Source organism: Flaviaestuariibacter terrae (assembly GCF_054777635.1).
This window is the reverse complement of the sequence record NZ_BAAHAL010000008.1, coordinates 1758107-1873449: the sequence shown is the minus strand read 5'-3', so window position 1 is coordinate 1873449 and position 115343 is coordinate 1758107. Positions and strand designations below refer to the sequence as shown.

The following is a 115343-nucleotide window of genomic DNA, read 5'->3' as shown; positions in this document are numbered from 1 at the left end:
CGCCACATCGTAGCCGAGGAGGCAGATGTTCTGCGCGCCCTGTACTTCCTGGCGCCCGAAGTTGCGTCCGCTGAACAGCGTGAAGCCGTTGAGGGCAACGTAGTTTTCGTCGGCCCCGAAAAGAAACACATTCGGTGTGGTCTTGCGTGTGCCGTTGTTGATGATGGCGTTTCGCGAGGCGAAGGTCGAAAGGCCGACAGCCGCGGGAAAATGGTAGCTGCGTGCAAAGGCTTCAGCCTGCTCCTGCGTGATGGGCTTGCCGAGCGAGGAGGTTTTCTCGCGCCGCGCGCCTTTCTTCGACACTTTGAGATCGTTGCTGTTGCCGCCTCCCCCGAAGTGGATGTTGCGCTCTTTGTACCGGACCGTAAAGCCGTTGGCACCCATGGTGGAAAAGCTTTCGGTAAACTTCTGGCTCATGGCCTGGATCGCCGTGATGATGGCGATGAGTGCCCAGATACCGAGCGCGATAATGGCCACGGTGATCCCTGTGCGCAGCTTGTTGCCACGAACGGTTCGCGAAGCGAGTGAATAGATGTCGGATGTCCGCATAAGAAAGTGCACCTAAGGTACTGCGAAAAAGTCAGGAAGCCGGAAGTGATGAAGCCGGAAGTGGTCTGTTGAAAATCCAGACAAGCAAAAGCCCCGCATTGCTGCGGGGCTTTGAATCTTTTACTGGAGCAGTCACTCATTCCGACTTCCCGCTTCCGACTTAAAAACTTAGAAGTACAGCCATTGCGTGAGCAGTTCGGGGAAGATCCCGAGCAGGATGGTCAGCGCGGCGAGTGCAACCAGCGTGGCTTTGAAGCCGCCGTTGAGCTGAAGTGTGGCGCCGCTGTTGCCTTCGCGGAAATACATGGCCTGCAGGAGGCGGAAGTAATAATATACCGAGACGGCGGCCATCAGCACGGCAAAGAGCGGCAGTGCCATCGAGCCGGCGCTGAGCGTGGCGCGGAGCATGTAGAACTTCGAGAGGAATCCAGCTGTGAGCGGAATACCGGCGAGCGACAGCAGGAATACCACGAGCGTCGCGGCCACCAGCGGCTGCTGGCGCGCGAATCCGTTGAACCCTTCAAAGCTCTGGTCCTTCATGCGGATCAGTACCGCGAAGATGCCGATCGTTGCAAATGAATAGGCCGCGGCGTAGAGGATCAGTCCATCCATGGCATCGCTGTTGAGGGCGTAGATAGCCATCATCATAAATCCGGCCTGCGCGATCGAGGAATAGGCCAGCATACGCTTGACACTCTGCTGGAACACGGCGGTGATGTTGCCGATGAACAAGGTGGCGGCTACGATGATTCCCACGATGATCTTCCACTGCGGAGCGATACCGGCGAAGCTTTCGCTGAAGAGACGCATAAAGGCAATAAAGCCGGCTGCCTTTACCACGGTTGCCATGAAGGAGGTAAACACGGTGGGCGAGCCATCGTAAACGTCGGGTGTCCAGAAGTGGAAGGGCGCCGCAGATACTTTAAAAGAAAGAGCGAACAGCAGCAGGAGCATGCCCGTTGTCAGCAGCACCGGTGTCGTTCCATCGCCGGGCGTGAAGGGAACCGTAGCGAAGGTACCCGTGGCACCATACAGCAGCGCGATGCCCATCAGCATAAGACCGGTGGAGAAGGAGCCCATGAGGAAGTACTTGATGGCGGCCTCGTTGCTTTTGAGGTTACCCTTTTCGGAGCCGGCGAGGATGTACAGCGGGATCGACAGCACCTCGATGCCGAGGAACAGGATCAGCAGCGACTGGAAGGCCGCCGTCATAGCGACACCGGTAAGGATAAAGAAGATCAGTGCGAAGTACTCGCTGTAGGCGTTGCCAACGCGCTCCATGTCGCGGGCAGACAGCAGGAAGTAGGCCAGCGTGGCCAGTACCGCCACAACCATGAACAGGGAAGCAAAGCGATCGAACAGGAGCATGCCGGCAACATGCACATGAAAAAGGTCGATGCCGCGGAGGTCGAGCAGGGCGCCGGTCAGCACCAGCAGCAGCAGCAGGTAGGCGATGCCGCGCACTGAGGCGCCGCGCTTTGCCAGAAAGCTGCTGAACATCATCACAACCCCACTGATTGCCGAAATAAGTAAAGCGTTCATATTTTATCGTACTACGTAGTTAGAGTAATTGGCCACTTTCAGGATATCCTTCACAAAGCCTTCCGTGGCAGAGATCAGGGGCTGCGGGTAGAAGCCGAACCAGAGAATGAGGCCGGCGACCAGGAGCAGCGCCACCGTTTCCGGAACACGGATGCGATAGCCCGCCGCGGTGCGGTCGTTGGTGCCGCCGAAGAACACCTGCTGCACCATCCGCAGCGTGTAGGCCGCGCCGAGGATAATGCTGATGGTGGCCAGCACGGTGAAGAGCACGTTGTATTGGGTGCCACCCGAGCTCCAGATGCCGTTGAACATCAGGAACTCACCGGCGAAGGAGTTGGTAAGCGGAAGCGATACGTTGGCAAAGGCGAACAGTACCAGCAGCAGCGTGAGGCCCGGGGCCCGCTGCGCAATGCCGCCCAGCTCGGAGAGCTTGCGGGTGCCGAACTGGCGCTCCACGAGCTCCACCACGATCCAGAGACCGATGATGTTGATGCCGTGGTGAAAGAGCTGGATGAGTACACCCTGCATGCCGGTGCGCGTTTCGGCGAAGATGGCGGCACACATCAGACCGATGTGTGCGATCGACGAATAGGCGACGAGGCGCTTCAGGTCGTCCTGCCGCAGGGCGAGGATGGAGGCATAGAGAATGCTGATCACCGACATGCTCATGACCACATCGCCCCAAATATACGAAGCATTGGGCACCACCGGGATCACCCAGCGGATCACGCCGAACACACCCATCTTGACCATGAGGCCGCTGAGCACCATCGTTACCGAAGTGGGCGACTGCTCGTAGGTATCGGGCTGCCAGGTATGGAAGGGAAAGACTGGCATCTTCACCGCGAAGGCGATAAAGAGCATCCAGAAGATGAGGCCCTGGTTCTGGTTCGTGAGGTGCAGGTTGTAGAACGACTCCATCGAGAAGGAGCTGTCGGGCGTCTGCGCGTAGAGCCAGAGAAGCGCCACCAGCATGATCACCGAGCCGGTGAAGGTGTAGATGAAGAACTTGAAGGTCACCGCGATGCGGCGCTCACCGCCCCAGTCGGAGCAAAGGAAGTAGACCGGAACGAGCGCAAGCTCCCAGAAGAAGTAGAACAGCAGCGCGTCGGTGGCCGTGAATACGCCCATGAGTCCGGCCTGCGCCAGCAGCATAAGCCCGAAAAAGTTGTTGGCCTTGCGGTAATCTGTCTTCCAGGTAGAGAGGAAGATGATCGGGTAGGCAATGCCCGTAAGGAGGGTCAGGATCCCCGAAAGCCCGTCGAGCGACAGGCTGAAGGAGGATCCGAGCGAGCCCAGCCAGGGTGCCGTGAAGGTCGACGGGTTGCCGTTCTGCAGGTCGGCGAAGCCTTTCAGCGAAAGAGCCATCGCCGCCAATGCCACGAGCAGCGCCCAGCCGCGGGCAAGCTTCGCATCCTTGAGCGCGAAGCCGACGAGTCCGCCGATCAGCGGTACGAGGAACAGTAGTAATACGGTCATAACACAGTTAATTCAAATTCAAAAGTTCGAAGGCTTCGCGATCAGGGACAAGCCCTGTTTTTGTCATTCCGAGCGCAGCCGAGGAATTACTTTTTAAGAAAGAATTCCAGGACAAAGAACAGCACCATCGAGATCACCATCAGCAGCACGTAGCTGCCTACCTGGCCGCTTTGCAGCCAGCGGAGCTGGCGGCCGCCGTAGTTTACCGCGCGGCCTACCCCGTTGACGATCGCGTCGATGCCGCTGCGCTCGATGAAGGTGTCGGCAAAGCGGCCCAGCGCGTTGAGGGGCTTCACAAACACCGAGTCGTACAGCTCGTCGACATACCATTTGTTGGCGAGCACTTTACCGAAGGCACCGTTGTGCTCTTCGCGGTAGCTGCGGTAGCGGAACCACGCAAAGCCGATCGCCAGCAGGGAAAGCACCGTGGTGCCGGCCATCAGCGCGAGTTCGGTGCTGTGGCTGATCGCTGCGTTCTCGGTGTTACCATGCTGCTGCGCGATCACCGGCGACAGGAAATCGGCGAGGCGCTCCCCTCCTTTCGAAAACACTTCCGGAACACCCACAAAGCCGCCAACGATCGAAAGGATCGCCAGCACCACAAGCGGGATCGTCATGGCCGCGGGGCTTTCGTGCACGTGCTGACGCTGCTCGTCGGTGCCGCGGAACGAACCGTTGAAGGTGATGAAGAGAAGACGGAACATATAAAAGGCAGTCAGCGCCGCCGTGGCGAGACCAACAACCCAGAGAAACTTGTCGTGCTCGAAGGCGCTCAGCAGGATCGCGTCTTTCGAGAAGAAGCCGCTGAACGGAGGAATGCCCGCGATGGCGATACAGCCGATGAGGAACGTGATGTAGGTGACCTTAAGCTTGCCTTTGAGACCGCCCATGAAGCGGATGTCCTGCTGGCCGCTCATGGCGTGGATCACCGAGCCCGAGCCGAGGAAGAGAAGGGCCTTGAAGAAGGCGTGCGTCATCACGTGGAATACGCCGGCCGTGTAGGCGCCGGTGCCGAGGGCGAGGAACATATACCCTAGCTGGCTCACCGTGGAGTAGGCCAGCACTTTCTTGATGTCGTTTTGCTTCAGTGCGATCGTTGCCGCGAGCAATGCCGTCGCAGCACCGATGATCGCCACCACGCTGAGGGTAGCGGGCGCGAGGTTATACAGGATGTTGGAGCGGGCGATCATGTAGATACCGGCCGTAACCATCGTAGCCGCGTGGATCAGCGCCGAAACGGGCGTCGGGCCGGCCATGGCGTCGGGAAGCCAGGTGTACAGCGGGATCTGCGCGCTCTTGCCGCAGGCACCCAGGAAGAGCAGCAGCGTGATGCCCACCACTTCCTTCGTATTCATTGTATGCAGCGAGCTGATGATGCCCTGTGCGCTGAACAGCTCGTGGTACGACAGCGTGCCGAAGCGCTGCAGCATCCAGAAGAGCGCCAGCAGGAAGCCAAGGTCGCCGATGCGGTTCATGACGAAGGCTTTCTTGGCGGCCTTCGTGTAGTCGATGTTCTTGAACCAGTAGCCGATAAGCAGGTACGAGCAAAGGCCCACGCCTTCCCAGCCGATGAACATGATCAGGTAGTTGGCACCCATCACGAGCAGCAGCATCGAGAACACGAAGAGGTTGAGGTAGGAAAAGTAGCGGCCGAAGTGCTCGCGCTTCTCCTCGTGCATGTAGGCCGTCGAATACACGTGGATCAGGAAGCCGACGCCGGTGATGATCAGCAGGAACAGCCCAGAGAGCTGGTCGATCTGGAAGGCGAAGGGAATACGCAGCGAGCCGACGTTGATAAAGTCGAAATACTTGTACGGCACATCGGAGAACTCACCTTTCGAGAACAGCAGGCAGCTGATCACAAACGAAGCGAGCACGGTGCCTGAGCCGATAAGCCCCACGAGGCCCTTCGAAAGGTAGTTGCGCCCCAGCCCGTTGACCAGGAAGCCGGCGAGCGGGAGAAGCGGGATCAATGCGATTAGAGTCTTCATAACAAGTAAGAATTCAAAATTCAAAATTCAAAACACCTCGCCGGCTCATCGATCCGCCGTCAACAGGCATACCCGGATTCGGGAAGCCGGCTACTGGAAGGGATGTGCGCGTTAAAGACATTTTTGACTTTTGACCTTTGACTTTTGAATTAATGTTTCAATCGATTCAGGAAGTTAATGTCCACCGAGCGCGTGTTGCGGTACAGCATCACGATGATGGCGAGGCCGACACTTACTTCGGCTGCGGCGACCACCATGATGAAGAACACGAACAGCTGCCCGTCGGTTCCCGCGGTGGGCGACACGGCGGCGTTGGCCAGGTGATGCATCTTCGAGAAGGCCACGAGCAGCAGGTTCACGGCATTCAGCATTAGCTCGATGCACATGAAGATGATGATGGCATTGCGGCGCGTGAGGACGCCGATGATGCCGGTGGCAAACAGCGCGATCGAAAGAAACAGGTAATAGCGGATATCCATAAGGATGTTTGATCGTTTTGGTTTTCGTTACTCCACTTCCACGGCGGCGCGGACGTCCAGGGGGCGCTTGTCTTCGGCCGGCGCAATGCTCTTCGCTTCTTTTTTGCCGATCACAACGGCGCCCACCATCGCGGTGAGGAAGAGCACCGAGCTCAGCTCGAAGGGTACCACGTAGTCGCTGAACAGCACCTTGCCGAGGTTTTGGATAAGGCCGATGTCGCCCGTTACGAGCTGGGTGGGATGCGATTCGGTGGTTCGCAGGGCGGCTACGAGCACCAGCAGTAGCGATCCGCCCGATACGGCGCCGATAAGACGCAGCCAGCGGCCCTTCTTGACCTCAATGTGCTTATCGAGGTTCATCAGCATGATCACGAAGAGGAACAGCACCATGATGGCGCCGGCGTACACGATGATGTTCACCACGGCGAGGAACTGCGCGTTGAGCAGGATGTAGTGGCCGGAGATCGTGAAGAAGGTCATGATCAGCCAGATGACGCTGAAGATCGGGTTCTTGCTGCTGATCACCATGAGGGCGCAGAACAGCGAAGCGACTGCCAGTATCCAGAAAAGTATTTCAGTAATTCCCATGAGCAGTTGCGGTTTATTTGGATTGGGGGATCGTTCCTTTCGCCTTGGCAAATCCTTCCGGGTCTTTAACCGGGTCGGGGATCAGCAGGTCGTCTTTCTTATAAATAAAGCCCTTGCGGCCGTAGTTCGACGGGGCGAAGGTTTGCGACAGGTAGATGGCATCCTTGGGGCAGGCTTCCTCGCAGAGGCCGCAGAAGATGCAGCGGAGCATGTTGATCTCGTACTTGGCGGCATACTTCTCCTCGCGGTACAGATGCTCCTCGCCTGGCTGGCGCTCGGCCGCTTCCATGGTGATGGCTTCGGCGGGGCAGGCCACGGCGCAAAGACCGCAGGCGGTGCAGCGCTCACGGCCTTCCTCGTCGCGGTTGAGGATCTGCAGGCCGCGGAAAACGGCGGAGAAGGGACGCTCCTGCTCGGGGTAGTTGATCGTCGGCTTCTTCTTGAACAGGTGGCTGAAGGTTATCCCCATTCCCTTGAAAATCGAGGGCAGGTACAGCTTCTCCACGAAGGTCATCGGCCTCCGGTCTACCGGCTTGTTCTTATTGGTGAGTTGCATGTGTCAGGCTTACTTGTTCGGATTTGGACGGCTGCGAATTTAGCCCTTTTTGAGGGGCGGCAACGTCGCCGTCTTGGTTGAGCCACAGGACGACGCCCGCGGTAATGATCATGTTGGCGAGGGCCAGCGGCAGAAGACCGCGCCAGCCCAGGTTCATAAGCTGGTCGAAGCGGAAGCGCGGGATGGTCCAGCGGATCCACATGAACAGGAAGATGGAGATAACGGCCTTTGTCATCAGGCTGGCGAAGCCAAGCAGCCCTACCCACCAGGTGCCGCTGTGGGCCGCCTCGTTGAAGAAGGGAATGTCGTAGCCGCCGAAGAACAGCGTCGCCATCACAACGCCCGAGATGAACATGTTGATGTACTCGGCAAAGAGATAGAAGCCGAGCTTCATCGAGGAGTATTCCTGGTGGTAGCCGAAGTTGAGCTCGTTCTCGGCCTCGGGGAGGTCAAAGGGTGTACGGTTGCACTCGGCCAGCGCGCAGATAAAGAAGATCAGGAAGCCGAGCGGCTGGTACAGCACGTTCCAGCCATGGCGCATCTGGTGCTCCACGATGACGCTCATGCGGAGGTCGCCCACCACCAGCAGCACGGCCAGCAGCGAAAGGCCCATGGCGAGCTCGTAGGAGATCATCTGCGAGGCTCCGCGGATGGCCGCCAGCAGGGAGAATTTATTGTTGGAGGCCCAGCCGCCGATCATGATGCCGTATACTCCAAGCGATACAACGCCGAAGATGTAGAGCACGCCGATGTTGATGTCGGCGATCTGCATCGGCATCATGTGACCGAAGAAGGTTGCCGTCGGACCCCAGGGAATGACCGCGGAGGTCATCGTGGCGGTGATCATCGCGAGCAGCGGGCCCATGACGAACAGGAACTTCGAGGAGCTGTTGGGAATGATCTCCTCTTTCATGAACAGCTTCACGCCGTCGGCGAGGGGCTGCAGCAGGCCAAAGGGACCCGCGCGGTTGGGGCCGCGGCGGTCTTGCAGGAAGGCCGCGATCTTGCGCTCGGCATAGGTGCTGTACATGGCCACCACCAGCGCGATCGTTACGATGATCGCGATGAGCACAAATTTTTCAATCAGGGTGACTACCCATTCTGCCATTAGTAAGTACATAGTTGCTTCAGTGTAGGAGCTTCGCTCCTATTTCGTGAATCGTGAATCGTGAATCGTCAATTCTTTCAATCGCACTTTATTCACGATTGACGATTGACGATTGACGTCTTTACGGTGTATTCGAATTCGTCGAGTCCGTTCCCATCTTGTTCCGTCCGATGCCTTCCTTAACATCGGTGACGTTGGAGCCGGAAGCCAGCGGGTTGCCGTTGAAGGTGGCGCCGGTGGCGGGCCCGGGGATGGCGTTCAGGTCCACGGTGTTGACGTCCGACACGTTGTGAATGTCCATCAGCAGCTTGGGGTCGCGGCCCTTCATCACATCCTGGAAGACTTCCTTCGGCATTGTTATCCCGGTGTAGTGGCCGGCATTGATCACCGAGTGTCGGTCGAGGCGCGTCGGGCCCTCGATGGTCCAGTCGCTCACGCTCTTCTTTTCGAAGCGGCACTCGTTACAGATCCACTCCTCCACTTCGCCCCATTGGTCTTTGCGGGCCGTTACACGGAGCACGTCGTCGCCGCGCATCCACAGGCGTACGCTGCCCTTGCAGGTGGGGCAGTCGCGGTGCGCATCCACCGGCTTCGTGAACCATACACGGTTCTTGAAGCGGAAGGTGCGGTCGGTGAGCGCACCAACGGGGCACACGTCGATGACGTTTCCGATCATCTCGTTGTCGAGCGACTTCTGGATATAGGTAGCGATCTGCGCATGGTCGCCGCGGTCGAGCACGCCGTGCTCGCGTCCACCGGCAATCTGGTTGGCGGTGTGCACGCAGCGGTAGCACAGGATGCAGCGCGTCATGTGCAGCTGGATGTAGGGGCCGAGGTCGATGCGCTCGAAGGTGCGGCGCTTGAACTCGTAGCGCGTGCCTTCCTTGCCGTGCTCGTACGAGAGGTCCTGCAGGTCGCACTCACCGGCCTGGTCGCACACGGGGCAATCGAGCGGGTGGTTGAGGAGCAGGAATTCCACCACGCCCTTGCGGGCTTCGAGCACCGCGGGGTTGGTGATGTTCTCGACGATCATGCCGTCCATGACGTTCGTGCGGCAGGAGGCCACAAGCTTCAGCATCGGGCGCGGGTCGGCCGTGGAGCCGGCAGCAACGCGCACGAGGCAGGTACGGCAGTAGCCACCCGTCTGCGCGAGCTTGCTGTAAAAGCACATCGTGGGGGGAACAACATCGCCGCCGATCTTGCGGGCCGCCATGAGAATGGTGGTGCCGGGCTCGACTTCAACCTTGATGTTGTCGATGGTGACCGTGAACAGTTTCTTTTCTTCTGACATAGTAAGTCAAAATTCAAACGTCAAAATTCAAAAAAGCAGGTCGGAGACTCCGCTTCCTTCACCAGCAATCCTTTATTCAAACTACTCACTGATGATAATGCTGGCGATTATCTTCGAAAGCTCGTCGGCTTCTTTGAGTAGCTCATTTAGTTTGACCGTATCCTGATCGAGCGAATCCCGGATCAGGCAAAGCCAGTATTTCGTTTCATTCGCGGACTTCAGGGCGATCGCATAATAATTCCGCCAGTCTTTCCTGCTGCTTCCGGCCCGGCCTTCCACCAGGTTTGCACCTATAGATGTACCGGAGCGTAGCAGCTGATCAAACATCGAAAAGAAAATGCGATCGTAAGAAGCGTTTTTAATAAACAGCACAAGCTCTTTCGAAAAGTGAAAGGCCCTGTGTCGAATGTTATAAGGCTTCTCGCCGTCTTCCAACAAATAAAGATCTTCCAGTTCCATCTGGTCAAAATTTTACTAAGCCTCAAACCTATCAAACTGTCTGCACAGCCAGGGCTTTTTGACTTTTGAATTTTGACTTTTTCCTTATCCCACTGCTACCGAGATCGGATCTGCATAATGCGCGAGCCCGAAGTTGCGCTTCTGTGCTTCGTCGGGGTTCAGCACGTGCCACTCGAATTCGTCGCGGAAGTGACGAATGGCCGCGGCAACAGGCCAGGCAGCCGCATCGCCCAGCGGGCAGATGGTGTTGCCTTCGATCTTGCTCTGGATATCCCACAGCAGGTCGATGTCGCGCATGTCGCCCTTTCCGGTTTCGATCTTGTGCAGGATCTTTTCCATCCAGCCCGTACCCTCGCGGCAGGGCGAGCACTGGCCGCAGCTCTCGTGGCGGTAGAAACGCGCCAGCGAATAGGTGTGGCGCACCACGCACTGGTCTTCGTCGAGCACGATAAACCCGCCCGAGCCCATCATCGAACCCGTGGCGAAGCCGCCGTCGGCGAGGCTTTCGTAGGTCATGAGGCGGGGCTCGCCTTTTGCCGTTTTCAGCAGCAGGTTGGCCGGCAGGATGGGAACGGAAGAACCACCCGGGATGCAGGCCTTGAGGCGCTTGCCGTTGGGGATGCCCCCGCAGAATTCGTCGCTGTAAATAAATTCCTCCACCGAGATGGTCATGTCGATCTCGTAGATCCCCGGCTTGTTGATGTTGCCGCAGGCCGAGATGAGCTTGGTACCCGTAGAGCGGCCGATGCCGATCTTGGCGTATTCCTCGCCCCCCATGTTGAGAATGGGAACGACAGCCGCGAGCGTCTCCACGTTGTTGACCACCGTGGGGCAGTCGTAGAGACCTTTGATGGCCGGGAAGGGCGGCTTGATGCGGGGGTTGCCGCGCTTGCCCTCGAGCGACTCGAGGAGCGCCGTTTCCTCACCGCAGATATAGGCGCCGGCGCCGCGCTGCACGTAGATCTGGCAGTTGAAGCCGGTACCGAGAATATTCGTTCCGAGGAAGCCCGCGTTGTTGGCTTCGGCGATGGCCTCTTCCAGTATATCTACGATCCAGGCGTACTCGCCGCGGATGTAGATATAGGTACGCTCCGAGCCAAGGGCAAAGGAGGAGATGATCAGGCCCTCGATGAGCAGGTGCGGGATGAACTCCATCAGGTAGCGGTCCTTGAAGGTGCCGGGCTCCGATTCGTCGGCGTTGCACACGAGGTAGCGGGGCACGCCTTCGGGCTTGGCCAGGAAGCTCCACTTCATACCGGTGGGGAAGCCGGCGCCGCCGCGGCCGCGGAGGCCGCTCTTCTTCACTTCTTCCACGATGTCGGCGGGAGCCATCTTGAAAGCCTTCTCCACAGCGGCATAACCGCCATGGCGGCGGTAGGTGTCGTAGTAGCGGATGCCTTCTACGTGGGCGTGTTCCAGTAATATTTTCTTACCCATTGTACTAAGTCAAAATTCAAAATTCAAAATTCAAAAACCGGTTTTACACTGTTGGTACCAATCAATTTTTGACTTTTGAATTTTGCCTTTTTATTTATTGATGCTGTTTAGGTCCTTTGTCGAAATTGAACATCCAGTTCACGCCGAACTGGTCGGTGAGCATGCCAAAACGGGCACCCCAGAAGGTGTCCTGCAGCGGCATCGTGATGCGGGCGCCTTCGCTCAGTGCCTCGAAGATCTTGTTGATCTCTTCCTCCGAGGAAAAATCGAGGCTCAGTTGCACCATACCACCCACGGCTTCGTTCTGCTGGCCGTCGGAGGCCATCAGGAACAGGTCGCCGGCGGAAAACTGCGCGTGCATTACTTTTTTCGCATCCTCCGGGCTGTACTCCATCGGGGCGTTTTCGAAGTACTGCAGGCCCTGGATCTGGCCACCGAGGGCTTTGGCATAAAAGTTCAGGGCTTCCTCGCAGTTGCCGTTGAACATGATGTAGGGAACTAAACGCATGTTAGTTGTTTTGTACCGCATTGCGGCGGCATTCGTCAATAATGGCATCCACCTTCGCAGGGGTCAGGTGCTCCTTGTAAAAGTTACCGAGCTGCATCATCGGGGCATAGCCGCAGGCGCCGAGGCACTCCACGGTCTTGAGCGTGAACATCCCGTCGTCGGTAGTTTCGCCGACGCCGATGTTCAGCTTCTCCTTGATGTAGGCGATGATGTTGTCCGACCCGTTGAGCATGCAGGGCCCGGTCTGGCAAACCTCGAAGAGGTACTTGCCCACCGGCTTCAGGTTGAACATGCTGTAGAAGGTGGCCACCTCGTACACCTCGATGGACTTGAGGTTGAGCAGCGTGGCGACATAATCCATAGCCTCGGCCGACAGCCAGCCGTTGTTGGCTTCCTGGGCCAGGTGCAGCACGGGGATCAGGGCGCTCTTCTGCTTCCCTTCCGGGTAGCGCGCCACGATCTCACGGACTTTAGAAAGACGGTCTTCTGAAAACGTCACGGTCGAAACAGTTTATTGGTTTACTAGTCTATTGGTTGATCGGTAACAGGTGCCTACCACCATACAACTATTATTACTTGTTCTCGATATTCGTTATTCGATATTCGTTATTCGATATTCGTTATTCCCTATCCATCCATCTCGCCGGCGATGAGGTTCAGCGACGACATCACGATGATGGCGTCGGAGAGCATCGAGCCTTTTACCAGCTCCTCGTAGGCCTGGTAGTAGATGAAGCAGGGGCGGCGGAAGTGCAGGCGGTACGGGCTGCGGCCTCCGTCGGAGATCAGGTAGTACCCGAGCTCGCCGTTGCCGCCTTCCACGCTGTGGTACACCTCGCCCGGCGGGATGTCGATCTCACCCATCACGATCTTGAAGTGGTAGATGAGGGCTTCCATCTTCGTGTACACGTCGTTCTTGTTGGGCAGGTAATATTCCGGCACGTCGGCGTGATACACCGTTGCCTCCTCCCCTTTCATGTCCTGCAGCTTGCGGTATGCCTGGCGGATGATCGAGATCGACTCGTACATCTCGGCGTTGCGCACCAGGTAGCGGTCGTAGCAGTCGCCGGTGGAGCCGGTCGGGATAACAAAGTCGAAGTCCTGGTACGAGCTGTAGGGCGAATGCACGCGCACGTCGTAGTCGACGCCGGCGGCGCGCAGGTTGGGACCCGTGAAGCCGTAATTGAGCGCGCGCTCGGCCGAGATGGGACCCGCGCCGATGGTACGCTCCATGAAAATGCGGTTGCGCGTAAAGAGTTTTTCAAACTCCGCCAGCACCGCGGGGTATTCGTCGAGGAATTTTTCCAGCTTGGTAAATGCGATGTTGTTGAAGTCGCGCTCGAAGCCGCCGATGCGGCCGATGTTGGTGGTGAGACGCGAGCCGCACACTTCCTCCCAGATCTCGTAAATGAGCTCGCGGTACTGCATCACGTACAGGAAACCGGTATAGGCGCCGGTGTCCACCCCTACGATCGAGTTGCAGATCAGGTGGTCGGCGATGCGGGCGAGCTCCATGATGATGACGCGGAGGTAATCCACGCGCTTCGGCAGCTGGATCCCCAGCAGCTTCTCGCAGGTCATGTGCCAGCCCATATTGTTGATCGGCGCCGAGCAGTAATTGAGGCGGTCGGTCAGCGGGGTGATCTGGTAGAGGGGCTTGCGCTCGGCAAGCTTCTCAAAGGCCCGGTGGATGTAGCCGATGGTTTGCTCGGCCGACACGATCTTCTCGCCATCGAGCTCCAGGATGTTCTGGAATACGCCGTGCGTGGCCGGGTGGGTGGGGCCAAGGTTGATCGTGGTCGTTTCCTTCTCGATGGAGCCCTCGGGAAGCGGGATATGGGAATATGGTGCGTTTGTGGCCATGTTTATCGTGAATCGTGAATCGTCAATCGTGAAGGGTTAACTCCACGCCCTGATCCACCGTTTTTTATTTCAATCTCTTGTCACCCTGACGCCGTCGCCCAAAGCTTTGGCGCCGGGTACATTGCTCATTACTCATTACTCATTACTCATTGTTCATTCCCTGTCAGCAGCATCGGCGAGCCGTCTTCGTTGCGGCGTGTGAAGTCGAAGGAGCCGCCGCGGCCGAACATCTCGTCGTCCTTGTCGGAGCGGGTCTGGTCTTCCACCGGGAACTCCTTGCGCATCGGGAAGTAATCCATCTCCTCAACATTCTGGATCCGCTTCAGGTTCGGGTGGCCCGTGAAGTTGACGCCAAAGAAGTCGTAGGCCTCGCGCTCGAGCCAGTTGGCCGTTGCAAATACGGCGGTGGCGCTTTGCACGTCGGGCAACGCCACCGGTGCATACACCTTGAAGCGCAGGCGCACATTGTCGACCAGGTTGTGCAGGTGGTAGACCACGCAGAGCTCGCGGCCCGCGTAGGCCGGGTAGTGCACAACCGTGAGGTCGGTCAGGAACTGGAAGCCTTTCTCGAATAAAAAGCGCAATACCGCGATGTTCTGGTCGCGGTCCGCTTCGAAGGTCAGCATGCCGTAGGGCTCCTCGAAGGTTTTCACCCCTTCGCCGAAGCGCTCCTGGAGCAGCTGTTGGATTTGTTCGTTCGTTAATTCCATGTATGTAGGTTGGTCCTTCCTCCCCTTCCTGTCGGGAAGGGGCCGGGGGATGGCCTTATTGTATACCGTAGCTCTCGAGGAGCTTTTTGTAATGATCACTGTTGCGGCGGCGAAGGCTTTCCTTGCCAATGAGATCCTGGATGCGGAGCACGCCGTCGATGATGGCTTCGGGACGCGGGGGGCAACCGGGCACATAGACGTCGACGGGCACCACCTGGTCGATGCCCTGCAGCACGCTGTAGGAGTCGAAGATGCCGCCAGAGCAGGCGCAGGCGCCCACCGCCATTACCCAGCGGGGCTCGGCCATCTGCAGGTATACCTGGCGCACCACGGGGGCCATCTTCTTGGCGATGGTACCCATCACCATGAGGAGGTCGCACTGGCGCGGCGAGAAGCCGACGCGCTCGGAGCCGAAGCGGGCAAGGTCGTAGTGCGAGGCCATCGTGGCCATGAATTCGATACCGCAGCAGGAGGTCGCAAACGGAAGCGGCCAGATGGAATTCTTGCGGGCGAGGCCAACCACATCGCTCAGCTTCTGGGCGAAAAAGCCCTCTCCCTGGTAGCCTTCGGGCATATCCGCGAGGGAAATGTCCTGCTCGAGGGGCTTCTGGTTGATATTATACGATACGGGACGTGCCATAAATTCAAGTTTTTAAGTCCGGAGTCGGAAGTATCAAGTGGTTCAAAAACAGTGCAGAAGTAGCTTCTTCCGCCTTCCCACTTCCGACTTTTAGACTTTATCAGTTTAGTCTTCCCACTTCAGCGCGCCTTTCTTCACGATGTAGATAAACCCGCAGAGGAAGAAGGCGACGAACAGCACTACGGCCCAAAAACCGCTCCAACCAAGCCCGCGGAAGTTCACCGCGTAGGGATAGAAAAAGATCACCTCTACATCGAAGAGCACAAAGAGGATCGCTACCAGGAAATACTTGATGGCCATGGGCTGGCGGGCGTCGCCGTGGCTTTCGATGCCGGAGGCGAAGGTCTCGAGCTTGTCGGCCGTCTTACGCTTGGGGCCCAGCAGGTGGGTTACACCCATCAGGGTACCGATCATGCCAAAGGCGAAGAGGAACTGGAGCGCCACGGGCAGGTAGCTGCCGGCGCTGTGTACGTCCTGCACCGCACGGGTGATGTCGGCTTGAAGCAAATGGAACATAGGCTTTTGAATCGCGGGCAAAAATACAGCAGCGCCATCAATCTCAACGCTACTATTTTCGGCGCTCCCGGGCCGAAAAAAGCCCCCTCGTGGGGGGCTTTCCGGTTATTTTCCTTTCACTTTCGTCTTGTTGTTTTCTGCCTTGACTTTCGCCGGCGGTGCGGGCGGCTTGCTGCCACGCGCGGGTGGCGCCGGGGGAGCCGGCTTTTCGAGGCGCTGGATGACGCCGCTCAGCTGGGCTTCTTTCGAAGGATCGAAGGCAATGGCCTGGCGAAGCAGCTCGGCGCCCTTCGCACGGTCGCCCTTCTCGTTTACGTAGTAGTTGGCGAGGTTCGTGGCGGCCTCGTAGCCATAGGCAGCGAAGCGGGCTTTGTCGGCATTCGACACACGCAGCACCTGCTCGTATTGGGGCATGGCCAGGCCGAGCTTGCCGGAGGTATCGATATTGCCGAGGGCGCGGGCGCTCCACAGGTAGCCATAGATGCTGTCGGGCAGCGCGCGGCTGTAAGCCTGGAACACGCTGTCGGCCTTCTTGAAATTACCACCCTGGTAGTAGGGCAGGCCGATCTGGAACAGCGAAGCAGGGCTGGAATTCGCGTTGAGGCGGTATTGCGCCAGGCGCAGGTCGCCCTCAGCCACCTTGCGGCCGCTCGACTTGGCCCAGTCAATGCCTTCCTGCAGGATCAGCAGCTTGTTGCGCAGCGTCGTGTCGGCATCGGCGGAAGCCAGGAAGATGTTCACGACCTCAGTCGGGGCTTCCTTCGAATAAACAGCCGCCTTAAGTGTATAGTCTTTCGACAGCAGCTCTTCGGTCTTGGCCGAGGCAAACAGCTGGTCTACATACTGGCGGGCCTTGGCGGTATCCTTGGCGCCTTCGAGGTACGAATAAGCCATCAGGCGGTAGACGCTGGGCTCCACCTTGGCGTTGCCGCTCTGCTGGATGATGCGGTTGCCGATGGCAATGGCCTCATCGTATTTCTTCTGGAGATAAAGGGGCTGTGCCTTGAATACCTCGTTCTGGATCGAGGGCTCGGCAACGGCTACATATTTCTGGCCCCACTGGTCGGCGGCGGCGAAGTCCTGCTTGTAAAAGAGGTTGTATACGTACTGGCGCAGGTAGGCCGGGCCGTACTTGGGGTCCGACTGGATGGCACGGTTCAGGTTCTCGGTCACCACGTCCCAGTTGCGCTGCGTTTCATAAATACGGGCCATGCGGTAGTAGGCTACAGCGGGCTGGCCGTTGGCGGCGGCGACGCCGTAAGCGCGCACGGCCTCACCACCCTCGTGGGCGCGGCGGTAGGCGTTGCCGAGGTTGATGGCGATATCGGCATTGGTCGGGGCGGCCTGGGCTGCCTGCTGGAGCTTGGCGAGACCATAGGCTGCGTCGCCCTTGGGTGTTTCGATGTTGGCACGGCCCACGGCGTTGAGTACCATCGGGTCGTCGCCTTTCTTGCCGCGACTCAGGTTGAGGGCCATTTCAAATTGCTGGCGGGCCTCGGCGTTCTTGCCTTCGGCGAGCAGCACATGACCCATGCCGGCGAGCAGCAGCGGGGCGTTACCGTTGGTTGACAGAGCCTTCTGGTATACGTTGCGGGCTTCTGCGGTCTGGTTGAGTTCCAGGTCGGCCTGGCCGAGCCAGTAGATTGCCTCGATGTTGTTCGGGTTAGCGGCGAGGATCTTCTCAAAGGTGGCTTTCGCGCTGGCGTTCCGCTCGGCATAGAGGTGATTCACCCCTTCCTGAACGGTCTGGGCCATAGCGCCCAACGAGAAAAACGCGGCGAGAAATAAAACAAGGGAAGCTTTCTTCATGATCCTATCTGTGTTTAATGTTTGAGGTTAGAACGTGCTTTGGTCTCTAAGAGCGCAAAAACTATTCTTTAGTTTACCAGTTTATTGTTAAGGTCCTTTTTCTAACTGTTAATTAATCGCGGATCTCGGCCTGCCGGAACTGGAAGTTCATCAGCGCCGGCATGAGGAAAGCGCGGTTGAAGATAAGCTGCCCGCTCTGCGTGGTCAGGTAGTTATAAAACCCATGGCCGAGGCCCAGGTGGCGCTCCTTGAGGATGCACACGAGGTCGCGGCGCAGGGGGTAATGCTTGAAATAGATGTTGTACTGCGCCGGCGTCACGTACTTGTCGGGCCGCTTCGGGTCTTCGAGCGACGCCACCTTTACCTGCCCGAGGTAGCTCAGCTGCGTGCTGTCCTGGCGGTTGCCGATCCAGCTGACGCCGATGAAGCCCACCGCGTCGCGGTTCTTCGCCACGTAATCGAGCACGGCCTTGCTGCCCTCGGCAGCGGTAACGCCCGGGCCCAGCTTTTCGCCCTGCAGCAGCGAGTCGACGATAAAGCGCACGGTGCTCGTGGCCTTGAGACCGTCAAACACGGGCCTCAGCTTCAGGGTCGAGCGGCCCGTCAGCAGGTCCTTGAGCTGCGCGGTGCTGAACAGCGAATCGGGCGCGTCGGGGTGAACGATCACGGCAATGGCGTCGTAGGCCACGACATTGTAGCGGAGGTCGGTCTTGAGCGAGTCGTTGACGAAGTTGCGCTCTGCCGGGGTGAAGCTCCGCGTGGCGATGATGCAGCGGATCGAGTCCACGGCAAGATCGCGGAGGCAGTCGGCCTCGGGCTTGTAGTGGGCGATGATATGGGCGCCGGGGTGCAGCGATTCGAACACGGCGATCTCCGAGTCGATCACGGGCCGGAACGACTCATCGGCGCTGATATGAATGGTGCCGCTGTCGGCGGTATCGCCGGGCGCGCCGACGACTCCGCCATCGCCACAGCCCGTGAGCGTGCCCAGAAAAAATGCAGCCGCAAGAGGTGTCAGTCGGGAAAGCCAATGCCGTTTCATGCTATCGGAAATAGTTCTTCTTATACCCACGATAAATGCGCCAGAATCCGTAAGCCAGGAAGAGCAGCCCGAGCAAATAGTTCATCTTGTCGGGTCGCCGGCCGAGCAGGTCGCGGTTGGTAAACTGGAGATAAAGAAACAGCAGGCCCAGGAGGCTGAAGACCACACCCATCGTAATATCCATGATCGAGCGCATGCGGCTCACCTGTCGTCGTCTTTTCTGTTCGTATTCCTCTACCATTCCGGCTGCGGGCTTTTTGGATTGGGCAAATTAGGACATTTTCATTCTTCGGGCGCCTGAAATGTAACCGGTTGTACGAAGGAGGTAGCCACAGCGCGGCCACGCTGCAGCGCAGGTTTCCACTTCGGCATCTTCCGCAGCACGCGCAGTACTTCGCTATCGAACGACTGTCCGCCCGATTGCAGGAACTCGAAGCGGCCCACGTTGCCTTCTTCATCCACCCAGAAGCGAACGAGTACCGAGCGCTTCTCACCGGGCTCCATGTCGGCGGGCGCCTGCAGGTAGCGGGCAAGGAAGTCGCCCCAGGCCTTCATGCCTCCGGGGAAGGAAGGCGGCGCGGAGGGCGCTTCGGGCTCGGCGGGCGCTGCGGCCAGCGGCGCGGGCCCGGGCGGCACGGGATCGACACCGGGGGCGGGCAAATCACCGGGGCCGTCGCCGGGAGTCGTGTGTGTACCGATGGCGGAGTTGCCGACGGCGTCGGTCGGCGGTACGTCGGTCGGGTCCGGACCGATCAGGGGCTGTGTATAACCAACCGTCGGCGCCGCAGCACCGGCCCGCTGCACGGGCTTCGGCTTCGGCTGGTCGGGCTGCGTCACGGGGTCGGGGGCGAGCTGCACCAGCACGCCGCGATCGGGCGGCAGGAAACCCCGCTCCGGCTTCCCGGCCAGCAGGTTGAGGAGGAAGAGCCCGAGCAGCACGGCCGCCAGCATGATGCCGATGGCGAGGCTAAGCCGGTTGCCATAATACTTGCGAAGCACATAAGCGCCGTATTGCTTGTTGCGGTGCTCAAAGAGCAGGTCGAGCAGGGAGCTGCGGGTAATTTCGTTGGGACTCATGGCGTTTGGTTTTGCTATGAGATGCGGGGCCGCGCGGTTTCCATACGTGCAATCTGCTAGTCTGCTAATGGGGTAGTCTGCTAGTCTGCTAATAGGCGGATGCGTTGCATCCGCTGGGATTCTGGGCATTGCTTGGTGGATCTGTCGGCGGCATCCAATAATAAATTCAGGGCGTTCCGAAGCCATGAAGCATGGTGGTTGTAAGGAAGCCTTTCCCAAAGGTTGCATCCCTACGGGATGCCGAAAAATCCTTTCTATTCGTTTGTTCTACCAAGCGGGCATCCCTGGCGGGATGCGGACGTACCGGTTCACCCTTGCCACCCACGGCATCCCGTAGGGATGCAACCTTCCCGCATCCGGCGAAGATGCCCGTTCAACCGCGAAGCACCATATCCGACAATAGCGCATCCCGCCACCGATGCCGGTTGGCGCCCAGAACATCCGATACGGCACATTCCGCATCCCGCAGGGATGCTCGTTAGGTAGGGATGCCCGTTCAATCGCGAAGCAGCATATCCAACAATAGCGCATCCCGCCACCGATGCCGGTTGGCGCCCCGAACATCCGATACGGCACATAACGCATCCCGACAGGGATGCTCGCTAGGTAGCACCATATGTGCAATTCAATACGTGGCATCCCTTCGGGATGCAACCTTCCGCATCCCGAAGGGATGCCCGTTTGGCGCCCAGACCATCCGATACGGCACAAACGCATCCCGCCAGGGATGCTCGCTAGGTAGCACCATATGTGCAATTCAATACGTGGCATCCCTTCGGGATGCAACCTTCCCGCATCCCGCAGGGATGCCCGTTTGGTAGGGATGCAAAACATTAGCAGACCAGCAGACTAGCTAATTAGCAGATTATCTCCCCCATTGCCGATTATCTTTGCGCCGATGAAAATTTTAATGGTTTGCCTCGGGAATATCTGCCGCAGTCCGCTGGCGGAGGGCATCCTGCAGCATAAAGCCGACGCGCTGGGGCTCGGGTGGACGGTGGAAAGCGCCGGCACCAACGGCTACCATGTGGGCGAGGCGCCGCACCGGCTGTCGCAGAAGGTGGCGAAGCTCCATGGCATCGACATCTGCACGCAGCGCGCCCGGCGATTCACAGCCGACGACCTGCAGCACTATGATAAGATCTACGCCATGGCCGCCGACGTCATCGACGACATGAAGCGCATTGCCGGCCGCCACTGGAACCCCTCGAAGGTAGACCTCCTCCTCAACGAGCTCCATCCCGGCGCCGGCGAAGACGTGCCCGACCCCTGGTACGGCGAAGAGCCCGGGTACCATGACGTTTATCAACTGATCGACGCCGCGTGTACGGCGATCATTACTAACTACGCTGTCAGAAGTCAAAAGTAAAAAGTCAAAAAGCGCATACGGCGCAACCCTTGACGACAACCGGCTTTTGAATTTTGCCTTTTGAATTTTTAATTAGACATGAACCAGAAACCCTCTCTCCCGCAAGGCACCCGCGACTTTGGCCCCGAGGTGGTACGCAAGCGCCAGTATATTTTGCAAACGATCCGCAGCGTATTTGAGCTGTACGGTTTCCAGCCGCTCGAAACACCGGCGATGGAAAACCTCGACACCCTCATGGGCAAGTACGGCGAGGAGGGCGACAAGCTCATTTTCAAGATCCTCAACAACGGCCTCGACAACCCGGCCAAGGAGGAAGGCGCACGCGCTGCCTTTGAGAAGGTGCTGCAGGGCAAAAGCAGCAAGGACCTTACCGAGCGCGCGCTTCGCTACGACCTCACCATCCCGTTCGCCCGCTACGTGGCGATGAACCACGGCCAGCTTGCCCTGCCCTTCAGGCGGTACCAGGTGCAGCCGGTGTGGCGTGCCGACCGCCCGCAGAAGGGCCGCTACCGCGAGTTCTACCAGTGCGACGCCGACGTGGTGGGCTCGCGCTCGCTGCTCAACGAGGTGGATCTTTGCCATATCTACCATACCGTATTTGTACAACTCGGCCTCCCGGGCTACGAGCTGCGGATCAACTCGCGCAAGCTGCTGGCAGCCCTCGCCGAAAGCTGCGGCGGCGCCGATAAGATGATGGACATCACCATCGCCATCGACAAGCTCGATAAGATCGGCCTTGACAAAGTGAAAGAGGAGCTCGCACAACGCGGGCTTGATGAGAACCAGGTGCGCCTTATCGAGCGCTACCTGAATATCTCGGGAACGAACGAAGAGAAACTTGCGGCGATCAGGGAATTGTTCGGCGAAAATGAAACCGCGAAGAAGGGCATCGAGGAAATACAATATGTATGGGAGATGGTCTCTGCCGCAGCACAGACCCATTCCCTGACGGAAGGGGAACTTGAACCAGCTCACCGCTCAGCACTCACCGCTCACCCGAACCTCGTGCTGGACTTCACCCTCGCCCGCGGCCTCAACTACTACACCGGTATCATCTTCGAGGTAAAGGCGCCGGCAACCGTTAAGATCGGCTCCATCGGCGGCGGCGGCCGCTACGACGACCTCACCGGTCTCTTCGGGGTGCCCGATATGCCGGGCGTGGGCATCTCCTTCGGCGTCGACCGCATCTACGATGTGCTCGAGGAGCTCCAGCTGTTCCCGCAAACCGTTACCCAGGCCACCACGGCCCTGTTCTTCAACCTCGGCGAAGCAGAAAGCCGCAGTGCCTACGCGCTGCTGCAGGGACTTCGTGCGTCGGGCATTTCCGGCGAGCTGTACCACGAGGCGGTCAAGATGGACAAGCAGTTCAAGTATGCCGAGAAAAAAGGCATACCCTATATCGTCATCATCGGCTCCCGTGAGCTGGAGCAGCAAACGGCGGTCGTAAAAGAGCTGGCGACGGGCAAGCAGGAAAGCGTTCCCTTCGACGGCCTCGCGCAGCATTTCGCGCAATCGACTAAAAAATAGTGGATTAGAAGAGCCGTATTGTGTGCGGGGAGCAGCGAAAACCGGGGTTGGAGGCTTCCACTTCGTGCAGCAAGCCAATCCCGGCCGGCGCTACCGTCCCGCAGCCGTGCACCGGGGTATTGCCGGCTGGTTCTACCGTGCCGCACTTCCCGCAACACGGTATACCCGGCTGGGTAAGGCGCCTTGCACCTTTCGCAACAGGGTAAAGCCGGTCGTTCCAGGTACTCGCATTCCCTGCAACAGGCCAGAGCCGGGTGGGAAAGGCATGCTGCGCCTACTGCAGCCCCATTTACCCGGCGGGAACAGCAACACGCCGTCATTGCGAGCGAAGTGAAACGAAGCGAAGCAATCTCTTGGGGTTAAAACGGATTGTCGAAAGCATCAGCCGTCATTTGCCAGGGATGTCTTTCCCGCTACCGGATGGCCCGCACCGAGTTCACCGCCGAATCGAACAGCGCCTCGCGCTTTCCCTCGGTCACATTGATATAGCCGGCCCGCAGGAGACCCTTGATATCCTCGCGCCAGATACGGCTCGTGGCCCCGGACTCTTCTTTATATAAGGTATCGCCCGAAGGCAGCAGCTTGGGCACGTGCCGCTCGCGCGGGATGGGCTGTATGTTGCCCCCCTGTGGGGCATAGGCCACGTAGAACACGGTGCCGCCGCCATACTCATAGAACTTCACCAGCCGCCCGGCGGAGTCGGTCTCGTTGCGAACCGACCGCCAGCCCTTCGGCACCCTGAACGAGATTCCCAGCGGACCCGTGGCCGTGCTGAAGTCCGCGCGCGACGGGCGCATGGCCTTGTACGGGTTACAGGCCAGGAGGAGGAGGCAAAGCGGAAGAAATCGTTTCATGTAAAGAGGTTTCGGCAACAATCAGACCCGAGGCAACAACCAAAGTCGGAAGTCGGAACTCGGAACTCGTGCCCCCGTCATTGCGAGACCCTTGGAGCGCAGCGGAAAGCGGCGAAGCAACCGGCCGCGGGAGTAACGAGCAGCCGGTTGCTTCGTCGGATGGCGCTTCACGCCCCCCTTCTCGCAATGACGTCTTATGCTTACTTCCGACTTCCCACTTCCGACTTAGCAACTTTCATAAATGATCGCCGCTCCCTGCCCTACCCCCACGCACATCGTGGCGAGGCCGTACTTGCTGCCGCGGCGCTTGAGCTCGTGGAGGAGCGTGGTGGAGATGCGCACGCCCGAGCAGCCCAGCGGGTGTCCGAGCGCGATGGACCCGCCGTTGACGTTCACGCGCGCGGGGTCAAGCTGCAGGTCGTGGATGACGGCAAGCACCTGCGAGGCAAAGGCCTCGTTGAGCTCGGCGAGATCGATGTTGGCGATGGAGAGGGAAGCGCGCTTCAGCGCCTTCTGCGTGGCAGGCACGGGCCCGATACCCATGATGGCGGGATCGACGCCGGCAACGGCCATCGACAGCACCTTGGCAATCGGCTTGAGGCCGTATTTCTTCACGGCGTCGCCCGAGGCGAGCAGCATGGCGGCGGCGCCGTCGTTGAGGCCTGCGGCATTGCCCGCCGTTACGGTTCCGTCCTTCACGAAGGCGGGCTTCAGCCCCGCGAGCTTTTCCATCGAGGTGCGGCGGGGATGCTCGTCGGTATCTACCAGCTTCGTTTCCTTGCCCTCCTGTACTTCTACCGGTACGATCTCGGCGCTCCACTTGCCGGCCTCGAGGGCGGCGAAGTAGTTGTTTTGCGAGCGCAGCGCCCAGGCATCCTGCGCCTCGCGGGAGATGTGCCATTGCTTCGCCACATTTTCGCCGGTCTCCCCCATGCTGTAGGGATGGTACGCATCGGCCAGCTTCTTATTTACAAAGCGCCAGCCCAGCGTCGTGTCGGCCACTTCGGCGGTCCGCTGGAAGGGGCTTGTCGATTTGGCCATGACGAAGGGCGCGCGGCTCATGCTCTCGACGCCGCAGGCGATGATCAGCTCGGCGTCTTCAGTCATGATCTGGCGGGCGCCGTCCATGATGGCCTGGAGACCGGAGGCGCAGAGGCGGTTCACGGTGTTGCCCGGCACCGTCACCGGGAGGCCGGCCAGCAGGGCAGCCATACGGGCCACGTTGCGGTTGTCCTCGCCTGCCTGGTTGGCGTCGCCGGCGATCACGTCTTCAATGGCGGCCGGGTCCACGGCCGGGTTGCGGGCGAGGAGCGAGCGGATGGCGTGGGCCAGCAGGTCGTCGGGGCGCACGGAAGAGAGGGCGCCGCCATAGCGGCCGATGGGGGTGCGGAGGGCATCGATAACGTATACGTCGCGCATAGAGAAAGTTTGGAGTTTGCAGTTTGAAGTTTGTAGTTGGCTGACGCCGGTTGCGGATACTGGCTGCGCTTTGCGCAACCACAAACAACAAACTACAAACGACAAACGGTGTCGTTGTTAAATGCATCGCAAGATAAGACAGCCCGGGCTCTCCCCTGACCCGTTTAAAGTATCTTTGCGGCATGAGCGAAACGGCATTTGCCCCGGCAAAAGGGGTCCGCAATATCCGCCAGCTGTCGCTGGACGAGCTGACACAGTACTTTGAGGTGCTGGGCGAGCCCAAATTCCGCGCAAAGCAGGTGTGGGAGTGGCTCTGGGCGAAGCAGGCGCACACGTTTGCCGACATGACCAACCTGAGCAAGGACCTTCGCCAGAAGCTCGGCGAGCATTTTACGCTCCCCGCGCTTACCATCGACGCTACCCAGTACAGCGCCGACGGGACCGTCAAAAGCCGCTTCCGCACCCACGAAGGGCACCTCTGCGAGGGGGTCATCATCCCCACCGAAGAGCGCTCAACGGCCTGCGTTTCCTCGCAGATCGGTTGCTCGCTGGCCTGTAAGTTCTGCGCCACGGGCTACATCGACCGCAAGCGCAACCTCGATTTCGACGAGATCTACGACGAAGTGGTGCTCCTCAACCAGCAGAGCGAGCGGGTGCACGGCAAAAAGCTCAGCAACATCGTATTTATGGGCATGGGCGAGCCGCTCCTCAATTATAAGAACGTACTCAAGGCGATCGAGCGGATCACCGCTCCTGACGGCCTCGGGATGAGCCCGCGCCGGATCACGGTTTCCACGGCCGGGGTGGCCAAGGCCATCCGCCAGCTCGGCGACGACAAGGTGAAGTTTAAGCTGGCGCTGTCGCTCCACGCGCCCAACGACGCCAAGCGCAACGAGATCATGAACATCAATGCGTCCAATAACCTGAAGACGCTGGTGGATGCGCTCAATTACTTTTATAAGCAGACGAAGAACGAGATCACGCTCGAGTATATACTTTTCAACGACTTCAACGATTCGCAGAAGGACGCCGAGGAGCTGGTAAAGCTCTACCGCCAGATCCCCGCCGACCTGGTGAACATCATCGAGTACAACCCGATCGACTTCGCCGATTTCGAGCGGCCCACCGACGAGCGGATGGAAGAGTTTATGGGCTACCTCAGCAAGCACAAAGTGAACGCCCGCCTCCGCCGCAGCCGGGGCAAGGATATCGATGCCGCCTGTGGCCAGTTGGCTAATAAGGAAGGCATTGCCTGATCCTCGGATTAGTTTACAGAAGAGCTTATTTATAAGGATGGCTGCCGGATGGCGGCCATTTTTCGGCCTACTCGCAACTACCTTCTAAGAATATTCACCTATTTAACATTTTATGCCCGTTCGCCGACCAAAACCGGCACTTAGTCGATATAAGTGTAACCCCCCATAGCGGCACTAGTACTTTTGACTTGTCAAACAAAGCAACATGAAAGCAACCGTACTCTCCGCCCTCCTCCTGATCCTCTCCCTGGCCGGTTTTTGCAACGAGGAAACGCCTGCCGCCAAAAAAGCCGCAGCGACCGTAGCCGCCAGCTACCCCGGTGGCGACAGTGCCTTCAGCGCCTTTGTTTCGACCGTACTCACCAAGGCCATGCACGCCGGCATCGCCCACCAGCTGCCTGCCGGCTCCTACATCGTCACCCTCAGCTTCGACGTCGATGCCCGTGGCAACGTGTCGAATATCCAGCCGGTAAGCCGGAATGGCTACGGCCTCGAGGAAGCCGCCATCGCGCAGTTCCGCAGCACCCGCCGCTGGACCCCGGCTCGCAACGCCGCCGGCACGGTGAAGGCGCACCAGACCCAGTCATTTCGTTTTGATGTGTTTTAATACATTCTTGGTTTCGTAATGACGAGGGGCCCTTTCGGGCCCTTTTTTTATGTGCCGGGAAGCAGGGTCCGCAGCGTAACCGAGTAGCGCAGCTCCTTCACGGGCGCGATGCTGTGCTCCCATTCGCTCCTGGCCGGGCCCTGCATCACGTAGAGCGAGCGGCGCTCCACCCGCAGGCTGCGGATGCGGCCCCGACCCTGCAGCGCCTTGTCGTAGGGACGCAGCCGGAAGGTACAGTCGGAGCCCAGCGACACACCGGCAATCAGGGCAAAGGGCGGCGCATCGCGGTGCCAGTTGATCACCGAGCCGGGCGGGTACTCCGTTACGAGCAACTCGGCAAAGTCGCCGGGCGGGCGCCCCAGGTGCGCGGCTACTTTTTCTACCAAGGGGCGAAACGCGTCCGGCACCGGCCGACCCGAAGCCAGCTGCCGCCGCTCGAAGCTCCAGTCGACGCCAAAGGAGGCCACGCGCCGCTTCGCCTCGTAGCCCTGGAACACAAAGCTGTGAAGCTCGGTGCCCCGCACCGCGGCCAGCAAGGATGCCTCCTCGGCGCTGCTGAGAAAATCGGGGTAGTAGGAAAAGCCTTCCGGCAGCAACGACTCGATGGGAAAAAGGGTTTGCACGCCCCTCTCCCGTCAAAAACATGCCAGCCCTGACAACAGAACAGGCGCATCGCTGCGCCTGTCCAATTATCGATCATGTACTCGGAAGTCCGTTAGAATCCGACAACGGCCTGGATCACATACCCGTTGAACTTGCCACCCATGCGGTAATCGGTTACGGGGAAGTCCTTGTAATTCTGCCACACGTACTCGCCTTTCAGCAGCACGTTGCGGGTGAGGAACCAGCCGGCAGCCAGTGCGGTGCGGTCTACGGTTACTTTATCGGAATAACCCTGGAGCTCGGCATTTACTTTATTGTAGCGTGCCCCGACGAAGAAGCGTTCGTTTGTGCAGAAGCGGTAGACAAACTCGCCCGCGATCTGGTCGGCCTTGCGGCGGCTGTCTTCGGCTTTGCTTCGGCCTTCGGCCTGCTCCCAGGTAGCAAAGAACTCGGCTCCTTTGAACTTGATGAAGGCATTGAGCATCACCGCGTCAACGGTTTTGCTGAAGCCGGGATTGAGGCGGCCCGAGAAGGCTTGCGCAGTGTAGGTGCTTCCGGCCTTTTCCATCACCATGAGGTAGTTGGAACCGGTGCGGTCGCCACCGTAGAGGGTGTTGCCACCGGAGCTTCCGTTGTGGTAGTAGGAGAGCGCACCGCGAAGGCGCAGGTCACCCAGCTTCTGGTCGAAGCCGCCTTTGGCATAGAGTGCCGGCGATTTGTGGATGTTGTCATCCTGCGCGGTCTTTACCAGCGAGTCGACGTTACCCTTGATCATACCGTTCGATACACCGACCATTCCGAAGAAGCCGTACTTCTGGTAGTACACCTCGCCACCGATCTCGGTTGCATAGCCGTCGAGGATGTAGTTCTCAACGAAGGGGTTGTAGAGGGTCTGGCCGCCATCGGAGCGACGGAAGTGCGCATCGCCGTAGTTGATCTCGCCGTGACCGATTTTGATGGTCGTGTTTTGCATCAGCTTGTTCCACAGCGCGCCTTTGAAGGGCAGCTTGTCGAACTGGATGTAGCCGCCTTTCACCCAGGCTTCGTTGTGGTGACGCGAAGACAGGTAGGTGACCACGTTGAGGCGGATGCCGTCGGCAAGCTGGATGTCCAGGTTAAGGTTTGCCGAAGCCGTGTTGAAACCGGCCGTGAGCGGGTAGAGACGGTTGGCATCCGTAGGCGCCTGGGTGAAGTTGTTGCTATGCTTCAGGCTCTGGAAGGTTTGCGTAAAGCCGGCTCCGAGGCGAACACGCGGCCCTTCGAAGGGGATCGTGTCGGTCTTGGGCGTTTCGAATACGTTGATGCCGCGCTGGTCGTAGGGACGCCAATTGCTCGGGCGGCCGTAAAATTCTTTGTCGGTGCCCTGTGCGCCTGCAAAGACGGGAGCGGCGAGGACGGCAGCAAGGAGGGCGTGGGATAGGAAATTCTTTTTCATGGCAGAAATTTTCAGAGTTAGAGGCCACCGGTTTGCCGGCAGCGGGAATTTGGTTTATTGAAAGCGGACCGTGTAATTGATCGTGAGCTCATCGCCAACGCGCAGGGCGCCGAGCATGAAGCTGGGAGGCTTGAGGCCGTACTCGCTGAAGCGGATCGGCTGGCTGCCTGTTATCAGCACCGAGCCGTCAGCATTGGTGACCGACATGGCATTGAGCACGATGTCGCGGGTAACCCCGGCGATGGTCAGCTGGCCCGTGGCGCGTACCGGCATCCGGTTGCCCTGCACCGCGCCCGGCGTTACAGCCAGGAGGCGGAAGCTGAGTGCCGGGAACTTATCGGCCTTCAGCGCAGTGTAGGCGCGGGAGTCCATCATGCTTTCGTTGCTTTTGAGGTTCTTCACCGGCATCGTGAACAGCATCGGCGGGTTGATCGTGGCAACCTTCGCGGCGGAGGGTGCATAGAAGACCGCTTCGATCCCGTTGCCAAGGCTTTTCATCGTCCAGTCGTGCAGGTTGGAAGTGCCGTTCACCGTTATTTCGTATGTCCCTGTCTTGCGTACGGTCTGGGCGCCGGCGGGTACCATACCCAGTAACACGGCCAGCGGAAGCAGGAGAAAGCGGGAGAGCAGCCGGCGTGTAGCTATCGTTTTCATAATGTTGTGTTTTGTTGACAGGGCAAAAGTACCCGTGGCCAGAGGGCCCGCGCCTGAGGCTACAGCGTCCGCGGCATGATTGACAAGTGCCCCGCAACTGAGGAAAGTCAGGTGGGCCCGATGGCCTACCTTTGCAACCCTCCTAAAGAGGATTGCTTATGGATATCAAAGTCATTGCTTTCGACGCCGACGATACCCTGTGGGTGAACGAGCCGTACTTCCGGGAAACCGAAACCGCCTTCTGCGGCCTCCTCGAAGACTTCATGCCGCTGCATAGCGCCGAGCGCGCGCTGCTGCAAACCGAGATCAAGAACCTCCCCTTGTATGGCTACGGCATCAAGGGCTTTACGCTTTCTATGATCGAAACGGCACTCAGCATTTCGGAAGGACATATAAAAGCGTCGGCGATCGGCCGCATACTGGAGCTCGGGAAAGAATTGCTGGCCCGCCCGATTGAATTGCTCGACGGCATCGAGGATGTGCTGCTGGCCCTCAAAGACCGCTACCGCCTCGTGGTGGCCACCAAGGGCGACCTACTTGACCAGGAGCGGAAGATGAAGAACTCCGGGATCGACCATCACTTTCACCATATCGAGATCATGTCGGACAAAGGCGTGAGCGACTACCGCAAGCTGGTGCGTCACCTCGACATCGCGCCGGAGCAGTTCCTGATGGTGGGCAACTCGCTCAAGTCGGATGTGCTGCCCGTGCTCGAGCTCGGTGGCCACGCCGTGCATGTGCCGTACCACACCACCTGGGCCCACGAAGTGGTGGAGGATACGATCGAGCACGCGAATTTCCGCAGCGTCGTCAGCATCCACGACATCCTGCCGCTGCTGACCTGACACTGGCAGACAACCTTGTGTCGCCTGCGGCATAAAGCGATCCGCCTGCGTTTGCCCGAAGGCCGACTTGCGTATTTTAGCAGCATGCCCCAACCGCTCGACATCAGCAGCTGGCCGCGCCGCGACCACTTTAATTTCTTTCGCAGGTTTGAAGAGCCCTTCTTCGGGCTTTGCGTGGAGGTGGATTGTACAGCCGCATACCGGCGCGCCAAGGAAGAAGGCGTCTCCTTCTTTCTTCACTACCTGTGGTGCTCGCTGAAGGCGGCCAACGGCACGGAGCCCTTCCGCTACCGTATCAGCGGAGACGAGGTCCTGGTATACGAGGCCGTGCATGCCTCTCCCACTATCAACCGCCCCGACGGCACCTTCGGCTTCGCCTATATGGATTACTACGCCGACCGTTCCGTATTTCTACGGGAAGCCGCGCTTGAGCGCGACCGCGTCCGGGCATCCACGGGTCTTATTCCCGCAGTGTCGGGTGAGAACGTCATCCATTACTCTTCGATGCCGTGGATCCGCTTTACCGGGCTGGCCCATGCCCGGGCCTTTTCGTTTGCCGACAGTTGTCCGAAGATCGCGTTTGGAAAAATGTCGGAAAGCGGCGGCCGCCGTACGCTCCCGCTCTCGCTGCATGTGCACCATGGGCTGATGGACGGCTACCATGCGGGCCTTTTCCTGCAGCGGCTCGAGGCGCTGCTGGCGGAGGGATAGACCCCGGCGTATCTTCGCAGCGAATGGCATTCATCGATACGTATCGCTTCCGTGCGCGGCTTCCCAAGGCCGACCTGCTGCATTTCGTGGCGCAGGTTCCGGTTGGGCAATACGTGTTCGTGGTGCCGCCGGGCCCCGACCTGTTCGGGCTGTTTGCAAGCCCCGAGGTACTGGAATTCTTTTGCAACGAATGCCGCGTGGAGGAGCTGGAGATCATCGATGACGCGGCCTGGGCAGGGCTGCGCGGCCGCAGCGACTGCCGCATCTGGGGCGACCCTGCACTGCTGGAGCTCTGACCGTATTTCTACAGCTTACCGCAGCAGCGTGACCGTGCCTTTCCGGAATACCCGCTGCCCCTTGTAATCGATCCCTTCCGCAACAAAAACGAACGTTTGCGAAGCCAGCGCGACACCCTGGAAGGTTCCATCCCAGCCTTTGCTCACATCCGTGCTCCGGTAAAGAAGCTGTCCGCGGCGATCGTAGATGGCAAAGTAGCTGAGCGTCCGGATACCCACGGGCCGCACAACGAGCTGGTCGTTGCGCCCATCGCCGTTGGGAGTAAAGGCGTTGGGCACAAACAACTCGGGGCCGAGGTAGCGGCGCACCAGCACCGAGCTCCGGCTTTCGCAGCCAAAGCGGTCAACCGCGTAAAGCTCGTAGCGAAGATCGTCGGGCCATACCGCCGAAGGCCGCTGTGTTGCGGGGTCGAGCAGGGCGTTGGCGGGTGTCCAGGTAAAGCGCATCGTGGTATCGCCGTGCCCGAAGAGCAGCACCGGCTCGCCGTAAGCGCCGGCGGTATCGCGGCCGGCCCAGGCCGTGTTTATGAGTACGGGGACCGTGCGCTCGACGGTATCGCGGCAACCATCGGGAGCAATGGCCAGCAGCTGCAGGTGGCGGATCCCGGCCTGCAAAAATGTTTGTGGCACCACAGGGCCACCATTGAACGTACCGGTACCAAAATTCCAGCGCCAGTCGCGCACGGTGCCCGAGCGAATGCTGGCGGTAAACACGATGGGACGGCCGGCGCAGGAATCGTCGTAGGAAACTTGCACCTGCGGGTGCGCCAGCAGGGTAACGCTGCTGTCGGCCGGGTCGCTGCTGCATCCGAAATTATTGGCCACAACGAGACGCACATGATGCGTGCCGCCGCTCAGGAACACATCGGGACTTCGCGTCGTGCTGATCGGCGCTCCATTGTCGGACCACTGCCAGGAGGCCAGGATTTCGCCCTGGGTATTGAGGGGCTGAAACGAACGGTCGCGCAACCGGAGCGGCTCATTGTCGCAGTGCCCGCTGAAATCAAAGGCAGCCACGGGGCGGCTGTGTACGGGAAGCAGAACGCGCGTGGTATCGGAGCGGCAACCCTCGGCCGAGGTAACCGCAAAGGCTACCGGAACGGGCCCTGCAGCGGAGGAAGGCAGTGGCGCGCTTGACGCGTTGCTTACAACACCGCCGACATTCCACCACCATTGCGTGATCGTGGAGCCGGCGAGCTGCGTAGAGTCGCTGAGCGTTGCGCCGGCCGCTCCCACGCAAATCGCCTGCGGACCTCCAATGAGGGCCACAGGAGTCGCGACCACTACAACGGGATGTTCGGCGGTATCGCTGCAGGCGCCTGCATTACGGAGAATCAGCTTCGCTGTATACGAGCCGGCGTTGAAATAACTGTATGTCGTTGTTCCCCCGGGCGTCGCGTAATGGCTACCACCGTCGCCGAAGTCCCAGTAGTACGGCGAATTGCCGATCGCCGGGGCATTGTTGGTAAAGGTGAACTGGTTGCCCGCGAGGCATTGCCGGTCGTTGCTGACCGTAAAGGCGAGCGGCACCGAGCCTATGATGTGCACCGTAACCGGCACCCGGAGGCTCTCGCAGCCAAAGAGCTGCTTCTGGGCCACCCAGTATACTTTGGTGCCCACTGCGGTGGTGGGCGGTGTGGGCGCGGTGGTGGCCCCGACCGGATCGGTTTGGGAGAGGTACCATTGCAGCACATGACCGGGCAGCGCGGTGGCCGCGAGCGGCGTCGAGGGCTGGCCGAGGCAGTAATAATAATCACGCGCCGATGGTGGCGCCGGCACTGGGTAGGGCGTTACGACGGCCTTGACCGTATCGGGGCAGCCATAGCCCGGGTAGGGCTCCATGCTCACCCAGAAATAATCGGCGCCGGGCGGTGGAGGCGACAGCGTTACCGACTGGCCGAAGCCAAGCACCTGGCTGAAGTCGCGGTTGTACCAGGTGTAGGTTTCAAAGCCATAAGGTGCATTGAGCACGATGGCATTTGCGGCGGGGCAGTACGGAGCCGTGGCCAGCTGGCCGTTGCAGCTTTCGCTTACGTCAACATAGGCGTACCCGAAGTGACCACCACGGGTGCAGTCGGACACACGGAACTCGAGTGTGATCGTCTGGCCCGCCATACCTGCGAATTGCAGCGAGGCCGGTGTCCATTCCTTGTAGACAACGGTGCCATCGATGCGGGAGCTCTTGAAGCCGGGAATGCCCCCGGTGGCTACAAAGTCGAAGTCGGAGCAGTTTACCACCGTTCCGGTGCCTTCGTTGCGCGCCGTTACGGTGAAGCGTGGTTGCTCGTAGGGTGCATGCCCCGGGTTCTGGAGCACCACGGCATAAAAAAAAGTGATGGTAAACGTATCGAGGTTGCTGGGCACCACGAAGGTGTACGAAAGGGCGTCGGCTTCGTGCCCCGTGCCGTCGTTACCGAGCTGCACCGAGTAGCGGCCACCGTAGGGACATACCATCGGAAACTCGCCGTAGGGGTCGTCCGCCGGCTCGGAGCTGTCGGCCAGGCTATGATGCCCGATCATCGGCGCCGAGGGCGTGAGCGTCATCTGGTTAATGCCGCCCGTGGCCGACACCTGGCCGGTAGCGCATTGCCAGAAACCGAAGTTGCCCTGCTCGAAGCCAAGATTGACGGGGCATTGCGCGCCGGCATCCGCGTGGAAAAAGTACAGGAACACGAGCAGGGAAAAACATAGGTAGCGTCGACGCATCAGCGAGTCGGTTTTAGGTCGCGTAAAGAAAGGGGGTTAAGTTAAAACCCTGATTCCTTTTACCGAAAAAATGTTGCATGAACTGCCATTAGAATTCCATCAGCGGAAGATTTGCGCTGCTTTCGCTGGGAAAAACACCGTGGCCTGCTGCTTATTTTCTGTGCGATCGATGGTCTTCTTCACCTCGCTGCGCAAGACGCGCCCGGTAGCTTTAGGTCAAACAAAAGCCGATGCTGGTCAAGACCTTTGGTTCCGCCGTTCATGGCGTTCATGCCCTCACTATTACGATAGAAGTTAACTGGATCGAGAGCAACGTCGGGGTGTTGCTGGTAGGTCTCCCCGACAATGCCGTCAAGGAAAGCCTGCAGCGCGTTGAAAGCGCCCTGGGCGCGATCGGCCACGAGCTGCCGCGCACGCGGATCGTCGTCAACCTGGCGCCCGCCGATCTCCGCAAAAGCGGCTCGGCCTTCGACCTGCCCATCGCCCTGGGCATACTGGCGGCGGCGGAGCGGATACCCGGACCGGAGCGCCTGGAGCGCTACGTGATCATGGGCGAGCTCTCGCTCGATGGCAGCCTGCGCCCCGTTCGCGGGGCACTCCCGATGGCCGTCGGCGCACGGAGCGCCGGGTTCAAAGGCCTCATACTCCCCTCGGTCAACGCCCGCGAAGCGGCCATGGTGGAAGGTATTGCCGTGTACGGCGTGGAGCACCTTCGAGACGTGCTCACATTCCTGGAGCAGGACGAGCAGGGACTCGAGCCCGTGCAGGTAGACCTGCAGGCCGCCTTTGCCGATGCGCAGGAGCGCAGCGAGGTGGACTTTGCCGAAGTGAAGGGGCAGGAGAATATCAAGCGGGCCCTCGAGATCGCCGCGGCCGGCGGCCACAACGCCATCCTGATCGGTCCGCCGGGCGCGGGTAAGACGATGCTTGCGCGGCGGCTGCCGACCATTCTGCCACCGCTTACGCTCCACGAGGCGCTCGAAACCACGAAGATCCACTCGGTAGCCGGCAAGCTTCCCGAAGGCGCCACGCTCGTCGCCAGCCGGCCCTTCCGGAGCCCGCACCACACGATCTCGGATGTTGCCCTCGTCGGCGGCGGCTCCGTGCCGCAACCCGGCGAGATCTCGCTCGCCCACCACGGCGTGCTCTTCCTCGACGAGCTGCCGGAGTTCAAGCGCACGGTGCTCGAGGTGATGCGGCAACCGATGGAGGAGCGCCGCGTGACCATCTCGCGCGCCCGGGTCGCGGTCGACTTCCCCGCATCTTTTATGTTGATCGCTTCGATGAACCCATGTCCCTGCGGCTTCTACAATCATCCCGAGCGCGAATGCCAGTGCAGCAGCCAGATGGTGCAGCGCTACCTCAATAAGGTGTCGGGACCGCTGCTGGATCGCATCGACCTGCACGTCGAAGTAACGCCCGTTCCCTTCAGCGAGCTCACGGCAGCGCACAAGCCCGAGCCCTCGGCGGCCATCCGCGACCGCGTGATCGGCGCGCGGGCGCGGCAGGCAGCGCGGTTTTCGGGGAAAGCGGGACTGTATTGCAATGCGCAGATGGGCAGCAAGCTGCTGAAGGAAGTCTGCGTGCTCAACCCCGCCGGGCAGTCGATGCTGAAGGCGGCCATGGAAAAGCTCAATTTGTCGGCCCGCGCCTTCGACCGTATTCTCAAAGTGGCGCGCACTATCGCCGACCTCGCCGGCAGTGCGGCAATCGAAACGGAGCACGTGGCCGAAGCGATCCATTACCGGAGCCTCGACCGCGAGGGATGGGCGGGCTGACGCTTAGCAGGAAACCGCATCGGGCTGCGGACAAAGGCCGTTCTTTAGGGCATAAAGCACGATACCCGCCGTGCCCTTTGCCTTGATCTTGGCCAGGATGCGGGCCCGGTAACCGTCGACGGTGCGCTTGCCGAGGAAAAGGGCGCGCCCGATCTCCTCGGTGGTGTACTCACGGCAGATATAGCGGATGACGGCCAGCTCCCGCTCGTCAAACGCGACCAGCCGCGGGTCCCCGTCGCCGATAGCAAAATGGGCCAGCCGCGAGCTTACGGCGCGGCAAAAGTATTCTTCGCCGCGGCTCGCCGCCAGTACTGCTTCGAGGATCTCCTGGCGGCTCGCATTCTTGAGCAGGTAGCCGCAGGCACCCGCGCGGAGCATCTCCAGTACCACCGGCAGGCCGTCGTGCGTCGACAGCGCAACGATGCCGGTTCGCGGCGAAAGCTGGCGGATGCGTCGCGCCGCCGCCGGGCCATCAAGCAGCGGCATCGTGATGTCGGTGAGCACCACCTGTGGCTGGAGACGCGCGGCCAGCTCCACGAGCTCCTCGCCGTCGGCGGCGACGCCCTCCACCGTGATCCGCGGATCGCTGCGCAGGAGCAGGGAAAGTCCATCGCGAAAAAGCTCGTGGTCGTCGGCCAGCACGAGCCGAACGGGTAGTTGGGTGGGGAGCATGGCAATGCGTTTTGGTTGCCCTGAAAGTAGCGCATCAGCCGGCGGAAGGCGGCGTATTTCTACGGTCGGTTTTTACGGTCCGGGCAAAAAAATACCGTACAACTCGCAATGCGAAACCGTAGTTCCCGGAAGGCCTTTGCGCACCGGGCCGGGTAGCTTCGGTGCATCAAATCACCCCAAAACAATAATTATGAATTACAATGTCGTCACGGGCATGGACAACCCGACGCTGAACAAATTGATCGGCCAGTTTTATGGCGCTCTCTACCCCGCCATCTTCCGCAACACGCTGAGCGTAGGCCAGATGGGCATCGACTCGGTAACCTTCGATTTCACCAGTGCCCCGCAGGCGCGGCTGGCCAGCAGCCTGGAGGCCGAAAGCTACTTCCGGGGCGAGATCGACAAGATGCGCCGGGGCGGCAACCTGCAGCTCGAAGAGGCGCACCTGGAATCGCTTATCGGGGCCGCCGCAGCCGCGGCGTTTATGGTTGATGCGCCGGCCGTGCAACTGACCATCAACTACCAGGGCGGCACCGCGCCCACGACGATCGCCGGCTCGCTGACCGGCATTGCCAATGCAACATCCTCGACGTCGGGCGGCAGCAATTACCTGACCGCGCAGATCGTCAACGCTTCGGTGAGCCTGCCCGGCGACCCGGCGCTCGAAGCGCTGCTCAATTCGGCCGTCATTCCTTATTTCCTCGTGCCGTATTTGAACAACACCCTACTCGGCCCCATCCGCATCCCGGCGCTGCAGCTCGGCTCGCTCCAACTGAGCATGCCGGTTCCGGCAGTGCAATCGCCCAACGTGCTGGCTTTCTCGGCCCTCGGCGGCACGCAGCCCGATGTGCCGGCGCCCGGCAACTGGCCCGGCAACTGTGTCTTCCTCGGCACCGACCAGAGCGCCCTTCAGGCCGCCGCTGCCCTGCCCTTCCCCCTCGGCCCGCAAACGGGCTTCAGCTGGTCCATCATCGACGGCAGCGTGGGTGCGCAGGTAAGCGCGCCGCAGAATTTCAGCATCAACAGCGACGGCAGCATTTCGGCCGTTATACAGGCAGCCGCCTGGGCCCAGCTGACGGTGCACACGCCCTGGCCCCTCCCCGACTTTTCGTTCGGTCCGCGCGCCTCGGCCACCATCGCCGGCACGCTTGTGCCCAGTGTCAGGAACGGCGAGCTCTATGTGCAGCTCCAGGGTTTCCCCATTCCCTACTTCGACTTCAGCTGGGGCAGCATCCCCGACTGGGTGCGCTACCTCCTGTACCCGCTGCTCGCCGGTCTCAACGCGGCACTCAACGCGATCCTCGGCCCCATCATCTCGAAAGCCTTCTCGCTGCCGCCGATCCCGGTGTACCAGCTGCCGAAAGTATCTGTGTCGCTGGGCGGCAAAGACTTCTACATCTCGCTCACCGATGCCACGACAGCGGCTGGAGGCCCGTCGAACAACCTCCTGCTGGTAAAGGCGCAGATGCAGATCTCCGACCAGAAGCAACTGATCGCCGGCATGACGATCCCCGACAAAGTTGCCGAGCCCGAGCTCGCGTAACCTGCGCTTTTCGTTTCGAGGTAAGTCCGGCCCAGGCCGGACTTTTTCTTTCAGCGCCCAACTGGTTTGTCAGCGCAGCCATATAACTGAATGCAAACAACCGAGATTGATCCTCTCTTTACCGAGGGATGAAATGCGTTACGGCGCTTTCGAATACGGAAGCCTCGTACCGGAAAAGGCCGCTGCGAAAGCTGAGGAAATGACCTCGGTTGAATTCAACGGACACAAAAGCCCCGGTCGGTACCCCTCTCAAAAGCCGCCGGTCTACGATCCAGTGCCCGCTGTCCGGAATTAAGAAGCGGTGTTCCACTATCCGGCGGGGCCGCTTACCCGAAGCAACCTGCCCGTCGTACCGTATTTCTACAAATACCGGGTCCGCGGCGCCGTGCGCAGGCTGCCAGGTGAATTGCGTACCGGCAGTGAGGACATTTGAATCGACTACCGGCTGATGCACCGGCCCGGAGAAGCGAAATGCAGGCGGTAATGCGATCCGGATGCCACCGCTGTCTTCGCTGAGGCGCAACGTCAACTTACTCCGCGATCCCTCAACTGCAATAGAGGCAGTATAAACCGAATCGCCATCGTCCCAACGGTTCGCAACAGCATGCGCGGCATAGAAGCTGTCGGCAACACGAAAGCCCCTGCTGGGCACCGTGCACGAAACCGCAGCTACCTCCCAGGTCGCGGCGTCCGGGTCCTGCCCGAAACGCGTGTAGTGTTGCACAATGAGCTCAACGTCCGCGAGGTCGGAAAAATTCAGATTCAGGCCTTCCTTTGGGGAAACGGAGCGTTTCTGGCCCTGAGCAGAAAAGAGGCATAGGAGCAGGAAGGAAAAAATCAGTTGGCCCGATGGTCTCATGCGCTTCGGTTTAGACTCTTGAAACGGCCAGCAAAGCGAAAAATTGCCGTGCCCCCATCCGCTGCACCGCTGCTATCTTTATTCTATGAAACTCCTGATCTCTTACCTCAAACCCTATAAATGGATGGTTGCCCTCACCCTGCTGCTGGCGGCCGTCAACATCGGCTTTTCGCTCTGCGACCCGATCATCTTCGGGCGCCTCATCAAGCTGGCCTTCGCAGCGTGGCCCGAGGGCACCAACAAGGCCATGCCGCTCAAGGACTTCCTCTGGGGCCAGCCAGGAAGCCGCGGGGTTGTATTGCTGCTGCTCGCCTCCATCGGCGTGGCGATGATGAGCCGTATCGCGAAGAACTTCCAGGACTACTTCCTCCAGGTGGTGATCCAGAAATTCGGCGCCAAGGTGTTTACCGACGGCCTGCGGCACTCGATGCAGCTGCCCTATGCCGAATTCGAAGACCAGCGCTCGGGTGAAACGCTTTCCATCCTGCAAAAGGTGCGCACCGACACCGAACGCTTTATCTCCAACTTCGTCAACATCCTGTTCACCGTGCTGGTGGGCATCGTGTTCGTGGCCATTTTCGCCGCGCGGATTACGCCGATGCTGCCGATCGTTTATTTCGGTGGCATCGCGCTGCTCATCGTCATCTCCAACCTGTTGAGCAAAAAAGTGAAGACGATCCAGAAGTCGATCGTGGCGCAAACAACGCAGCTGGCAGGCACCACCACCGAATCGCTGCGCAACATCGAGCTGGTGAAAAGCCTTGGCCTCACCAACCAGGAAGTAGCGCGTCTCAACAAGAATACGTACCGCATCCTCGGTCTCGAGATCACAAAGGTGAAACGCATCCGCTCCATCTCCTTCGTGCAGGGCACCTTTGTAAATACGCTGCGTCAGGTGATCCTCTTCATGCTGATGTGGCTCGTGTTCCGCCACCAGATGCCCGCTTTCCAGCTGGCGACCATGCAGATCTTTTCGTTCTTCATCTTCGGGCCGCTGCAGGACATCGGGTCGATCATCGTGTCGTACCGCGAAGCCGAAGCATCGCTCAACAACTTCCAGTCGCTCCTGAAAAAAGATGTGGAGCGTCGCCCGGCGCACCCGCAGCACCTGGGTCCCATCCGCGAGCTCGAGTTTCGCAACGTCACCTTCCAGCACCGCACCGCCCAGCATAAGGCCATCGACGGTATTTCTTTCCGGGCACATAATGGGGAGACGATCGCCTTTGTGGGTCCCTCCGGATCGGGCAAGAGTACGCTGATGAAATTGTTGGTGGGCCTTTACCGCCCGCTCGACGGCGCCATCTATTACAACGGCCTCGACGAGAATAGCATCGAGTTCGACGACCTCCGCAACCAGATCGGGTTTGTAACGCAGGATACGCAGCTCTTCGCGGGCACCATCCGCGAGAACCTGCTGTTTGTAAACCCCGAAGCAACGGAAGCCGACCTCGAGGATGCGCTGACAAAAGCTTCCTGCAACAACCTGCTGTCGCGGGCCGAAAAAGGCATCGATACCATGATCGGCGAAGGCGGCCTGAAGCTGTCGGGCGGCGAGAAGCAGCGCCTCTCGATCGCGCGGGCACTGCTCCGCAAGCCGCGCCTGCTCCTCTTCGACGAGGCTACCTCCGCGCTCGACTCCATCACCGAGGAAGAAATTTCCGAAACGATACGCGAGCTATCCTCGCTTCGCGAGCAGATCACGATCCTTATCGCCCACCGCCTCTCCACCATCATGCATGCCGACCGCATTTACGTGCTCGAAAAAGGCGTTGTGGTTGAAACCGGCACGCACGACGAGCTGCTCACCGAGAAAGGTTTGTACTACGCTATGTGGCGCCAACAGATCGGCGAGCGGAAGATCCTGGCCAAGGCCTAAACGGTTTGCGTTTTAGGTTTTACGTTTTACTTTCAGGTTTTAGGTTCAATAAAAAAAACGTTCGGGAAGCCCGAACGTTTTTTTATGAAACCCAGTGCCGTTACGCCTTCGCAACAACAGCGAACCTAAAACGTAAAACCCAAAACCTATTTTGTCTTCCACGCCAGCGGCACATTCAGCTTCACCGAAAAGTTACGCCCCATGTTGAATACACCTCGGCGTCCCGTAACGGCATTTACATCGGTGTACTTGAGGCGGCTCAGGTGGCTTTGGTACGCAACATCCGTGAGGTTGTTGCCGGAAACATGCAGGCTGAAAAGCGTGCGGCCCTTCGACACTACATCGCCGCCAATACCCGCGTTGAGCAGCGAGTAACCATTGGTGCTCGTTTCGGTATTGTAGGAGGAAAAGAAGTGGACCTGGCGGAAGCTGTTGTCCAGCTCAACACGCGCATAAAGGCCATGAAAGCGCTTGCCCGACTTCGGAAGGGTCACCCGCAGCTCGTTCACCAGGTGCGCTGCCGGGATCGATGGCAGGTTGTCCGAACCACCGACGGCCTCATTGAAGCGGCCACGGACATACGAAAAGGAATTTTGCAGGTGCAGCCAGTCGAGCGGGTGCGGGTGAATGTCGGTCGACAGCTCGAAGCCGGCGAGACTTGCGTCGTGCTGCCCGTACTGGAAAGCCTCGAGGTCGTTCCCGTCGATCGTCACGATGGAGTCGGCGCCGCTGACGCCCTGGAGACGCTGGTAATAGATATAGCCGTTGATGCGGTTGTAAAAAACGCTGGCCGAATAGGAGATGTGGTCATAGTCGGCTTCCACGCCCGCGTCGACCTGCCAGCTGCGCTCGGAGCCGAGGCTGCGCTGGCCGTACTCGTAGCGGTTCGTTCCCTCGTGGGCACCGTTGCTGGCGAGCTCCGACAACGTTGGTGCGCGGAAGCCGCGGGCTACGTTGAGCCGTAGGGTATAGCGGCTGTCGGGCGTATAGCTCACGCCGAGGCTGCCCGACAGATTGCCGAAGCCGCGCGTAAACGCATCGAACTTCGACTGCCCACCCTGGCTCAGCGGCAGCGACTCGAGCGTGCGGTGGTCGTAGCGAAGTCCGCCGGAAAGAACGGCCTTGGCAATCGTTTTCTGCACATAGATAAAGGCTCCTGCGTCAAACAGGTTGTATTCGGGAATAATGACCTCTTCGCCGCGGTTGCGGTTTTGCTGGTACATCCCGCTTACGCCCAGCGTCGGCTGCCAGCCTTTTAATTCCTGAAGATGCCATTGCAGGTTGTAGCTGAGGGTACGCAGGTCGAAGTGCAGCGCAGCAACACCGGGTGCTTCGGCATTGCCGAACTCGCGGCGGATATTCTGCTGGTAGCCGAGGTTGAGGCGCAGGCGGCTGTGCCCCGTGCGGAAGGAGTTATCGCTGACGATGCGGTAGTGCTGCACGTTCTGATACGGTGTTGTCAGCTTGCGCGACGAGAGCTCCGGCTCCGTGGCAACCCGCTCCAGCGGGCTTTCCGGGTAGATGAGGAACTGGCCGGTCTGCGGATCGCGGAGTCCTTCCACGAGCCCTAGGTTCTGGTTGAAACTGGATACGATGAGATGGCTGTAGCCCCAGTCTTTGTTCAGCCCGATATAGCCGCCGAAGTTGCGCTCGTTAAACCGCGAATTGAGCACGCGCCCGTCGTACCGGTTGCGGTAGTCGGCGGCCGACTTATAGCTGCCGTAGCCGCTCCAGCTGAAGCCGTGCTGGTTGCCGGCAAGATCCACGTGAAAGCCTGCCTGCCCGTTGTTGGTCTGGTAGCCCGCGAATGCATTGCCACGCACCGTTCCCTCGGGCACCGGCACGTTGCTGATAAGATGCACCACGCCGGCGATGGCGTCGGAGCCATACATCAGCGATGACGCGCCTTTCAGGATCTCCACGCGGTTCACGCTAAGCTCGTCGACCTCGATACCATGCTCGTCGCCCCACTGCTGCCCTTCCTGCCGCTGGCCGTCGTTCATCACCACTACCCGGTTGTAGCCAAGACCGCGGATCACGGGCTTGGAGATCGCAGGGCCGGTGCTCACCTGCGCAATGCCGGGTTGCTTGGCCAGTGCGTCGATGATATTGGTCGATGGGTTTTCCAGCAACTGCGTTTTGCGGATCAGCGTCACCAGAACAGGTGTGTTGCGGTTGCTGGTGGATGAGGCCACGCCGGTAACGATGACACCACGGTTCTCGATAACGGAGGGGCGCAACCGGAAATCCTGGCGGCTGGCTTCCTTCAGGTCGAAGTGTACGACGATGGGTGTATAGCCGGAGGAACTCACCTCCGCCAGGTAGTGACCCGCAGGCAGCCGGAACTGGTAGTAGCCGTTGCTGTCGGCGGACGTGCCGGTATGCGAATCGGAAAAATAAACGGATGCGCCCGGGATCGGGCTGCCGTCGGTGGCGTCGGTGATACGCCCGCTTAGGGTAAGGGTACGGGGCTGCGCGCCTGCAAACAAAGGAAGCGCTGCAACTAGGAAGCCAAAGAGATATCTCATGAACCGGACTTTACGCAAAAATATGTTTTTGCAACCCAGATGCAGATCATTTTGGGTCAATGGCTTGTTAATGCGTCTGCCGGGTTCAGGTCGTGATGGGAGCAAGCTGCCGGATGACGCTTTGCCATTCCGAGTGCGTGTCGGGCTTCGTGAGGTAGAGGGCCGCACCGAGTCGCTGGCACACATCGCGATCCAGCTTGTTGTTGGAAGTGGTGACGATGGCTACGGGAATGTCTTTATAAAGTGGGTCGCGCTTCAGCTGCTGTAAGGTTTGCCGGCCGTCCATCTCGGGCATGTTCAGGTCGAGCACGATCAGCGAGGGCCGACGGGAAGATTCTTTGCGGAGGTATTCGAGAACCTGGCGGCCATTTTCAACGAAGCGGAGTTCCAGGCCGGCGCCAACGATGCGCAGCGCCTCAGACACCCAGGTGCGGTCATCGGTATCGTCGTCGGCGTAGAGAACAAGTTTGGTTTCGGCCACCGTTGTAGAATTGGTTTATAACAGCTCTGCGCTGCAAATATGAGTAAAAAAAAGTGGCCTTTGGACGCCTTCGGTGAAATGGCGTAAAAACCGGTTTAAGTTCCGTAAAAATACCCAGGCCGCTTTTCTTTCCCGGAAACTGTTGTCGTGAAAAAAGGGGGATCAAAAGCGCTCAAGGATGCCCGCTATACCTTGTCCGCCACCCACACAAGCCGTGACCATGCCGTATTTCCCGCTGTTTCGCTTCAGGTCGTTGAGCACCTGGATTGTGAGCTTGGCGCCGGTGCAGCCGAGCGGATGACCCAGTGCGATGGCGCCGCCATTGGGATTTACTTTTTCGGGATCGAGACCAGCTTCGCGGATGACGGCGATCGCTTGCGATGCAAAGGCTTCGTTCAGTTCCACCGTATCGATCTGCCCCAGGTTCATGCCGGCCTGCGCCAGCACTTTTGGTATGGCCGCTACCGGACCGATGCCCATGATACGGGGATGCACACCCGCGGAAGCGCAGGCCACGAGACGCCCGATGGGTGTCACACCGAGCTCCTTCACCATACGCTCGCTCATCACGAGCACGAAGGCCGCACCGTCGCTCGTTTGCGAGGAGTTGCCCGCCGTAACGGTTCCTCCGGCCGCGAATACCGGCTTCAGCTTCGCGAGCGCCTCGGGCGATGTATCGGCACGCGGTCCCTCGTCGGTATCGACCACGAACTGGCGCGTTTGCCGCTTTCCTTTTTCGTTTACAAAAACCTCCTCCACCGAGATCGGCAGGATACCTTCCCGGAGGTAGCCTTTTTCGATGGCCGCGAGCGCCTTGCGGTGCGAGTGGTATGAAAATTCATCCTGCGCTTCGCGGGTCACGCCGTAGTCTTTCGCAACGGCTTCCGCGGTAAGGCCCATGCTCAGGTAATAATCGGGATCGTCTTTGGCGATGCTGTACGCGGGTACGGTTTTCCAACCGGCCGTAGGCACGAGGCTCATGCTTTCGGTGCCGCCGGCAATGATGCAATCCGCCATCCCCATCCGGATCTTGGCCGTTGCGATGGCGATCGTTTCGAGGCCGGAGGCGCAGTAGCGGTTGACCACCATACCCGGTGTGTCGAAGCCGACGGCGCGCGCCGCGATGATGCGCCCCACCTGCAGTCCCTGCTCGGCCTCGGGCACGGCATTGCCTACGATGACATCATCGATCCGCTTCCTGTCGAGCGCCGGCACGTCTTCCAGCAACTTGCGGATGACTTCGATGGCGAGATCGTCGGGGCGGTAAAACCGGAACCCGCCGCGCTTGGCCTTGCCTACGGCGGTACGATATCCGGCTACGATGTATGCTTCCTGCATGAGAGGGGATTTAATCCTAAAAGTAAGGAGGAAACAATTTAGTTGCATCAACAACCAAATAGAAATGTCCGGGAGCGGAATGCCGGAATGTTGGAACTTCGCACCCGATGTACAAGCTGCTTCGACGACTGTTTTTCCTGCTGGAGGCCGAGACGGCGCATTACCTCGCCATGAACAGCCTCCGTGTGCTTTGTTCGGCGGCCCCGCTGCGGGCGCTGCTACGCCGGCTCCTCCGCCCCCAGGACCGGCCGGTCCAGGCGCTGGGCCTGCAGTTCCGGAATCCCGTAGGCCTCGGCGCCGGCTTCGACAAGAATGCCCGCTACCTCCGCGAGCTCGAGGTGCTTGGGTTTGGCTTCGTGGAGATCGGCACCGTCACGCCAAAGCCCCAGGCCGGCAACGACAAGCCCCGCCTCTTCCGCCTGCCCGCGGACGGCGCCCTCATCAACCGGATGGGCTTCAACAACGACGGGGTGGAAGCAGTGGCAGAACGCCTAAAGAAATGGCGAAAAAAGGAGGCGGTCGCCGGCCGCAGGAGCTTCAGCGTTGGCGGCAACATCGGCAAGAATAAAACAACGCCCAACGAAGACGCCTGGAAGGATTACATCACCTGCTTCTCGGCACTGCATCCCTACGTGGATTTCTTCGTGGTGAATGTAAGTTCGCCCAATACACCCGGCCTGCGTGCACTGCAGGAGCGCGATGCGCTGCACGGAATCCTGACGCGACTGCAACAGCTGAACAGCAGCAGTGGGAAGCCGCTACCTCTCCTGCTCAAGATCGCCCCCGACCTCAGTGCCGGGCAACTTGATGAAGTTGTGGACCTGGCGCTGGAGATCGGCCTCGACGGGCTCGTAGTGAGCAACACAACGATCAGCCGCGAGGGCTTGCAGAGCAGCGCTGCGGAACTGGACGCGATCGGCGCCGGTGGCCTCAGCGGGCGCCCGTTGCGCGAACATTCCACTGCCGTGCTTCGCCATGTTGCGAAACGTTCCGGAGGCCGACTGCCGATCATCGGCTCGGGCGGCATCTTCAGCGCCGCCGATGCACAGGATAAACTGGACGCGGGCGCGCGGCTCGTGGAAGTATGGACGGGCTTCATTTACGAGGGCCCGATGATTGCAAAAAACATCTGCGCCGGTCTGAAGTAAACTGATCTTTCCTCCATACTGATCAAAGCTGTACAGCTGGCTTTATCACCGGAATTACCCCGTTCTCCCAGCACCCCATTCGCCGAATCTCCCCTTACTTTGCAGCCATGACCGAAGCCCTTTTTTCCGTACAGAGCCTTATCAGCTTTCTCATTCTGACCATCCTAGAGGTAGTACTGGGGATCGACAACGTCATTTTCGTTAGCCTCATCCTGAATCGTGTCAGCGAGGACAACAAGAAAAAGGCCCGCCGTACCTGGATGGTCACGGGTATCATCAGCCGCAGCCTGCTGCTGCTCGGTCTTAGCTGGCTCCTCAGCCAGCAGGGCCACTACCTGTTTTCGATCGGCTCCCATGGCTTCGATCTATCCTCGCTGGTGATGCTGCTCGGCGGTCTCTTCCTCATCTATAAATCCGTTAAGGAAATCCATGGCAAGCTCGAGGGCGAAGACCCGGAAGCTACGCTCAAGCCGGGCAACTACCTGTCGCTCGGGAAGGCCGTGGTCCAGATCATGCTCATCGACGCCGTCTTCAGCTTCGACAGCGTCATCACGGCGGGCGGCACGGCCCAGCACGTAGAGGTAATGATCGCCGCGGTGGTCGTGGCCATGACCGTCATGTTCCTTTTCTCGCCCAAGATCTCGGCCTTCATCCAAAAGCACCCGACGCTCAAGATGCTCGCCCTCTCCTTCCTGGTCATGATCGGCCTCAGCCTCGTGATCGAAGGTTGGGACCACGAGAAAGCCGAGCAGCTGCACCTCAAGAATTATATCTACTTCGGCATGGCCTTCTCCTTCGGGGTCGAGCTGCTCAACATGACGATGCGCCGGCGCATGAAGAAACCCGTAGAATTACGGGGACCCCATGTACGCGAGGAGCGTATCGACGATACGGCCCATTAAGAAGTTTGGAGTTTGGAGTTTGGGGTTTGGTGTCGGGGGTAGGTAGTTAGAGAAGACGCAGTAATACGCTTCCCACCATCCCGGCCGTTTCGGTGCGGAGTCTTGTATCACCCAGCGTTACCGGCACATAGCCCGCGGCGATCGCATCCTCGATTTCGTTGGGCGTGAAATCACCCTCGGGCCCGATGAGCAGCACGCGATCGGTGCCGGGCTGCAACACAGCCGCCAGCTCGCGGCGACCAGTGTCGAGGCAGTGGGCAATAAACCGCTGCGTTCCTTCCTGCTTCAGCACTTCGGGAAAAACTACCGGCTCGCGCAGCAGCGGCATCCAGCATTGCTGCGATTGCAGCATGGCGGCCTGCAGAATTCCTTGCAGGCGATCGGAGCGAAACTTTTCCTTTTCGGTGCGCGCCGTCAGCAGGGGAATGATCTCGCTGACGCCTATCTCCGTAGCTTTCTCGAGAAACCATTCGAAGCGCGACACGTTCTTTAGCAGACCAATGGCGATGGTCACGCGCGGCTGTGGGGGCGCCTCGGTGGTACGTTCCACCACGCGTACAACGCAACGCTTGCGGTTGTCGTCGTCGATGCGGCAGCGGGCCTTGCTGCCTTTGCCATCGGTGAGCAGGAGCTCCTCGCCACGCTCCATGCGGAGCACCGAAACAACATGCTTCGAGGTAGGCTCGTCGAGCTGAATGACAGCAGCCGACAGGTCGGCCACGAAAAAATAGGGAAGCGCCATGACGGCAAATGTAAAAGGTCGAAAGTCAATAAACGACGTCCTTTTGAGACAACGCTCCGCAGAAGCGGCTTTTGACTTTCGACCTTTGAATTAGTTGTTAGAACGGGGAATCCTCATCATCGTTGAACTGGTTCATCTTGGAGCCGGTCTGGATGAACATGCGGGCACCGCCGCCACCGCCGTCATTGTCCGACACGGGCTTCCAGCTGCCGGGCAGCTGCGGGCCGCCGAAGCCGCCATCGCCGTTGTCGTCGTAGAAGCGCTGGATCTCCAGACGCGCGCGGAGCACGATCGTTTCGAGCGAGCCGTTCCGGTGCTTGGCGATACGGATATGCGTCTCGCCTTTGTTGCTTTCACCCATCTCGTTTTGCGTCACGTCGTAGTACTCCGGGCGGTAGATAAAGCACACCATGTCGGCATCCTGTTCGATGGCACCCGATTCGCGAAGGTCGGAGAGCTGCGGCATCTTGTTGCCGTCCTTGCGCTTCTCCACCTCACGCGACAACTGCGACAGCGCGATGATCGGCACCTGGAGTTCTTTCGCCAGGCCCTTCAGCGAGCGCGAGATCGTGGAGATCTCCTGTTCGCGGTTGGAGTTCTTGTTGTCGCCACCGGCGCTCATCAGCTGCAGGTAGTCGATGATGATAAAGCCGACATTGTTGATATTCTTGAGGCGGCGACACTTGGCGCGCAATTCAAAGATGTTGAGAGCCGGCGTGTCGTCGATGAAGATGGGAGCCTGCGCGAGACGCTGGATGCCTTTTGCATACAGCTGCTTCATCTCGTGCTCCTCGAGTTTGCCGCGGGAGATCTTCTCGAGGAAGATCTCGCTCTCGGCCGAGAGGATACGCTGTACGAGCTGCGCGGCGCCCATTTCGAGCGAGAACACGGCCACCGGCGTCTGCTTGCGCGGGTCGAGGGCGGCATTGCGCGCGAGGTTGAGGGCGAAGGCCGTTTTACCCACGGCAGGACGGGCTGCGAGGATGATAAGGTCGGTATTCTGCCAGCCGTAGGTCACCTTGTCGAGCGTCGGGAAGCCGCTGGGTACCCCGGTGATGTCGGCGTTCTGGTGGCGGAGATCCTCGATGCGCTGGATCGTTTTCACCAGCACGGTATCGATCGATTCGTAGGAGTTCTTGAGGTGGTTGGACGTTACCTCGTACATCTTTCCCTCGGCCTTGTCGAGCAGGTCGAACACGTCGGCGCTGTCTTCGTAGGCTTCGCTGATGATCTCACCCGAAATCCGGATGAGCTCGCGCTGGATGAACTTCTGCAGGATGATCCGAGCGTGGGCTTCGACGTTGGCCGCCGACACCACCATGTTCGTGAGCTTGGTGATATAATACGGACCGCCGACCACCTCGAGTTCCTCCATCGAGCGGAGCTCTTCCACCACTGTCAGGATGTCGATCGGCTGGCTTTTGTTGGCCAGGCTCTTCATGGCGCGGAAGATCTTCTGGTTGGCGTCTACATAGAAGCATTCGGGCTTGAGGATCTCGACCACGGCGTCGAAGGCGCCTTTTTCGAGCATGATGGCACCCAGTACGGCATCCTCCAGGTCTTTGGCCTGGGGCGGCACTTTGCCGTAAACCATGGTGCTGAGATCGAGCGGGGTTTTACGTCGGTTCTTGAAATTCCGGTCTTTATTGAGGTTGGTTAGGTCCATAATGATTCGATGTCAGTCAGCGAATATAGCAGTGCCGTTGGGGTGCTGCTATTCCCATTGCACAAATAATCATGCACAGGCAACGCACCCCTTTATCCACCGGCCAATGGCGCTTATACCCGCATCACGGTAGGTTACCCACAAAATTCCCACTTTTTCCCCAGCCCCACCCTGCTTGTGCACAACTTTTGTCAACAAATAAAAGGCGGCCGTTTTTTGGAAATCCGGACCTGTCCCCCACCGTTTCGGGTGGCCGCTCGCGCCCGGGAAATGGGATGTACCGAGGGCTCAAAGAGGCGTTGTGGAAAACTTTGGCGGGGTTGCGGGCAGCCCGTTTTGCACCAAGGGAGGGCGCCACAACGACACGACGGACCCTGAAATAAAGGAACCAGGCATCCTATCCCGCCCTCCTGTCGTTGCGCCGCCGTGCCGTCCTGCCTTCGCGGAGAAGGCCGCTTGCGGCCGCATTTTCCGTATGCAAAGCAGGGATCGAAGGCCTATGAGATAAAAAAAAGCGACGCCCTAAGGCATCGCTTCGTGAATTCGTAGTTACGTGATCAGTGATCGTTCAGGGGAAGACCGAGTCGCTGGTAGTCGGTCCAGTTCACGTACTCCGGCGCCTTGCGCTCCACCTTCATCGTGATACAGCTATCCACCGGGCACACAAGCTGGCACAGGTTACAGCCTACACAATCATCCTTCTTGATCGAATACGTGTTGTACGGCTTCCCGAATTCCAGGTTGATCGCCTGGTGCGACGTGTCCTCGCAGGTGATGTAGCACAGACCGCAGTGGATGCACTTGTCCTGGTTGATGTTGGCCACGTGGTGGTAGTTGATATCGAGCTCTTCCCAGCGGGTCATCGTCGACACCGACTTGCCGATGAAGTCGTAGATCGTGGCAAAGCCTTTCTCATCCATCCAGTTGTTGAGGCCCTCGCAGAGGTCTTCGATGATGCGGAAGCCATGCGTCATGGCTGCCGTGCACACCTGCACGTTGCTGGCGCCGAGGAGCATGAACTCCACCGCGTCTTTCCAGGTGCTCACACCGCCGATACCCGACACGGGCACACGCTGCGTGATAGGGTTCTGGCTGATCGTGGTGAGGAACTTCAGCGCGATCGGCTTTACGGCCGGACCGCAATAGCCGCCAAACACCGACTTGCCACCCACGAAGGGGTTCGGCACGAACGTGTCGAGGTCGATGCCGGTAACGGATTGGATCGTGTTGATCAGCGACAGCGCGTTCGTACCCGCTTCCACCACGGCCTTGCCGGTGGGAACCACGGAATGCACGTTGGGCGTGAGCTTCGTGATGACGGGGATCGTGGCTTTTTCCATTACCCATTCCACCACCATGCGGGCAATTTCGGGATCCTGGCCTACGGAAGCACCCATGCCGCGCTCGGTCATGCCGTGGGGGCAGCCGAAGTTGAGCTCGAGGCCGTGGGCGCCGGTGTCCTCCACCTTCTTAATGAGCTCGTGCCAGGAGTCGCGGTCGTTGTCGGCCATCAGCGACACCACCATGGCGCGGTCCGGGAAGAGCCGGATGCACTCGCGGATCTCGCGGAGGTTAAGGTCGAGGGGTCGGTCGGAAATAAGCTCGATGTTGTTGAAGCCCATCACACGCTTGCCGCCGTAGTTGACAGCCGAATAGCGCGAGGAGACGTTCTTTACCTGCGAGCCCAGCGTCTTCCACACCACGCCGCCCCAGCCGGCCTCAAAGGCGCGGAGCACGTTGATTTGCTTGTCGGTGGGCGGCGCCGAGGCGAGCCAGAAGGGGTTGGGCGACTTGATGCCCAAAAAATTTGCAGAAATATCGGCCATGAGAAGTCAGTTTGGAGTTTGAAGTTTGGAGTTGCGGTTAGAAGACTTCCTCGGTGTTCACGACGCTGCCCTTCCGTATTTCTACGGCAACGCCGATGTGTTTCAGGATGGCTGCGGCGCCGTCTTTACCGGCCTGCACGGCATCCACCACCTCGCGGCCACCGTTGACGCAATCACCGCCGGCGAAAACGCCCTCGATGCTCGTGGCATTGTCGGCCACCGACAGCTTGCCGTTGCTGTGGATCAGGTCGCTGCCTTCGACAAGCGAAGTAAAGGGCATCTGTCCCGCGGCCTTGATGATCATATCGGCTTCGAGGAAGAACTCGTTGCCCGAGGCAACAGGCGCGCGGCGTCCCGAGGCATCGGGCTCGCCCAGCTTCATCTCGGTACAGACAAGACCGGTCACCTTGCCGTTCTCGCCACGCACCTCGCGGGGCGCGGCCAGCCAGATCACCTTGCAGCCGTCAAGAAGCGCGAGGTCGAGCTCCACCTGCGTGCAGGGCATTTCGGCCTGCGTGCGGCGGTACACGATCGTCACCTCTTTGGCACCAAGACGCTTTGCCTGCGTGGCCGCATCGATGGCCGTCATTCCGAGACCGATCACGATCACCTTGTCGCCGACGGCTGTCTTTGCAAGCTCGTTGGTGCGCAGGTGATAAATAAACGAGATCGCATCCACCACGCCATCGAGCTCTTCGCCCGGCACATCGAGCCGGCGCGCAAGACCCACACCAAAGCCAAGGAATACGGCGTCGTACTCCGACTTCAGCTGCGTGATCGAAAAGTCGCGGCCGAGCTCCTGCCCGTAGCGGATGTCGATGCCACCGATGGAGGTGATGTAGTCCACTTCATCCTGGCAGAACTCCGGGGTTACTTTATAAGCGGCGATGCCATAGGTCATGAGGCCGCCGCCCTTTGCTTCTTTTTCAAAGATGGTTACCTGCACGCCCTCGCGCGCCAGCATGTGCGCACACGAAAGACCCGCCGGGCCGGCGCCCACAACGGCTACACGGCGGCCGGTATCGGCTTTGCGCGTAAAGAGCTGCCAGCCTTTCTGCATGGCGATCTCGGTGGAGTAGCGCTGCAGCTTCGCGATCGGGATGGGGGCCTCGTCGAGGAGGTTGTACACGCAGGAGCCTTCGCACAGCTTCTCCACGGGGCAAACGCGCGAGCAGCCCGCTCCCATGATGTTGCTTTGCAGGATCGTATGCGCAGAGCCCTTCACGTTGTCGGTAGTGATCTGCTTGATGAATTTTGGAATGTCGATGCTCGTCGGGCAGCTTTTGGTGCAGGGCGCATCGTAGCACATAAGGCAACGATTCGCATCCACGAGTGCCGCATCGCGGTTCTCATACGGCGGGTGCACATCCGCGAAGTTCACTTCGTATTCGGCAGCAGTGAGACGATTGTTTGTTAGGGACATAAACAGCAGTTTTTTATGTCTGATCTCGGATGTCTGATCTCGGATTTAACATCAGACATCCTACATCAGCGATTGGATTAGAGCTCGACGAGTTTGTCATACGTTTCCGGGCGACGGTCGCGGAAGAACTGCCAGGTGGAGCGCACTTCCTCGATCATGTCGAGATCAAATTCCGCAACAAGGAGCTCGTCGTTGTCTTCGGAGGCCTGTGCCAGGATCTGGCCGCGGGGATCCACGAAATACGAGGTGCCGTAAAACTTGCCGAGGTTCCAGGGTTTCTCCTCGCCTACGCGGTTAATGCAACCCATGAAGTAGCCGTTGGCGGCGGCATGCGCCGGCTGCTCGAGCTTCCAGAGGTATTGCGACAGGCCGGCAACCGTTGCTGACGGGTTGTATACGATCTCCGCGCCGTTAAGACCCAGCACGCGGGCGCCATCGGGAAAGTGACGGTCGTAGCAGATGTAAACACCCACTTTCGCATAACGCGTCTGGAATACGGGGTAGCCGAGGTTGCCCGGCTTGAAGAAGAATTTCTCCCAGAAGCCCGAGGTATGCGGGATGTGGTTCTTGCGGTATTTACCGAGGTACGTGCCGTCGGCGTCGATGACGGCAGCCGTGTTGTACAACACGCCGGCCTGCTCGCGCTCGTACACCGGCGCGATGATCACCATCTGGTATTTCTTGGCATACTCGGCGAGTCGGTTCGTGGTAGGCCCGGGCACCGGCTCGGCCGACGCATACCAGTCCTTGTTCTGCCCCGGGCAGAAGTACGGTGTATTGAAGATTTCCTGCAGGCACAGGATCTGTACACCCTGCTCACCCGCTTTTTCAATGTAGGAAATGTGTTTCTGGAACATGGCTTCCTTGATCTCTTCGATCGAGCCTTCACCCTCTGTCTTCGGGAGGCTCATCTGGATGAGCCCGGATTTGATGATACGCGGCATATTCTTCAGTTTTGATTTTACAATTTACGGTTTATTATTATATGTCGGATGTTTGCAGGTACAATGACAAAACCCAGATCCGAGATCCTCGATCCGAGATCCTCGATCCGAGATCCGAGATCTCTTCACCTATATGTGGTCGGTAACTTTAGCGCGCTTGATGAACTTTCCGTAGCCTTTGCGCAGCTTGCATTCGCCGCCGTCGATGGCTACCTGTCCCCGTAGAAGCACGGTCTTTACTTTTCCTTTGAGCTTCCAGCCTTCGTACGCCGAGTAGTCGACATTCATGTGGTGGCTGTTGACCGAGATCGTATGCTCTTCGTTCGGGTCGAGCAATACAATGTCGGCATCGGAGCCTACGCTGATGGTACCCTTCCGCGGGAACACCCCCAAGATCTTGGCCGGGTTGGTGCAGGCCACTTCCACGAACTTGTTGGCGGTGATCCGTCCCTTGTTCACGCCTTCGCTGAACAGCAGCTCGTAGCGGTGCTCGATGGCCGGGTGCCCGTTGGGGATCTTCGAAAAATCTTCTTTGCCCATCAGCTTCTGCTCCCACATAAAGGGGCAGTGATCGGTGGCCACCACGTTGACGAGGCCCTGGTTGATGCCGGCCCACAGCGTTTCCTGGTCCTTCTTTTCGCGCAGCGGCGGGCTCATCACCCACTTGGCGCCTTCGAAGTCCTTTTCATACAGCGAGGCATCGAGCAGAAGGTATTGAATGCAGGTTTCCACGAAGACATGCTGGTTGCACTTCGCGGCCTCGCGCACGGCATTGAGCGCGCCCTCGCAGGTGAGGTGTACGATGTAGCCGGGGCAGCCCGTGTAGCGGCTCAGCGCGGCAAACCGCTCCGAAGCTTCGGCCTCGGTTACCTCGGGTTGCGACAGGTAATGATACAGCGGCGAGAGCTTGCCTTCGGCGCGGTGCTTGGCAATGAGGTAGTCGATCATGTCGCCGTTGGTGGCGTGCACGGTCACGAGGCCGCCGCAACGCTTTACTTCCTCCATCAGGCCCACCATCTGGCGGTCGTCTATCATGAGGGCGCCCTTATAGGCCATGAAGGTCTTGAACGAGGTGATGCCTTCTTCGTTCACAAAATGCGCGATCTCCTTCTTCGTCTCTTCGTTGAAGTCGGTCACGGCCATGTGAAAGCTGTAGTCGCCCACGGCGGTACCGTCGGCGCGCGACTGCCACTCGCGCAGGGCATTCTGCAGCGAGTCGCCCTGCTTTTGCAGGATGAAGTCGATCACCATCGTGGTGCCGCCATGCAGCGCAGCGCGGGTACCGGTTTCGTAGGAGTCGCTCGAGAAGGTTCCCATGAAAGGCATGTCGAGGTGCACGTGCGGGTCGATGCCGCCCGGAAGCACAAGGAGTCCTTCGGCGTCGATCACCTTTGCATTGCCCGCGGGCAGGTTGCGCCCGATGGCCACGATGGTCTCGCCTTCGATGAGAATGTCGGCCACGCTGTCTTCGGAGGCCGTAATGATTCGTCCGTTTTTAATGAGTAGGGGCATAAGCAGTTTGTTCTTCGGTAAGCGGCAGCGGCTCCGCATCGGGCATCGACGCGGCGCTTCGGCGCATAAGCAGGATATACACAACACCCGACAGCAGGAAGCCCACAAACCAGGCGTAGTTATACAGTTGGGCCACCCAGGGCGTGACCATCGCCGCATCCAGCACCTTGATGGTAACGAGGAAGCCGGGGATATTGGGCAGGATGCCCAGGATGAGCGCCGCGATCGCCTTCTGGTTGAAGCCGCCGCGGTAGCCATAGCGGCCGCTGTGCTGGTACAGTTCCGGCACCTGCAGCTTTTGATGGCGGATGAAATAATAGTCGGCGATCATGATGCCGCCAACGGGACCAAGCAAACCGGAGTACCCGATCAGCCAGGTGAAGATGTACCCGCTCGGATCGGCAACGAGCTTCCACGGGAAGATGCAGAGGCCGAGAATGCCCGTGATAAAGCCGCCCGTGCGGAAGTTGATCTTCTTTGGAGCGAGGTTGGCGAAGTCGTTGGCCGGGCTCACGATATTGGCGGCGATATTGGTGGCCAGCGTGGAGATCACGATACCGAGCATCGCGAAGCTCACCACGACGCGGTTCTCGAAATGACCGGCGAGCTTCACCGGGTCCCACTCTGGTTGACCATAAAGAATGGCCGACGCGGAGGTAACGATCACGCCAACGAAAGCAAACAGCGTCATCGACGGGGGAAGGCCGATGGCCTGCCCGTTGATCTGCGCGCGCTGGCTTTTGGCATAGCGGGTAAAGTCGGGGATGTTGAGCGAAAGCGTGGCCCAGAAGCCGATGACGGCCGTTAGGGCGGGGAAGAAGAATTTGAAGAAGGCGGCGTTGTCGGCAAAGGCCGACGGCTTCTCGAGGATGGGGCCAAGGCCTTTGGCAGCGGTCACGGCCCACGCAAACAGCGCGATGGCGGCCAGCGGCAGGAAGATCGCCTTGAACACGAGCAGCTTGCGGATGCTCTCCACGCCCTTGTATACCACGAACATGTTGAGGAGCCAGAAGGCGGCAAAGCAAAGCAGCGGCAACGCCTGCGGGAAAAGACCGCTGTTGTCGATGGCCGCCAGTGACGGATTCCAGGCACGCAGCAGGTGGTAGATGCTTTCACCGCCGATCCAGGTCTGGATGCCAAACCAGCCGCAGGCCACTACCGCACGAAGCATCGCCGGCACGTTGGCGCCGCGGGTGCCGAAGGAGGCACGGGCCAGCACCGGGAAGGGAATGCCGTACTTGGCCCCCGCATGCCCGTTGAGCAGCATCGGCACCAGCACGATGGCATTGCCGATAAAGATCGTCACGATCGCCTGCCACCAGCTCATACCCTGGTTGATCATCGAAGAGGCCATCGTATACGTAGGGATGCACAGGCTCATGGAAATCCAGAGCGCGGCATAGTTGCCCGTGCCCCAGGTTCTCTTTTCCTGCGGTATCGGGGCGAGGTCTTCGTTATACAGTGACGACTGTTCGATAATTTCCTGTGACATGATACGTCGTTTTGAGGTGCATTTGCCAAGCTGCTAGTCTGCTAATGGGGTAGTCTGCTAATGAGAATGCATCAAATTAGCAGACTAGCAGACTATTTTTAGTAGCAGACTAACCAAATGTTGTTGCTTCATCCGCGATCTTCAGCGCTTCGCTGATGATGGCCAGGCCTTCATCGATCTGCTCTTTCGTGACGCAGAGCGGCGGTGCGATGAATACATAGTTCCAGCGTACGAAGGTGTACATGCCGAGCTCGCGGATCTTCGCGGCCACCTTGTTCATCACGACCATCTCGTCGGGCTTGGCGTTGAAGGGCGCCATCGGCTCACGCGTGTTGCGGTCCTTCACAATCTCGAGGCAGCCAAGCAGGCCCTGGTTGCGCCAGTCGCCGATGCTCGGGTGCTGCGCGCGGAGCCCCTCGATGCGGCCATTGAGGTATTGCTCCATGGCCACGGTATTTTCAATGAGGCCTTCGTCTTCGTAGATCTTCAGCGTTTCCAGTGCGGCAGCGCAGCATACGGGGTGCGCGGAGTAGGTGAGTCCGAGCGGCAGCATCGTGTCGTCGAACTTCGCGGCAATGCGGTCGGTCACCATAAGGCAGCCAAAGGGCAGGTAGCCGCAGGTAAGACCCTTGGCCATGCAGATCATATCCGGCACGATGTCTTCGTGCATGAAGCCGAACCACTTGCCCGTGCGTCCAAAGCCGCTCATCACTTCGTCCATGATCAGCAGGATGCCGTGCTGGTCGCAGAGGGCGCGGATGCCGGAGAGGAATCCTTTGGGATACGTGAAGCAACCCGAAGAGCCCGAGGCGCCTTCGAGGAGGATGGCGGCCACGTTGCCCGGGCCTTCAAAGGCGATGGTACGCTCGAAGCGCTGGAGGCACTCCTTCAGGAGGTTCTCCTCGCCGTACTCCCAGCGGTAGGCATAGGGCAGGTCAACGTGTACGAAGTTGGGCGCCTGCTGGCTGTCCATAGGGATCTTGCGCGGATCGCCGCCGGCGGAAGCCGCCCCGTAGGAAGCGCCGTGGTAGGACTGGTACCGGCTGATGATCTTGTGTCGTCCCGTAGAAATACGAGCAAGCTTGAGGGCGTTCTCGATGGAGGTGGCTCCGCACAGGGTGAAGAAGGCTTTGTTGAGATCGCCGGGGCAGATCTCGGCCAGCTTCTTGCCCAGCTCGCCGCGCGCCTTTGTAACGCAGCTCGGCGTCACGTAGGCCACTTCCTGCATCTGCTTCGTCACGGCTTCGGTGATCCGCTGGTTGCCGTGGCCGATGTTGACGTTCATCAGTCCCGACGAAAAGTCGAGGATCTTCTTGTCGTCGTAATCATATAAGTAAACGCCTTCCGCGTATTTCACCGCGATGGGGTTGGCGCCCTTCTGCTTGCTCCACGAAAAAAGGGTGTAGTCGAGATTGTCCTGCACGATCGATTGTGTTTCGGTGCGGGTGCTTAATGCGGTATCCATGATAAAGATTTTGAGGGTCCTAAAAACGTCCAAAAGGAGAGAAAGAACGCAGATTTTTTATGATTATTAAGATTAGCGCAGATACAGTTTTACTGATTGCATGCGTAAGCAAATCATAACCAATCCTAACAGATCCGCGTATCCACCGCAGGTGGATCTGCGTTCTTTCTCTCCCGGGATCAGCTCATCCAGTTCACACCCGCCTCCGGGTTCCACTTGATGGTCGTCTTTTTCAGCTTCGTCCAGAATTCGATCGAGCTCTTGCCGGTGATGTCGCCGACGCCGAACTTGGATTCGTTCCAGCCGCCGAAGGAGAACGGCTCGCGCGGTACGGGCACGCCCACGTTCACACCGACCATGCCGGCGGAGGCGCGCTCCATCACGTAACGGGCCACGCCGCCGTTCTGCGTGAACACAGAAGCCGCGTTGCCGTAGGTGCTGGCATTCTCGATCTTCAGTGCTTCATCAACGGTGTTGGTGCGCATGATCGAGATGACGGGCCCGAAGATCTCCTCGGTGGCCACGGCCATATCGGGACGCACGAAGTCGATGACCGTGGGGCCCACGTAGGTGCCTTCTTCCTTACCGGCAACAACCGCGTTGCGGCCGTCGACCAGCACCTTGGCACCCTGCGCTTCGGCTTCGGTGATATAGCGCTCGATGCGCTCCTTCGATTCTTTATTGATAACGGCGCCGAGGTTCTTGCCCGGCACGATCTTCTGCGCTTCTTCCACGATGCGGCGTACGATGTGATCGACCTCGCCTACCGCCACCATCGCGGAGGCAGCCATGCAGCGCTGGCCGGCGCAGCCGCTCATGGAGGCGGCCACGTTTTGCGCGGTCATGTCGGGAAGGGCATCGGGCATCACCATCAGGTGGTTCTTGGCGCCACCGAGGGAGAGGCAGCGCTTGTAGTTCTGCGTAGCACGCTGGTATACGATCTTGGCAACGCGCGTGGAGCCCACGAACGATACCGCCTCGATGGCGGGGTGATCGCAGATCGCTTCTACTATAGAGGTATCGCCGTGCACGATGTTGAGCACGCCGTCGGGAAGACCGGCTTCCTTCAGCAGCTCCGCGATGCGGCCTGCCGACAGCGGTACTTTCTCGCTCGGCTTCAGGATCATGCAGTTGCCCAGGGCAATCGCGTTGGGAATGGTCCAGTGCGGCACCATGCTGGGGAAGTTGAACGGAACGATGGAGGCGACAACACCCAGCGGTGCGTGCTCCGTGCGGCATTCGACGCCTTTGCTCACTTCGAGCACTTCGCCCGTAACGAGCTGCGGCAGCGAGGTGGCGAACTCCGTGAGCTCAATGCACTTGTCGATCTCGGCCTTCGCCTCGTCGTAGGTCTTGCCGTTTTCTTCCATCACCAAAGTGGAGAGCTCCACGATGTTTTTCTCCAGCAATGTCTTGTAGCGGAAGAACACCTGCACGCGCTCCTTGATCGGTGTGCGCGACCAGGTGGGGAAGGCTTTTTTGGCAGCGGCTACGGCCTGCTCGAGCGCCGTTGCATCCGACATAGGGACCGTGGAAAGAAGCTGGCCGTCGAGCGGCGAAACGACCGTCATGCTGCGGCCGGATTGAGATGGAACAAACTGTCCGTCGATGAAGTTTTGTATCGCGGGGTATTTCATAAAGCAGTCTTTTGTTTACGCAATGGGGACGTACAAGATACCACTTTTGGCACAAAGCGCGAAGTTTTCTGCAGAAGATAATCACTCAGCGAAGTGCAGGCAGGGCGCGCCAGGGCAGCGACCGCGCCTGTAGAACTACCGATCCGTTCGGGCCGCTGCCGCGGAGCGTGAGCACGCTGTCGGAGCGGGTGAAGCGGTAGTCGAGGCTGCGCCAGGAAGCGCTGATCTTGAAGTGAATTCGCTGCTGCACGGTATCCACCCAAAGCGGGAACGACCGCAGCGCATCGCTGCTGTCCTGCAATACGAGGTAGCCCGCGCGGTGTACAAACAGGCGCCGCGCGTGGGGAAGGCCTCCCTCCGATTCCCGGACTTGCGCGAGCACCGCGTATGCGCCGTGCAGCGGCGGCCGCGTCGCAAGGTCATCGTTCCAGTTTCCGCTCCGCAATGCCGGAAGCAAGGCTTCCACGGCGATGAGAAGCAGCATCCCTGTTTTGATTATGCGTGCAAAGCGGGCGAAGGGAAGCGGTTGCAGCGGAGGAGCCGCGGCAGCGGGTTGCCCGCCAAGGAAGTGGATCCAGTTGCGCGCATCGGGCGCCAGCAGCAACAGCGCCAGCAGGAGGAGGAAGGAAGAGAAGAGACGCACGCTGATGCCGAAGCAAAGGTCGACGGCAAGCACCTGTAGAACTACGGACAGCGCCAGCAGGAGCCCCGCGCGCCTTGTGCGCCGGGAGAATAGAAGCAGCGCGGCAAGCAGTTCCGTGCCACCGAGGAAGAGGCTGTATAGCCGCGACGTGCCGATAGTGCTCCAATACAACAGGTCCTTATCCATCAGACCCAGCGGTGTATATAAGGTGTTGGGCTCGGGCAGGTAAAACTGGATCTTCAGCAGCTTGTCGGCCCCGTAGCGCGCGAGCACTGCGGCGAGGTACAGCAGCAGCGCCGGGTAAACAAGGGCCGTTACCTTCCGGCGCGCTCGCGGCTTCAACAGGGCTGCCAGCAGCAACGCCAGCAGGACCAGCGCTCCATACAACAGGGCCTGGGCGCCGCTGTCGGAGCGGAGCAGCGCCGGCCCAAAGAGCGCAGGCAGGAGGCGTTGCTGCACCGGGAGCAGGCGCCACGGGAAAGGCAGCAGCAGGGCGACCAGGGTAGCGAAGAGCAGCGAGGTATCGTGGAGAAAGCGGCGCAAGAGAGCTCAGCTGAAAAGCGACAGGCGGCGGTAAAGACGGCTGATGCCGATGTACAGTGCTGTGGCGAGCATACCGGTCAGCAGCACGAAAGGCGCGGCAGGGGCGCCGGGCTCGCTGTTGGCGATGGGAAGAATGACGGTTCTCGAAGCGCTGTCGCGGCGGGCCGCTTCCTCGTCGATAACGCGGGTGCTGTCGGTCACAGCCTGGGGGTAGCGGCGGCGGGCGCCCTGCCGCACCCGGGCAGGCGAGAGAAAGCGGTTGTACAGGCTATCGTGGTAGAGCGTGTCGCGGACGGCATCGAGGCGCTGCGGCGTGTACCCGGCGCGGAGGCTGCGCTTGCTGTAGAGGCCCCGCACGAGTACCGTCACCGAGTCGTTGACGCGAACGATGCTGTCGATGCGCTCCACCTTTTCGTCCCAGTCCATCCGCAGGCCGAAGTCGGCCTCGTCGAGCTCCCCCGTTTCGGGGGCGCCGCCGATGCTTTTGCGAAAGAGGTCGGCGGTTTGGGCGCCGGCAGGGGCGGCCGTCGCCGCCAGGAGCAGGAGAAGCAGGAGGTAGCGCATAATATAGCGTTTGGCTGCCGGGAAGATACCGCATCCGGAAAAAGGGTTGCACGGCATCCCTTCTTATTGACAAGCGGTCGAATGCGCCAGCAGGCCAACCAAGGCGCAGCACCCTGTCCTCAATATTCACGGAGGCCCCGTTAATATTCAAAACGCCATCCTCAATGTTGAAAACGTGATCTTGAATGTTGCAGGCGCGATCTTCAGCGTTCGAGCCTCCATCCTGAATGTTGGAGCTGTCATCCGCAATGTTCATTGGGGCGTCGTCAACATTGGATTCGTCGATAGCAACATTGGAAGGGCCATCACCAATGTTGGATAGCCCATCGCGAATGTTGAAGATGCCAGCACCAATATTGGATTCGCCTCTGCCAACATTGGTTCCCCTGTGCCTGATGATGAATTTGCCTCTTCCCGCCATGGTTGCTCCGGCGCCAATATTGTCGCATCCTCGCCAACCTTCCCCGGCAGCGGGGCACTCGCCCTCCAAAACCCGCCAAAACCTTCCAAAACCCTCCCTCCTCCCTAAACCTTTCTAAACCTTTCCTAAGGGTTATCTTTGCCGGCCCTAGATCTATCATTATGACCATTTCCTATAACTGGCTGAGTGAGTATTTGCCCCTGACGATCGATCCCGAGCGCCTTTCCCGCATCCTGACCTCTATCGGACTGGAGGTGGAATCGATGGAGCCCTTCGAAGAAATAAAGGGCGGCCTCGAAGGCCTCGTGATCGGCGAGGTGCTCGAAGCGGAGCAGCATCCCAATGCCGACAAGCTGAAGCTGACCAAGGTGAACATCGGCGGCGCCGAGCCCCTGCAGGTTGTTTGCGGCGCACCCAACGTGGCCGCCGGCCAGCGCGTGGTCGTGGCCCCCGTCGGCGCCACCATCTACCCCACTTCCGGCGACCCGCTCACGATGAAGGTGGCCAAGATCCGCGGCGTCGAGAGCTACGGCATGATCTGCGCCGAAGACGAGATCGGCCTCGGCGACTCCCACGCCGGTATTATGGTACTCCCCGCCGATGCGCCCGTGGGCACGCCGGCCGCCGAGTACTTCAAGCCCTACACCGATATCGTGTACGAGATCGGCCTCACCCCCAACCGCGCCGATGCCATGAGCCACTGGGGCGTGGCCCGCGACGTCTGTGCTTACCTCACGCACCACGACAAGAAGGATTTCCGCCCCGTGCTGCCGGGCAACAATATCAAGCCCGATAACAACAGCCTTCCCGTAACGGTCACGATCGGGAACAAAGAGGCCTGCCCCCGCTACAGCGGCGTTTCGCTCGCCGGCATCACGGTCGGCCCCTCACCCAAGTGGATGCAGGACCGCCTCAAGGCCGTCGGCGTCCGCCCCATCTCCAACATCGTCGACATCACCAATTATATCCAGCACGAGACCGGCCAGCCGCTCCATGCTTTTGATTACGACCAGATCGCCGGCGCCCAGGTGATCGTGCGCAACGAGCCCGAAGGAACGCCCTTCGTAACGCTCGACGACAAGGAGCGCAAGCTGAGCGCCGAAGACCTGGTGATCGCCTCTCCCGCCGGCCCGATGTGCATCGCCGGTGTATTCGGCGGCGCCAAAAGCGGCGTTACCGACGCCACGAAGAACATCTTCCTCGAAAGCGCCTTCTTCGAGCCGGGCACGATCCGCAAAACCTCCTTCCGCCACGGCCTCCGCACCGACGCGGCCACGCGCTTCGAGAAAGGCATCGACATCTCCAACAGCGTCAACGTGCTAAAGCGCGCCGCGCAGCTGGTAAAAGAGATCGCCGGCGGCAGCATCGCCTCCGACTTTATCGATGTATACCCCAAACCCGAGGCTAAGAAAGAGGTCATCCTCAAGAACCAGTACCTCAAAAAGCTGAGTGGCAAGAACTACCACCCGCAGACCGTCAAGAATATCCTCGAAAGCCTCGGCTTCCGCATCATCAAGGACAGCATGGATGCCCTTTCGGTGGAAGTGCCGTACCACAAGCGCGACGTAAGCCTCCCCGCCGACGTGGTGGAGGAGATCCTCCGCATCGATGGCCTCGACAATATCGACATCCCGGCGGCGATGACGATCACGCCGTCGGTAGAGGAAACCTACCGCGCCGAAGGCCTGCGCCAGAAGCTCGCCGATGCGCTCGTGGGCCTCGGCTTCAACGAGATCCTCTCCAACTCGATCACCAACTCGGCCTACTTCACGGAGGAGCAGCTCGGAAGCACCGTGCGCCTGCTCAACAACCTGAGCACCGAGCTCGACGTGATGCGCCCCTCGATGCTCCCAACGGCGCTGGAAGTACTTGCTTTCAACAGCAACCGCCGCAACAGCGACCTCCGCTTCTTCGAGTTCGGCAAGACCTACGGCACAAAAGGCACCGGCAACTACAGCGAGCAGAACCACTTCTGCCTCTATGTTACGGGCAATGTGGCCGCACAGGGCTGGAAAGGGAAGGCCGTCCCCGCTGATCTCTATTATGTAAAGGGAGTCGTCGCTGCGCTGCTCCGGATGACCGGTGTCAACGCCGACTTTGCTACGGAAGGAACGACAGAAGGCCTCGGCGGCGTGCTCACCATCCGCAGCGGCAGCCGCGTGCTGGGCTCCATCGGCACGGTAACGCCTTCTGAGCTGAAGCGCTTCGACCTCAAGGCACCGGTGTTCGTAGCCGACCTCGACTGGGACGCGGTGCTCGAAGTGGCGCTCCCCGTAAAAATACAGTACCGCGAAGTGCCCCGCTTCCCCGCCGTGGAGCGCGACCTGGCGATGATCGTTCCTTCGGCGATGAAGTACGATGCGATCCGCCAGCAGGTAGACAAGCTGCGCCTCCGCAACCTCACCGACCTTCGGCTGTTCGATATCTTCGAGAGCGAGAAGCTCGGCGCCGGCCGCAAGTCGCTGGCCGTGAGCTTCACCTTCCTCGACGAGGAAAAAACGCTCACCGACAAGGAGATCGACAGCTGGATGCAAAAGATCATGACCTCGCTCGAAAAAGAGCTCGGCGCTGAAATCCGCAAATAATGGCCGAATCGGAACAACATATCGCCCGCCTGCAGGAAAAGCTGCAGCTCCTCGTAAAGCAGCAGCAGCGCCTGCGCAAAGACAACGAGGAGCTGCAGCAGCAGCTGGCGCGCGCCAACGGGGAGCGGCAGGCGCTCGCCGGCCAGGTGCAGGACCTCCAGCAGGCCGTGGGCCTCATGAAGCTCGCCGCCGGCTCCCTCAACGACACGGAGAAAAAAGAATTTGAAAAGCAGGTGAATAAATTCATCCGCGAAATCGACAAGTGCATCGCGTACCTCAGTAGCTAATCGCTGATGTAGGATCGCGGATGTCTGATCTGAAAGACAAGCCACATCCCACGCTCCACATCAGACATCCTCCATCAGACATCCTCCATTACTATGGACCTTATCCCCATCAACCTCCTCATCGCCGACCGCACGTACCGCATCAAGATCCAGCCGAAGGATGAAGCCGTTGTGCGGCACACCGCCAAGACCATCAACGACAAGCTGCTGGAGTTCAAGACGGCCTTCGCGGGTAAGGACATGCAGGATTACCTGGCCATGGTGCTGATCTGGTTTGCCACGCAGCAAAACGCCTCCATCGCGCAGGGAATGGATGATTCGGCCCTGCAGGAAAAGCTCGCGGCGCTCGAAAAGATCCTCGACGGCGCCCTCGCCGAAGACGACAGCAGCAACCCTTCGCCAAAACCCTGAGAACCTTCAAAACCTTAAGAACCTCCAGAACTTAATTACCGCGGAAGCAACCTGTCCAGTACCGCCCAGAGCCGCTCGCCACGCAGGTTGCGGGCGATGATCTTTCCCTCCGGGTCTACCAGCACATTTTGCGGAAGGGAACTGACCGCGTATTTTTTTAAAACCGGACTGTCCCAGAAGCGATAATCGAATACATGGGTGCCCGGGATGCTGTCCTCGCGAAGGGCCTGCAGCCACTTGTCGCGCTCGCGCTCGATGCCGACACCGAGGAGCCGGAGCCCGCGGCTGGCGAAGTAGTGGCCCGCCTCCGCCAGGTTGGGCGCTTCCATCCGGCAGGGCTCGCACCAGGATCCCCAGAAGTCAATCAAAACATACTGCCCGCGCAGCGAGGCCAGCGATACGTTGCGGTCGGCCGAATCACGCAGGCTGAAGTCGGGCGCCGCGGCTCCCACCCAAACGCGCGACAGATTCTCGAGCTCGATGCGGAAGTTCTTGACGTGCACTGTTCGGTAGGCGGCCGGCAGGTTGACGATGAATTGCAGCATCCGGTCGGGGTCCCCGTCGAGGTGCCAGTAGGCGTTGAGCAGCAGCGGTGTCAACGGCGAGGAGATCCGTTGCTGGAGGAAGTGGCCATAAACCTTCTCGCGAAAGAGGTCGGTGAGGCTGTCGATCTTCCGGCCGATGTATACCTGTCGCGGCAGGTCGTCGATGATGGCCGAGTCGGCGGAGCGCTCCCGCCAGCGCTGGATCGCCTGCTCGTAGGGCGCGGCGGCAGCCATCAGCGCGAGGTAATCGTTGTTGGCCTCCGATCCGCTGATGCGGGTGCGCGCCAGGTCGCCGTTCGTTTCCACGCGCACCTGCGCGGGCGCCAGGAACAGGGGCACGTTATAGCGGTACACCGGCGTATCGGTGGAACCGTTGAGCGGCACATCGGAAAGAAAGCTGATAAGGGCGAGCTGCGGGTGGGCGACAAGGTAGCTGAGCGACCATTCGCCGTCGGTAATCGGCGTCGGCCCGGCGAGTACGATTCCGTTGGCGGTCATCAGCTGCACGGAGCGGAGGCCCGGAACATCGGTTACGGACCCCTCGATCCTGAGGCGGTTACGCTGCGCAACGAGCGCTGTTGCCGGCAGCAGGAAAAGAAAAAACAGGATGGCACGAAGCATAGCAGTACAGTTGGTCCGTGAATATACAGGGGAAAACAATAAGGGCCCCAGGGGCCCTTATGCTACATACAACTTTATATGGTTTCCGGATTAGCGGAGCACCTCGGCCAGCTTGGCCTGGAGCTCTTCGCCGCTCAGGTTTTTGGCGATGATCTTTCCTTCCGGGTCAAGCAGGAGGTTGGCCGGGATGGCGCGGATACCATATTGCTTAGCCACGGCGTTGTCCCACCACTGCAGGTCGCTCACGTGGTTCCAGGTAAGGCCGTCGTCGTGAATGGCCTTCAGCCAGCGCGCCTTCTGGCCCGGGCGGTCGAGCGATACACCGAGGATGGTGAAGTTCTTATCCTTGAACGTATGGAAGGCCTTTACCACGTTCGGGTTCTCGGCACGGCAGGGGCCGCACCAGGAAGCCCAGAAATCGACCAGCACGTAGTGGCCGCGGAGCGACGAGAGTGCCACGGGGTGGTCGAGGGTATCGTTCATGGTGAAGTCCATCGCGGTGCTCCCGACGGCGGTCTTCCGGGCGATGTCGAGCTGCGCGGCGAACGCACGTCCCGACGGTCCCTGGCGGGTCGCCTCGGGGAGGGCTTCAAACAGCGGCGTGATCTTCACCGGGTCGATCGAATAACCGGCGTACTGGCGCAGCACGTAGAGCGCTACCGGCGAGGAAGCCTGGGCGCGCAGGAAGGGCAGGTAGATGCGCTCCTGGCTGGCGGTTTCCACCGAATCGTAGGCATCGCTGGCGGCCTTCATGGCGGCCTCGTTCTTCTCGGTGCGGGCTTTTCCGTAAGCCGCTCCGTAAACGCTCATCTGCGACTGGTAGGGCTCGAGCGCTTTCTGCAGCGCCTCGTAGTCGGTTTGCGCGCGTGAGCCCTTGATCGTTGTCGCGGGGAGCGAGTCGCTGGTCATAATGTCGATCGTTCCGGGCTCTAGGAACACCGGGAGGTGGTATTCCTTCTTGGCGACGCCGTTGCGGGTATACACGGGCTCGTCGCCGCGGAAGGCGACATCGGCCAGCACGGCCTCGGCAAGGGGCCGCTTGAATTTATAGGAGCCGTTTTCCACGAGCACGCTGTCGGTGACCTTGTCGTCGCCGTTGCGGAAACTCAGGAACACCCACTTGACGGCGGGTACGCCTTTGAGGCTGCCTTTGATCTTGAGTTCGCCCTGCGCCATGCCGGCCAGCGGCAGCAGGGAAAGGAGGAAGAGCTTCAGGGTTTTCATGCCGCAAAGTTTACGGAAAAACCAGAGAACTCCGCCGCCGCTCATCACGCAGTTGCCTGAGTTACAATTGCTCCGCACTACGTATCTTCGTCCCTGTACCCCTGCGGGGGTATAGGCTATTTTATACACCTACATCATCACTTAAAAACAAACAATGGACATCAGCATAATCATCGCCGCCGTCGTCGCCCTCATCGCGGGCATCGTGGCGGGCAAGTTCATCTTCGCGAAAGACACGCAGAAGAAGATCGACGAGGCCGACCTGCATGCGAAAAACCTCCTGAAAGAAGCCGAGCTCCGCGCCGAAACCATCCGCAAGGAAAAGGAAGTAGCCGCCAAGGAGCGCTTTGTACAGCTCAAATCCGAGCATGAAAAAGACGTCAACGAGCGCAACCGCAAACTTGTCGACGCTGAAAGCCGCATCAAGCAGAAAGAGCAGCAGCTTTCCCAGAAGACCGAGCAGCTCGAGCGCCAGGTCAAGGAGAACGATTCCATCAAGCAAAACCTCAACCGCCAGCTCGAAGTAGTGGCCAACCGCCAGTCCGAGCTCGAGAAGCACCAGGAAGAGCACACGCGCCGCCTCGAGAAGCTGGCCAACCTGAGTGCCGAGGAAGCCAAGGCCCAGCTCATTGAAACCCTCAAGAGCGAAGCCCACTCGCAGGCCCTCGGTCTCCAGCAGGAGATCATCGATGAGGCCAAGCAGAAGGCCAACAAGGAAGCCCGCAAGATCATCATCCAGTCGATCCAGCGCACCGCCGCCGAGCAGGCCATCGAGAACGCCATCACCGTATTCAACCTCGAGAGCGACGAGATCAAGGGCCAGATCATCGGCCGCGAGGGCCGCAACATCCGCGCCATCGAAGCCGCCACCGGCGTTGACCTCATCGTGGACGATACCCCGGAAGCCATCATCCTTTCCTGCTTCGACCCGCTGCGCCGCGAGATCGCCCGCCTGTCGCTCCAGCGCCTGGTAAGCGACGGCCGTATCCACCCGGCCCGCATCGAAGAGGTGGTTGAAAAGACCAAGCGCCAGCTCGAAGAGCAGATCATGGAGATCGGCGAGCGTACCGTGATCGAGCTCGGTATCCATGGCCTTCATAAAGAACTGATCCGCCTCGTAGGCAAGATGCGCTTCCGCTCCTCCTACGGTCAGAACCTGCTGATGCACAGCCGCGAGGTAGCCAACCTTTGCGGTATCATGGCCGCCGAGCTCGGGCTCAACCCGAAGCTGGCCAAGCGCGCCGGCCTGCTTCACGACATCGGCAAGGTGCCCGACGAGGAAAGCGAGCTGAGCCACGCACTCCTTGGCGCAAAGCTGGCCGAGAAGTACGGTGAGAACCCCGCTATCGTCAACGCCATCGGCGCCCACCACGATGAAATGGAGATGCAGTACGTCATCTCCCCCATCGTGCAGGCCTGCGACTCCATCTCAGGTGCCCGCCCCGGCGCCCGCCGCGAGATCATGCAGCAGTACCTCCAGCGCATCAAGGAGCTCGAAAACCTCGCCCAGAACTACAACGGTGTGGAGAAGGCTTACGCCATCCAGGCCGGCCGCGAGCTCCGCGTGATCGTGGAAGCCGACAAGGTGACCGACAACGAGAGCGAGAAGCTTTCCTTCGAGATCGCCCAGAAGATCCAGAACGAAATGACCTATCCCGGCCAGATCAAGGTGACGGTGATCCGCGAGAAGCGCGCGGTGAACGTGGCCCGCTAACGCAATCCGTGATAAATGACAGCAAAGCCCCTCCCGCAGGGGCTTTTTCGATCTCAGATCTGGGATGGCGGATGGCTGATTTGCCTTAAATCCGAGATCAGAGATCAGAGATCAGAGATTTTCCCGGACGGATGTGCTCCACATATGAAACTTTCCCCTTACCTTTGCACTCCTTAAATCAGATGTTATGAACTCCGCCGCTATTGCCTTTGTACACGAGCAGCTTACGGCTACTAAAGAATTCCCGAAGTTCAAAGCGGGTGACAATATTACGGTCAACTACAAGATCATTGAAGGCAACAAGGAGCGTATCCAGTCCTTCAAGGGCGACGTGATCAAGCGCCAGGGCACAGGTGCCACGGCTTCGTTCACGGTTCGTAAGATCTCCGACGGTGTAGGTGTAGAGCGCCTCTTCCCCGTTAACTCGCCCAATATCGACTCCATCGTGCTGAACAAGTCGGGTCGCGTTCGTCGCGCCAAGCTGTTCTACCAGCGCGAGCGTAGCGGTAAGAGCGCCCGTATCCAGGAAAAGAAGCGCGCTGTTGCTCCGAAGCAAACTGCGTAAGACAATACCTCGTACTTATAAGCGGAAGTTAATGCTTCCGCTTTTTTATTGTCCCCGCGCTATCTTCTGTACCTTTGAATCCGATTCTTCATAAAAAAACTATAGTCTATGTTTGGTATGGGTGCTAATGAGATCATTCTCATCGTCGTTTTGGTGCTGATCCTTTTTGGTGGCAAAAAGATCCCGGAACTGATGCGCGGCCTCGGCCGTGGCGTGCGCGAGTTCAACGACGCCAAAACCAATGTGCGTCGTGAGATCGAGGAAGGCATGACCGAGAAAGAACGTACTGCCAACACTACGTCGAGCCAGTCCTAATACGCTGACTTTTAACATTTTAGTAAGCCGCTGTCGCCAATTTTGGCACAGCGGCTTTTTTGTGCTCCTTAACGCAACCCTAACACTTTTTAGGGAATTTCCTCAACAAAGGATGGTATCTTTGCAACGCGGTTGACCCCTCGGTCGGCCACGAACCAGAGCTAACAATAAAGGTGTGACATGGCCTTGTGCGATTTGAATAACCTCCTAAAACGTGGTGATGAAAAAACTTTTATTGTTGACGACCCTGCCTCTTGTTGCCTTTCTCTACTCCTTCGCCGGTAAAGAGCAAGGGCCCCGTGATATCGAGCGCTCGCTGAACGATTCGACCGTTCAGGAAAGCGCAGCTCCGAAGGGTGGCTTCAAAGACCTCTTCGAAAGCCAGAACGCGGATGGCAGCTTCTTCAATGTACAACTCAACCCGAAAGCCGTTTCCTTCGTACAGGACTACATGGAAGTTTATTCGAATAAACTCAACAACATGAAGTCCTGGGGCAAAACCTATTTCGACCTCATCGATAAGGTGCTGGCCGATCACAACCTTCCTACCGAGCTAAAGTATCTCGCCGTAATCGAATCCGAACTGAAGCCTTCCGCTACCTCCTGGGTAGGCGCCGCTGGTCCCTGGCAGCTGATGCCCCAGACCGCCCGCGAACTCGGCCTGCGCGTCAGCAAGAAAACCGATGAGCGCCGCGACTACAAGAAGAGCACGGAAGCTGCTGCCCGCTACCTCAACGACCTCTACAGCGTCTTCAACGATTGGCTGCTGGTGGTTGCCGCCTACAACGGTGGTGCGGGTAACGTGAACCAGGCCATCCGCAAGAGCGGTAGCCGCAACTTCTGGGATCTCCAGTATTACCTCCCTGCCGAATCGCGCAACCACGTGAAGAAGTTCATTGCCACCCATTACATCATGGAAGGCGACGGTGGTGTAACGACGATGACCCGCAACGAGCGCGCCGACTACGCCGTCCAGGGCAGCACCCCGGTGGCTCCCGCAGGTGTACAAACAAGCCTCGTTACCGGCAAGTACAGCGCAGCCGTTATCGCACAGGCGCTCGGGATGGATGCCACCACGTTCAACAAGCTGAACCCTTCGTTCGATAAGCTCCTGTCCCAGAACGGCTCCTACGAGCTGCGTCTCCCGGCCGACAAGATGCAAGCCTTTGCCGAGGCCCGCAACCAGATCCTGGAGCAGTCGGTAAAGAACGCCCTGAGCATGGCCAGCCGCTAAACTTATTATGACCAACCGACATAAAAAAGCCCCGTGAGGGGCTTTTTTCGTGCCCCTGCGGGGGCCTTACCACCGAAAGGTTGGAGCCGGCTATTTTACCAACCTTTCAAAACCTTTTCAAAACCTTCCAAAACGCTCTCATAACCCTTCCAAAACCTTTTTTAGTGCCGCCGCCTTCAGCAGGCACTCCTCCCATTCGGCCTCGGGATCGCAATAGGCCGTGATCCCGGACCCCACCTGGTACGAGAGGTAGGGAGCGGCGGCATTGTACAGCAGCGACCGGATGACCACGTTGAAATCGAAATCGCCGTTGTGGAAATAACCCAGGGAGCCCGAAAAAAGCCCGCGTGCCGACAGCTCATATTGGCGGATAAGCTCCAGCACCCGCTGCTTGGGGGCACCGGTCATCGAGCCCATCGGGAAGGTTGCTTCGAGAATGTCGCTGAAGCGGGCATCAGCGTTGAGACGTCCCTCGATGCTCGAGATCATCTGGTGCACCTGCGGAAACGTATAAAGCCCGAAAAGCTCGGTCACCTGCACGCTGCCGGGGCGGCATACCCGGGCAAGGTCATTGCGCATCAGGTCGACCACCATCACGTTTTCCGCGCGCTCCTTCGGGCTCTCCCGCAGGCTCTCGCGCAGCGCCGTATCGGCTGCAGCGTCGGCCGTGCGGCGCGCGGTGCCCTTGATCGGCTGGGCCAACAGTCGATCGCCTTGCCTGCGCAGGAAACGCTCGGGGCTGGCACAGAGCAGGTAGCGATCGCCAAGCCGGTAAAAGCCTCCGAAGGGCGTTGGCGAGAGCGCCGACAGGCGGCTGTACAGCGCCCAGGGATCAAGGGCTTCGGGGCGGGCGCTGAACTCCTGGCAGAAGTTGATCTCGTAGCAATCGCCGCGTTGAATATGGGCCAGGAGTTTGCGGATGGTTGACACGTAGGTCTCGCGATCCATCCGTCCGTGCACCTGCACCGGCGGCTGTTCATCGGCAACCACGGGATCGGCCGCTTGCAGCTGCCGGTAAATGAGCTCCGGATCGTCGGCCTCGATCAGCAGCGAATCGCCCTCCTGCCGGAGCACGATGCCGGGCTCGAAGAAATAAAAAGGATCAAAGCCAACCGGATCGGCCGGCCCGGGCGGCAGGTGGAAAAAGGCTTCCTGCAGCGCAAAGGAAAGGTGCCCGAAAGCCCAGCGCCGGCCCCTGAGAAATGCATCCAGCCGGTCGAGCTGCGCCGGGCTGCCCGTACAAAAGCTTCGCTGCCCGGCGGCAACAAGCAGGTCGAAGCGGCCCGGAACCGCCGTGTATTGATGGCTTTCCAGAAAACAAAAAATGTTGAACCGTTTGGACCAGTTCAACATTTTTGCGCGGTGTGCCTTGTCGGCAGACCAGGGGTAAGTACGTTGTATCAGCAGCGGCTTCTTTACGGATTAGAAATCGTCGTCCTCGTCATCAAAGGAATCGCCACCGCCGGCACCGCTGAAGAGATCTTTGAACTCTTCGTCGTCCTCGATCTTGAAATCTTCCTCTTCCTCGGCTTCTTCTTTCTTGCCGCCGCCTTTCTTCGACTTCGGAAGATCGAACTCTTCAAAGTCGGGATCCCACTCCTCATCTTCCTCAGCGGCCTCGTCCAATTCTTCATCGTCTACATCGTCTTCCTCTTCTTCCTCCTCGCGGCCAGCAGCGCGCTTGGCCTGCATCAGCAGTTGTTCCACCAGGTCGTTGCTGGTCAATGTAGCTTCCTTCTCAATAATAAGCGCCATAATCAGGTTTATTAACGGTGTAAATTTTCGGCGAAGTTTTTACATGTCCAAATTTTGCCGGTTTTTTTTGATGGGTCAAAATTCTTAAAGAGAAACGATCTGGTCGCGGCCAGGACCGTTGGATACGTAGCGCACCGGCGTGCCCAGTTCCTCGTTGATAAACGAAATATAGGCCTTCATGTCGGCCGGCAGCGATTCGGCCGTTTTGCAGCCGGTACTGTCGGTATTCCAGCCGCGCACGCTATGGTATACGGGCTCGATGGCGTTGCGGGTCATCTGGAAGGGCACCTTGTCGGTAGCCGCATTGTCAACGCGGTAGCCGGTGCATACCTGGAGGGTAGCGAATGAGTCCAGTACGTCGGCCTTCGTCATCACCACCTTGGTAACGCCGTTGATCATACAGGCGTACTTGAGGGCCACGAGGTCCATCCACCCACAGCGGCGAGGGCGGCCCGTGGTGGCGCCAAACTCGGAACCGAGGCGGCGGAGCTCCTCTCCTGTTTCGTCGTGCAGCTCGGTCGGGAACGGTCCGCTGCCGACGCGGGTGCAATAGGCTTTCGACACGCCGATCACGTCGCGAATCCGCTGCGGAGGCACGCCGAGGCCGGAGCATACGCCCGCCGAAGTCGTACTGCTCGAGGTCACATACGGGAACGTTCCGAAATCGATATCGAGCATCGAGCCCTGCGCGCCCTCGGCCAGCACCTTCTTACCACGGGCAATCTGCTCGTTGATGAAGTATTCGCCGTTCACGATGTTGAGAGAGCGGAGCAATTCGATGGCTTCAAAAAATTCTTCTTCCCAGGCGCTGATGTCTTCGTTGAAGTGATACGTATCGAGCAGCTTCTGGTGCTTGAGGCGAAGCTTGATGTAGGAGGTCGTAAAGCTCTTATGAAGCAGGTCGCCGACGCGAAGCCCGTTGCGTCCGGTCTTATCCATATAGGCAGGTCCGATGCCCTTAAGCGTCGAGCCGATTTTGCCTTCGCCCTTTGCCTGCTCGGCCGCCTTGTCGAGAGCGCGGTGCGTGGGCAGGATAAGGTGGGTGCGCTCCGCGATGAACAGGTTCTTGCGGAGGTCAACACCGAAGCCCGCGACCGTGGCGCATTCACGCGCCAGGGTGACCGGGTCGAGCACTACGCCGTTGCCGATCAGGTTGATGGCACCCTGGTGAAACACCCCGGAGGGAATCTGGTGAAGCACTACTTTCTTGCTTTCCGGACCTACGTACAGTGTGTGCCCGGCATTCGGGCCACCCTGGAAGCGCGCGACGATGTCGTACTGCGACGCAAAATAGTCTACGATCTTGCCCTTGCCTTCGTCGCCCCACTGAAGCCCCAGGATTACATCTACCATAACGTTCGTTGTTGTGCGGCAAATGTAGGCACAAAAAAAAGCCATCCGGCGTTGGAGCGGGATGGCTTTTGAAAATGTAGGAATGAGATTAGTGGATGATCGTGACGACGCCTTTGCGGGTTACCGGCTTTCCTTCTTTCGTCACACCCTCGGCGACCCAAACGAAGGTGCCCGTGTTGAGCTCCTTGCCCTGGTAGCGGCCATCCCAGCCAATGTTGGAATTGAGCAGGTTGTACACTTCCGGACCACGCTTCTCGCCTTTGTACTCATACATCAGCTGGCCCCAGCGATCGAATACGCGGAAGTAGCTGAGCGTTGAGATACCGACGCATACCGGGCGAAGCAGGTCGTTCTTACCGTCGCGGTTGGGCGTGAAGGCCTGGGGAACATAGATCTCCGGACCCTGGTAGGCGCGGATGTAGAAGTAGCCATCGCCCGTACATCCGTTCGCGTCAGTCACATGCAGCTTGAACACATCGTTGTGCTCAACCAGCAGGATCGGGTCGGCGATGTTCGGGTTGGTGAGGTTCGGAGGCGTTTGACCGAGTGCATTGGTCCACACAAACTGCGTGGCGGCAGCGATGCTGCGGAGGTGCAGCGTGTCGCCGATGTACATCACCGTATCGGCCGGCAGGATATGCACAGCGATCGGGGCCGTAACACTCACGAACACCGTATCAGGCACCAGCGACACACAGCCATTGGCATCCTTCACGTGCAGGAAATAAGAGATGCCGGGTGCAGGTGCTCCGGTAACCGTCGGGTTGATAACGTCGGGGTTCGACAGGTAGTTCACCGGAGACCAGTGGTATTCGGTAAAGCCCGCAGTCGCATTCAGCTGCGCCGTAGAACCCGTACAGATTCCGGAAGGATCAGTGTCCGCGTCGGGGATCGGCGCGGCGTATACCGATACAGGGATATCGTCGGTTGCCGTGCAGGAACCGAGCTTGTACACCAGGTGATACACCGTATCGCGCAGGGGACGTACCGTTACCGAAGATTGCTGCGCGTTGTTGGGGGTCAGGCGGGGGCCGGTCCAGCTAAACTGCGTAGCGTTTGTAGTCGGTGTAAGAACGGTGCTCGTGCCTTCGCAGATCGTGCTAACGGTCGGACGCGTGTAGGTCAGGTTGTTCACCTGGTTCACCGTCACGTATTGCTGCGCCTGGCAGTTGTTTGTATCGCGGATCGTGATCTGGTATGTGTTCGACGGCACTTTGAAAGAGCTGTCGCGTTGCAGGATGCCGTTGTCCAGCTGGAAGCGGTACGGAGCCGTACCACCGCTGGGGTACACCCACATGCGGCCCATCGTGTCGCAGGTAGCGTTGCCGACAGTGATGGAATCGATCTTCAGCAGACCCGGATCGGTGAGCGTAACATTCTGCAGGCTTGTCACACAACCGTTGGCATCTTTTACCAGGAAGTTGAAGGTGCCGGCGCCGCTCGCGAAAGTCGCGTTGCTGCTGTAGGCACCGTTGTTAAACGAGTACGTATAGGGAGCGGTACCGCCGGTTCCCGACAGGGTAACAGAGCCGTTGCCGGCGCCGTTGCAAAGCGGGTTGCTGACGGTGGGCGTGCCCGCGCGCAGCTGCGTCGGTTCGGTGATCGTTACGCTGGTGCTGTTGGAACAGCCGGCGGCATCACGGAACCAGAGCGTATGCGCACCAGCTGTAAGGCCGCTGAGCACGTTGGAGCCCTGCGAAGACGACCAGTTGTCCGAAGAGAACTGGAAGGGACCAGTAGCATTGCCCGACAGGGTCAGCGTTGCGCTGCCGTTGCTGCCGCCGAAGCAGGACACGTTCGTCTGTGTCGCCGTGGCGGTAATGGCCGGGCCGGCGCCGATGACCGCCTGGAAGGCGCCCGACAAGCAACCGGAAGCATCGCGGAAATAGAGGTCATAGGTACCGACTGCGAGGTTCGGGAAGGAATCCGAAGCCTGCCAGCCGTTGCTGCCGATCTGGTATTGATACGGAGCGATGCCATTCGTGGGATGGAGCACGGCGGAGCCGTTCGAAGCCGCGTCGCAGGACGTGCTGTGTGTTACCACGGAGGCCGTCAGCGGCGTCGGGTTTCCGACGTTGGCGGTAAAGGTATACGTGCAGCCGGATGCATCGGCCACAGTGACCGAGTGGTCGCCCGTACCGAGCGCGGTAAAGAGGTTGCTGGATTGGGCAAGGCCGCCGTCGACTGCATAGGTCAGGGGCGCGACGCCGATACCGGCAGGAACGACCACGGTGATGGTACCGCTGGGCGAGCAACCGGAAGGCGTTGTGGTAGCCGTAGCCGTGAGCGCGGGAAGCGCGTTCACCGTCACCGGGATCGAGGTGCTGCAGCCCTGGGCGTCCGTAACCACTACGGAGTGCGCGCCCGTGCCGACGTTGTTGAAGGTGCTGCCAGCCTGGCCGGCGCCGCCGTCGAGTGCATATTGGAAGGGAGCGACACCGTTGGCCATGGTGACCGTGACACTGCCGGTGGGGTTACAGCCAGAAGCTGTGCTCGTGGCCGAACCGCTGAGCGGGGCCGCGGCATCTACGGTAGCATGGATCACGTCGGAGCAACCCTGTGCATCAACAATGGTAATTGTATGCGCACCAGCCGCTACTGCCGTAAAGACGCTTGTGGGCTGGGTGAAGGCGAGCACGCTGTCGAGCATATAGCTATACGGGGCAACGCCATTGCTCATCGTGATGCTGATCGTACCGGAGGGGATGCAACCCGAAGCGGTCGTGCTGGCCGTGCCGGCAAGTGCTGCCGGGGCGGCTACCGTGGCGGTGATCGTAGTGGTACAGCCCTGGGCGTCGGTTACGGCCACGCTGTGGGGGCCCGAAGCCACATTGCTGAAAGTATTGGACGACTGGCCGCTGGCGGCTCCGTCAAGAACAAAATTGTAGGGAGCCACACCGTTGCTCATCGTAACGGTGATGGTACCGGAAGGAATACAGCCCGATGCGGTAGTCGCTGCACTGCCGGCGAGCGGAGCGGGCGCATTGACCGTGGCGCTGAGCGGAACGGTACATCCGGCCGCGTCGCTCACGATTACATTGTGTACACCGGCAGTAAGGCCCGTAAAAGCGCCCGATGCCTGCGGCGCGCCGCCATCAAGAGCATAGGTGAAGGGAGGCAGACCGGTACCGCCTGTTACCGTGGCGGTAACTGTGCCGGTGGGCGGTGTGCAACCCGACGGGGTAGCTACGATGGTTGCCGCGAGTGCGGGGTAGGAAGTAGTAGTATAAGTCTGTGTCGCGGTACAGCCTTTCGAGTCGGTTACCACAACCGTGTGCGGACCGGTAGCAACGTTGTTGAATACGTTGGAGGATTGTGCCGTGCCGGCATCCAGTGTGTAGGTGAAGGGAGCTGTGCCCGAGGCGGCCGTGGCGGTGATGGTACCGATCGGCGAGCAGCCGGAAGGGGTGCCCGCAAGCGTCAGCGTGGGGCTGGGCGTGCTGGTAACGGGTACGCTCACCAGGAAGGAACAACCGGCAAAGTCTTTTACCTGCACCGAGTGGTTACCTGCGGCAACCCCGCTGAAGCTGTTGCCCGCCTGAGGCGTGCCACCGTCGAGCGCGTAGGTGTAAGGAGGCGCACCGGATCCGGCGGGCACCGTGATCGTGATGGTGCCGGATGCAGGAGCACAACCGGAAGGCGTGCTGCTGCCCGTAGCGGTAAGCGAAGCAGTCGATGCCACCGTAGCAGTTGCCGTGGCAGAACAGCCGCTGGCATCATTGACCGTAACGGTATACGAACCCGGGTTCAGCGCGCTGAATACGTTGCCGCTCTGGGGCGTACCGCCATTGAGAATATACTGGTAAGGAGCCGTGCCACCGGTAGGTGTTACGGTTACGGTACCCGAAGGCGTACAACCCGAAGGCGTGCCGGTGGCCGTGGCCGTCATGGATGCCGAAGCGCCCACGATGATTCCCGAGCGGGTGACCGAGCAACCGACAGCGTCGGTCACCGTTACCGAGTAGGTTCCGGCGGCAAGACCCGTGAAGGCTCCGTTGCTCTGCGTGGTGCCACCGGGGGTAAGCACGAATGTGAGGGGGGCGACACCGGTTCCGGCCGTGATGTTGACCGTGATCGTGCCGCTGGGGTTACAGCCCGAGTTGGTGGTCGTTACCGAGGCGACTGTAGGCTTCGGCAGCGCCGCAACGATGGCGTTAACAGTTTTGGTACAGGTCGAAGCATCGGTGATCACAATGGAGTGAAGGCCGGTTCCGACGCTGAAGAAGGTGTTGCTGGTTTGAATAGGACCGCCGTCGATGCTGTACCGGTACGGCGGTGTGCCGAGCGTAGCCGTGACGGTAACGGTACCGCTGGGGAAGCAACCCGAGGGGGTCGACGTGGCAGAGCCCGACAGGTTATTGATGTTGCTGATTACCGCGGTCACCGAGCGGGTACAGGTGGTCGTGACATCGGTCACCAGTACCGTGTGCGAACCGCCGGCCACACCCGTGAAGTTCGGGCTCGACTGCGGCGCGCCACCATCGAGGGAGTAGGTATAAGGTCCGGTACCACCGGCAGTGACCGACATGGTAATCGTACCCGTGGGCGAGCAAGCCGCCGGTGTGGTTGCGGCCGAAGCCTGCAGCGGGTTCACCTGCGGAACCGTAACCGCAAGCACGGCTGTACAGCCCGTGGCGTCCTTAACAGTAATGGTATAGTTGCCGCCAGCGAGGTTGCTGAACGACGGGGAAGACTGCGGTGTGCCGGAGTTCAGCTGGTAGGTGTAAGGCGGCGTACCGGTTCCCCCGTTCACCACAACATCGATGGCGCCCGTTGGCAGACAGGCGGCAGGCGTAACGTTGGTAGTGGCGGCGATACCCGATACCACGGTAACCCGGAAGGTATCAAGGCCGTAGTTCTCAACCGCGGGGTTGTTCGGATCCTCGTATACGGAACGCACCACATAGTTGGACGTGGAGGAAACGGGAACACAGAAGTTCGGGAAGGTGACCGGGAGCATGCCATTGGCCGCGGTGCCGGCGGCCCCGGTAGTCATGATCGTGCCGGACATGTTCAGCAGCTCAACGCGCTTGAAGAGCGACGGGCCGTTCTTGGGAATAAAGCGCCAGGCCTCGTTCATACCGACCGTGCCCCAGGGCGCATCGGAAGCCCGGCGTCCCGGTGCCATAAGGCCCCTGGTTTTGGTTTCGTTCTGAATGCCGATCATGGAGTGTCCACCGTTCCAGGTGGTGCAGATCTGCTGGCTGAACACGAATACTTCAACGATATTGGTCGTTTCGTAAAGAACGATCTGGCTGGTGTTTTCGATCAGGTTGTTGCAGGAAGACTGGAAAAGAGGGACTTTATAAAAGCTTAGCACCCAGCGACGGTACGGGGCTGTACCGAACATCTGGTACTGGATCCGCATAGTGGGGCTGTTGGCCGCTGCGGTGGGTCCCGGATCCAGGTCATGGTAAGATCCCATGATCAGCGCCTTGTCATACCGGGTGTTGGGAAGGTCGGCAAGCACGGTGCCGCTGCTCGAAAGGCTCGTGCCGCTCTCATAGATACCGTAGTGGGCAAACTGGGTCGCGCGGGTCAGGTCGAAGCAAACCACACCGTTGGTGCTGGCGACCAGCTGCGTATAGGTTGTGCCATAAAACGTAAAGGGGAAGCCGATGTTGATGACCGCACTGTACTTGTCATCAATGGTCAGCGAAGAAGGTGTACCCGCCGCATCGTTGGGCTGCACGTAGGGGTTGAAACAGCCGCCAGCTACGGCACCGGCGCCTCCGATCTTGACCACCTCGTAGTCGTCGGCCTGCTTGTGAATGTCGGGAACCGTGGTGGAAAGGGGGAAACAAACCGGGACAACGCAACTCTGGACGGTAGTGTCCCGGGTGCAGCTGTAGTTGAAACCCTGAGCTTTGGCAGCATGGTTGATGAGGCAGAACAATGCAGCCAGCAGGGCGATGCGTAGTTTCATAGCAGCTTTATTTGGCAATTGACTTTTTGTGGACAGAAAAAATTCGCTACAAGTTAAGCAAAATTTTAACGCCTCTCGTGGAAAATTCAGTCGAAATGGCCCGAATAAACGCTAAACTACCTCGGTATCAAAGCGGTCCACAGATTGGATCCCCTGCAAGCTCTTCAGTTTGTCCACGAGCTTGTCCAGCTCATCCCGGTCGTGAACGAAGAGCTTGATCGAGCCCTCGAAAATGCCCTCTTTCGCCTCGATGGTGATGGCGGCGATATTGATCCGCAGCTCTCCCGAAATCAGGTTGGTGATCTTGCTCACGACGCCCACGTCGTCCAGCCCGATAATCCGCAAGCCGGTGAGGAAGGAAATCTCCTTGTTTTTCGCCCATTTGGTCTTTACGATCCGGTGGCCGTAGTTGGCCATGAGCTTGGCGGCGTTGGGGCAATTGGTGCGGTGGATGGTGAGGCCCTTGCCGGTGGTCACGAATCCGAAAACGTCGTCGCCGGGGATCGGTTTGCAGCAGTTGGCGAGGTTGTAAACGATCTTGTCGGAGCTTTCCCCGAAAATGATCAGCTCCGTATCCTTCTTCGGCGTGTAGTGGTGCGGCTCGTGCTTCGGCTCCTGTTTTACGGGCTTCGGCGCATCAAGCCGGTCGCCGGTTTGCTTGAACTCCTTGAGCTCCTTCAGGTCGATGCTCTTGACAGCGATCTGGTAGAAAAGCTCGAGGGAAGACGACAGCTTGTAGAAGTTGGCGATCTCGTCGGTATTGTGCTGGCTCATCGCCGCACCCATCCCGTCCAGCTTCCGCTGAAGGATGTACTTCCCCTCCTCCGCAATGGTGCGTTTTTCTTCCTTCAGCGCGTCCTTGATCTTGGTGCGCGCCTTGGCCGTCACCACGAAGTCGAGCCAACCTTCGTTGGGCTTTTGCTTGTTGGACGTGATGATCTCCACCTGGTCGCCCGAGCGGAGCTTGTGGGAGATGGGCACGAGCTTGTGGTTCACCTTGGCGCCGATCGTCCGCGCCCCGACCATGGAGTGCACGGCAAAGGCAAAATCGAGAGCGGTAGCGCCGGTAGGCAACATCTTCACCTCCCCTTTCGGGGTATAGATATAGATCTCCTCGGCGAGGAACGAGGTCTTGAAATCGTGGAGGAAGTCAACCGAATCGGTGTCGTTGGAGTTGAGCACCTCGCGGATCTGGTTGAACCACTTGTCGAAGCGGCTTTCGTCGGCCTGCCCTTCCTTGTACTTGTAGTGGGCGGCAAGGCCTTTCTCCGCGATCTCATTCATCCGCTTCGTCCGGATCTGCACTTCCACCCACTTGCCCTGCGGGCCCATCACGGTGGTGTGGAGCGCCTCGTAGCCATTGCTTTTGGGGTTGGAGAGCCAGTCGCGCAGACGCTCGGGCGAAGGCGTGTACTCATCGGTGATCATCGAGTATACCTTCCAGCACTCTTCCTTTTCCTTCTCGGGCGCCGAGTCGAGGATTACGCGGATGGCAAAGAGGTCATACACTTCCTCGAAGGCCACGCCCTTTTTCTTCATCTTGTTCCAGATCGAATGGATCGACTTCGGGCGGCCGTAGATCTCGAAGTTGAACCCCGAGGCCGCGAGCTTATCCTGCAGCGGCTTGATGAATTCGTTGATGTAGCGGGTACGCTCGCGCTTCGTCTCGGCAAGCTTCCGGGCAAGGCCGCGGTAGGTTTCCGGCTCGAGGTATTTCATCGCCAGGTCTTCCATCTCGGTCTTGATGTTGTAAAGCCCCATGCGGTGGGCAAGCGGCGCGTACACGTATACCGTTTCCGACGAGATCTTGAGCTGCTTTTCCGGCTTCATCGAATCGAGCGTCCGCATGTTGTGCAGCCGGTCGGCGAGCTTGATGATGATCACCCGCGGGTCGTCGGTGAGGGTGAGCAGGATCTTCCGGAAGTTCTCGGCCTGCTGCGACGCGTTGACGTCAACAACGGTGGAGATCTTGGTAAGACCGTCGACGATGCGGGCGATCTCGGAGCCGAACTCGCGCTGCACGTCTTCGAGGGTGATATCGGTGTCTTCCACGGTATCGTGGAGGAGCGAGCAGATGGTGGAGCGAACGCCGAGACCGATCTCTTCAACGCAGATACGGGCTACGGCAAGTGGGTGCAGGATGTAAGGCTCACCGCTCTTGCGGCGCATCGTCTTGTGTGCCTCGGCCGCCATTTCAAAGGCCTGGCGGATCATCTTGCGGTCGCCGGGCTTGATGCGGCCCTTCAGGGAACGCAGAAGGGCCCTGTATTCCCGGAGGATAAGGCGTTTTTCCTGTTCTTCATTTAGGTTGTACTTCGGTACCTGCGCTACAGTTTCCATGCCTTCCAAATTTAGGCCTTTTGCAGGCACGAAAAAGCCCCCCGCGCGGCGGAGGGCTTTCGATAGAAGGGCTATTTAGTTTTTCAGGAAATCATAACGCAGCATAATCTCGTGCGCCGAGCTGCCACCGTCGAAAACGCTGACGGGCTTGCGGTACAGGTCGATCGAGTAGCCGATGTTGAACTTCTTCTTCACACGGACACCTACACTTCCCATCCACGACTGGTTGACACGGAGCGACAGCCCGTACCAGAAGAGGTGGTTGTGCTCCACGCGCACGCCGCCCTGGAATTCAACCGGAGCATTGGGGAGGTACACGAGCAGGAAGTTGGGATAGATGTGCGACACCTCGTCCACCTGCCAGTCGTAGTAGCCATGGGCGAAAAAGTGGCGGTAGTTGCGGGCCTCGATCGGGGCGCCGTTGGCATCCGTGAAGCGAAGCTTGGTCTGGATAAGCTGGCTTACCGAGGCGCCGAGCTGGAAGCGCGGGTGGGTGTACGCCACGCCAAATCCGGCATCGCCGCGAAACTGGCTTTCCTTACCGGCGAGCACCGGGTCGTTGGAGCTCAGGGCCGACTGGATCTTGCTGTGGTCGAGCGAATACTGCTGCACACGGCCCTCAAGGCCGAGCGAGAAGGCAGCTTCGTTCTTCATGCGGATGATGTACGAGTATGCCATCTGCAGACCGGTGCGGCGGGTAGGGCCCGTCACGTCGTTGTAGAGGTATCCGCCAAGACCCAGGTGGGCCTTAGGCAGGTAGGTATCACCAAAAATGATGGTCGTTTGCGGGGCACCCGATACCGACGCCCATTGGGTACGGAAGGCGCCGCCGATAGAGGCATGGCCGCGCGCGCCGGCGGTTGCGGGGTTGTGCATCGTGGGATGCAGGTCGTACAGGCTGAATACCGGAAGTTGCTGGGCAGCACCAAAGAGCACCGAAAGCAACAGCACACAGGTCAAAAGGTTCTTTTTCATGTCGATTCTTTGGTTTCTGATTAGCGAACAATGGTTACGTCGCCGCGGCGCGTGATGACGCGGCCATCGGCCATGCGGTATACGATATTGTAGTAATACGTACCGTCGGGTATGAGCTTGCCTTCGTAGTAGCCGGTCCAGTCGTTGCGGTAGTCGCGGTTCTCGTACACTTTGCCACCGTAGCGGTTGAACACCTGAACGTGGATATTGAGGGCACAGGTGCCGTCGGTCACACGCCAGTTGTCGTTGATACCGTCGCCGTTCGGCGTGAAGGCATTGTGCGGGTCGATGCAATCACCAACGAGCACTACGGTCATTGTATCGCGTCCCACGCAGCCTTGCGGCGTCCTTACCGTGAGCGTGTAGAGCGTCGTTACGGCCGGGCGTGCCCAGGGCTGCAGCACCGTGGAGTCGCGGAGCGTTACACCCGGCGACCAGGAATACGAGTAGGTGCCGGCAGGCGAAACGCTTGCCTGGAGCTGCACGGAGTCGCCGAGCTGGATACGCTCGGAAGGACCTGCATCAACCGTCGGGGGTGCCGTCGGCGCAACAGTCACCGTAGCGGTGGCCGTACAGGTGCCGGTGCCGGCGGTGACGGTATACGTGGTGGCGTTACCGATCGTGATCGTAGCGCTCGTGCCGGCCGGGTTGCTGACACCCGTTGTGGGCGTCCAGCTCACCGAAGTCGCGTTGGTCGTAAAGTTTACCGAGGCCTGCGTGCCGGCGCAACCCGAAAGCTGTGTCGTCAGCGGCGTGATCGTGATGTCGTTCGTCTGGCCTACCGTGCTGGCCGTCGTCGTAAACGTACAGCCGGCAGCGTCGCGGATGGCAACCGTGTAGGAGCCGGGCGCGAGGTTCGTGAAGGTATTGGCGGCCTGTGCCGTAGCCGTTCCGCTCAGCGTGTATTGGTACGGCGCGGTACCGGCGCTGACGTTGACCGTGAGCGTGCCGTTGTTGGTGGTACACAGGGCGTTCGTTGCCGTTGCGGTTGCCGCAACAGCGGGCGTGCTGGCGACGGTCACGTTGACCGTTACCGTACAACCGTTGTTGTCTTTCACCTGCACGCTGTGCGCACCGGCGGCAACAGCATTGAAGACGTTCGAAGCCTGGAAGGTCGTGCTGCCGTCAAGCGCATAGGTAAAGGGCGCTGTACCGGTTTGCGTGCTGACCGTGATGGTACCGCTTGCGGGGTTGCAACCCGAAGGCGTCGAAGCGGCGGTAGCGGTGGGTGCGGGTGTGCCGCTTACCGTGGCCGTGATCGTGGCCGTACAGCCGCGGGCATCGGTTACGATAATGCTATGGCTTCCCGTTGCAACAGCCGAGAATACGTTGCCGTTTTGCACCGTACCGGCGTCCATCTGGTAGGTATAAGGCGCCGTACCACCTGTGGCGGTCACCGTGATCGTACCGCTGGGAACACAGCCGGAAGCCGTGGTCGCGGCGGTGGCCGTCGGCGGAGTGCTCGTGGGAATGGTTACGTCAACGATACCGACGCAGCCGTTGGCGTCCTTCACGCTGAGGTACTGCTGCCCGGCGGCGAGACCGGTGAGGGTGCTGGTGGCCTGGCAGGAAGCCGGCGTAGCACCGAGGCAATACGTATAAGGAGCCGTACCGCCAGTGGCCGTAATGGTAGCCGTACCTGAGGGGCCTGCGCAACCTGTAGCCGTTACCGTGGCGGTAGCCGAGGGGTTGGCCGTCTGGGCCACGTTGACGTTGAGCGTAACCGTGCAACCACCTGCATCCTTCACCGTTACGGTGTGGGCGCCGAGGCCTACTGCGGTAAACTGGTTGGAAGCCTGGAAGGTCGTGCTGCCGTCAAGCGCATAGGTATAAGGAGCGAGGCCGGTCAGCGCGGTAACCGTGATGCTGCCGTTGTTGACGGTGCAACCCGAAGCGGTGCTGGTAGCGGTGGCCGTGGGGTTGGCGTTGACGCCTACGTTGACGGTGATCTGCGTGCTGCAGCCGTTCGCGTCTTTGATAATAGCGGTATGGGTGCCGGAGGTAACGCCGGTAAAGTTGCCCGTAGCCTGGAATGCTCCGTTGTCGAGCGCGTAGGTATACGGTCCGGAGCCGCCGCTCAGCCAGGTCGTCGTTACGGTACCGGTGCCCACCGTGCAGCCCGAGGGCGTAGCCGTGGCGGTGCCGATGATCGCAGCAGGACCGGCCGTTACGAAGATCGCCTGGGACGACTCGCAGCCGGTAGCGTCTTTTACAAAACCGTTGTAGAGACCCGGGGCAACACCGAGGAACACGTTGCCGGACTGGTACACACCCGCGGGGTTGCCGAAGGGTGCGATGGCGAAGGTGAACGGAGGTACGCCCGCGTTGGCCTGCGGGGTAAGTGTAATGGAAGAAGGTGTGGTGCAGGTGGCAGCCTGCGAGGTAACGTTGATCGAGAACGGCAGACCGGGGCGGTTGATGCGGATCGTGTCGTTGCCGAAGATCTCTACCGAGGCGTCGTCGATCTTCTGGTAAACGGCCTGCATGCGGTAGGCCGTTGTGCCGAGGTTGTTGTTACAGACGTTGGGGAATTCCACGCTGACGGCGCCGTTGGCAGCCGTGCCGATGGCACCGAGGCCAACGAGCGAGCCGGACATGTCGTAGAGCTCCACGCGCTTCAGCAGCGAGCCGCCGGAAGCGGGCACGAAGCGCCAGGACTCGTTCATGCCTACCGTGCCCCAAACGGGGTCAGAGGCTTTGCGGCCCGGGGCCATGATCGCCTGGTCGCGGGTCATGTTCTGGAGGCCGATCATCGCACGGCCCTGGTTCCAGGCGGTGCAAGGCTGGCGGCTGAACACAAACACTTCCACGATGCCGGTCGATTCGTACAGCACGATCTGGTGGGTGTTTTCGATCAGGGTGTTGCAGCTGAACTGCGGCACCTTATAAAAGCTCAGGATCCAGCGGCGGTAGGGCGCCACGCCGAACACCTGGTACTGGATGCGGCGGTTGGGCGAGGTGGTCGTGGCCGGGTTGATGTCGTGGTAGGGACCCATGATGAGGGCCTTGTCGAAGAGGTTGCTGGGCAGGTCCTGCGGCGTTCCGGAGGTTGCCGACAGCGAGCTGCCGTTTCGCAGGATCGCATAGTGGCTGAACTGCGTCGCTTTGCTGATGTCGAATGACACGAGGCCGTTGGTGCTGGCGATCAGCTGGGTGTAGTTCGTCCCGTAAAAAGGGAATGTAAAGCCGATATCGATGACCGTACTGTACTTGTCATCAATGGTCAGGCTCGTGGCCTGGCCGGCGGGGTCGTTGGGCTGCACGTAGGGGATGAAGCAGCCGGTTGTGTTGGAAAGGGCGGCCACATTGTAGGTGGCGGTGCTGGCACGGAGGTCGGGTACTTTTGCCTGGAGGTTGATGCAGATCGGGTCGCAGCTCCTCAAGGTAGTGTCGCGGGCGCAGGAAAAGGTGAATCCCTGAGCTTGAACGGAAACCGCTGTGCACAGGCAAAAAAGCGAGAGCAGGAAAAGTCTCATAAACAGGAGGTTATTAATGTGTTTGGTCCTTTTTGGCGCCCTTGGAAGCGCCGGAAAGCTGCCAAATTTACTGAATTTTCGATTTTGTTAACGTATTAGAATTCGCTAAACCTTCCGCTTTCCACCATTATAGAAAAGCCCTAACTTTGCCGCCCTTTGCGGGTGTGGCGAAATTGGTAGACGTATCAGACTTAGGATCTGACGCCGCGAGGCATGTGGGTTCGAGTCCCTCCACCCGCACAAAGAATCTCGGATATCGGGCAAGGAACCTACCGGCTCAACTGCCCGCTATCCGTTATTCGATATTCGTTATTCGATATTCAAATTAATCTATGGCAACGATTACCCAGCAAGAAGTGGCGCCCCTGCACAAGCAGTTACACGTCACCCTCCAGAAAGAAGATTACCTGCCCTCGTTCGAGAAGGCCCTGAAGCAATACAGCAAGCAAGCCAATATCCCCGGCTTCCGCAAGGGAATGGTCCCCGCCGGTCTCGTGAAGAAGATGCACGGCGCTTCGCTCTTCGTTGATGAAGTGCTCAAGCAGGTAGACCAGGAAATGAACGCCTTTCTACAGAAAGAGCAGCCGAATATTTTCGCCAACCCCATCCCGGTGAAGGTGGACATCATGCAGCTCGACATGAACAACCCGGGCACCTACGAATTCACGTTCGAAATGGGCCTGAAGCCCGAGTTCGAGCTCCCCAACCTGGCGTCCTTCCCGCTGAAGCGCTACCAGGTAACGGTCGACGACGCCCTCCTCGACGAGGAAGTAGACCGCCTGCGCAGCCGCTACGGCAACATGACGGAGCCCGGCGAGGTGAGCTCGGAGGAGAATGTGCTGAACCTCAATTTCACCGAAACCGATGCGTCCGGAAACGAGATCGCCGGTGGTGTGAAGAAAGACAACTCGGTGCTGGTGCGTTACTTCAAGGAAAGCTTCCGCCCCTCGCTGATGGGTAAGAAAGCAGGCGACAGCCTCCAGGTGGCCTTCGACGACGCCTTCGGCGGCCAGGAAGCCCAGTGGATCCTGCAGGACCTCGGCCTCGAGAGCGGTACGAACCGTCACTTCCGCCTCGACATCACGAAGGTGGGCCTTATCGAGAAGCGCGCCCTCGACCAGGAATTTTTCGACCAGCTGTTCCCCAACGAAAAGGTGACCTCGGAAGAAGAACTGCGTAGCCGCCTCCGCACGGAGCTCGAAGGCCAGTGGGCTACCGAGAGCCGCAACCAGCTGCACCACGCGCTGTACCATATTTACCTCGACAACACCCGCATCGACTTCCCCGAGGCATTCCTTCTCCGCTGGCTGCAAACGCAGGGCGAGAGCGGCATGAAAACCGAGGAAGAAGCAGCGGCAGAGTTTCCCCAGTTTAAGAACCAGCTGAAGTGGAGCCTCATCACCGACAAGATCGCCACCGATGCCGGCATCAAAGTGGAGCAGGAAGACCTCCGCTCCTTTGCCAAGCAGCAACTGCTCGGATACATGGGCGGCCAGGTGCTCGATACCGAGTCCGAGTGGGTCAACGACTACGTGAACCGCATGATGAAGGACCGCAAATACATCGACGACGCGTACAACCGCATCCAGACCGAAAAGATCTTCCAGTGGATGGAAAGCCAGGCCAACACAACGCCGGAGCCCATCTCGCGCGAAGCTTTCGTGAAGATGAACGAATCGCACAACCACGAACATCACTAAGACAGTTTGTAGTTTGAAGTTTGTAGTTTGTAGTTGGCTGACGCCGGCAAGAAAATACAGAGGAGCCCGATGGGCTCCTTTTTTCATGGCGCTTGCATAACCTCAAACCACAAACTCCAAACGAGAAACTGCGATTCCGGACAGAATGTCCGGAATTGGCCTGCGCACGGTATTTGCAAACCGGTATTCCACTAAATTGCCACAATTAACAACAAGACGATATGAGTTTTTCCTCTGAATTCGAGAAATATGCCGTCAAGCACCGGGGTCTTTCCAGCAACACGCTGAACAGCTACGCCAAGTACAACTTCACCGCGCTGACCGCCAATGTGATCGAGGAACGCCCGATGAATGTAGCCGTAATGGACGTATACAGCCGCCTCATGATGGACCGCATTATCTTCCTGGGTTACCCGATCAACGATGAAGTAGCCAACATTGTGACCGCGCAGCTGCTCTTCCTGGATTCCACCGACCGCACACGCGACATCAATATGTACATCAACTCGCCCGGCGGCTCCGTATACGGCGGCCTCGGCGTGTATGATACGATGCAGTACGTAAGCCCCGATGTTGCCACGATCTGTATCGGCATGGCCGCTTCCATGGGTTCCCTCCTGCTCAGCGCAGGCACCGCCGGCAAGCGCGCGGCCCTCAAGCACAGTCGCGTGATGATGCACCAGCCCTCCGGCGCCATCGGCGGCCAGGCAACGGACATCGAGATCACGGTGGGTGAGATCAAAAAACTGAAGCGCGAACTGTACGACATCTACAGCTACCATTCCGGCAAGGACGTGGAGCGCGTGGAGGAAGACCTGAAGCGCGATTTCTGGATGACTGCCGCCGAAGCCAAAGAGTACGGCCTGGTGGATGAAGTGCTCCTGATCAATCCCAAGAAAGACAAGAAAGCCGAGAAATAGTGAGCAAGTGAGTGCTGCGCAGTGAGCTTTTTCCCAGCTCACTGCTCACGCTGACCGCTCAGCAAACCTACAGACGATAACTACCCAAAACTCCCAAAATGAGCCTGAACGATCTCTTATACAACCGCCGCTTTCACATCATGAGCCCGCAGCCCAACCCCGAGGAGCCGGAAGCACCCGAGGATGCCGAGAAGGAAGAGCGGGCCGAGACCGATACCAAGATGCTGTACCGCCGCATGGAGCAGCATTTCTACGAAACCCGCACGATCTACCTGTGGGGCGTGGTGGACGACAAGAGCGCCAAAGACGTGACAACGAAGCTTCTCCTCCTCGACTTCGACCGCCCCGGTGAGGAAATCAAATTCTATATCTCCTCCCCCGGCGGCTCCGTTACGAGCGGCATGGTCATCTACGATATGATGAAGATGATCAAAAGCCCCGTGAGCACCATCTGCATGGGCCTCGCAGCCTCGATGGGGTCGATCCTCCTGAGCGGCGGCACAAAGGGCAAGCGCTACATCTTCCCGCATGGCGAAGTGATGATCCACCAGCCTTCGCTGGGTGGCCATATCCAGGCCGTCAGCGCCGATATGGAGATCCACGCCGAACAGATCCTCCGCACCAAGGAAATGGGCGCCCGCATCCTTGCTGAAAACACCGGCCAGACCATCGAGCGTATCCGCAAGGACTTCGAGCGCGACTACTGGATGGATGCAGAGGCAAGCGTCAGCTACGGCATCGTCGATAAGATCATCGACAAGCTGCTGTAGAACAGGAGAACAAGGAACAAGGAATATTGAACAAGGAATATTGAACAAGGAAGGGAGGTCCTCGGATAGGGCTTCCCTTCTTTCATTTTACCATCTCCCCTCCTTTCCGCATTCCTTGCTCCTTGTTCCCTGTTCTGCGGTTTCTTGTTCCTTGTTCTGCGGTTCCCTTTACGCCGGGCGTAACAAAGAGCAGCGCGGCGGCGTTAAACGACTGAAACGGTGCCCTTTGACCTAAAATCCCGCTAATTCGGCGGCTTTAGCGCGCCCGGGCTGGCTTTTTTCTAACTTTGCCCGCTCCCCGTGCAGCCGAATAGCCGGGGAAGCACTCTAACTAATCAGAAACATCCTATGGCGAAAAACATATTGCATTGCTCTTTCTGCGGCCGAAGCCGCGACGAGGTGAAAATCCTCATCGCCGGCCAGGAAGGACATATCTGTGAGAACTGCGTGGAGCATGCCCGGGAGATCATCGACCAGGAGCTCCTTGTGCGCGACGACAAAGGTGCCGGCTCCGCAGCCTTCAAGCTGACGGTGAAAAAGCCCCTTGAGATCAAAAAGTTCCTCGACGAATACATCATCGGCCAGGACGAGGCCAAGAAGGTACTCTCCGTAGCCGTGTACAACCACTACAAGCGCTTACAGTACAAGACCGATAACAGCTCCGAGATCGAGATCGAAAAAAGCAACATCGTGATGGTGGGTGAAACCGGTACGGGTAAGACCCTGCTGGCCAAGACCATCGCCAAGCTGCTCAACGTTCCCTTTGCCATTGTGGACGCAACGGTATTTACCGAGGCCGGCTATGTAGGCGAAGACGTGGAGTCGATCCTCACGCGCCTGCTGCAGGTGTGCAACTACGATGTTGCCGCCGCCGAGCGCGGTATCGTGTACATCGACGAGATCGACAAGATCGCGCGCAAGGGCGACAACCCCTCCATCACCCGCGATGTGTCGGGCGAGGGCGTGCAGCAGGGAATGCTGAAGCTCCTCGAAGGCACCGACGTGCTCGTGCCCCCGCAGGGCGGCCGCAAGCACCCCGAGCAAAAGCTCATTAAGATCAACACCCAGAATATTCTCTTCATCTGCGGCGGTGCCTTCGACGGTATCGACAAGATCATCGGCCGCCGCGTGCAGACCAACACCATCGGCTTCAACGTCGACAAGGACCTGCAGGAAGACATGAAGAAGAACCTGCTCCGCTATGTCAATGCGCAGGACCTGAAAGCCTTCGGCCTTATCCCCGAGCTGCTCGGCCGCCTGCCGGTGGTAACGCACCTCGACCCGCTGGACGCGGTGACGCTCCGCGCGATCCTGGGCGAGCCGAAGAACGCCCTCATCAAGCAGTACATCCGTCTCTTCGAACTCGAAGGCATCAAGCTGCAGATCGAAGACGACGTGCTCGACTTCATGGTGGAAAAAGCGATGGAATACAAGCTCGGCGCCCGCGGCCTCCGCTCCATCTGCGAAAGCATTCTCACCGACGCGATGTTCGAGCTGCCCTCCTCTTCGGAGAAGTTCTTCACGCTCGACCTCGATTATGCGAAGCGGAAGTTCGACAAGAGCAAGATGTCTTTGCTGAAAGTTGCCTGAGAAAGTTTGGTGTTTGGTGTTTGAAGTTTCCAGTTGATAATTCGCCGGAAGCTACTTTTGCCCTAACCCCAAACTACAAACCTCAAAACCCAAACTGATTTTTATGTTCGGAAACATGATGAACCCCGAAGGCATGCAAGGCCAGGTAAGCGAGCTGACAGAACGCCTCAAAACGAAAGCCGGCCTGACCGACGAGCAGGTGGCAAAGGTGATGGAAACCGTACGCGAATTCGTTGGGGAGAAATTCCCGATGATGCAGGGCATGGTGGACAACCTGCTCGGTGGAAGCAAATAAAGAGCATACGTTATCCGACAGGTCATTACCAACGGCTACGCACTGCGTAGCCGTTTCTCTTTGCGGAGCATCTCCTTTTCTTCTTTTCTTCGCGCTAAGAAACATTCTACTTGCGCCGCCTTTTCCTTTTCGCTATACTGTTCACCCTCCTCGCCTGCCAGAAAACAGGGCGCAAGGTGCAACGCTCCTTTTACTACTGGAAGACCGTGTTCGACCCGACGCCGAAAGAAAAGGCCGTGCTCGATTCGCTGCAGATCAACTCGCTCTATGTGCGCCTCTTCGACGTGGCTGTGGACGAAGTGAACGGCGCCGTGCAGCCGCAGGGAAAGGTCGCGTGGAAACAACGACCCAGCATCCGCGTGACCCCGGTTGTCTTCATCACCCAGGAAGCGCTCCGGAACAGCGATTCAACGGCTATTGATTCGCTGGCCGCGCGTATCGCGCGCCTGTCGGGCGCGCTGACACAGGGGATACCGCTCAACCCCGAATGGCAGATCGACTGCGACTGGAGCGCCGGCACGAAGGAGCGCTACTTCCGCCTGCTTCGCCAATTGCGGCAGCAGCCCTTTGCGGCCGGCAAGCAGCTATCGGTAACCGTGCGGCTGCACCAGCTGAAGTACGCCGCGCAAACGGGCATCCCCCCTGCCGACCGCGGGCTGCTGATGGCCTACAACATGGGGACGCTCCATGACCCGCTGGCGCGCAATTCGATCCTCGACAAAGAGGAACTCGACAAGTATGTGCGCAGCGCCGGCCACTACCCGCTCCCGCTCGACGTGGCCCTGCCGGTATTCGACTGGTACGTCTGGTTCTCGGGCAACCGATACCAGGGTCTCATTCATGACCTTCCAGGCAGCGCGCTGCAGGGGCCCGGGCGTATTGCCATCAGTGCCGACACGGTGATCGAAGGCTACCGCTTCCGCAAGGGCGACTGGCTGCGCCACGAAACCTGCACGGCCGAGGCGCTGGCCGCTGCGGCTGGAACGATCGCGCGGCACTTGCCATCCGCCGATGTTCGCGTACTTTTATTTGACCTCGACGAGCAGAACCTCGCCGGGTACCAACTCCATGAACTGGAAACTGTGTTTGAGCGTTTCGGCCACACTGCTGCTCGGCCTCCTGCCCCAAAACGGCGTTAGCTGCGCCGGCGGTGACGAACACCCGCAGGATTATTTCACGTCCTTCTTCAGCCGCAGCGCCTCCGGGGCCGACCCCTCCTACCGGCCTTTTTTCTACAGCATGGTCCGCCCGTTTTATGATTCGGACGAAGAAACGGATCCGGCTGCGGCCGTCAACGTACCGGTGCTCGAGGAGTGGCAACGGTATTGCGGGAACGCGCGCCGCAAGGATGTTGAGGAGTTGGTGCTGCGCTCCACGCGCCCCGAGCTGGCTGAAATACGGGAAGCACTGGGCAAGGAGAAGCTTCCGGCCGCGTGGCAGGATAACAGCGCGGCAACGGCCTTGCTGCGCCAGCACAATACCGAAGCGGTCGAATACCTGCAGCTCGCCAAGGAGATCGAAGGGCTCACCCTCGCAAGCTCCGAATGGGAAGCGCCGGCACGGGATTCGGCGACGCTGGTGCGCCGGATGGAAGCCGCGCAGATGGCCGGCTCCGTAAGCAGGAACGATTTCCTGAAGCCGCGCTGGGCCTTCCTTTCCTGCAAGGCAGCTTTTTATGCCCACCGCTATGCCGAATGCATCCGTTTCTACGACGCGGCTTTCGCGAACGGGAGCAGCAGCGCGGTGCAACCCCTGGCACTGTCGTACAAGGGCGGAGCGCTGTTTCGTACGGGACGCAACAAGGAAGCGGCCTACGCCTTCAGCCGCGCCTTTGCCGCTACCCGATCGAATCGCCGCGGCAACTTCCTCGGATTTCTGTGGAGCACGCACTATGCCGACAGCTCGCTCCGCGATGCCTGGGTGGCGCAGGGCCGCAACGACCGCGAGAAGGCCGATATGACCGGGCTTTTCAGCCTTTATGGAGACGCGCCGGCGCTCAGGGGGATGCAGCAGGTCTACCGCCTCGACCCTTCTTCGCCGCTGCTCCCGCTGATCGCTTCGCGGGAGGTCAGCAAGGTGGAAGAGAAATACCTCACGCCACTGCTGGGCCGCAGCACCTCGTTTGAAGACCCTAAGATTCCCCTGAGCCGCGAGCTTGCAGCGGGCAGGGCAATGGCTTCGGCACTGGCGAGGCAGCTCAAGCGCTATGGCGCCGATGCGAACCTGTCGAACCGCGCATTCTATACCAGCGCCGCCGCGTACATGTATCTGCTCGACAAGCAGTATGATTCAAGCCGGCGCCTCCTTACGCTCGCCGAAACGCTTAGACCCAACGCCGCGCAGCAGGACCAGCTGAAGATGCTCCAGCTGCTGCTGGCCGCCAACGAACCCGCGCGGCTTGGCCCTGCCGAGGAAGCCGCCCTGCTTCCGGCTGCAGCGTGGCTCGCGCGGCAGGCGAAGAAGGATCCCGAGTACGCAGCCTTCGAACGCGACTTCTACAGCCAGCTGCTGGCCACGCGCTACGCCAGGTCGCCGGCGCGCCGGGCACTCGTTATCAGTGTGGCCGACAGTGCCGGCCGCGGCGCACGGGGCTATTACTACGACCGCCGCGGCTTCGAGGTTCTGCACAATGACCTCAGTGCCGCCGAAACGCAGCAGCTCTACACGCTCATGAACAGCCCCGCCACGGCCTGGGAGCGGCAGCTCGCGCAGCACGCTTCCTTCTCCCGCAACGATGTGATCGAAACACTGGGCACGGCCTACCTCCGCGAAGGCAATTATGCGAAAGCCATCGAGTGGCTGCAGCGGGCCGACTCGCTGCCCAAAATGCAGGGCTACCGGTACGACGAAGACTATAACGAAACCCGTATTAATACGGATCCGTTCCACGATTACCTTAACGATTGGCAGCGCTACGAGCGAAACATCCCGAAGGCCTATACAAAACTCAGCTTTGCACAGCGGATGAAGGAGCTCCATGACAAGGCCGCCACGATGAAGGATCCCGATTCGCTGGCGCAGGTAGCCTACCGCCTCGGCAGCGCCTATTACAACATGAGCCAGTATGGCAACGCCTGGATGGCCGTGAGCTGGAGCCGCGGGTCCTCCGACTGGAACGAGGGCAAGTACGACATGGCCTGGCAAAAGGATTTCTTCGCCGTGTACCGCGCACGGCAATGGTATGAGCAGGCTTTCAAGGCTGCGCGCAACAGGGAATTCAAGGCAGCCTGTTACTTCATGATCGTGAAGTGCGCGCAAAAGCAGCTGCCCCGCCCTTCCTGGAACTACGATATCGGCTACCAGGAGATGGAAAAGCGCGAAGCCGCCTTCCAGGTCCGGTTCCGTAACAACCCGCTGTTTCCCGGCTTCGTCAAAGATTTCGGCGACACGAAATTCTACCAGTATACCTACAAGCGCTGCAGCTACCTGCGGGATTTTGTGCGGCAGCAGCAAGGGAGGAAGTAGAAGGCGAAAAAGGGTTTTTCACCGCGAAGAAAAGAAGAGAAAAAGGATACGCTAAGAATAACGCCCCGGAAAGATCCCGTTCTGGCGATTGTATTACCAGCATAAAAAAGACCCCGCCGCGGCGGGGTCTTCTATCAAAACAGGGAGTAAGTCGGAGTTAGCTGCAACCCATGCTGTTGCCGCAGTTAAGGCACTTGTAGCAGGTGCCGCTGCGTACGGTGATATGTCCGCAGGTGTTGCAGGCCGGGGCATCGCTCTGCATGCTCTTGGCGGCGGCATTCATGGCACCGAGGCCGTTGGAGGCTTTCACGGCGGCGGGCTGCTTGTGGGCTTGTGCCTTGGCGGCCTGGGGCGTAGAAGCTACCACGCGCACCGAAGAGAGCTCGGGCTTGTCGGCAGGGGCCTTTGCCGTGGGCTCGTCCCAGCTTTCTTCACCGGTGTTGCCCACTTCGGGCTTGTCGAGCACGTGCACCAGGTCGGTGCGGTTGAGGTACTCGTAGCCGAGGAGGCGGAAGATAAAGTCGACAATCGACGTGGTGCTCTTGATGTTCGGGTGCTCCACGAAGCCGGCGGGGTCGAACTTGGTGAAGACAAACTTCTCCACGTACTCATCGAGCGGCACACCGTACTGCAGGCCGATGGACACGGCCACAGCAAAGCAGTTCAGCATCGAGCGCATCGTAGCTCCTTCCTTCGCCATATCGATGAAGATCTCACCCAGCGTGCCGTCGGCGTATTCGCCGGTGCGCACAAACATCGTCTGCCCGTTGATCTTGGCTTTCTGCGTAAAGCCGCGGCGCTTCGCGGGCAGCGAGCGGCGCTCCACGATAGAGGCCAGCTGGCGCTTCAGCGCGGTGTCGGGCGAGGCCTGTACGCGCTTCTGCACTTCCTCCAGCAGCTCGTCGATCGTGAGCTTGCTCATATCGACAATGCTGCTTTCCACTTCGGTTGCGGGAGCGTCGGCCGTAGCCTCGGCAGATGTATCGTCTTTCTTCTTCTTGTCTGATTTGTTCGACAGCGGCTGCGACATCTTCGAGCCGTCGCGGTAGAGGGCGCAGGCCTTGAGACCCAACTGCCAGCTCAGCATGTACGAATCGGCGATCTCGTTCACCTGCGCCTCGTGGGGCAGGTTGATCGTCTTGGAGATGGCGCCCGAGATAAAGGGCTGGGCCGCCGCCATCATCCGGATGTGGCCATGGGCGTGGATGTAGCGCTCGCCTTTCTTGCCGCACTTGTTGGCGCAGTCGAACACCGGCAGGTGCTCGTCTTTCAGGTAGGGCGCACCTTCAACGGTCATCGTACCGCATACGTAGTCGTTGGCGGCATCGATCTGCTCGTCGGAGAAGCCGAGCGCTTCCAGCAGGCTCCACTCGAAGTTGTAGTAGTCTTCAGCTTTGAATCCAAGACGCTGCAGGCATTCTTCGCCGAGGTTGTATACGTTGAACACGAAGCCGATCTCGAAGGCACTCTTGACGGCCTTATCGAGCTTCTCGATCTCGGAGGCGATGAAGCCTTTTTCCGAAAGCGTCTGGTGGTTGATGCCCGGGGCGCCGGCAAAGGTGCCGCTGCCTACTGCATACTTGATGATGGCGTCCATCTCCTTCTCGGAGTAGCCCATGTTCTTCAGGGCCGCAGGTACGCTCTGGTTGATGATCTTGAAGTAGCCGCCGCCGGAGAGCTTCTTGAACTTCACGAGGGCGAAGTCGGGCTCCACGCCGGTCGTATCGCAATCCATCACGAGGCCGATGGTGCCCGTGGGGGCGATCACGGTCGTTTGCGCATTGCGGTAGCCGTACTTTTCACCGAGCTCGAGGGCGTCGTTCCAGGTCTTACAGGCAGCCTTGAGCAGGTAGTCGGGGGTGAACTGCGCCTTGAGGCCCTGGGGCTTCACGGAGAGGCCTTCGTATTCGGCGGCGTCGAAAGCGGCTGCGCGGTGGTTGCGCATCACGCGGAGCATGTGCTGCCTGTTCTCCTCATAGCGGGGGAAGGCACCCAGTACGCCGGCCATCTCGGCCGATGTGCGGTAGGCCACACCCGTCATGATCGCGGTGATGGCGCCGGCGATGCCACGGGCCTTCTCGCTGTCGTAGGGAATGCCGCTTACCATCAGCAGGGTGCCGAGGTTGGCGTAGCCAAGGCCGAGGGTGCGGTAGTCGTAGGAGAGCTGCGCCACTTCCTTCGAGGGGAACTGCGCCATCAGCACCGACACTTCGAGCACCACCGTCCACAGGCGGCAGTTGTATTCGTAGCCTTCCACGTCGAAAACGTTCGTGGCGGCATCATAGAATTTCATCAGGTTGGCCGAGGCAAGGTTGCAGGCCGTGTTGTCGAGGAACATGTACTCCGAGCAGGGGTTCGAAGCGCGGATCTCGCCACCCTCGGGGCAGGTGTGCCACTCGTTGATGGTGGTATTGTACTGCGTGCCGGGGTCGGCGCAGCGCCAGGCGGCGTAGGAGATCGTGTCCCACAACTGTTTGGCGGGAACCTTCTTCATTACGCGGCCGTCGGTACGGGCCGTGAGCTCCCAGTCCTCACCCTTTTCGAGCTTCTCGAAGAAGGAGTTGGGGATACGCACGGAGTTGTTGGAATTCTGTCCGCTCACGGTCCGGTAGGCTTCGCCTTCGTAGTCGGAAGGATAGCCGGCGGCGATGAGGGCAGCCACCTTTTTCTCCTCCTCTACTTTCCAGTTCACGAACAGCTCGATCTCGGGGTGATCGAGGTCGAGGCACACCATCTTGGCGGCGCGGCGCGTGGTGCCACCGCTCTTGATGGCGCCGGCAGCGCGGTCGCCGATCTTGAGGAAGGACATCAGGCCCGAGGAAGTGCCACCGCCGGAGAGCTTCTCGCCCTCGGCGCGGAGGTTGGAGTAGTTGGTACCTACGCCGGATCCGTATTTGAAGATGCGGGCCTCACGAACCCAGAGGTCCATAATGCCGTTGTCGCCAACGAGGTCGTCGTTCACGCTCAGGATGAAGCAGGCATGGGGCTGCGGACGCTCGTAGGCGGAGGTGGATTGTTTGAGCTGGCCGTCGACGGCGTCGACGTAGTAGTGGCCCTGGGGCTTGCCCGAGATGCCGTAGCTCTCGTAAAGTCCCGTGTTGAACCACTGGGGTGAGTTGGGCACACACATCTGGGCGAGGATGGAGTACACGAGCTCCTCGTAGAACACCTGGGCGTCCTGCGACGAGCCGAAGTAGCCATACTTCTCGCCCCATACGCGCCAGCAGTTGGCGAGACGGTGGGCAACCTGCTTTACCGAGGTCTCGCGGCCCAGGGAGCCGTCGGGCTGCGGTACACCGGCCTTACGGAAGTACTTCTGGGCCAGGATGTCGGTAGCGATCTGGCTCCAGCCTTTGGGCACTTCCACGTTGTTCATTTCAAACACCACTTCGCCACTCGGGTTGCGGATGACGGAGGTGCGGTAGTCGTAGTCAAACTGGTCGAAAACGGGGACGTCGTCCCGGGTGAATTTGCGCGTAAAGGTCAGTCCCTTCGCAGGTTTTTTAGCATTGCCCATTTGCCAGAAGATTTATGAGGTGGATTAGAAGTTTAGTCCTGCCGCCGCAACCGTTTCAAATCGGGCGGACGACGAAAGTATATTTCTAATCGAAAAAATAGCACCGTAGAAATCCCCATTGTGTGCATAATCTAGTTTATACACATTACAACTCGCTACTACACTGCATTTGACAATTTATTCACCTGATCCATTGCAAAAAAGGCATGTAATTTAGGAGGATTATGATTGCCCGAAGGCTCGAAGAGAGGAGCACTCGTTTTTGTAGAAATTGGCCACAGGCGGTTGCGAATGAAAAAAGTTCACTAGAAGAAATAAAATTCAAATCAAATGTTGAAAAGTTGTTAACCGCAGCCCTGTGAGTAATGCCGACAAAAGGGTGCAATCATAACCTATCTTATTGAACAAGAGGAATATTATCATTTAATTTCTTTTTTGATAGGTGCAAACATGGACAAAAAAATGGCGCAGAAAATGCACCCAATATCACTTGCTGATGATATATTCGTTCGGTCAAATCACTGAATTTGGAGTTCTTAAGTTCATGTATATAAAAAGACCGCCCTGGCTTCTACTCCGAGGACGGTCTTCGCGCTGATTTACATCAGTGCCATTCGGAAAACCTTGCGCTTAACTGTTGGGGCAAGGAAACCTGAACACGCTGGCTGGGTGCCATATGGTCTTCCCCTTCACCCTAATAAAAGGGGTGAAAATGAAGCCATCACTGCACCTACCGCAGTTACATGGTTTTTTGAATGATTCGCTCATTCAGTGGACCGGACGGGACTCGAACCCGTATGATCAAGTTGACAGCCTGCTACATTAGCCTTTATGCTACCGGCCCAACCAGGCCATGAGTTTATACTCATGGCCTTTTTTCTGTCATTAACGAAAGTATCTGTACAGGGCGAAAAAAGGAGCCCGGAAATATGCACATCCCGGTGGATAAATGTTGAAATATTGGGAACGGCCGGCCCCTGTTGCCTCCCGCGATTTTTTCACGCGAAATCCACATAGCGCGGCATGGAGATTATTTGGCAAGGGGCCTCCCATTTCGTAAGAAAACCTACGTCAACACTGAAATATGATAGTTTATTCCATATTTCGACCTGCCGTGATTTCCCATGGCACAGGCATTGCAAAACTTTTCGCATTTTTGCAGCGTACTTAACTCATACGGATGCAGGGCCTTGTTTATCAATTATTACGGGAGAAGAAGCAAAAGGGTGCGAAGTCGTTCGCGCTCCTGATCGATCCGGACAAGGTCAACGCCGCGCTGCTGGCGGAGCTGCTCCCGCGCGCCGAGGCCGCGGGGGTCGACTTTTACTTTGTCGGCGGCTCGCTCGTGGTGACCGACGGCCTCGACGAATGCGTGCTCCAGATCAAGGCCCGCACGCAAAAACCGGTGATCCTCTTCCCGGGTTCCCCCTCGCAGCTAAGCCGTCATGCCGACGCCCTGCTGTACCTCTCGCTCATTTCCGGCCGTAACCCCGAGCTCCTTATCGGGCAGCACGTGCTCTCGGCGCCTTTCGTCAGGAAGAGCGGCCTCGAGATCATGCCCACGGGCTACTGCGTTATCGACGGCGGTGCGCCCACAACGGTTTCGTATATCTCCAACGCCGCCCCTATCCCCCACGACAAAGCCGATATCGCCCTCTGCACGGCCCTTGCCGGCGAAATGCTCGGGATGAAGCTTATTTACCTGGATGCCGGCTCCGGCGCGCGGCGCCCCGTGACTCCTGAAATGATCAGCGCGGTGGCTCAACATATCGAGGTGCCGCTCATTGTCGGTGGTGGCATCCGGACGGGCGAGGCCGCCTATGCCGCCTGCCAAGCCGGCGCCGATGTTGTCGTGGTCGGCAATGCGATCGAGAAAGACCTCGCGCTGCTGGAGGAGATCGCCGCGGCGGTGCATGGCGGGGTAACAAGTTTGTAGATTGACGTTTGGCGTTGCGCGAAGCGGCGCCAGGCAGAACGAAATAAAAAGAGCCCCTCTTGCGAGGGGCTCTTTTACTTACTGAACCAATAAGATCAACGTGCGATCACGATGCGGGTCGTCAGTACCGTGTCGCCATTGGAAACACGTACCGTATAAAGACCGGCCGCAGCCGTTTGCAGGTTGAGGGTGAGGTCCTCGCTCTGGTAGGTTACCGTCTGGTCGTGCTGGAGCACGCGGCTGCCGCGGCTGTCGAGCACTTCCACGCGCAGCTTACCCTGCAGACCACTCACGCGCAGCTGTACGATGCCACGGCTCGGGTTGGGATAGGCGCTGAGCGCAGGTACAAGCGTCGGCTGCACCTTGGGAAGTTGGCGGGTAACGGCGTTGCTCGTGCAGGCGCCGAGGTAGCCACCGTTGCCCAGCTGGGTAGCCACGGCCGCAGGAGCGACACATACCTGTACCCAGGGGTTGGAGCCGGAGCCCGTATTGTGGCAAACCAGGACCTTGTCCAGCTTGTTGCCGCAACGAACATCCACGAGCTTGATCACCTTCGTGATCGCGGCGGATACGCAGCCATAGGCGTCTTTCACCACCACATTCCAGGTGCCGGCGCCCACGCTTACAGAAGCGGTCGTGGCGCCATTGCTCCACTGGTAGCTGTAGGGAGCGGTGCCGCCCGAAGGCGTAACACCGAGGCTGAGGGCCGCGGGGCCATAACCCTGGTAGATGGTGTTGGCCTGACCGCCGGCGCTGACCGCCCATACATCGGCCACATTGCCGCTAACCGGCGCATTGACCAGGATGCTGGCCGATGCCGTGCTGCTGTTGCCGTGAATGTCGGTTACCGTCCAGGTGATGACGGAAGTGCCAACCTGGAAGGAGCCGCTTGCATTGGCACCATTGCCGTTGCGGGTCGTGGCACCGCTGATGCGATAGCTCACCGACGCGATGCCGCAGTTGTCGCTGTAGGTGGGCAGGGGCACCGTATAGGTAGCCGCGTTGCAATACACCGAAGGAACAACCGGCGCCGTCACAACAGGTGCTTCCGTATCATTTACCGTGATGGCCTGGGTAGACGTTGCCACCTGGCCGTTGCCACCGACTGCTTTCCAGGTGATGCTGGTTGTGCCAACCGGGTAGGCTGCGGAGAGGGCCGCGTTATCGCTGCGGCTGCCGCTCACGATGGCGTCGTTGCTGCCGCAGAAGCGGATGTCGTCGACATAATATTCAGGAGCTGCAGGATCAACCGCATCGATGCCCCCGAAGAAGTCGATGGCGCCAAGCTGCTTCGTTCCGGGAGCGTTCACCGGTCCGATGCGATCGGAAAGAGTCCAGCTTTGTACGGCGTTGCCGGCAACATACAGGGTCGTTGTGTTGGCGTCGAGGTCGATCGACTGGCGCACATCGAACCACTGTCCGTGCGGGAAGCTGAAGCTGGCCGTGCCTGCGGGCGTACGGGCAGCACCCGAGCCGTTGCTGAAGAAGCGCACTTCGTAACCGAACTCGGTGCCGATGCTGTTGGCAAACTTCTGCAGGTTGTAGTATGCGAAGCGATCTGCCGGCACATACATCTTCCAGGTCAGTTCCCACTTGCCCGTTGTTTTATCGCCGAGCATATAGAGCTGGTCCTGGTCGTTGGAGACCTGCATGCTGTACGGCGCGCTGAACGATTGGGCGGCCGATACGAGGGCACTGCTGCCACCAGGCCAGGGCGTGAAGTAGGTCGACTGACCGCTTACCTCGCCGGTGCTGAAGCCGTCCATATTCGCGCTGCGGCATTCGTTGTTGGCGCAGAAAGCAGCAGCCTTCGGAGTTGCCACCGTAACGGCGGCGCCACAGGCACCCGCGTCGTTACTAACCGTGATCGCAGGCGTTGCGGCGATTACCGGTGCGTCCATGCTGACTACGGTTACGATCTGAACACCCTGCACTGCGTTGCCCGAGGCATCGGTGGCGAGGTAGAGAACAGGCGTGCTGCCTACCGGGAAGGTAGCCGGCACGGTGCTGCTGATCGTCACAAGCGAGCAGGCGTCGGAACCGACAGCCTCGCCAAGAGTTACCGACGAAGCCGGGATGCTGCAGCTGCCCGCGGGTGCGGTTACTGTAACAGGGGCCGGAACCGTGATCGTCGGGCGGGTGATATCGCGCTTCGTCAGGCGGAAGCTGCAGGAGTTAACATTGTTGTGCGCATCGGTTACTGTAAAGGTGACCAGCTGCGTGCCTGTGCCGCTGAGCAGCGTACCGGCTGCGGGCGATTGTACCACCTGCAGGGTTCCCGGACAGTTGTCGGAAACCTGGAGCTGACCGCGGTAGTCGGGTATAGCGACCGTACAGTTCGCCAGCAGGTTGATGCTGCGGTTGGAGATACACACGATCGAGGGAGCCTGCGTATCGTTCACACGAACCGTGAAGGATCCTGTACTTGCATTCCCGGCTGCATCCTGTGCACGGTAGGTTACCGTAGTAATACCGACAGGGAAAATCGAGCCGGAAGCAGGACCGCCGATACGGCTGATGCTGTGGCTGCTGCAGTTGTCGGCAGAAACCGGCTCGCTCCAGCTGACGCGGGCGCCGCATACATTGGCGTCGTTGCCAACCGTGATGTTTGCCGGAAGGCCTACGATGGAAGGTGCCTGCGTGTCAACAACGGTTACCGTGAAGGAGCAGGTAGCGCGGTTGCCACCGGCATCCACAGCTTCCCAGGTTTCGGTGGTAGTGCCTACCGGGAAGGTGGCGCCGCTGCCGAGACCGGAAACAAGGTGCGTGGGTATGTTGCCGCCTTCGAATTCAACTACGAAGAGAGCATTCTCATAATAGAACCAGTCATTCCAGGTACCGTTGGGGCCCCAGTTGATAACGGCCCAGTCTTCGTTGCCGCCATAGTTGTTCGGCTCGCCACTGTTCCAGTTGGTGTACGTAACGGGCTCGCTGGTGACCCACTTGAAGGTGCCCTCCACTTCGCGATCGGTGTGGCCGATCCAGATGAAGTTGGGGCTCATGGCCGACACGAAGGCGTTTTCCTGCGCATCGCTGATGGTCACGAGGTGACCGCCGAGGGCGATGGCGCGGGCATGCGCGTCTTCCGGTGTCGTGGGACTGTTCGAAATGAAATACGTGTGACCGCCATAGGTTCCCTTGTAGGTGTAACCATCAAGCGATGTAGGCAGCGAACCATTGCCGCAGTTGTCGGTAGCCGAGGGAGCGTTGTAGCTCACCGTGGCACCGCAGCTGTTCGGAGCGGCATTCACCGTAACGTTGAACGCGCAGGAGATCACCGGCGGGGTAACGTCCTTCACGATCACCGTCTGGTCCTGTTGCGCCGTATTGCCGGAGGCATCTGTGAAGGTCCAGTGAATGGTATAGGTGCCCTGGGTCGAATAACCGACCGGGTCCGAAGTAGTGGCGACAACGAGGCCGCTGCATTCGTCGTTGGCCGTCGGCGCGCTGGCCGTTACCGAGCACTCGCCCGTAAGTGTGGGCAGCACGGGCACGGTCGGCACCGGTGCGCTGTTGTCGACAACCGTAATGGTTACCGGGCCCGATGTTCCCGAGCAGCCATTGCTGCTGCCGGTTACCGTATAAGTACCGCTCTGGCTAACGAGGATCGTGGCACCGGTGGCGCCGTTGCTCCATACATAGCTGTCGGCACCGGAGGCGCTCAGCGTTACCGGGTTGTTGGGGCAGGTGGTGAGCTGCGAGGCCTGGATGCCGGGGTTGATGTTGCAGGGCAACACGGTGATGCTGAAATCCTGGCGCACCTCGGCGTGATCGTGGTGGTGGATGTCTTCAGCGATGACGGAAAGCTGGTACGTGCCGGCGCTTCCTACCGGCGGCGTGCCCGACAGGGTGCCGGTGCCCGGGCCCGTGACCGTGAACGTAAGCCAGGAAGGCAGGTTGAGCGCTACGAGGTCGAGCTCGTCACCGTAGGGAACATCAGCATCCGTAGCTGTAAAGTTGAACGAGTACGGGCTGTTTTCGGGAACGCTTACCGATGCCTCGTGGAGGGGCAGCTGGAACTCCGGCGTCGAATTCACCAGCACATCGAAGGAATGCGTTTTCGATTTATTGAGGTTATCGGTGGCCGTAAACGAGAAGCTGTGCTCACCCCAGTCGGAAGCGGCGGGCGTCCACTGCAGCGACAGCGAGCTGCTGTTGCCGGAAGCCGACGGCAGCGGCGACAATGCGCTTACCGATGCGGGCAAGCTGGCCGATACGATGCTCAGGTTCACCGATGCATCGGGCGCGTGTGCCTGGATCGTCCAGTTGTAGCCCGATCCCGGAACAAGTACCTGCTCGGTACCGGCGGCCGGTGTCGGCGGAACGTCAAACACGGGGTTCATGCTTACCAGGATGTTTACGTTGGTCGTGGTCTGGTTGCCGAAATTGTCCTGCGCGGTAAACGAGATCACGCGGCTGCCCAATTGAGCCTGTGTAGGCGTCCAGCTGAAACTGGTACCTGCAGGATTGCCGCTCGTGGGAAGACCGGGGCTGATCACAGCGCCCGAGGGAAGACCAACGGCGCTCAGCACAACTATGTCGCCGGCGTCGGGGTCGGAAGCGCGAACCGAGAAGGCCACGTTTTGACCCGGCTGGATGTCGTAGGCCATCCCGTTCACGGGTGTGATCGAATAGTTGAAGACGGGCGGCGTGGAGGGCTGCACGATCTTGACCATCAGGTCGATCATCGTGCTGGCGCCATACGTGTCGGTAACGACAAAGGCGGCGCTGTACAGGTTGCCGATAGCCATCCCGGCGTTCGTCGTGCTGGTATTGAAGGTCACGAGGCCGCTGCTGCTCACGCTCATCGAGGCGGGCTGCGTCTCAGTGGAGCCACCCATCTCGGTAGGCGTGGCAAAGCGATACGTGAGCGCGTTTCCATCGGGGTCGTTGGCGGCCAGCTGGAACGTGGCGGCGCTGCGTCCGAAAGGAACGTTCACCGTAGGCGGCATACCGGAAACGGGTCCCGAGTTGAAGTTGTACGTCGTACCTACCGTGACCTTCACCTCCTGGCGATAGGCCAGGTCGGCGTTGTTCTTCAGCGACGAAAGGCGGGCACTGCTGGAAAAGAAGGCCGTCTTGACACCGTCGGTGGTAAATGTTTTTGTGATCGTCACCTCGCCATAAATCCAGTCTTCGGCCGGGTTGATGGAGGTGATCACCAGGTTAATAGTGGAGGCAGTTGAGGCGTCGCTGTATTGCAGCGTGCCTACGTTGATGACGGAGCCGACTATCGCATTGGTATAAGCGGTAGAGAAACTTCGCCGGTAGGCCTGCGATACCTTGAATTGTACGGTGCGCCCGGACACCAGGCTCCAGCTGATGTTGCCATAGCGAAAATGCGATGCCTCCGCCGCAAAAGCGACAAAGAGCAGCACGAACGTAAGAACGAGCAGCCGCGAGCGTTGCAACAGGCGGCGTGCCTTGCTTCCAGGGGAAGTTGTGTGGTTCATGTGTGCGATTAATTATGCAGTTAGAAATTATCGGAACGTGATCCCGGGCAATAAGGCAGCGTACGGCGCAGCAGCATCAGCTGTCCGTCGATGACATCATCATTGGATTACATTCCGGATTACAAAGGGGGTGCGACCAGAGGTTAGGTGTAACGCGTTAGAGACAATCGGTCGTCAGTGGATAGTGGTCGTCGGTTCTAACAGGGTTGGAGTAGGACAAAAGAAGAGCTAATAATTCATAAAGCGAGAACACTTAGTCAGTATTTAAAAAATCTAGGTAGTTACACCTAATTACCTTCGTAGAATTACGGTAACGGTTAGCCGCAGCGGACGACGGCAGGCAGGCAGTCGAAAGTCGTCAGAAGCTCCGGTGAAGAGACAAGTTTGGCGTTGCGCGAAGCGGCGACAGGCGGAACGAAATAAAAAGAGCCCCTCTTGCGAGGGGCTCTTTTACTTACTGAACCAATAAGATCAACGTGCGATCACGATGCGGGTCGTCAGTACCGTGTCGCCATTGGAAACACGTACCGTATATAGACCGGCCGCAGCCGTTTGCAGGTTGAGGGTGAGGTCCTCGCTCTGGTAGGTTACCGTCTGGTCGTGCTGGAGCACGCGGCTGCCGCGGCTGTCGAGCACTTCCACGCGCAGCTTACCCTGCAGACCGCTCACGCGCAACTGTACGATGCCACGGCTCGGGTTGGGATAGGCACTGAGCGCAGGTACAAGCGTCGGCTGCACCTTGGGAAGCTGGCGGGTAACGGCGTTGCTCGTGCAGGCGCCGAGGTAGCCACCGTTGCCCAGCTGGGTAGCCACGGCCGCAGGAGCGACACATACCTGTACCCAGGGGTTGGAGCCGGAGCCCGTATTGTGGCAAACCAGGACCTTGTCCAGCTTGTTGCCGCAACGAACATCCACTACGTCGATCGATGTACGGAAGATCGCCTTACAGCCTTTGCTGTCGGTCACCACAACGATAAACGTTACGGTTCCCTGCTCGGCAGCCGTCATCGTGATCTTGGACGGATCGGAAGAAACGGTGAAGCTGGCAGCAGTTCCCTGCTTGCTCCACTGGTACGTATAACCGGGGGTTCCGCCGCCCGCAGTTACCTGCAGGGCAGTCGACGAAGCCGGTGTATAGCCCAGGTAAAGCGTATTCGGCTTCGTGGCATTCGGCAGCACCGTGAAGCTGTTGAAGGCCCCGGTGATCGGTGCATTGAGGCGAACGGAGGTCGTAGCATTGCTGCTGTTGCCGCAGGCATCGGTGACCGTCCAATAGATGGTATTGACACCGACCGCGAAGGTACCCGACGCATTGGCCGTGTTGCCCGTGCGGAGCGTATTGCCCGCAGCGTTCTTCACAGTGTACGCATAACGTACGGCCGTGCAGTTGTCGGTAGCGGCAAGGGCCGGTACGGGATACAGGTTCGACGTGGTATCGAAGCAATGCTCCACGCTGCCTGCGTTGAAGGTAACTACCGGTGCTGTACGGTCAACAACCTTGATCGTTTGGGTAAAGCTGGCCGATGTGTTGCCCGTCGGATCCGTGAAGTTCCAGGTGCGCACACGGGTATAGGTCGTGCCACAGCTGTTGCTGGTTACGTCGCTCACGAGGTGGCGGGTTACCGGCGCACAGTTGTCGGTAGCCGAAGGCTCCGGAACAAGTGCTGCTGCGATTCCCTGTGCATCGGAGCATTCCACCGTGCGGTCGAGGCTTGCAGCAACCGTGCTGATTACCGGCGCGGTCACGTCCTGAACGCTGATGATCTGTACACACTGGCTCGAGTTGCCCGACACGTCGGTAGCCGTCCAGGTGCGGGAGATGCTGTAGTTGTAATGGGCAGCGCTGTTGATATCCGAAGCCTGTGTAGAGGCGTCGCTGTAAGCGATGGAAACAGGTCCGCAGTTATCCTTGGCGGTTGCATTGCCGTTGGCCTGCGTCGACACGTCGCCGTCGCAAGCAACCGTGCGGTTGCCGGGGCAGGTAAGCACCGGTGCGCTGATATCCTGAACAGTGATCGTTTGCAGGCACTGGCTCGAATTGCCATGGTTGTCCAGGGCCGTCCAGGTGCGGGCGATCGTGTAGTTATAGTGTGCCGCGTTGTTGATGTCGGCAGACTGCGTGGATACGTCGGCATGCGTGATCGAAGCGATACCGCAGGCGTCCATAGCGGTAGCTACGCCGGTGTTGGCCGTGCTGTTATCATCCTGGCAGTTCAGCGTTACCGAAGCCGGGCAGCTGATGACAGGAGCAACGTGGTCTTCAACCGTAATGATTGCTGTAGCCGTGTTCACGTTGCCGTGCACATCGGTTACCGCCAGGGTTACCGTGTTGGCGCCTGTGTTGCTGCAATCGAACGACATCTTGTCTGCACTGATGGAAGCGATACCGCAGTTATCCGTCGAGCCGTTGTCTACCTGGGCAGCCGTGATAGAGGCCGCGCCCGTAGCATCCAGTTGGATCGTGAAGCTGTTGGTATGTACTACCGGCAGCTCATTGTCGGCTACCGTTACCGTGAAGGTCTTGCTGGTCGTGTTGCCGCAGGCATCCTTCGCCGTGGCCGTAACCGTAGTAGTACCTACCGGGAAGTAGGTGCCGGGGTCCTGGCTGTACGAGATCGCGGGCGTGCTGCAATTGTCCGAAGCAGAAGCCGCGAAGGTCACAACGGCGCCGCAATTCGTAGCGTCGTTGTTCACCGAAACATCACTCACTGTGAGCTCCGGCGCTTGCGTATCCTGCACGGTGATCACCTGCGTAGCCGAAGCAGTATTGCCGGCGGCGTCGGTGGACGACCACGTGCGGGTGAGCGTGTAGCTGGAAGGGCAGTTACCGTCAACGCGGCTTTCGCTGAAGCGAACAAGGCCGGAGAAGGCGCAGTTGTCGGTAGCGGTTACCGTTGCGGCATCCGGAACGGCGTTGCACTCCACAGTCGAGTTGGCGGGTACGCCAGCCAGAACGGGTGCTTCCGTATCGTTCACGGTTACCGTGAAGGAACGAATGTCGCTATTGCCTTTGGCATCTACGGCACGGTACGTAATGATCGTACTGCCGGTCGGGAAGAGAGATCCGCTCGCAAGTCCGGCGATCTGGGTCACCGAATGTCCGGAGCAGTTGTCCGATGAAGTGGGCTGCGTCCAGCTTACGCGGGCGCCGCACACAGCAGGGTCATTCCCGACAGTGATGTCGGAAGGAAGATTCACGATCGAAGGTTTCTCCGTATCCTTCACGGTTACAATGAAGGCAGAGATGGCAGTCAGGCCGGAAGCATCCTGGGCGCGGTAGCGAACTACTGTGCTTCCGATGGGGAACACAGAGCCCGATGCAGGACCGGCGATCTGCGTAATCGAATGGCCGCTGCAGTTGTCGGCCGAGGTCGGCGCGGTCCAAGTGACACGGGCGCCACAAACACCGGCGTCGTTGCCAACGGTGATGTTTGCCGGCAGTCCGACGATCGTCGGTGCCTGCGTATCAACAACGGTTACCGTGAAGGAGCAGGTAGCGCGGTTGCCACCGGCATCCACAGCTTCCCAGGTTTCGGTAGTGGTACCGATCGGGAAGGTAGCGCCGCTGCCGAGACCGGAAACGCGATGCGTGGGGATGTTGCCACCTTCGAATTCAACCACGAAGAGGGCATTCTCGGTATAATACCAGTCGTTCCAGGTGCCGTTGGGGCCCCAGTTGATAACGGCCCAGTCTTCGTTGCCGCCAGCATTGTTCGGCTCGCCACTGTTCCAGTTGGTGTACGTAACGGGCTCGCTGGTGACCCACTTGAAGGTGCCTTCCACTTCGCGATCGGTGTGGCCGATCCAGATAAAGTTCGGGCTCATCGCCGACACGAAGGCGTTTTCCTGCGCATCGCTGATGGTCACGAGGTGACCGCCGAGGGCGATGGCGCGGGCATGCGCGTCTTCCGGTGTCGTGGGACTGTTCGAAATGAAATACGTGTGACCGCCATAGGTTCCCTTGTAGGTATAACCGTCAAGCGACGTGGGCAGTGCGCCGTTGCCGCAGTTGTCGGTAGCCGAGGGAGCGTTGTAGCTCACGGTGGCACCGCAGCTGTTCGGAGCGGCATTCACCGTAACGTTGAACGCGCAGGCGATTACCGGCGGGGTAACGTCCTTAACGATCACCGTCTGGTCCTGTTGCGCCGTATTGCCGGAGGCATCTGTATAAACCCAATGGATCGTATAGCTGCCCTGGGCAGTGTAAGATGTCGGGTCAACGGTAGTAGCCGTCAGCTGACCGGAGCAATTGTCGGTGGCCGTCGGTGCGGGAACAGAAACGGAGCACTCGCCCTTAACGGTAGCCAGGTTAGCTACGTTCGGAACAGGAGCCGTATTGTCCTTCACAATGACCTGCTGCGTTTGGACAGTTTGATTGCCGCTTCCATCCGTATACGCCCAATGGATAACATAGGTACCCTGAACCGTATACGTGAGCGGGTCAGCGGTCGTTGCCGTCACGATACCCGAGCAATTGTCAGTAGCGGTCGGCGCTGTCGCCGTTACCGAGCACTGTCCGTTCAGAACGGGAAGCGTGGCAACGTTGGCAACCGGGGCTACGTTGTCGGTAACCGTAACGGTCTGGGCTTGTGTCGACTGGTTACCGACGGCATCGGTAGCCGTCCACGTAATCGTCGTCACACCTTTGGGATAGGTTGCGTTGAGCGGCTGGTTGTCGCTGCGAACGCCGGTTACAACCGCATTGCTGCAATTGTCGCTGGCAGTCGGCGCAGATACGGCAACCGAAGCATCGCAACTGGTCGCTGATGCATTGGCAGTGAGGTTTGCATTCACGCCACCGGCAATGAATACATAGAGCTTGCGCGATGCATACTGGCCGGCGTTCTGCTGGAAGGTGTAGTCAGGATGACCACTGTTACCGGTGTTGTTGCCGATACCAAGATCGCTGATGCCACCGGAAGCCCAGCGGTTGTAGGCAAACAGGGTTTGCTGTGCGCCCCAGTTGTGCACCTGGAACGAACCGTAGCAGCTCGGGCTGGTAACGGTACGCTGGTCGTCGTAGTCATAGGTGCCGCCATTGGCGCCTGCGAGGCCGAGTGTATTGCCCGTAGTGTAGCAGTTGTTCCAGAACTCGATATTGCCTGTGGCAATACCTGTTCCAGCGGTCACGCCTGCGTTGCTGCTGGCGACAACATTCATGTTCGTTACTTTCTGCTGGAAGAACGTGCTTCCTACCGAAGGAATACCCGTTTGGGACACTGTGTTCGTGAACTTGTCCATCGAAACCCATACCCACTTGTTGTCCAACTCCATGAAGTAGGCAACGCGTGTGAAAGGCGTGCTGGCAAGTGCAGCAGCGTTATTTGCGGTTGTGGGAACGGCAGTCGTGTTGCTGTACGCTGCGCTCGTGGGCAGGTCATAAGCATAAACCAGGCTGTACTGGCTGGCTTCCGGTACGCGCGACAGGATGTTTGCCGGAACATTGCTCACCGACGTGTTGAACACCGGTGCCGTAACGTCCTTGATAATCACGGTCTGCTGCTGCGTGGAGCTGTTGCCATTGCCGTCGTTGTACGTCCAGTTCACTGTATAAGTGCCCTGTGCGCTGTACGAGGTCGGATTAACGGTGGTAGCCGTAACAATGCCTGCGCAGTTGTCGTTTGCCTTCGGTGCGGTCAGCGCGGCAGCGCATTCGGCAGTGATCGTCGGCAGTGTCGTTACCTGCGGAACCGGTGCGGTAAGATCCTTCACCAGTACCTGCTGGGTCTGCTGTGTGTTGTTGCCATGACCGTCGCTGTAGTTCCAGTGAATGGTATAAGCACCCTGGGTGGAATAGGTGCGCGGATCGGACGTAGTAGCGATCACCATGCCGGCGCAATTGTCGGTAGCGGTGGGAGCAACGGCCGTAACCGAGCACTCGCCGTTCAGGGCCGGCAGCGTAGCTACCGTCGGAACCGGTGCGCTATTGTCGACAACCGTAACCGTAGAAGTACAGCTGCTGACGTTTCCGTCGGCATCCGTTACCATAAGGATTACTTCGTTGTTGCCGATGTTGCCGCAGTCGAATGTGCCTGCGTTGCCGGCAGCACTGTAGTGTGCCTGGATGCGGAGGTTCTTCACGGTACCGCCGCAGGGATCTCCGAATACCGAGTTGGTAGCGGGGATCGAGGCGCTGTTGCGGCCGAGGGCCAGGCCTTCCACCTTCGATTGGCTGATCGAGGAATGGCACCAGCCGTAGCTGAAGCTTCCGCAGTTGCCGGTAGGCGTGCCGTAGGAGGCGAAGTCGATGCGATCGATCAGCGTACCGGCCGGGGCCTGGAGGGTGATCGTATTGTTTTCCGTAGCGATGCCACAGATCGTGCCTTCACGCGAGATCGACGTGGTTACGGGTCCGCAGTTGTCGGAAGAGCCGTTGTCGATCTGCGCAGCCGTGATCGAAGCATGGCCGCTGGCGTCGAGCGTTACGGTAAGCGGCTTGCACCGAGCAACCGGCTTCACGTTGTCGACCACCTTGATATCAAATGTATTCGAGCCCGATCCACAGCCATTGGTTGCGGTAACGGTCACATGGGTAATACCCTTGTTGTATACCTGGCCGCTGCCATTGCCGCTGCCGGAGCCGGTAGTGGCGCCGCTGAACGAATAGCTGACAGTGGGTGCGGGTGTTCCGCCGATCGAAAGCGGGTAGGTCACCATGCTGCTGCAAGAGGTCGCATCGGTGAATGCCTGCTGGTACACATCGATCCCGCCAACGGTCGGCTGGGTGCCGGTGCTGAGCGATACGATGTTCGATGTCGTGGAGCAGCCGTTGCTGGTACCGGTTACGCTGTAATTGCCCGCAGCGCTTACGCTGATCGAGCTTCCCGCCTGGCCGTTGCTCCAGCTATAGGTGCTGGCGCCGCTGGCCGACAGGATCGTGGAGCTTCCGTTGCAGAGCGTCGTGGAAGCTGCGGTGGCGGTCACCTGCGGGTAAGCGTTCACCGTTACGGCGATGCTGTTGGAGGTAGCCACGCAACCGCCGCTGTTGGCGACGACTGCATAATAGGTGCCGCCCGCGTTGGCCGTGTAAGTCTGTGCAACAGCACCGTTAATGGCGCTGCCATCCTTGTACCATTGGTACGTTGCACCTGTGGTAGCCGTCAGCACAACGTTTCCACCCTGGCAGAAGCTTGTAGCGCTGCCTGCAGTGATCGTCGCTGTCGGTGCTACGTAGGCGGGCGCCGTTCCGATCACCTTACCGGTGACCCAGTTGGAGCTTTGGCCCGTCAGCGCGAAATTCATCAGGGTTCCCGTGCGGTTGTTGCCACTGGCATCCGTCAGCGAAGTGACAGACGGATTGCTGGCGTCTACCAGGCCCTGGTTGAATTGATAGTAAGCAGCCAGGCCGGTTTGCCCGGCAGGAAGCTGCCCATTGAAGTTGTTCTGAATTTCATTCTGGCAAAGCTCGCGGGTCCAGATGCGGAGTTCATCGACATTGCCATTGAACGTGCTGCCCATGCCATTGAAGTAAGCAACCTGCCCGATAATATAGTCGGTATTGCCCGACCCGATGTAACCACCGGCCGAAACGTCCTGCGCCATCAGTACACCGTCGCGGTAGATCCGGCGAACCTTGGTAGTGGCGTTATAGGTAGCCGCCCAATGGTGCCAGTTAAGGTCGGAGACGGCGATGGCGTCAAGGTCATTGCCGTAGAAGGCAAAGGTGAAATTGCCGTTATCGCGGAAGCCGAAATGAATCGTTTTGTTCACCTGCTCGAGGCCGCCTTGCGAAAAGATCATGGCATAGGCACCTTCCGCGTTGCGCTTCGCCCAGGCTTCGATCGTGAACGAGGTGCTGGTAAAGTTGATGCCCGAGTTGGCCACTTTCACGTATTCACTGCCACCGCCGAAGTTGAGCGCGCCCGCAGCAGCGTAGGCCGCTGTGGTAAAGCTCACCTGGCTGCCGTAAGAAATACCGGCCGAGTTGATTGCGTAGGAGCGAACATAATAAGTAGTGTTGGCAGCAAGACCGGTGAGGGCGCTGCTGTAGCTGCCTGTTCCGGAGCCGTCGCTGGTTTTGGCGTTGGCCGTTGTGGGTGTGCCGGTCGTGTTCCAGCAGATACCGCGTGCCGTTACGGGCTGTCCGCCATCGGAGCTTACCGTACCACCCGACACTGCTGTTGTGTAGCTGATGGAAGAGACGGCTGATGTCGTTACCGTGGGTAAGGAAGCAAAATTTGCGGTGATCGATTTGTCCGCGTTCATGGGAACAGCGACACTGGAAGCCGTACCGGAAGCGGCGCCCGACCAGTTGGTAAAGAATGCAGTGGCTCCGTTGGAAGAGGTGAGCGTGACGGTCGATCCGTCGGCGAAGTTGGCCGAGTTGATGCCCTGCGCCGTATTGATGCCCGAAGGCGAGCTGACGACGCTGCCGCCCGTGGAGCCGGCGGTGGCTACGGTGAGCTTGCGCGAAACGAGTCCGCCGCTGATCGTTGCTTTGAA

At 59.3% G+C, this 115343-nt stretch carries 82 protein-coding genes and 2 tRNA genes (2 of these 84 running past the window's edge); 28 read left to right on the top strand and 56 right to left on the bottom strand.

Annotation, left to right across the window (positions count from 1 at the left end; translation table 11 throughout):
* The 21 genes from ACYU7Z_RS16140 to ACYU7Z_RS16040 all read right to left on the bottom strand — a co-directional run.
* Nucleotides 1-549 carry the 5' end (the start) of an ABC transporter permease gene (locus ACYU7Z_RS16140; RefSeq protein ID WP_460572340.1) on the bottom strand. It extends 732 nt beyond the left edge of the window, so only the first 549 of its 1281 coding nucleotides appear in the window; it begins with the start codon at nucleotides 547-549; its stop codon lies off the left edge, out of view.
* Nucleotides 550-717: 168 nt separating this feature from the next.
* Nucleotides 718-2091, bottom strand: a complete 1374-nt coding sequence (locus tag ACYU7Z_RS16135; RefSeq protein WP_460572338.1) for an NADH-quinone oxidoreductase subunit N — start codon at nucleotides 2089-2091, stop codon at nucleotides 718-720.
* Nucleotides 2092-2094: 3 nt separating this feature from the next.
* Nucleotides 2095-3570, bottom strand: a complete 1476-nt coding sequence (locus ACYU7Z_RS16130; RefSeq protein ID WP_460572336.1) for a complex I subunit 4 family protein — start codon at nucleotides 3568-3570, stop codon at nucleotides 2095-2097.
* 86 nt (nucleotides 3571-3656) lie between these two features.
* Nucleotides 3657-5561 carry an NADH-quinone oxidoreductase subunit L gene (gene nuoL / locus ACYU7Z_RS16125; protein ID WP_460572334.1) on the bottom strand — a complete coding sequence of 635 codons (1905 nt, stop codon included), beginning with the start codon at nucleotides 5559-5561 and terminating at the stop codon, nucleotides 3657-3659.
* 149 nt (nucleotides 5562-5710) lie between these two features.
* Nucleotides 5711-6040, bottom strand: a complete 330-nt coding sequence (nuoK, locus tag ACYU7Z_RS16120; protein WP_460572332.1) for an NADH-quinone oxidoreductase subunit NuoK — start codon at nucleotides 6038-6040, stop codon at nucleotides 5711-5713.
* A gap of 27 nt (nucleotides 6041-6067) precedes the next feature.
* Complete coding sequence (locus ACYU7Z_RS16115) at nucleotides 6068-6628, bottom strand: NADH-quinone oxidoreductase subunit J family protein (RefSeq protein ID WP_460572330.1); 561 nt, start codon at nucleotides 6626-6628, stop codon at nucleotides 6068-6070.
* Nucleotides 6629-6641: 13 nt separating this feature from the next.
* A complete protein-coding gene (nuoI, locus tag ACYU7Z_RS16110) occupies nucleotides 6642-7184 on the bottom strand; it encodes a NuoI/complex I 23 kDa subunit family protein (protein ID WP_460572328.1) in 543 nt (180 codons plus the stop codon).
* Complete coding sequence (nuoH, locus tag ACYU7Z_RS16105) at nucleotides 7168-8292, bottom strand: NADH-quinone oxidoreductase subunit NuoH (RefSeq protein WP_460572326.1); 1125 nt, start codon at nucleotides 8290-8292, stop codon at nucleotides 7168-7170. The genes nuoI and nuoH overlap by 17 nt, the downstream gene beginning before the upstream one ends.
* 121 nt (nucleotides 8293-8413) lie before the next feature.
* Nucleotides 8414-9583: an NADH-quinone oxidoreductase subunit G gene (locus ACYU7Z_RS16100; RefSeq protein WP_460572324.1), complete on the bottom strand. Its 1170-nt coding sequence runs from the start codon at nucleotides 9581-9583 to the stop codon at nucleotides 8414-8416.
* A gap of 81 nt (nucleotides 9584-9664) precedes the next feature.
* Nucleotides 9665-10042, bottom strand: coding sequence for a four helix bundle protein (locus ACYU7Z_RS16095; protein ID WP_460572322.1), 378 nt, complete (start codon nucleotides 10040-10042; stop codon nucleotides 9665-9667).
* A gap of 84 nt (nucleotides 10043-10126) precedes the next feature.
* Nucleotides 10127-11479, bottom strand: coding sequence for a complex I 51 kDa subunit family protein (nuoF, locus tag ACYU7Z_RS16090; protein ID WP_460572320.1), 1353 nt, complete (start codon nucleotides 11477-11479; stop codon nucleotides 10127-10129).
* A 94-nt stretch (nucleotides 11480-11573) separates the two neighbouring features.
* Nucleotides 11574-11987, bottom strand: coding sequence for a VOC family protein (locus ACYU7Z_RS16085; protein ID WP_460572318.1), 414 nt, complete (start codon nucleotides 11985-11987; stop codon nucleotides 11574-11576).
* Nucleotide 11988: 1 nt separating this feature from the next.
* The gene (locus tag ACYU7Z_RS16080) at nucleotides 11989-12486 is read right to left on the bottom strand and encodes an NADH-quinone oxidoreductase subunit NuoE family protein (RefSeq protein ID WP_460572316.1); all 498 of its coding nucleotides are present in this window, start codon (nucleotides 12484-12486) and stop codon (nucleotides 11989-11991) included.
* A gap of 128 nt (nucleotides 12487-12614) precedes the next feature.
* Nucleotides 12615-13850 (bottom strand): NADH-quinone oxidoreductase subunit D, encoded by a 1236-nt coding sequence (locus ACYU7Z_RS16075; protein WP_460572314.1) that lies wholly within the window; start codon nucleotides 13848-13850, stop codon nucleotides 12615-12617.
* Between the two features lie 146 nt (nucleotides 13851-13996).
* A complete protein-coding gene (locus ACYU7Z_RS16070) occupies nucleotides 13997-14560 on the bottom strand; it encodes an NADH-quinone oxidoreductase subunit C (RefSeq protein ID WP_460572312.1) in 564 nt (187 codons plus the stop codon).
* A gap of 55 nt (nucleotides 14561-14615) precedes the next feature.
* Entirely contained in the window at nucleotides 14616-15200 is a 585-nt protein-coding gene (locus ACYU7Z_RS16065) for an NADH-quinone oxidoreductase subunit B (protein WP_460572310.1), read from the bottom strand.
* Between the two features lie 105 nt (nucleotides 15201-15305).
* Nucleotides 15306-15716 carry an NADH-quinone oxidoreductase subunit A gene (locus ACYU7Z_RS16060; protein WP_460572308.1) on the bottom strand — a complete coding sequence of 137 codons (411 nt, stop codon included), beginning with the start codon at nucleotides 15714-15716 and terminating at the stop codon, nucleotides 15306-15308.
* A 105-nt stretch (nucleotides 15717-15821) separates the two neighbouring features.
* Nucleotides 15822-17525, bottom strand: a complete 1704-nt coding sequence (locus ACYU7Z_RS16055) for a tetratricopeptide repeat protein (protein ID WP_460572306.1) — start codon at nucleotides 17523-17525, stop codon at nucleotides 15822-15824.
* Nucleotides 17526-17637: 112 nt separating this feature from the next.
* A complete protein-coding gene (locus ACYU7Z_RS16050) occupies nucleotides 17638-18567 on the bottom strand; it encodes a PstS family phosphate ABC transporter substrate-binding protein (protein WP_460572304.1) in 930 nt (309 codons plus the stop codon).
* Between the two features lies 1 nt (nucleotide 18568).
* A complete protein-coding gene (locus tag ACYU7Z_RS16045) occupies nucleotides 18569-18772 on the bottom strand; it encodes a hypothetical protein (protein ID WP_460572302.1) in 204 nt (67 codons plus the stop codon).
* A gap of 77 nt (nucleotides 18773-18849) precedes the next feature.
* Entirely contained in the window at nucleotides 18850-19644 is a 795-nt protein-coding gene (locus ACYU7Z_RS16040) for an energy transducer TonB (protein WP_460572300.1), read from the bottom strand.
* Between the two features lie 898 nt (nucleotides 19645-20542).
* Between ACYU7Z_RS16040 and ACYU7Z_RS16035 the strand changes: the two genes are divergently transcribed.
* Together ACYU7Z_RS16035 and hisS are read left to right on the top strand one after the other, a co-directional pair.
* Complete coding sequence (locus ACYU7Z_RS16035; RefSeq protein WP_460572298.1) at nucleotides 20543-21013, top strand: low molecular weight protein-tyrosine-phosphatase; 471 nt, start codon at nucleotides 20543-20545, stop codon at nucleotides 21011-21013.
* A 78-nt stretch (nucleotides 21014-21091) separates the two neighbouring features.
* The gene (gene hisS / locus ACYU7Z_RS16030) at nucleotides 21092-22540 is read left to right on the top strand and encodes a histidine--tRNA ligase (RefSeq protein WP_460572296.1); all 1449 of its coding nucleotides are present in this window, start codon (nucleotides 21092-21094) and stop codon (nucleotides 22538-22540) included.
* A 413-nt stretch (nucleotides 22541-22953) separates the two neighbouring features.
* Here the strand turns inward: hisS and ACYU7Z_RS16025 are convergent, their stop codons facing one another.
* Nucleotides 22954-23394 (bottom strand): hypothetical protein, encoded by a 441-nt coding sequence (locus ACYU7Z_RS16025; protein ID WP_460572294.1) that lies wholly within the window; start codon nucleotides 23392-23394, stop codon nucleotides 22954-22956.
* A 225-nt stretch (nucleotides 23395-23619) separates the two neighbouring features.
* Nucleotides 23620-24813 carry a thiolase family protein gene (locus tag ACYU7Z_RS16020; protein ID WP_460572292.1) on the bottom strand — a complete coding sequence of 398 codons (1194 nt, stop codon included), beginning with the start codon at nucleotides 24811-24813 and terminating at the stop codon, nucleotides 23620-23622.
* Nucleotides 24814-24995: 182 nt separating this feature from the next.
* Between ACYU7Z_RS16020 and rlmN the strand changes: the two genes are divergently transcribed.
* A complete protein-coding gene (rlmN, locus tag ACYU7Z_RS16015) occupies nucleotides 24996-26069 on the top strand; it encodes a 23S rRNA (adenine(2503)-C(2))-methyltransferase RlmN (protein WP_460572290.1) in 1074 nt (357 codons plus the stop codon).
* Nucleotides 26070-26274: 205 nt separating this feature from the next.
* Entirely contained in the window at nucleotides 26275-26676 is a 402-nt protein-coding gene (locus ACYU7Z_RS16010) for an energy transducer TonB family protein (RefSeq protein ID WP_460572288.1), read from the top strand.
* Nucleotides 26677-26723: 47 nt separating this feature from the next.
* On the opposite strand, the gene ACYU7Z_RS16005 is transcribed toward ACYU7Z_RS16010, so the two are convergent.
* From ACYU7Z_RS16005 to ACYU7Z_RS15995, 3 genes are all read right to left on the bottom strand, one after another.
* Nucleotides 26724-27299 (bottom strand): 2OG-Fe(II) oxygenase family protein, encoded by a 576-nt coding sequence (locus ACYU7Z_RS16005; RefSeq protein WP_460572286.1) that lies wholly within the window; start codon nucleotides 27297-27299, stop codon nucleotides 26724-26726.
* 92 nt (nucleotides 27300-27391) lie between these two features.
* Nucleotides 27392-28714: a hypothetical protein gene (locus tag ACYU7Z_RS16000; protein WP_460572284.1), complete on the bottom strand. Its 1323-nt coding sequence runs from the start codon at nucleotides 28712-28714 to the stop codon at nucleotides 27392-27394.
* A 54-nt stretch (nucleotides 28715-28768) separates the two neighbouring features.
* Nucleotides 28769-29368: a YceI family protein gene (locus tag ACYU7Z_RS15995; protein ID WP_460572282.1), complete on the bottom strand. Its 600-nt coding sequence runs from the start codon at nucleotides 29366-29368 to the stop codon at nucleotides 28769-28771.
* A 158-nt stretch (nucleotides 29369-29526) separates the two neighbouring features.
* On the opposite strand from ACYU7Z_RS15995, the gene ACYU7Z_RS15990 reads away from it, so the two are divergent.
* The 3 genes from ACYU7Z_RS15990 to ACYU7Z_RS15980 all read left to right on the top strand — a co-directional run bounded on the left by ACYU7Z_RS15990 (nucleotide 29527) and on the right by ACYU7Z_RS15980 (nucleotide 31220).
* Entirely contained in the window at nucleotides 29527-30213 is a 687-nt protein-coding gene (locus ACYU7Z_RS15990; protein ID WP_460572280.1) for an HAD family hydrolase, read from the top strand.
* An 84-nt stretch (nucleotides 30214-30297) separates the two neighbouring features.
* Entirely contained in the window at nucleotides 30298-30924 is a 627-nt protein-coding gene (locus ACYU7Z_RS15985; RefSeq protein WP_460572278.1) for a CatA-like O-acetyltransferase, read from the top strand.
* A 23-nt stretch (nucleotides 30925-30947) separates the two neighbouring features.
* Nucleotides 30948-31220: a hypothetical protein gene (locus tag ACYU7Z_RS15980; protein WP_460572276.1), complete on the top strand. Its 273-nt coding sequence runs from the start codon at nucleotides 30948-30950 to the stop codon at nucleotides 31218-31220.
* 15 nt (nucleotides 31221-31235) lie between these two features.
* Here ACYU7Z_RS15980 and ACYU7Z_RS15975 read toward each other — a convergent pair whose 3' ends face one another.
* A complete protein-coding gene (locus ACYU7Z_RS15975; protein WP_460572274.1) occupies nucleotides 31236-33926 on the bottom strand; it encodes a PKD domain-containing protein in 2691 nt (896 codons plus the stop codon).
* Nucleotides 33927-34156: 230 nt separating this feature from the next.
* Here ACYU7Z_RS15975 and ACYU7Z_RS15970 point away from each other — a divergent pair, with 230 nt between their 5' ends.
* Nucleotides 34157-35704 carry a YifB family Mg chelatase-like AAA ATPase gene (locus ACYU7Z_RS15970; RefSeq protein ID WP_460572272.1) on the top strand — a complete coding sequence of 516 codons (1548 nt, stop codon included), beginning with the start codon at nucleotides 34157-34159 and terminating at the stop codon, nucleotides 35702-35704.
* Nucleotides 35705-35707: 3 nt separating this feature from the next.
* Here ACYU7Z_RS15970 and ACYU7Z_RS15965 read toward each other — a convergent pair whose 3' ends face one another.
* Nucleotides 35708-36376 carry a response regulator gene (locus tag ACYU7Z_RS15965; RefSeq protein WP_460572270.1) on the bottom strand — a complete coding sequence of 223 codons (669 nt, stop codon included), beginning with the start codon at nucleotides 36374-36376 and terminating at the stop codon, nucleotides 35708-35710.
* A gap of 190 nt (nucleotides 36377-36566) precedes the next feature.
* On the opposite strand from ACYU7Z_RS15965, the gene ACYU7Z_RS15960 reads away from it, so the two are divergent.
* Nucleotides 36567-37919 (top strand): hypothetical protein, encoded by a 1353-nt coding sequence (locus ACYU7Z_RS15960; RefSeq protein ID WP_460572269.1) that lies wholly within the window; start codon nucleotides 36567-36569, stop codon nucleotides 37917-37919.
* A gap of 118 nt (nucleotides 37920-38037) precedes the next feature.
* On the opposite strand, the gene ACYU7Z_RS15955 is transcribed toward ACYU7Z_RS15960, so the two are convergent.
* Entirely contained in the window at nucleotides 38038-38778 is a 741-nt protein-coding gene (locus tag ACYU7Z_RS15955; RefSeq protein ID WP_460572267.1) for a hypothetical protein, read from the bottom strand.
* Between the two features lie 85 nt (nucleotides 38779-38863).
* On the opposite strand from ACYU7Z_RS15955, the gene ACYU7Z_RS15950 reads away from it, so the two are divergent.
* Complete coding sequence (locus tag ACYU7Z_RS15950; RefSeq protein WP_460572265.1) at nucleotides 38864-40654, top strand: ABC transporter ATP-binding protein; 1791 nt, start codon at nucleotides 38864-38866, stop codon at nucleotides 40652-40654.
* A gap of 146 nt (nucleotides 40655-40800) precedes the next feature.
* Here the strand turns inward: ACYU7Z_RS15950 and ACYU7Z_RS15945 are convergent, their stop codons facing one another.
* The 3 genes from ACYU7Z_RS15945 to ACYU7Z_RS15935 form a co-directional block, all read right to left on the bottom strand.
* Nucleotides 40801-43182: a TonB-dependent receptor gene (locus ACYU7Z_RS15945; RefSeq protein ID WP_460572263.1), complete on the bottom strand. Its 2382-nt coding sequence runs from the start codon at nucleotides 43180-43182 to the stop codon at nucleotides 40801-40803.
* A gap of 85 nt (nucleotides 43183-43267) precedes the next feature.
* A complete protein-coding gene (locus ACYU7Z_RS15940; RefSeq protein WP_460572261.1) occupies nucleotides 43268-43663 on the bottom strand; it encodes a response regulator in 396 nt (131 codons plus the stop codon).
* A gap of 162 nt (nucleotides 43664-43825) precedes the next feature.
* The gene (locus ACYU7Z_RS15935; protein ID WP_460572259.1) at nucleotides 43826-45001 is read right to left on the bottom strand and encodes an acetyl-CoA C-acetyltransferase; all 1176 of its coding nucleotides are present in this window, start codon (nucleotides 44999-45001) and stop codon (nucleotides 43826-43828) included.
* Nucleotides 45002-45108: 107 nt separating this feature from the next.
* Between ACYU7Z_RS15935 and ACYU7Z_RS15930 the strand changes: the two genes are divergently transcribed.
* Nucleotides 45109-46149, top strand: a complete 1041-nt coding sequence (locus ACYU7Z_RS15930; RefSeq protein WP_460572257.1) for a dihydroorotate dehydrogenase — start codon at nucleotides 45109-45111, stop codon at nucleotides 46147-46149.
* Between the two features lie 107 nt (nucleotides 46150-46256).
* Nucleotides 46257-47051: a TerC family protein gene (locus ACYU7Z_RS15925; RefSeq protein ID WP_460572255.1), complete on the top strand. Its 795-nt coding sequence runs from the start codon at nucleotides 46257-46259 to the stop codon at nucleotides 47049-47051.
* 46 nt (nucleotides 47052-47097) lie between these two features.
* On the opposite strand, the gene ACYU7Z_RS15920 is transcribed toward ACYU7Z_RS15925, so the two are convergent.
* The 11 genes from ACYU7Z_RS15920 to ACYU7Z_RS15870 all read right to left on the bottom strand — a co-directional run bounded on the left by ACYU7Z_RS15920 (nucleotide 47098) and on the right by ACYU7Z_RS15870 (nucleotide 61508).
* Nucleotides 47098-47793: an RsmE family RNA methyltransferase gene (locus tag ACYU7Z_RS15920; protein WP_460572253.1), complete on the bottom strand. Its 696-nt coding sequence runs from the start codon at nucleotides 47791-47793 to the stop codon at nucleotides 47098-47100.
* 97 nt (nucleotides 47794-47890) lie between these two features.
* Entirely contained in the window at nucleotides 47891-49459 is a 1569-nt protein-coding gene (dnaB, locus tag ACYU7Z_RS15915) for a replicative DNA helicase (protein WP_460572251.1), read from the bottom strand.
* A 557-nt stretch (nucleotides 49460-50016) separates the two neighbouring features.
* Nucleotides 50017-51285 (bottom strand): NAD-dependent dihydropyrimidine dehydrogenase subunit PreA, encoded by a 1269-nt coding sequence (gene preA / locus ACYU7Z_RS15910; RefSeq protein ID WP_460572249.1) that lies wholly within the window; start codon nucleotides 51283-51285, stop codon nucleotides 50017-50019.
* Nucleotides 51286-51322: 37 nt separating this feature from the next.
* On the bottom strand, nucleotides 51323-52708 hold the full coding sequence (locus ACYU7Z_RS15905) for an NAD(P)-dependent oxidoreductase (RefSeq protein WP_460572247.1): 1386 nt from the start codon (nucleotides 52706-52708) through the stop codon (nucleotides 51323-51325).
* Between the two features lie 77 nt (nucleotides 52709-52785).
* Nucleotides 52786-53652 (bottom strand): carbon-nitrogen hydrolase family protein, encoded by an 867-nt coding sequence (locus ACYU7Z_RS15900; protein ID WP_460572245.1) that lies wholly within the window; start codon nucleotides 53650-53652, stop codon nucleotides 52786-52788.
* A gap of 129 nt (nucleotides 53653-53781) precedes the next feature.
* A complete protein-coding gene (gene hydA, locus ACYU7Z_RS15895; RefSeq protein WP_460572243.1) occupies nucleotides 53782-55164 on the bottom strand; it encodes a dihydropyrimidinase in 1383 nt (460 codons plus the stop codon).
* Nucleotides 55148-56656, bottom strand: a complete 1509-nt coding sequence (locus ACYU7Z_RS15890; protein ID WP_460572241.1) for an NCS1 family nucleobase:cation symporter-1 — start codon at nucleotides 56654-56656, stop codon at nucleotides 55148-55150. The genes hydA and ACYU7Z_RS15890 overlap by 17 nt, the downstream gene beginning before the upstream one ends.
* A gap of 109 nt (nucleotides 56657-56765) precedes the next feature.
* The gene (locus tag ACYU7Z_RS15885) at nucleotides 56766-58121 is read right to left on the bottom strand and encodes a PLP-dependent aminotransferase family protein (RefSeq protein WP_460572239.1); all 1356 of its coding nucleotides are present in this window, start codon (nucleotides 58119-58121) and stop codon (nucleotides 56766-56768) included.
* Between the two features lie 179 nt (nucleotides 58122-58300).
* Nucleotides 58301-59758, bottom strand: coding sequence for a CoA-acylating methylmalonate-semialdehyde dehydrogenase (locus ACYU7Z_RS15880; RefSeq protein WP_460572237.1), 1458 nt, complete (start codon nucleotides 59756-59758; stop codon nucleotides 58301-58303).
* A gap of 85 nt (nucleotides 59759-59843) precedes the next feature.
* Complete coding sequence (locus ACYU7Z_RS15875) at nucleotides 59844-60944, bottom strand: hypothetical protein (RefSeq protein WP_460572235.1); 1101 nt, start codon at nucleotides 60942-60944, stop codon at nucleotides 59844-59846.
* 6 nt (nucleotides 60945-60950) lie between these two features.
* Nucleotides 60951-61508 (bottom strand): hypothetical protein, encoded by a 558-nt coding sequence (locus ACYU7Z_RS15870; protein WP_460572233.1) that lies wholly within the window; start codon nucleotides 61506-61508, stop codon nucleotides 60951-60953.
* 582 nt (nucleotides 61509-62090) lie between these two features.
* On the opposite strand from ACYU7Z_RS15870, the gene pheT reads away from it, so the two are divergent.
* From pheT to ACYU7Z_RS15855, 3 genes are all read left to right on the top strand, one after another.
* Nucleotides 62091-64514, top strand: coding sequence for a phenylalanine--tRNA ligase subunit beta (gene pheT, locus ACYU7Z_RS15865; RefSeq protein WP_460572231.1), 2424 nt, complete (start codon nucleotides 62091-62093; stop codon nucleotides 64512-64514).
* On the top strand, nucleotides 64514-64801 hold the full coding sequence (locus tag ACYU7Z_RS15860) for a hypothetical protein (RefSeq protein WP_460572229.1): 288 nt from the start codon (nucleotides 64514-64516) through the stop codon (nucleotides 64799-64801). Before pheT ends, ACYU7Z_RS15860 begins: the two co-directional genes overlap by 1 nt.
* Nucleotides 64802-64894: 93 nt before the next feature.
* The gene (locus ACYU7Z_RS15855) at nucleotides 64895-65212 is read left to right on the top strand and encodes a cell division protein ZapA (RefSeq protein ID WP_460572227.1); all 318 of its coding nucleotides are present in this window, start codon (nucleotides 64895-64897) and stop codon (nucleotides 65210-65212) included.
* Between the two features lie 35 nt (nucleotides 65213-65247).
* Here the strand turns inward: ACYU7Z_RS15855 and ACYU7Z_RS15850 are convergent, their stop codons facing one another.
* Both ACYU7Z_RS15850 and ACYU7Z_RS15845 read right to left on the bottom strand, forming a co-directional pair.
* Nucleotides 65248-66378, bottom strand: a complete 1131-nt coding sequence (locus ACYU7Z_RS15850; RefSeq protein ID WP_460572225.1) for a TlpA family protein disulfide reductase — start codon at nucleotides 66376-66378, stop codon at nucleotides 65248-65250.
* Between the two features lie 90 nt (nucleotides 66379-66468).
* Nucleotides 66469-67602 (bottom strand): redoxin domain-containing protein, encoded by a 1134-nt coding sequence (locus ACYU7Z_RS15845; RefSeq protein ID WP_460572223.1) that lies wholly within the window; start codon nucleotides 67600-67602, stop codon nucleotides 66469-66471.
* Between the two features lie 154 nt (nucleotides 67603-67756).
* Between ACYU7Z_RS15845 and rny the strand changes: the two genes are divergently transcribed.
* The 4 genes from rny (at nucleotide 67757) to ACYU7Z_RS15825 (ending at nucleotide 71430) form a co-directional block, all read left to right on the top strand.
* Nucleotides 67757-69316, top strand: coding sequence for a ribonuclease Y (rny, locus tag ACYU7Z_RS15840; RefSeq protein ID WP_460572221.1), 1560 nt, complete (start codon nucleotides 67757-67759; stop codon nucleotides 69314-69316).
* A gap of 187 nt (nucleotides 69317-69503) precedes the next feature.
* Complete coding sequence (rplS, locus tag ACYU7Z_RS15835; protein ID WP_460572219.1) at nucleotides 69504-69881, top strand: 50S ribosomal protein L19; 378 nt, start codon at nucleotides 69504-69506, stop codon at nucleotides 69879-69881.
* A 108-nt stretch (nucleotides 69882-69989) separates the two neighbouring features.
* Nucleotides 69990-70196: a Sec-independent protein translocase subunit TatA/TatB gene (locus ACYU7Z_RS15830; protein ID WP_460572217.1), complete on the top strand. Its 207-nt coding sequence runs from the start codon at nucleotides 69990-69992 to the stop codon at nucleotides 70194-70196.
* A gap of 220 nt (nucleotides 70197-70416) precedes the next feature.
* Nucleotides 70417-71430 carry a lytic transglycosylase domain-containing protein gene (locus tag ACYU7Z_RS15825; RefSeq protein WP_460572215.1) on the top strand — a complete coding sequence of 338 codons (1014 nt, stop codon included), beginning with the start codon at nucleotides 70417-70419 and terminating at the stop codon, nucleotides 71428-71430.
* A 138-nt stretch (nucleotides 71431-71568) separates the two neighbouring features.
* Here ACYU7Z_RS15825 and ACYU7Z_RS15820 read toward each other — a convergent pair whose 3' ends face one another.
* The 7 genes from ACYU7Z_RS15820 to ACYU7Z_RS15790 all read right to left on the bottom strand — a co-directional run bounded on the left by ACYU7Z_RS15820 (nucleotide 71569) and on the right by ACYU7Z_RS15790 (nucleotide 87255).
* Nucleotides 71569-72783, bottom strand: a complete 1215-nt coding sequence (locus ACYU7Z_RS15820) for an anthranilate synthase component I family protein (protein ID WP_460572213.1) — start codon at nucleotides 72781-72783, stop codon at nucleotides 71569-71571.
* A 69-nt stretch (nucleotides 72784-72852) separates the two neighbouring features.
* Nucleotides 72853-73185 (bottom strand): hypothetical protein, encoded by a 333-nt coding sequence (locus tag ACYU7Z_RS15815; protein WP_460572211.1) that lies wholly within the window; start codon nucleotides 73183-73185, stop codon nucleotides 72853-72855.
* A gap of 84 nt (nucleotides 73186-73269) precedes the next feature.
* On the bottom strand, nucleotides 73270-74538 hold the full coding sequence (locus ACYU7Z_RS15810; RefSeq protein WP_460572209.1) for an adenylosuccinate synthase: 1269 nt from the start codon (nucleotides 74536-74538) through the stop codon (nucleotides 73270-73272).
* 88 nt (nucleotides 74539-74626) lie between these two features.
* On the bottom strand, nucleotides 74627-80464 hold the full coding sequence (locus tag ACYU7Z_RS15805; RefSeq protein ID WP_460572207.1) for a T9SS type B sorting domain-containing protein: 5838 nt from the start codon (nucleotides 80462-80464) through the stop codon (nucleotides 74627-74629).
* A gap of 111 nt (nucleotides 80465-80575) precedes the next feature.
* A complete protein-coding gene (locus ACYU7Z_RS15800; protein ID WP_460572205.1) occupies nucleotides 80576-82804 on the bottom strand; it encodes a RelA/SpoT family protein in 2229 nt (742 codons plus the stop codon).
* Between the two features lie 75 nt (nucleotides 82805-82879).
* Nucleotides 82880-83779 (bottom strand): PorP/SprF family type IX secretion system membrane protein, encoded by a 900-nt coding sequence (locus ACYU7Z_RS15795; protein ID WP_460572203.1) that lies wholly within the window; start codon nucleotides 83777-83779, stop codon nucleotides 82880-82882.
* A 20-nt stretch (nucleotides 83780-83799) separates the two neighbouring features.
* On the bottom strand, nucleotides 83800-87255 hold the full coding sequence (locus ACYU7Z_RS15790) for a gliding motility-associated C-terminal domain-containing protein (protein ID WP_460572201.1): 3456 nt from the start codon (nucleotides 87253-87255) through the stop codon (nucleotides 83800-83802).
* Between the two features lie 158 nt (nucleotides 87256-87413).
* On the opposite strand from ACYU7Z_RS15790, the gene ACYU7Z_RS15785 reads away from it, so the two are divergent.
* From ACYU7Z_RS15785 to ACYU7Z_RS15750, 8 genes are all read left to right on the top strand, one after another.
* Nucleotides 87414-87495: transfer RNA gene (locus tag ACYU7Z_RS15785), tRNA-Leu, on the top strand.
* A 92-nt stretch (nucleotides 87496-87587) separates the two neighbouring features.
* Nucleotides 87588-88955 (top strand): trigger factor, encoded by a 1368-nt coding sequence (gene tig, locus ACYU7Z_RS15780; protein WP_460572199.1) that lies wholly within the window; start codon nucleotides 87588-87590, stop codon nucleotides 88953-88955.
* Between the two features lie 221 nt (nucleotides 88956-89176).
* On the top strand, nucleotides 89177-89875 hold the full coding sequence (locus tag ACYU7Z_RS15775) for a ClpP family protease (protein ID WP_460572197.1): 699 nt from the start codon (nucleotides 89177-89179) through the stop codon (nucleotides 89873-89875).
* Nucleotides 89876-89973: 98 nt separating this feature from the next.
* Nucleotides 89974-90645 carry a ClpP family protease gene (locus ACYU7Z_RS15770; RefSeq protein ID WP_460572195.1) on the top strand — a complete coding sequence of 224 codons (672 nt, stop codon included), beginning with the start codon at nucleotides 89974-89976 and terminating at the stop codon, nucleotides 90643-90645.
* 348 nt (nucleotides 90646-90993) lie between these two features.
* The gene (clpX, locus tag ACYU7Z_RS15765; protein ID WP_460572193.1) at nucleotides 90994-92235 is read left to right on the top strand and encodes an ATP-dependent Clp protease ATP-binding subunit ClpX; all 1242 of its coding nucleotides are present in this window, start codon (nucleotides 90994-90996) and stop codon (nucleotides 92233-92235) included.
* A 103-nt stretch (nucleotides 92236-92338) separates the two neighbouring features.
* Nucleotides 92339-92530: a hypothetical protein gene (locus tag ACYU7Z_RS15760; protein ID WP_460572191.1), complete on the top strand. Its 192-nt coding sequence runs from the start codon at nucleotides 92339-92341 to the stop codon at nucleotides 92528-92530.
* A 110-nt stretch (nucleotides 92531-92640) separates the two neighbouring features.
* Entirely contained in the window at nucleotides 92641-93669 is a 1029-nt protein-coding gene (locus tag ACYU7Z_RS15755) for a hypothetical protein (protein WP_460572189.1), read from the top strand.
* A complete protein-coding gene (locus ACYU7Z_RS15750) occupies nucleotides 93599-95995 on the top strand; it encodes a hypothetical protein (RefSeq protein ID WP_460572187.1) in 2397 nt (798 codons plus the stop codon). Before ACYU7Z_RS15755 ends, ACYU7Z_RS15750 begins: the two co-directional genes overlap by 71 nt.
* 157 nt (nucleotides 95996-96152) lie before the next feature.
* Here ACYU7Z_RS15750 and ACYU7Z_RS15745 read toward each other — a convergent pair whose 3' ends face one another.
* A complete protein-coding gene (locus tag ACYU7Z_RS15745) occupies nucleotides 96153-99512 on the bottom strand; it encodes a vitamin B12-dependent ribonucleotide reductase (protein WP_460572185.1) in 3360 nt (1119 codons plus the stop codon).
* Nucleotides 99513-100284: 772 nt separating this feature from the next.
* Nucleotides 100285-100356, bottom strand: a tRNA-Asp gene (locus ACYU7Z_RS15740).
* A 336-nt stretch (nucleotides 100357-100692) separates the two neighbouring features.
* Here ACYU7Z_RS15740 and ACYU7Z_RS15735 point away from each other — a divergent pair.
* The gene (locus tag ACYU7Z_RS15735) at nucleotides 100693-101448 is read left to right on the top strand and encodes a geranylgeranylglyceryl/heptaprenylglyceryl phosphate synthase (protein ID WP_460572183.1); all 756 of its coding nucleotides are present in this window, start codon (nucleotides 100693-100695) and stop codon (nucleotides 101446-101448) included.
* 95 nt (nucleotides 101449-101543) lie between these two features.
* On the opposite strand, the gene ACYU7Z_RS15730 is transcribed toward ACYU7Z_RS15735, so the two are convergent.
* Complete coding sequence (locus tag ACYU7Z_RS15730) at nucleotides 101544-106901, bottom strand: HYR domain-containing protein (protein ID WP_460572181.1); 5358 nt, start codon at nucleotides 106899-106901, stop codon at nucleotides 101544-101546.
* A 471-nt stretch (nucleotides 106902-107372) separates the two neighbouring features.
* Nucleotides 107373-115343, bottom strand: partial view of an HYR domain-containing protein gene (locus ACYU7Z_RS15725; RefSeq protein WP_460572179.1) — the 3' portion only. The gene runs 528 nt beyond the window's last position; the window shows 7971 of its 8499 coding nt (coding positions 529-8499); its start codon lies off the right edge, out of view — the gene reads right to left on this strand; its stop codon occupies nucleotides 107373-107375.

Bases quoted from the DNA above. Each gene is read 5' to 3' on its own strand.
- ACYU7Z_RS16070 (WP_460572312.1), bottom strand. From the start codon at position 14,560: ATGGAATTAACGAACGAACAAATCCAACAGCTGCTCCAGGAGCGCTTC.
- nuoH (WP_460572326.1), bottom strand. From the start codon at position 8,292: ATGGCAGAATGGGTAGTCACCCTGATTGAAAAATTTGTGCTCATCGCG.
- clpX (WP_460572193.1), top strand. From the start codon at position 90,994: ATGGCGAAAAACATATTGCATTGCTCTTTCTGCGGCCGAAGCCGCGAC.
- ACYU7Z_RS16130 (WP_460572336.1), bottom strand. From the start codon at position 3,570: ATGACCGTATTACTACTGTTCCTCGTACCGCTGATCGGCGGACTCGTC.
- ACYU7Z_RS15855 (WP_460572227.1), top strand. From the start codon at position 64,895: ATGGACCTTATCCCCATCAACCTCCTCATCGCCGACCGCACGTACCGC.
- ACYU7Z_RS15950 (WP_460572265.1), top strand. From the start codon at position 38,864: ATGAAACTCCTGATCTCTTACCTCAAACCCTATAAATGGATGGTTGCC.
- ACYU7Z_RS16050 (WP_460572304.1), bottom strand. From the start codon at position 18,567: ATGAAACGGCATTGGCTTTCCCGACTGACACCTCTTGCGGCTGCATTT.
- ACYU7Z_RS16085 (WP_460572318.1), bottom strand. From the start codon at position 11,987: ATGCGTTTAGTTCCCTACATCATGTTCAACGGCAACTGCGAGGAAGCC.
- ACYU7Z_RS15735 (WP_460572183.1), top strand. From the start codon at position 100,693: ATGCAGGGCCTTGTTTATCAATTATTACGGGAGAAGAAGCAAAAGGGT.
- hydA (WP_460572243.1), bottom strand. From the start codon at position 55,164: ATGCCCCTACTCATTAAAAACGGACGAATCATTACGGCCTCCGAAGAC.
- ACYU7Z_RS15805 (WP_460572207.1), bottom strand. From the start codon at position 80,464: ATGAAACTACGCATCGCCCTGCTGGCTGCATTGTTCTGCCTCATCAAC.
- dnaB (WP_460572251.1), bottom strand. From the start codon at position 49,459: ATGGACCTAACCAACCTCAATAAAGACCGGAATTTCAAGAACCGACGT.
- ACYU7Z_RS16115 (WP_460572330.1), bottom strand. From the start codon at position 6,628: ATGGGAATTACTGAAATACTTTTCTGGATACTGGCAGTCGCTTCGCTG.
- ACYU7Z_RS15970 (WP_460572272.1), top strand. From the start codon at position 34,157: ATGCTGGTCAAGACCTTTGGTTCCGCCGTTCATGGCGTTCATGCCCTC.
- ACYU7Z_RS15885 (WP_460572239.1), bottom strand. From the start codon at position 58,121: ATGGATACCGCATTAAGCACCCGCACCGAAACACAATCGATCGTGCAG.
- ACYU7Z_RS15960 (WP_460572269.1), top strand. From the start codon at position 36,567: ATGAATTACAATGTCGTCACGGGCATGGACAACCCGACGCTGAACAAA.
- ACYU7Z_RS16020 (WP_460572292.1), bottom strand. From the start codon at position 24,813: ATGCGCGACGTATACGTTATCGATGCCCTCCGCACCCCCATCGGCCGC.
- rplS (WP_460572219.1), top strand. From the start codon at position 69,504: ATGAACTCCGCCGCTATTGCCTTTGTACACGAGCAGCTTACGGCTACT.
- ACYU7Z_RS15860 (WP_460572229.1), top strand. From the start codon at position 64,514: ATGGCCGAATCGGAACAACATATCGCCCGCCTGCAGGAAAAGCTGCAG.
- ACYU7Z_RS15995 (WP_460572282.1), bottom strand. From the start codon at position 29,368: ATGAAAACGATAGCTACACGCCGGCTGCTCTCCCGCTTTCTCCTGCTT.
- ACYU7Z_RS15870 (WP_460572233.1), bottom strand. From the start codon at position 61,508: ATGCGCTACCTCCTGCTTCTCCTGCTCCTGGCGGCGACGGCCGCCCCT.
- ACYU7Z_RS16100 (WP_460572324.1), bottom strand. From the start codon at position 9,583: ATGTCAGAAGAAAAGAAACTGTTCACGGTCACCATCGACAACATCAAG.
- ACYU7Z_RS15750 (WP_460572187.1), top strand. From the start codon at position 93,599: ATGAACTGGAAACTGTGTTTGAGCGTTTCGGCCACACTGCTGCTCGGC.
- ACYU7Z_RS15890 (WP_460572241.1), bottom strand. From the start codon at position 56,656: ATGTCACAGGAAATTATCGAACAGTCGTCACTGTATAACGAAGACCTC.
- ACYU7Z_RS15905 (WP_460572247.1), bottom strand. From the start codon at position 52,708: ATGTCCCTAACAAACAATCGTCTCACTGCTGCCGAATACGAAGTGAAC.
- ACYU7Z_RS15975 (WP_460572274.1), bottom strand. From the start codon at position 33,926: ATGCGTCGACGCTACCTATGTTTTTCCCTGCTCGTGTTCCTGTACTTT.
- ACYU7Z_RS16025 (WP_460572294.1), bottom strand. From the start codon at position 23,394: ATGAAACGATTTCTTCCGCTTTGCCTCCTCCTCCTGGCCTGTAACCCG.
- ACYU7Z_RS16075 (WP_460572314.1), bottom strand. From the start codon at position 13,850: ATGGCCACAAACGCACCATATTCCCATATCCCGCTTCCCGAGGGCTCC.
- ACYU7Z_RS15955 (WP_460572267.1), bottom strand. From the start codon at position 38,778: ATGAGACCATCGGGCCAACTGATTTTTTCCTTCCTGCTCCTATGCCTC.
- ACYU7Z_RS15760 (WP_460572191.1), top strand. From the start codon at position 92,339: ATGTTCGGAAACATGATGAACCCCGAAGGCATGCAAGGCCAGGTAAGC.
- ACYU7Z_RS15745 (WP_460572185.1), bottom strand. From the start codon at position 99,512: ATGGGCAATGCTAAAAAACCTGCGAAGGGACTGACCTTTACGCGCAAA.
- ACYU7Z_RS16035 (WP_460572298.1), top strand. From the start codon at position 20,543: ATGAAAATTTTAATGGTTTGCCTCGGGAATATCTGCCGCAGTCCGCTG.
- ACYU7Z_RS16095 (WP_460572322.1), bottom strand. From the start codon at position 10,042: ATGGAACTGGAAGATCTTTATTTGTTGGAAGACGGCGAGAAGCCTTAT.
- nuoF (WP_460572320.1), bottom strand. From the start codon at position 11,479: ATGGGTAAGAAAATATTACTGGAACACGCCCACGTAGAAGGCATCCGC.
- ACYU7Z_RS16060 (WP_460572308.1), bottom strand. From the start codon at position 15,716: ATGTTCCATTTGCTTCAAGCCGACATCACCCGTGCGGTGCAGGACGTA.
- rny (WP_460572221.1), top strand. From the start codon at position 67,757: ATGGACATCAGCATAATCATCGCCGCCGTCGTCGCCCTCATCGCGGGC.
- ACYU7Z_RS15730 (WP_460572181.1), bottom strand. From the start codon at position 106,901: ATGAACCACACAACTTCCCCTGGAAGCAAGGCACGCCGCCTGTTGCAA.
- ACYU7Z_RS15985 (WP_460572278.1), top strand. From the start codon at position 30,298: ATGCCCCAACCGCTCGACATCAGCAGCTGGCCGCGCCGCGACCACTTT.
- ACYU7Z_RS15925 (WP_460572255.1), top strand. From the start codon at position 46,257: ATGACCGAAGCCCTTTTTTCCGTACAGAGCCTTATCAGCTTTCTCATT.
- rlmN (WP_460572290.1), top strand. From the start codon at position 24,996: ATGAGCGAAACGGCATTTGCCCCGGCAAAAGGGGTCCGCAATATCCGC.
- ACYU7Z_RS16065 (WP_460572310.1), bottom strand. From the start codon at position 15,200: ATGGCACGTCCCGTATCGTATAATATCAACCAGAAGCCCCTCGAGCAG.
- hisS (WP_460572296.1), top strand. From the start codon at position 21,092: ATGAACCAGAAACCCTCTCTCCCGCAAGGCACCCGCGACTTTGGCCCC.
- ACYU7Z_RS15935 (WP_460572259.1), bottom strand. From the start codon at position 45,001: ATGCAGGAAGCATACATCGTAGCCGGATATCGTACCGCCGTAGGCAAG.
- ACYU7Z_RS15845 (WP_460572223.1), bottom strand. From the start codon at position 67,602: ATGAAAACCCTGAAGCTCTTCCTCCTTTCCCTGCTGCCGCTGGCCGGC.
- ACYU7Z_RS15795 (WP_460572203.1), bottom strand. From the start codon at position 83,779: ATGAAAAAGAACCTTTTGACCTGTGTGCTGTTGCTTTCGGTGCTCTTT.
- ACYU7Z_RS15830 (WP_460572217.1), top strand. From the start codon at position 69,990: ATGTTTGGTATGGGTGCTAATGAGATCATTCTCATCGTCGTTTTGGTG.
- ACYU7Z_RS16135 (WP_460572338.1), bottom strand. From the start codon at position 2,091: ATGAACGCTTTACTTATTTCGGCAATCAGTGGGGTTGTGATGATGTTC.
- ACYU7Z_RS15770 (WP_460572195.1), top strand. From the start codon at position 89,974: ATGAGCCTGAACGATCTCTTATACAACCGCCGCTTTCACATCATGAGC.
- pheT (WP_460572231.1), top strand. From the start codon at position 62,091: ATGACCATTTCCTATAACTGGCTGAGTGAGTATTTGCCCCTGACGATC.
- preA (WP_460572249.1), bottom strand. From the start codon at position 51,285: ATGGCCGATATTTCTGCAAATTTTTTGGGCATCAAGTCGCCCAACCCC.
- nuoI (WP_460572328.1), bottom strand. From the start codon at position 7,184: ATGCAACTCACCAATAAGAACAAGCCGGTAGACCGGAGGCCGATGACC.
- ACYU7Z_RS15825 (WP_460572215.1), top strand. From the start codon at position 70,417: ATGAAAAAACTTTTATTGTTGACGACCCTGCCTCTTGTTGCCTTTCTC.
- ACYU7Z_RS15850 (WP_460572225.1), bottom strand. From the start codon at position 66,378: ATGCTTCGTGCCATCCTGTTTTTTCTTTTCCTGCTGCCGGCAACAGCG.
- tig (WP_460572199.1), top strand. From the start codon at position 87,588: ATGGCAACGATTACCCAGCAAGAAGTGGCGCCCCTGCACAAGCAGTTA.
- ACYU7Z_RS16010 (WP_460572288.1), top strand. From the start codon at position 26,275: ATGAAAGCAACCGTACTCTCCGCCCTCCTCCTGATCCTCTCCCTGGCC.
- ACYU7Z_RS15930 (WP_460572257.1), top strand. From the start codon at position 45,109: ATGTACAAGCTGCTTCGACGACTGTTTTTCCTGCTGGAGGCCGAGACG.
- ACYU7Z_RS16040 (WP_460572300.1), bottom strand. From the start codon at position 19,644: ATGAGTCCCAACGAAATTACCCGCAGCTCCCTGCTCGACCTGCTCTTT.
- ACYU7Z_RS15800 (WP_460572205.1), bottom strand. From the start codon at position 82,804: ATGGAAACTGTAGCGCAGGTACCGAAGTACAACCTAAATGAAGAACAG.
- ACYU7Z_RS15945 (WP_460572263.1), bottom strand. From the start codon at position 43,182: ATGAGATATCTCTTTGGCTTCCTAGTTGCAGCGCTTCCTTTGTTTGCA.
- ACYU7Z_RS16000 (WP_460572284.1), bottom strand. From the start codon at position 28,714: ATGAAAAAGAATTTCCTATCCCACGCCCTCCTTGCTGCCGTCCTCGCC.
- nuoK (WP_460572332.1), bottom strand. From the start codon at position 6,040: ATGGATATCCGCTATTACCTGTTTCTTTCGATCGCGCTGTTTGCCACC.
- ACYU7Z_RS15920 (WP_460572253.1), bottom strand. From the start codon at position 47,793: ATGGCGCTTCCCTATTTTTTCGTGGCCGACCTGTCGGCTGCTGTCATT.
- ACYU7Z_RS15790 (WP_460572201.1), bottom strand. From the start codon at position 87,255: ATGAGACTTTTCCTGCTCTCGCTTTTTTGCCTGTGCACAGCGGTTTCC.
- ACYU7Z_RS15810 (WP_460572209.1), bottom strand. From the start codon at position 74,538: ATGGTAGATGTAATCCTGGGGCTTCAGTGGGGCGACGAAGGCAAGGGC.
- nuoL (WP_460572334.1), bottom strand. From the start codon at position 5,561: ATGAAGACTCTAATCGCATTGATCCCGCTTCTCCCGCTCGCCGGCTTC.
- ACYU7Z_RS16055 (WP_460572306.1), bottom strand. From the start codon at position 17,525: ATGAAGAAAGCTTCCCTTGTTTTATTTCTCGCCGCGTTTTTCTCGTTG.
- ACYU7Z_RS15900 (WP_460572245.1), bottom strand. From the start codon at position 53,652: ATGCCGCGTATCATCAAATCCGGGCTCATCCAGATGAGCCTCCCGAAG.
- ACYU7Z_RS15880 (WP_460572237.1), bottom strand. From the start codon at position 59,758: ATGAAATACCCCGCGATACAAAACTTCATCGACGGACAGTTTGTTCCA.
- ACYU7Z_RS15990 (WP_460572280.1), top strand. From the start codon at position 29,527: ATGGATATCAAAGTCATTGCTTTCGACGCCGACGATACCCTGTGGGTG.
- ACYU7Z_RS15980 (WP_460572276.1), top strand. From the start codon at position 30,948: ATGGCATTCATCGATACGTATCGCTTCCGTGCGCGGCTTCCCAAGGCC.
- ACYU7Z_RS15775 (WP_460572197.1), top strand. From the start codon at position 89,177: ATGAGTTTTTCCTCTGAATTCGAGAAATATGCCGTCAAGCACCGGGGT.
- ACYU7Z_RS15965 (WP_460572270.1), bottom strand. From the start codon at position 36,376: ATGCTCCCCACCCAACTACCCGTTCGGCTCGTGCTGGCCGACGACCAC.
- ACYU7Z_RS15820 (WP_460572213.1), bottom strand. From the start codon at position 72,783: ATGTTGAACTGGTCCAAACGGTTCAACATTTTTTGTTTTCTGGAAAGC.
- ACYU7Z_RS15815 (WP_460572211.1), bottom strand. From the start codon at position 73,185: ATGGCGCTTATTATTGAGAAGGAAGCTACATTGACCAGCAACGACCTG.